Genomic DNA, 108,839 nt, shown 5'->3' with positions numbered 1-108,839 from the left:
GATCTCGGCGGTCAGGGCCGACCCCGCCCGCCCGGCAAAGAGCAGCGCCGTCAGCACCGGCCCCAGTTCGCGCAAGAGGGAGAGGGCCACCAGGGTGCCCAGGGCCGAGGTGGCGCCAAAGCGCACCAGGGCGTAATAGCCCTGGAAGCCCAGGACCATGCCGGTGAAAAAAGCGGCGACGATCATCAGGGCCAGGGACAGGACGCCGAGGCCGTAGACTTGGCGCAGCAACTGGCGGAAGCTGAAATGGCGGCTGAAGATGGCCGCCAGGCCCAGCACCAGAAAGCGGCTAGCCGTGCCCAGGCGGGGCACCATGGCGAGGATGCGATTCCCTAGATTGGGAATGAAATCAAAGACAGCCAAGGGGTCAGCGCTCCTCTCCGGCAACGGCATCCATTTCCAGGGCGCGATCATAAGCGCAGGGCGCGGGATAATGGAAGGGCACCGGTCCATCGGGGTTGCCGGAGAGGAATTGCCGGGCCAGTTCCGAAGGACTGTCGTGGAGGGCCTGGGGGGTGCCTTCGGCGATGATCCGGCCGCCCGCCAGGATATAGCCGTAGTCGGCAATGGAAAAGGTTTCGTGGACGTCGTGGCTGACGATGACCGAGGTGGCGCCGAGGGCGTCGTTGAGGCGCTTGATCAAGGTCGCAATGATGCCGATGCTGATGGGGTCGAGGCCCGTGAAGGGCTCGTCATAGAGGATCAGCATGGGGTCCATGATCACGGCGCGGGCCAGGGCCACCCGCCGCGCCATCCCCCCCGAGAGTTCCGCCGGCATGAGGCCCGCCGCACCGCGCAGGCCGACGGCCTCCAGCTTCATCAGGACCAGTTTGCGCAAGATGCTTTCCGGCAATGAAAAATGGCGGCGCAAGGGAAAGGCCACGTTCTCGAAGGTGGAGAGGTCGGTGAACAGGGCGCTATGCTGGAAGAGCATGCCCATGCGGCTGCGCAGTTGGTAGAGCGCGTTTTTGTTGAGCCGGGTGGGTTCCTGTCCGGCAACCAGGACCTTCCCTCGGCTGGGAGTCAGGCTGCCGGCAATGAGGTTGAGCAAGGTGGTCTTGCCGCCGCCGCTGGCGCCCATGACCGAAACGATGGCGCGCCGCGGAATGCGCAGATCCACCCCGGTCAGGACGGCGCGGCGACCGCGGGAGAAGTATAGGTCTTGCGTTTCGACAAGGGCCTCGGCGGCCATGGGGGCTCCAAGCTGGCAGACAGGGCGCCAGTATAAACCGATCGGTCGGTTGTGGGCCAGCCTTTGTCCCGGTCAGTGGCCTTTGCATGCCGGCTTGCAAAGGGGGGTGCGAATTCCTTTTTTTATCCGGGCATTCGGGGTTTCTGCCCCCATCCGGGAGCGTCTTTCCGGGAGGAAAAAGTGCTTGCATCCTGGACTTATGCGTGTATAGTGCGCTCTCTGTTTCCACGGCACCGATAGCAGATACAAGGGGGTAAGTCCTTAAACGACTCGGAACGTACGGCGTCGCCACGTTCCAGCAAGGTAGGGCATAAGAACCAAGTACTGTCTGGGGGTGCACGGGAGCTGCTTCTTAACCTTTTGGCTTGTTAGGGGGGGCACTCATGCGCTCATTGGGACATCAAATCGTCGCAGATTTTTATCACTGTGACTCCAGTACCTTGTCTGATGTGGATATTGTTACGGATGCCATGCTCGAGGCGGCTCGCCGCGCCGGGTGTACGATCGTGACGCAAACCTTTCACCATTTTTCCCCCTATGGGGTGAGTGGCGCCGTTATCGTCGCCGAATCGCATCTGGCTATTCACACCTGGCCGGAATACGGTTATGCCGCGGTGGATGTCTTCACCTGCGGGGACATCATCCAGCCCGAGGACGCCTTGAACTACCTCAAGGAAGCCTTTGGTGCCGGGCAGGTTTCCACCATGGAAATGAAGCGCGGTCAGGTGGAGATGATGGGTGTGCCGGCCCATGAGGTGCGTGTCAAGCCGGTGTCGATGTTAAGCGCCTGAGCTGCTTGCTCAGGCAGGAAGGCGGGCCGTTCCGGTCCGCCTTTTCTTTATTCATATTCTTCTGCACAATCCGCCAGGGAATCGAGATCGATGCCCATCCCGCCCTTTCCGTGAGAGAAGCCCATGAGCACTGAACTTTGGTACACCGAGCGCTATGAAGAGCATGGCGCAGCCCTCAGTCTGAAGATTCGCGAGGTGCTCCATCGCGAACAAAGCCCCTATCAGCGCATCGAGATCTTTGCCACGGAGAGCTTTGGCACCCTGATGACCCTGGATGGCCTGGTGATGGTCACGGATCGGGACAACTTTCTCTATCACGAGATGATGAGTCATCCGGCGCTCTTTACCCACCCTGCCCCGCGCCGGGTGTTGATCATTGGCGGTGGTGACTGCGGCACCTTGCGCGAGGTCCTGCGCCATCCCGAGGTGGAAGAGGCGGTGATGGTGGAGCTGGACGAGCGGGTGACCCGGGTGGCGGAGCGCTTTTTCCCGCTGCTCTGCGAAAAAAACCAGGACCGGCGCGCGCATTTCCACTTTACCGACGGCATTGCCTGGGCGCAGGAGGCGGAAGCCGCCCGTTATGATGTCATCATTGTGGATTCAACGGATCCGGTGGGACCGGCGGCGGGTCTGTTCTCCACGGAATTTTATCGGGCCTGTTACCGGGCGCTGGGGGAGAAAGGGGTGCTGGTGGGCCAGAGCGAGTCGCCGCTGCTCCATGCAGACCTCATTCGCCAGTGCCAGGCGCGCATGGCCGAAGCGGGCTTCGGGGCGGTGAACAGCGTTTACTTTCCGCAGTTCAGCTACCCGTCCGGCTGGTGGAGCGCCACCATCGGGCGCAAGGGGCTGGACCTCGCTGCCTTCCGGGAGGCCGATGCCCGGGCCTTTACGGGCAATCGCTATTATCACGCCGACCTGCACCGCGCCGCGCAGGTGGCACCGGCTTTCCTGCTGCCGGCCTGACCCCGGATTCGGCGCGGCAAAAAGGCGCCGCGGTCCCCGTATCCTATCGCAGGAGCGGCCCATGGCCGCCAGCCTTGGTAATCAGGCGCATTCCCTTGCAACGGGTTTGGGTCGCGGCCATGGGCCGCTCCTACGGTTTCTGCGCCTCGCCGGGAGGTGTTGCCCCCCAAAGATCCCCGACCTTATTCCTCGTCATCACCGCCGCCTTCCTTGAAGGCGGCGGGATCAAGATGGTAGCGGCGCAGCAGGCGGTAAAACTCGGTACGGTTGCGCTGCGCCAGTTGGGCGGCCTGACTCACGTTGCCGCGGGTCATGCGCATGATCTGAATGAGGTAGTTCATCTCGAAACGGCCCTTGGCGTCGGCCAGGGGCAGCACCTCGCCTTCCTTGTCGCGCAGGGCGTGGCGGATGAGGGGGGCGCCGATGCGGGGGGTGGTGGAGAGGACCACCGCCTGTTCGATGACGTTGGCCAGTTGCCGGACATTGCCCGGCCAGGGCGCGGCCACCAGAAGTTCCATGGCTTCGGGGGTGATGCCGTTGACTTCCTTCCGATTCTTGCTGGCGGTCTCGCGCAGGAAATGCTCCGCGAGCAAGGGGATGTCTTCGGGGCGTTCCGCCAGGGGCGGGAGTTCCAGGGTGACCACGCAGAGGCGGTAATAGAGATCATCGCGGAAGCGGCGGGCGGCCATCTCCTGCTCCAGATCCCGGTGGCTGGCGGAAATGATGCGCACGTCCACGGGAATGCTTTCCGTCGCTCCCACCGGCCGGACGCAATGCTCCTGCAGGGCGCGCAGGAGTTTGACCTGGAGCGGCAGGGGCATGTCGCCGATCTCGTCGAGAAAGAGGGTGCCGCCGTCGGCGGCCTGGAAGAGGCCCTGATGGCTGGTGGCGGCGCCGGTGAAGGCGCCTTTTTTGTGGCCGAAGAGTTCGGACTCCAGCAACTGCTCGGGAAAGGCGGCGCAGTTGACGGCGATGAAGGGCCGGTCGCGGCGCGGGCTGGCCTGATGCATGGCCTGGGCCAGGAGTTCCTTGCCGGTGCCGCTGGCGCCATGGATGAAGACGCTGGCCGACGAGGCAGCCACCAGTCGCGCCTGGTCCAGGACCGCCTGCATCTTGGGGCTGCGGGTAAGGATGCGTTCCCAGCCGGGCTGGTCAGCGCGCTTTTTGCCGTCGGGGGGCAGGGGGGCGGCCGTAAGGGAGAAGGCGCGCTCTACCTGGGCCATGAGGTCCTTGCCGTCGAAGGGCTTGGTGAGAAAGGCGAAGACGCCTTGATTGGCGGCCACCAGGGCGTCGGGGATGGAGCCGTGGGCGGTGAGGATGATGACCGGCAGGGTGGGATAATCGCGACGAATGGCCTCCAGCAGCGCCATTCCGTCCATCTGGTCCATGCGCAGGTCGGTGACGACCAGACGCGGATGTTCCATGGCCAGGACCGACAGGGCCTCGCTGCCATTGGCTGCGGTGCTCACCGTGTAGCCGGCGCTTTTCATGCGCAGGGAGAGGAGACGCAGCAGGTCTGCGTCGTCGTCCACCAGTAAGATTTTGCCTTTGTCCATGCTTTCCTTAACGTCTGGTGGGCAGGCCCGCGTTTTTCTCGATCTGTACCAGCTCGTTGAGTTTTTTGCGGAGATCCGACTCACGTTGCTGGGACTGGGCGAGGCGGTTTTGCAGGTCGTTGATATGGGCTTCCAGTTTTTGGTAGACCGGATCGCCGGCTCGCGCCTCGGCCAACTGCTGGGCGAGGCTGGCGGCCTCATCCTTGACCGAACGGCAACTGGCCGTTGCCGCCACCGGTTTCTCCAGGCTGGCGATCTGCGCCTTCATGGCCTCCAGGGTCGCGATCTTGATGATGGTTTCACCCGGCGCCAGGGTGATGGTCTTCGGCGCCAGCGTTTGTGGGGTGGTGGCGCAGCCGCCCAGCGCCATCAGCAGAATCAGGGGAATTGGGCTCCTCCGCCAGGGGTAGGACCACACGGAAACAGGCTCCTGCCGATTCTTTGACGAGCAATTCAAGACTTCCCCCATAACTGAGTACATATTCCTTGGCGATGGCCAGACCCAGACCGCTGCCTTCCACTTTTCCGGAGCTGGAGGCGCTGCCCTGATACATGATATCAAAAATTTTCTCGTGTTCGGTGATCGGTATGCCCGGACCTTCGTCCTCGACTTCGAGGATCCCGTTGCCACCCTCGGCAAAGAGGCGAAGGTGAATGGTACTCCCTGGCGGGGAGAACTTCACCGCATTGGACAAGAGATTGTCGCAAATCGTGCGGAGCCGGTCCCGGTGTCCCCACACGTTCACCGCGTCCATCCGCAGGTCGAGGCGCAGCGACTGGCTGCGCAGACTGGGCTTGTAGCTCTGCAGCAGTTCTGCGATGACGGCGGCCAGAGGGACGGCCTGGGCCATTCCCGCGCCTGCTTGGCCCTCGGCCAGGCTGAATTTGAGCAGGTCTTCGATGAGCCGTTGCAGGCGGAGGCTATTGTCGCGAACGATCTGCACAATCTCCTGCTGTTCTGCGGCGAGTTCATGGCCGAGGTCCTCCTGGAGCAATTCGGCACCTTCGCGGATGGCGGTGAGGGGCGTTTTGAGCTCATGGGAGAGTTGGCGGAGGAAATGGAGCTTGGCGGCCTCCAGGGCGTTGAGGCGGGTGCGCAGCCATTCCAGCCGTTCTCCCACGGTGGCGATATCCCGGGGACCGCTGACGGCGATGGGCGTCTCCAGATCACCGTCGCCGAGGCCGGAAACGGCCTGATCGAGGCGGCGGATGGGTCGGGTGATGAGGATGATGAAGAGGATGGCGACGGCGATGGACAGGGGCAGGACCAGGAGCACTTCCAGCAGGGTCATGCGCTTGATGGCGAGGGCGCGGGTGCCAAGTTTGCCCACTTCGATGCTGATGCCTTCGTTGACGGCGGTTTGCAGCCGCTGCGCTGCGGTACCGGCCCGGCTAAAATCACTTTCCAGGGCGCTGCGGTTGCCCTCCAGGGCGACGATGGGCAGGAGTTGGCGGGCACGCAGCAACTTGTCGTCGAGACTGTGAAGTTGCTGGCGCTCGCTCTGCGCGGGGGCGGCCGCCGTGAATTGCGCTGCGGCCTTTTTGTAATCGTCGTAACTTTGCTGGTAGAGGACCAGCAGCGCCTGATCCTGCAGGACCGTGTACTGCAGGCCATAGCGTTCCATGGAGCGTACCGCATTGGTCATGCGATTGGCGGCATTGCTCATGGCCACGGCGCGGAGGATGCTGGTTTGGCCTTGCTCGGCAAAATGGGCGATGGATATGGTGACGCTGACGATGACCAGGACCAGCGGCACGATGGCGAGGCCAAAGCCGAAGATCACCAGCTTGGAAATGGAGCTAGGACGCAGAGCCATGAAGGAAAAGGGGCGGGATTGGGCCCACCGGGTCCGCAGCAAAAGATGCCTTAGCCTAGAGAAAGCCAGATGGATCTGCAAGGGAGCCTCCGGAGCCGGATGTCGGGAAATGCAACCTGCCTGATCTGGCTTGACCGCGGTCCCGGCAAGAAAAAGGCCCGAAGCAGGTGCTTCGGGCCGCAGGCACTACACCGGCACCCGGCAGAGGGATGCTGGCGCAGGAAAGCCTTTATTTACTGTGCGGGGGTGGCAGCCTTGGGCTCGGCCTTCTTCTCCACGGCCTTGTGCTCGGGGGCCTTGTGCTCGACCTTTTTCTCCACGGCCTTGTGCTCGACCTTCTTCTTCTCCACGGTCTTGTGCTCGGGCGCCTTGTGCTCCATGGTCTTTACCGGGGCCTTTTCGGTGGTGGTGGCGGGGGCTTCGGCGAAGGCGGCAGTAGCGGTCAGGAAGGACAGGGCAGCGGTCAGGGCAACGATCTTCTTCATAAAATGACTCCTCAATTGAGTGGCTCGATATTCCGCTGTAGCGGAGCTGTGATTTCTCAGCGGCTATACCTTAGCATATCTTGTGCCACGTTTATAACATATTGATTATAAAGATATTTTTAGAATATGGGGCGTCTATTGCCGAAACGCTGGTCAGGAGCCGTCACTTGCCGACGACAAAAGTCATGCCGTGCTGATCAACGCTATGATCCGAAAGGAAAAACACCTGTCGTTCGGCAACGACGCGGGGACGGAGATGCCCCCGCTCCTGCCCGGGCTGGGGGCGGATCATTTCAGGGGGCGGGCGGGACGTACCCTTCCGGGGTCTGGGCGCCTTCTCCAAAAAAGTAGGATTCCATCTGTTTTTCGAGGAAGAGACGCGATTTCGGGTCGATGGGTGAGAGGCGATACTCATTGATGAGCATGGTCTGGTGCTTGAGCCAGCCTTGCCAGGCTTCCTTGGAAACCTGCTCATAGATGCGTTTGCCCAGGGGGCCGGGGTATGGGGGGATGGCCAAGCCTTCGGCCTCTCGATCCAGTTTTACACAATGTACCATGCGCGTCATGCCGTGATCCTCAGTGAAAACCGCCGCAGCGGGTAAAAAAACCGTTTTTAGTTTAACCGATTCTTTTGCTAGAGAATAATGCCAGCAGACGGCGGACCGGGGCGGGGAGTCCCCGCTCCGCGGCCTGGGCAGTGGTACACCATTGCTGTTCCCGGGCTGGCGCGCGCAGTTCGGCACCCTGCAGCACGGCCTCGATGCACTGGAAACGGAGGGTGAAGTGGGTGAAGGCATGGCGTTGCTCCGGCCCCGTTGCGCGGTGCCGGAGGGCTAGGCCCGAGGTCCGGGAGAATGCCTCGAGGGCCGCGGCGGCGCTCTCGTCACCCCGCGGCCACTGGGGGAGGGTCCACAGGCCGCCCCAGATCCCTTCCTGGGGCTGTTTCTCCAGCAGGATGCGCCCCGCGCCATCGTCGAGGAGGGCGAACCAGGCTTGTCGCTCCGGTTTCTGGGCCTTTTCCCGGCGCCGGGGGAGGGTGTCGCTGCATCCCTGGTGCCGGGCTTGGCAGGCGGTCTGGAGGGGACATTGGCCGCAGAGGGGCCGGCGCGGCGTGCAGCACAGGGCGCCCAGATCCTGGATGGCTTGGTTGTAATCGTGGGCGGCGGCGGGGGTGTGGCTTTCCGCCAGGGACCAGAGGGTTTGCAGGGTGCGTTGCTGCTGCGGGTCGGCGGCAATGGCGTGGTAGCGGATGAGGATGCGCCGGGCGTTGGCATCGAGGATGGCCTGCCTTTGGCCGTAGGCGCTGGCGAGAACGGCGGCGGCGGTACTGCGCCCGACCCCGGGCAGGGCGGTGGCGGCGGTCATGGTGTCGGGAAAGCGGCCCTGGTGCTGCTCCATGATGGTTCGGGCGGCGGCCTGGGCATTGCGGGCGCGGGCATAGTAGCCCAGGCCGCTCCACAGGGCCAGGACCTCGTCCTGCGGCGCGCTGGCGAGGGCCTGCCAGTTGGGGAAGCGGGCGAGAAAGCGGGCATAGTAGGGTTTGACGGTCTCGACCCGGGTTTGCTGAAGCATGATCTCGGCCAGCCACAGGGGATAGGGGTCGCGGGTCTGGCGCCAGGGCAGATCATGGCGGCCCTGGGCGGCATACCAGCGCAGGAGGGGGGCGGCGAGGGGCGGCGGCATGCTCATGGCTTGGCGCTGGGCGTGCTGCGGATCAGCAGGCCGGTGGCGCGGACCTGCCCCCAGCGCAAGCGGTCGACGCGGATCTGGCCGGTGATGGGCCATTGTTGCGGGAGGGGCGGCAGGGTCATGGCTTTGCCGGGAGTCGGCGGTGGCAAGTAGTGACCCAAATCGAGTTCATCGACGCGCAGATCGAGGTGGATTCGCCAGGGTTGCCATTGCCCGGCCATCTGTCCGGACCAGTGGCTCTGGTCCAGGATGCCGTCGACCATGCTGAGCGTGAAGTGACCGTCCCGTACCTGTCCATGGCCCTGAAAGGAGAGGGTTGTCATGGCGTTGGGGTCGCGCAGGGTGGGGAATTGGAAGCCCCAGGCATGGGCGAGTTGCGGCAGGTCGTGCAGATCGCCATGGAAAGCCATGCTGCCTTGCAGGGGATGTTGCCGGCTGTTTTCCAGTTGTCCCCCCATCTGTCCGTGATTGCCCAGGTCCATTTGCCAGCGGCCGATCCGCAGGGATCCGCTATGCAGATTGGCGGCAAGGGCGGCAACGTGGAATTGCGCCGTCTGCCCGCGCCAGTGCAAGGCGGCCGCCAGGTGGGGGAGATCCAGCCGCTCCCCGCCGAAATCCAATTGCGCAATGGCGATCCGGGCATGGGCCGTTGCTCCGGCCGTGCTGTCCACGCTGATGCGCAGGTCCCGCCAATGCAGGGTCGAGCCGAGAAAGGGGCCACCGTTGGCGCTCATTGCCACCAGCCCCATCCTTTTTTGCCATTGCCAGTGCCCTTGGATCATGGCCTGCCCCCTAGCCGGGATCCGCGCTTGCAACTGAGTGATGGTGACGGGGGATTGGCCTTTCCCTTGCCAGCGGATGGCGCCGTCGACAATGCTCGCGCTGGCAGGCCAGAGGAGGGTGCTGGAGGCGGGACTTCCTCCCGGGCTGGGCCAGGGCAGGCAGAGCTGCGGCCTGGTCAGGGACAAATGTTGGATCTGAACCCGGCCTGCCAGGAGGGGCCGTAGGGCCAGGGTCAGGGCGAGTCGGGATGCGGCAAAGGAGGGCCTCGCCGGAGGGCCGATGCGCAGTCCCGACAGGTTGATCTGCAGGGTCCGGGTGGTGGCGGAGAACTGCGGGTTATGGGCCAGATGGACCGGCTGGGCGAGGCGGCTGGAGAGGATGCTGGCGAGGAGATGGCGCGGGCCGCCCTGTTGCCACCAGATGCCTAGGGCGAGAAGACTGGCAAGGGTCACGGCGAGGGTGAAAAGGCCGAGGGACCGCCATCGCCAGGCAATAATTTTCATGGCAGGCCTTCAGCCGGCAGCCGGCCCGCTGGCGACCTCCGGGAACGGCGCAGGGCTGCCATGGAGTGCGGATGGATGGGCATCTCAGTCCTCCCGGCGCGCTTCCAGGGCTCTCCGATCACCCGCCAGCAGGGCCTGGGCCAGGTCTTCGGCATGGTCCAGGCGGGTGCGCCGGATGATCTCCTTGACCTCGGGTATGGCCCCCGGATACATGCTGAATTCGCGCAGACCGAGCCCCAGCAGGAGCTCCGTATAAGCGGGGTTGCCGGCCATTTCTCCGCACATGGCCACGGGGATGCCGGCGGCTTGGCCGGCGGCAATGGTGTTGCGGATCATGGCCAGGACCCCGGCATGGAGGGGGTCGAAGAGGTCGTTGACGTCGTCGTCGCCGCGATCCACCGCCAGGGCGTACTGGATGAGGTCGTTGGTGCCGATGGAGAAGAAATCGGCCTCCCGGGCGAAGTGCGCGGCGGCCATGGCGACGGCGGGGACTTCCACCATGATGCCCAGGGGCATCTGCGGATCGAAGGGCAGTCCTGCCGCGCGCAGTTCGTCCTGAAGGGCGCGCACCAGGGCCTTGGTCTGGCGGAGTTCGCCGATGCTGGTAAGCATGGGAAGCATGAGGCAAACCGGCCCCAGGGCGGAGGCGCGGAGGATGGCGCGCAGGTGCGGGCGAAACCATTCGGGACGGCGCAGGCAGAGGCGCAGACCGCGCAGGCCCAGGGCCGGGTTGACGGCGGTGCTTTCTTCCATGCCTTCGCTGCGCAGGCTCTTGTCGGCGCCGATGTCCAGGGAGCGGATGGTTACGGGTTCGCCGCGCATGGCGCTGACCACCTCGGCAAAGGCGATGAATTGCTCCTCCTCGTCGGGGGCCTCGGGACGGTTCATGAAGAGGAATTCGCTGCGATAGAGGCCCACCCCTTCGGCCTTGACCCGATGCACGAAATCGCGATCGTCGGGCAACTCGATGTTGGCGCGCAGGCGGATCCGCGTGCCGTCGACCGTGGTGGCGGGCAGATCGCGCAACTCTTCGAGGAGGCGGCGGCGGCGTTGCCGGCGCTTTTGCAGCGCCTGATATTCCCGCAGCATGGCCGCGTCGGGGTCAACCAGCAGGATACCCTGATCGCCATCCACAATGACCGTATCGCCACTCCGCAGCAGGCGGGTGCCCAGATGGGTGCCAACCACGGCGGGGAGGCCGAGGCTCCGGGCGATGATGGCCGTATGAGAGGTGGAGCCGCCAAAATCCGTGACGCAGGCGAGGACACGGTCGCGCTTCATGAGTACCGTGTCGGCGGGACTGAGGTCTTCGGCCACGATGATGTGCCCTTCACCGGTGTGGGCCAGGGGCGGTTTGCCGCCGAGGAGGTGGCGCAGGACCCGTCCGGTGACCTGGATGATGTCTTCGCGCTTGGCGCGCAGGTAGGCGTCTTCCATGCGGTCGAAGATGTCCAGGAGACGCTCCCGCTCGTGGTGGATGGCCCAGGCGGCATTGCGGCCCTCTTCGCGGATGGCGCGCAGGGGCCGCTCCCGCAAGGCCGGGTCGTCCAGCATGAGGAGATGGGCGTCAATGAAAAGGCGGGTTTCCTGGGGGGCGTCGCCGGGGATGGCATCACGCACCAATAGGAGTTCGTCACGGGCGGTGGCCAGGGCGGCCCGCAGTCGCGCACTTTCGGTTTCGACGGCTGCGGCTTCGATACGATATTCGGGAATATCCAGGGTGGCCGGTTCCAGGACCAGGGCGGGGCCGATGGCAATGCCCGGCGACGCGCCGATACCGGCCAGTTCGAAGCTCACGCTGCTTCTCCAAAGCGATTGACGGCCAGATCCTGCAGGGCCGCGGCGCATTCCGCTTCCTGGGGGCCGTCCGTTTCCAGGGTCAGGGTGCTGCCCTGGGCGGCGGCAAGGGTCATGACGCCCATGATGCTCTTGCCATTCACCCGTTGGCCGTTGCGTTCCAGCCAGACCGCGCAAGGAAAGCGCGAGGCCAGGCTGACGAATTTGGCCGAAGCCCGGGCATGCAGGCCAAGCTGGTTGATGATCTGTAATTCCACGCGCACGGTCACTGGGCTTGCCTCTTCGGTTTCAACCGGAATCCGGCAGTTGCTGGGGTGCTTCTGCCGTTTCCTGATGCAATGGGCTGCGGAAAGAGCATAGCGCGACTGCCGCGGATGGGCCACCGGCTGCTCCCCGGCTCAGCGCTGAGCGGCAAGGGTGGTGAGGTCCACGATCCCCCGATGCGCCCCGTCCAGGGCGCCTTCCCGGGCGGCAGTCAGGCCATCGGCGCGGCGGGACAGGGCGCGCAGCAGCATGGGGAGGTTGAGCCCGCTCACGGCCTCCACCCGACCGGGGCGCAGGACCGTCGCCAGGAGATTGCTCGGGGTGGCGCCGAAAAGATCGGTGAGGACCAGCACCCCGTCCCCGGCATCCAGACTCTCCAGGGCCTGACGGAGGCGCCGACGGCTCTCTTCCAGCCCTTGGTCGGGGCGGATTTCGAGAACCGCGAGGGCCGGTGGAGTATTGCCGAAGATGTGGGTTACGGCGGCCAGAAAGGCCTGGCCGATTTCGTCATGGGTGAGGAGCAGCAGGCCGATCATGGCCGCGCCTCGGTGATGCCCAACTCGCGATGCTGCACCAGCAGGCGGCGGCCTTCCTCCGCCAGATCCCGGCTCAAGGCCTCGACCATATACACGCTGCGGTGTTGGCCACCGGTGCAGCCCAGGGAGACGGTGACGTAGTTGCGATGTTCCTCGGCAAAGGGTGCCAGCCAGGATTGCAGGAAAAGGCGCAGGGAGTCGTGGGCCGCCCGTACGCCGGGGGCGCCGTCGAGAAAAGCGCGAACGGCGGCATCGCGGCCGGTGAGGGGGCGCAGGATGGGATCATAATGGGGATTGGGCAGGGCGCGCAGGTCGAAGACGAAGTCGGAATCCAGGGGAACGCCGTTTTTGAAGGCGAAGGACTGCAGGAGCAGGACCAGGCCGCCGTAATGGCGGGAGGCGAGGCTCCAGGCCTGGACGCGCAGGCGCAACTGGTGGGTGTTGATCTGCGAGGTGTCGAGGCGCTTGTCGGCGACGTTCAGGAGGGGCTGGACCATCTCCCGTTCCCGCCGGAGCACCGTCACCAGCGCCCCGGCGGGACTCAGCCCGCCGCCGCCCGCATCGGTGAGGGGATGGCGGCGGCGGGTTTCACTGTAGCGGCGAATCAGGGTGGCCTCGTCGGCCTCCAGGAAGAGGATGCGCGGGCGCAGGCCGTGGCGGCTGCGCAGGGTTGCGAGGGCGGCGGGCAGGGCGGCGAGGAATTCGCGATTGCGCACGTCGATGCTGACGGCGGCCAGCATCGGCTGTTCACCGCGCCTGGTCAACTCGCCGCCAAAGTCGGCGAGGAGGGTGGCGGGGAGGTTGTCCACGCAATAGTAGCCCTGGTCTTCCAGGGCCTGGAGGACGGTGGACTTGCCCGATCCCGAAAGTCCGCTGACAATGATGAAGTCCCGTGCTTCCATTCATTCCTCCGCGGCGGCGCGCCGTACCTGGGCATCAAAATCCGCCAGCATGTCGACCCCGGACTCCTTGAGATACTGACTGCGCGCCGCAGCCTCCACCAGCACCGCGAGATTGCGTGCCGGCGTCACGGGCAGCCGCAGCAGCGGCAGCAGGACGTCGAGGATGTCGAGGTGGCCGACGGCGCCTTGCAGGCGGTCCATGTCCGCCATTTCCGCATCATCCATGCGCTTGATCTCCACCACCAGGCGTACCCGTTTGGAACGGGCGATGGCCGCGGCGCCGAAGAGATCGCGGATATTGATGATTCCCAGGCCCCGCACTTCGAGGAAGTTGCGCAGGGGCGGGGGGCATTCGCCGCTGATCACATCGGGTGCGGTGCGAATGCAGAGCACGCTGTCGTCGGCAATGAGCCGATGGCCACGGCTCACCAGTTCCAGGGCCAGTTCGCTTTTGCCGATGCCGGCTTCCCCCTGCAGGAGGATGCCGAGGCCGAGGACATCCACCAGCACGCCATGGACCAGTTGCCGTGCCGCCAGGACGCGATAGAGGTAATGCTGCAGGCGCGAAAGCACGTGCCGGGCTCCCAGATGGGTAACGAAGAGGGCCACGTTCCTTTGCCGGAGCTGCTCCAGGAGAAGGGGCGGCACCGGCTGCCTTTCGCCGATGACCAGGGCCAGGAGCGCCGGCGGGAAAAAATGATCGCTCTCTTCGCCGCTTTGTTCCAGGTACGCCAGTTCGGTCCGGCCCAGCACCTGGATGGCGTGGGGACGGATGAAATTGAAGAAGCCGACCAGGGCGGCGCCGCCGGCGTCCTGGTCGGCCCAGGGATCGCCGCTGAGGAACCGCTCACCCAGCTCTTGGCCCTGCAGCCAGTGCCAGCGCAGATCCGAGCGCATGGCCTGATAGAGCGTGCGCAGCGTAATCTGACGCTCAAGGGGTTGCAGCGGCATAAAACTTCTCCCTCCCCGCCGGCGACGGGATGGCGCCCCCTTGGCTGGGCCATGCCGGGGACGACACGGGCATCACCCTGCCGGGGCTGCTGTTAGTTGCTGCTGAAAATCCGCGGCATCGCCGGTGCTGCGCAGCCTTTCCCGGAGGCCGGCATCGGCCAGGCGGGCGGCGAGGGCGGAAAGGGTTTCGAGATGGATGGTGGGCGCGCTTCTGGGGACGAGGACGGCGATGAACAATTGCACCTCCTCCCCATCGGGGGCGGCGAAGGGCAGGCCGCTGGCGCTGCGCAGGGCGGCTATGGCCACCTCCGTGAGGCCTTCCAGACGGGCATGGGGGAGGGCGACGCCGTGACCGATGCCCGTGGAACCCTGGCCTTCCCGCTCCTGCAGCGCCTGGGCTATCTGGGCCGCGGGCCGTCCCGCCGCGGGTGCCAGGAGCTCGGCCAGGGCGGCCAGCGCTTCGGCGCCGGTGCGCACTGGCGCATCGAGACGAATGGCCGCCACCGGGATCTCAAGGGCTGCCATGGCGGCGATCAGTCCGTTTCGGCGGCCGCCGCGAGCGGCACCTGATGACCGTTGCGCCGGTCCGTCAGCTTTTCCTTGTGGCTGCGCACCTGGGCTTCCAGCTTGTCGGCGAGCAGGTCGATGGCCGCATACATATCCTGGTCCCCGCTTTCGGCATGGAAGGTGTGACCCGGGGCATGCACCGTTACTTCCGCCGAATTGGGGAGTTTTTCGTGGGCCATGTACTTGAGCACGACGTGGCCGTCGGTGACATGATCGAAATAGTGATCGACACGCCCCAGCTTCTCGCTGACATAGCTTTTGAGGGCGTCGGTGAGGTCCAGGTGTTGGCCGGTGATGGTGAGTTGCATGGTTCCCTCCTCGCAATGGTGGTTGACGTGTTCGTCCCCGTTGCTGCCAGGGGCTGGAATGCTCAGTGTACCGCCTTCGCCCGTTTCATGCAGCCTTTCTCGCGCAAGGGCTTCACAGGCGCCGGCGCTGGCTGGCGGGAGGGAGATTTTCCCCTTCGCGATACTTGGCCACGGTGCGCCGGGCAATCTGCACGCCCTGATCGGCGAGGATTTTGGCGATCTCCGCATCACTCAGGGGGTGGCGCGGGTCTTCGGCCTGGATGAGCTTGATGATGAGGGCGCGGATGGCGGTGGCCGAGGCGGCACCGCCATTGTCGGTGCTGACGTGGCTGGAAAAGAAATACTTGAATTCGAAGAGTCCGCGGGGAGTGATCATGTATTTCTGGTTGGTGACCCGCGAGACCGTGGATTCGTGCATCTCCACCGCTTCGGCAATGTGGCGCAGGACCATGGGGCGCATGGATTCCGGGCCGTGCTCGAAGAAGTCCTTCTGCCGCTCGACAATGGCGCTGGCCACCTTGAGCACGGTTTCCTGGCGGCTTTGCAGGCTCTTGATGAACCAGCGTGCCTCGTTGAGGTGGTCCTGGATATATTTGTGGGTGGCGTCCTTGCCGCCGGCCATGTCGGCATAATGGCGGTTGATGCGCAAGCGCGGCATGGCCTCGGGATTGAGCTCGACGCGCAGCCGCGCCCCCACCCGGCGCACGATGACATCGGGGATGACGTACTCGGTGCTTTCACTGCCAATGTCCTCTCCCGGTTTGGGGTTGAGGGAGGCGATGAGGGCAAGGGCGGGGCGGAGGGCGGCCTCATCGACGCCGAGGACCTGGCAGAGCCGCGCATAGTCATGGCGGCCCAGGGTCTGAAGATGTTCCCGGACGATGCGCAGGGCGAGGGCGGCGCTGCCCTCGCTGTCGGCCAATGCCTGCAATTGCAGGGCCAGGCATTCGCCGAGGTCGCGCGCCCCCACCCCGGGGGGGTCGAATTGCTGGATCTGCTGCAGCACCGCGCGGACTTGTTCTTCACCGACATCGAGCAATGCCGCCATCTCCCCCAGATCGGTGCCGAGATAGCCCCGTTCATCAATGGAGTCGATGATGACTTCCGCAATATTGCGTTCGCTGCCGGTGAAATGGGTCATATTGGCCTGCCAGCGCAGGTAATCCTGGAGGCTTTGGGGGCTGCTGTTGCGGGATTCGAAATCGGGAAGATCTTCGTCGGGGGCGGCAGCCGTGGCCGGGAGGCCGAGGTCGAATACGTCGTCCCACTGGCTGTCGAGGGGCAGTTCTTCGGGGAGCTGGGTGTCGGCCGAGAGGTCGATCTGCCGGTCCTGATCCAGGGCGGTGCCCGGCTCCGGAGCACCCGTCCCTTCCTCGCCGACCCCGTCTCCGCTGGCCTCCTCGTCCAGCAGCGGGTTGCTCTCCAGCATGCTCTGGATTTCCTGTTGCAGATCCACCGTAGAAAGCTGCAGCAAGCGGATGGCCTGTTGCAGTTGGGGGGTCATGGCCAGATGTTGGCCGAGTTTGAGTTCTAGGCCTTGCTTCATGATCTCTTCAACTTAGATATGGAACTGATCTCCCAAATAGACTTTACGCACCATGGCGTCATTGACAATCTCCTGCGGGCTGCCGGCGGTGAGGACCATGCCATCATGGAGGATGTAGGCGCGTTCGCAGATCCCGAGCGTTTCGCGCACATTGTGATCGGTGATGAGGATGCCGATGCCGCGATCCCGCAAGTCCTGGATCAGCCGCTGGATCTCCAGGACCGAAATGGGATCGATGCCGGCGAAGGGTTCGTCCAGAAGCATGAAGCGGGGTTCGAGGGCCAAGGCCCGGGCAATCTCCACGCGCCGCCGCTCTCCACCCGAGAGGCTGTGCCCCTTGGTGTCGCGCAGGGCCTGCAGATGCAGTTCACTGAGGAGCCGTTCCAGATGCTCGGCCCGCTCCACGCTGTCGAGGGGGAGCGTTTCCAGGACCGCGAGGATGTTGTCGGCGGCGCTCATTTGCCGGAAAACCGACGGTTCCTGGGGCAGATAACCCAGCCCCATGCGCGCCCGCTGGTGCATGGGCAGGGTGGTGATGTCGCGGTCATGGAGAAGGATGTGGCCGCGATCCGGGCGCACCAGCCCCACGATCATGTAAAAGGTGGTGGTCTTGCCGGCGCCGTTGGGCCCGAGCAGGCCCACCACTTCTCCGGCCCCCACCTCCAGGGAGACGTCGCGCACGACGGTGCGGCGGCGATAGCCTTTTTCCAGTCCCTGGGCCACCAGCCGGTCGCTCATGGCTTCTGGCCGCTTGCGGAGCGATTGGCCGCCGCCGGATAGAACACGGACTGCACCCGCTGTCCGGGGGCGGCGGTCACCCGGGTTTGCTGATCCTGCAGGAAATAGACGATGCGCTCGCCGCTGACCTCGTTTTTCTCCTGCCAGAGATGGGCGTTGCCGGTGAGGATGATCTCGGCGCTGTCGGGCAGGTAGACGAGGGTGTTGCCGTAGCCGTGGCGCTGGGCGGCGGACATGGTGAAGGTGACGGGGCTGCCGATGGCCGTGGCCTTCTGGATCTTGCCCTGGGCGGCGTCAATGGTCAGGGTCTGGGCGTTGATGACCACGTCGCCCTGGGTCATGACCACCTTGCCGGTGTAGACGGCCTGCTGGCGCGGCTGGTTTTCGGCATGGAGGCTGTCGGCGCTGATATGGACGGGGCCTTTGCCCAGGCCGCCCTTCGGCGTTGCTGCCTGGGCTGCCCAGGCGCTGGCCGCGGCGCAGGTGATCAATAGGAAAAACAGTCCCTTATGGCGCATAGACGCCTCGTACATCATGGAGGATGTTCATTTGCTCCGCCTTCACCGAGGCCCACAGGCCCACTCCCGTTATCCAGTTGGCGCCGCGCTCCAGGCGCACCGCCTGCCGGGTAGTGATGATGCCCGTTCGCGGATCGTAATGCACCTTCTCCGTAAGGAGCCGGGTGTCCGGCGGCATGCTGGCGATGACGTGGCCCCAGAGGGTCAACAGCCGGCTGCGATCATCCATCCGGCCATGCTCGGCCTGCAGGTGCATGGTCCCGTTGGCACGAAAACGCTGCACCGTGATGCCGCGGAGCAGCGTTTCATGATTTTCCGGGTCATGCCAGGCCGTTTGTGCCGTGGCCAGGAGGTCCAGGGCGCCTGTTGCCGTGTATTGGCGCATGATCACGTCTTCGGCGGCCTGGTCGCCGCGGCGGATCTGGCCATGCCAGTCGATGCGGGGGAGCGGCAAGGGATGCTTGGGCCACGAGAACCAGACCGCGGCGGCCAGACCCAGGCTCAGGAGAAGCAGGCCCGGCGAGGGCAGGTGCAGGGGTCTCATCGCGGCCCGCGCTCCAGATAGCCCTGCAGGATGGTGGACCAGTGGCCCTGGGCCTGCAGCAGAAGATCGCAGAGTTCGCGCACGGCGCCCCTCCCACCGCCCAGGCGGCTGCGCCAGTGGACACGTTTCAGGACTTCGCCATGGGCGTCGGCGGGGGCGGCTGCCAGACCGACACGGATGAGGATGGGGAGGTCGAGCAGGTCGTCGCCCATGTAGGCGACCGCTTCATCCTCCAGCCCCAGGGCGATCTTGAGCTCGGTGTAGGCCAGGCACTTGTCCTGATAGCCCTGGTAGACGCGATGAATACCCAGTTCGTGGGCGCGGTGGGCCAGGGCCGGGGAGTGGCGGGCGGTGATGATGGCCACTTCCGTGCCCTGGGCATGGAGCAGCTTGATGCCATGTCCGTCGCGCACATGGAAGGTCTTGTTTTCATTGCCGTCGGCATCCAGGGTAAGGCGGCCGTCGGTGAGTACGCCGTCCACATCGAGGATCAGGAGGCGGATCCGGCGGGCTGCGGCGAGGACCTCCGGACTGGTTTCGGCCATGGGTTGCTCCTTCATACGATGCCTGCGCGCAGGAGATCGTGCATGTTCAATGCCCCCAGCAAACGGCCGTCGCTGTCCGCCACCAGCAATGCCCCGATGCGGTGTTTTTCCATGATGGCCAGGGCCTCCGCCGCCAGCGCCTCGGGGGCGATGGTCTGCGGATGCGGGTGGGCCAGCTCGGCCATGGGCTGATCCCAGAGATCATGTTCCCGGCTCAGGGCGCGGCGCAGATCCCCGTCGGTAAAGATGCCGAGGATGCGCTCCTGGTCATCGCATACGGCGGTCATCCCCAGCCCCTTGCCGCTGATTTCCAGTACCGCCTCGCGCAGGGGGGTGGCGGGCGCGACCCTGGGCAGGGCCGCGCCGCAGTGCATGAGATCCTGGACCCGCAGCAGCAGCCGCTTGCCCAGGCTGCCGCCGGGGTGGGAGAGGGCGAAGTCATCGGCGGAGAAGCCGCGGGCCTGCAGGAGCGCCATGGCCAGGGCGTCGCCCATGGCGAGGGTGGCGGTGGTGGAGGCGGTGGGGGCGAGGTTGAGGGGGCAGGCCTCGCGTTCCACGGCGCAGTCGAGGTGGCAATCGGCGACCCGCGCCAGGGTGGACTGGGCATTGCCGGTCATGGCCAGGAGGGGGACCCCCAGGCGTTTGACCACTGGCAGGATGGCCAGCAGTTCCGCGGTCTCCCCGGAATTGGACAGGGCCAGGAGGCAGTCCTGGCGGGTCAGCATGCCGAGATCGCCATGGCTGCCTTCGGCCGGATGGAGGAAGAGGGCGGGACTGCCGGTGCTGGCCAGGGTGGCGGCGATCTTTTTGCCGATGATGCCCGACTTGCCCATGCCGCTCACCACGATGCGTCCCGGGCAGGCGAGGAGGATTTCGCAGGCATGGGCAAATTGACCATCGATGCGGGCCTCCAGGGCGGCTACTGCGGCGGCTTCCAGGCGCAGCACCTCCCGCCCCAGCCGGCAGAGCGCTTCCGCGCTTGTGGAGGAATTGCGTGCGTCGCTGGGGAATGCGCTCATTGCCCTCCCTCCCGATCCTGCATCTCGATGGCCCGGTAGACGATCTTGCAATGAGGATGGGCGGCCATCACCTGGTCCACATCCGCAAAGGACGCTTCCCTGACCAGTTTCCAACATTTGAGATTCTCCGCCGCCAAGGCGTCGGGATGCGCCTGATACCAGCGCACGGACTGGTCGTTGGCGGCGGTCCCTTCTTCTTCCCTGCCCCACCAGGCCAGGGCGGCAATAACGGCGAGGGCGCCGATAACGACGAGCGCGTAAATGATTTTCATGATTTTTCCTATTCTTCCTCTTGATACTGAGCATCGAGCAGGCTGACCAGGCGCGCCTCCCGCGGAGCGATATCCGCCTCCAGGGTGCGGCGCAGGGCATCCCAGCCGGAGTGGAAGGCCGCACACTCGCTGCCGCCGTCCACCCCCGGCACCAGTTCCGTCACCTTGTCCAGGGCGTCCCGGGCCTGCAGGCTGCCGCTGAGGGCATTTTTGATCTGCTCGCGCGGGTGTGGGATCCAGCGCCGGTCGCCGGCATAGGAGCGCAATTTCTCGCCGAGGTCCAGGACCCGCTTGCGCAGCTTGGGGAGCAGGCCGATCTGGCTGCTCTTGATCTCGCCCCATACGGCCAGATCCATGAGGCTGCTCCACTGCGCCCGCAAGGCCTGCCGTGTGGCGGGATCAAGGGTGACGGCGCTGTGGACTGCTTCCGGATCAAAGGCCATGACGTTTATTTCTCCGTGTACCGGGCGCGCGCCGTCTGCAGGCGTTCCATCGTGCCCACGTCCAGCCACATCCCGCGATACAGGCTGCCGCTGACCTGCCCTGCCGCGATCCATTGGCGCAGCCAGGGGGCCAGCGGCGCGCGCAGCGCCGGGTAAGGGCGGAAGAGGTCCGTATGCAGGCGCGCGATACCTGCGTAAGTATGGCGGTGTTCCACATCTAAAGCCACTCGCCCGCCGCGGAGGGCAAAGTCGCCCTGCGGGTGCTGGGGTGGATTGGGCACGAGGATGAGATGGGCGGGACGATCATCCCTGTGCAGGAGGGTTGCCCGGGGGAAATCGGTGAAAATGTCGGCGTTGACCAGGAGGAAGGGCCCGTCACCGAGGAGGGGGAGGGCGTGGACGATGGCGCCGCCGGTTTCCAATATCCCGCCGCGTTCGTCACTGTACCGGATGCGGCAAGGGCCATGGCGCTCGCCCAGGGCGGCCATGATGGCGTCGCCGAGATAGCCGATATTGATGACGACCTCGCGGATGCCCGCCGCCGCCAGCGCCTCCAGGTGGTGAATGATCAGGGCCTTGCCGCCCACTTCCAGCAGCGGCTTGGGGGTGCAGTCCGTCAGCGGGCGCAGCCGTTCGCCGCGGCCTGCCGCGAGGATCATGGCACGCATGGCGTTGGCGCCCACGAGGAGAAGTCGGCCTGATAGGGATGAAGCTCCGGGTCTGCTCCCATGGCCTCCCAGACATAGGCCCAGAAGCGGGGCAGGAACTGGAGGTATTCCGCTTTGCCATCGCGGTAGGCGAGACGGCAGAAGATGCCAAGGATCTTGAGGTTGCGCTGCAGGGCCATGCGGCCCAGGTCGCGCAGAAAATCCGCGCGCTCCGGCAGAGCCAGGCCGCGCCGCCGCGCCGCCTGATGAAACTCGATGGCCCAATCCCGGCGTCGCTGCTCGCCCCAATCCCAGTAGCGATCCCAGAGCAGGGAGGCGAGATCGTAAGAGATGGGCCCCTGCGCGGCGTCCTGGAAATCGAGGATGCCCAAGCCGCCGCCCCTTAGACAGATAAGGTTGCGGGCGTGAAAATCGCGGTGGACCCAGACTTGCGGCTCCTGGAGGGCGTTGGCCGCAAGCCGCGCGAAGCATGCATGGAGGCGCGTTCGGGTTTCCGGCCCCAGGGTGAGACCCAGGTGGCGTGTCAGATACCAGTCGCGAAAGAGGGACAGTTCGGCGCCGATGCGGGTGGCATCGAAGGACGGCAGGGGCGGGCGCGGGTACTGCCGGCGGCTGCCGGCCTGCAGAGCAAGGATGATCGTCATGGCTTGGGCCATCCAGGTGTCGGGATCCTCGCCGGCATCCAGGGCGGCCTTGAGGTCGCGGCTGCCGAGATCCTCCAGGAGCAGGAAGCCCTGGCCCAGGTGCGCCCCATGCACCCGTGGTACGCGCAGTCCCAGGCGCAGGAAACGGCGCTGCACGCGCAAAAAAGGCAAGGGGTCTTCCGGCGGCGCCGCGTCCATGAGGATCAGCCCCTCCGCCCGCAGCCGCCAGTAGCGGCGGCCGCTGGCGTCGCCGGGGATGGCTTCGGCCCGGGCGGAATCAAGGCCCCGGGTGCGCAACCAGGCGTGCCGCTGGGCAGCGCGGCGTTCGCCGGGATGCGGCGGGGAAAAAAAAGATGCAGGATGCGATTGCGACATAAAAGCATTCTGTGCGATTTTAGGCCCCTATGAAAAGTCCTTTGGGAAGTCTGCAACGGGGCACCGCCCCCGCGGGCGCCACGGCCCGGCGCTTGGCGCGGCCGCGTCTGGCCATCCTGGCGGCCATTTGCTGGCCGCTCCTTGCCCATGGGGCGGCGGAGCAGGGGCCGGTCACGCTCTATGCCGATCAGGTCCAGGGCCTGGGTAGCGGTCATTGGACGGCCAGCGGCGATGTGGAGGTGCTCTATGGGGATCGCCGCGTTTATGCCGATACCGTGCATTATGATCAGGCCCGGGACGAGATCATTGCCCGAGGCCATGTGCGCATGGTCAGTCCAGGCCTGCTCACGGCGGCGCCGCAGGCCACCATCCATCTGCAGGCCAATCAGGGCATCGTGGTCCAGCCACGCTACCTGCTGCCGGCCCAGAACGGCCACGGCCACGCCGCCCGGGGGCGGGAGTTGGCCAAGGGGGTCTACCGCCTCAACGAGGCCTGTTACACCACCTGTGAAGGGGCAAGGCCGGCCTGGGAATTGTGGACCAGCCGCCTCGACCTCAACCAGAACAGCGGCGAGGTCACCACGTACAACACCCGCATCGATGCCTTGGGGATACCGGTGTTCTGGTTGCCGCGCTTCAGTTTTCCCCTGGAGCGGCATTCGGGCTTCCTGACGCCGAGTTTCGGCAATTCGACCATCAACGGATTCTCCCTGGGCGTCCCTTATTACTTCAATATCGCGCCCAATATGGACGATACCCTGACCGCCAGTTATTTCACCAAGCGCGGCGCCATGCTGCAAAACCAGTTTCGCTACCTGGAGCCCGACTATGGCGGCACCCTGCTTTTGGATGTTCTCCCCAACGATCAGCTCACCCGCAATACCCTCTGGGCGGTCTCCTGGCAGCACAACCAGAATCTCGGCCATGGCTTTAGCGCGGCGATCAATTACAACCGCGTCAGCTACGCCAATTTTCTCTCGGATTTCGGCGGCACTTCGGGTTTTGGCAGCAATTTTGCCGGAGGTATCGGCAATGCGCCGTACATCACCTCCATGGGCGGAGTGTATTATAATGGCGCGCATATCAACGCCGGCATCAGCCTGCAGAGCTATCAGGAGCTGGTGCCGAACAGTATCGCCCCCTATGCCGAGCTGCCCCATATTTTCGCCGACGGCTATTGGCGCTTGGGGAAAAACGGCTATTTCGACTGGCGGAGCAGTTTTGATTATTTCAATGCCGCGGCCGGGCCCATCGGCCAGCGCTTGGACCTTACCCCCACGCTGGGTTGGCGTTTCAGCAGCGGTTGGGGCTTCCTGGAGCCCCAGGCGCGGCTGTATTACAGCCGCTACCAGATCCAGCGCAACAACCCGTATCCGCGGGTGATCAACCGCACCCTGCCGGCCCTGAGCCTCAAGGGCGGGTTGAATTTCGTGCGTTACGGGGCGGATGGCAGCACCGCATTGCTCCAGCCCATGTTCAAGTACCTCTATATCCCCACCAAGGACCAGAGCAATATTCCCAACTTCGACGCCAGCCAGCCCTTCCAGAACTTCCCCATGATCTTCCAGGATAATTTCCTGTATACCGGCAATGACCGGATCAACGCGGCCAATCTGTTGGCGCTGGGGCTGACGGGCACCTGGCTGACCCCCGCCGGGCGTCAGCTCTGGCAGGGGTCCATCGGGCAGATCCGCTACTTCAACCGCAACCAGATCGACCTGGCCGGCAATGTGGTGCCCCAAACCCAGCAGTCCAGTTATTTCTTCGAAGGGGTCTTTGCGCCTTTGCGCGATCTCAATTTCCTTGCCAGCAGTCAGGTAGCCTCCCGCTGGCAGCGTTTCGAGCGTCTCAACTTGCGGGCCCAGTGGTTGCCGGGGCGCAACCGCGTGATCAACCTCGACTACCGCTACACCCAGAACTTTGTGGATCAGGCCGGCATCTCCGCCGCGTGGCCGGTGGCGCCCCATTGGCAGGCCCTGGCCAGTTACCAGTATGACGTCAAGGACAGAAAGCCTCTGGAGCAGTTGCTGGGGATCGGCTATGATGGTGGTTGTTGGGCCGCCCGTGTGGTGGTGTATCACCAGATACTCTTGGGCGGTCAGTCCAATAACGCCGTCTATTTTGAGATTTTGCTGCGCGGCCTTACGAGCCTCGGCAACGCCTCGCAAAGCCTGCTCGGCCAATACGTGCCGGGCGCCAGCATGGAGTTTTGATGCTTTTATCTCGCCGCCCAATCCTGGCTACCCTTAGCCTCGCGCTACTGACGGCCCCGAGCTTTTGCTGGGCCGAAGCCCCCTTCCTCAACCGCGACACCCTCATTGCCCCGGCGCCCCGGGTGGCGCAGCTCCAGGCGGAGCAGCGGACCTTTTCGGCGACTTCCAGCCAGACTCCCCAGGTCACTCCCCTCCCCAGCAACCTGGAAACCCTGGACAAGGTGGTGGCCGTGGTCAATGACGAGATCATCACCTCCACGCAGCTTGCACAGCGGGTGGAGGCCATTCGCGCCCGCCTGCAGAGCCAGGACGCCGGCCAAATGCCGCCCGAGGATGTCCTCCGCCGCCAGGTCCTGCAGCAGATGATCTTGCAGGATGTCGAACTGCAGATCGCCCATCGGGCCGGTATCCAGGTGGACAAGGCAACCTTGGATCAGGCCATTGCCAACCTCGCCAGGGCCAACAACCTTACCCCCGATCAATTGCGCCAGGCCCTCGTCAATCAGGGCCAATCCTGGGAGACCTTCACCACCGACCTGAAAAACCGCATTCTGGTGGATCGCCTCACCCAGCAGGAGGTGGAGAGCCGGGTGCATGTCAGTCCCGACGAGGTCAAGACCTTTGCCAGCCAGCTCAAGGAAATCGGGGGTCTGAGCTTCGATCTGCAGCAGATTTTCATTGCCCTCCCCGATAACCCCACGCCCGACGCCGTGAGCGCGGCGCGCCAGCAGGCCGAAAAGATCCGCGAGCAACTGGTGGCGGGGGCGAGCTTCACCCGCCTGGCCACGGCGGTCAGCAATGGCCGCGATGCCCTCCAAGGCGGGCGTCTGGGCTGGGTGAAGGCGGGCGAATTGCCGCCTTCCATTGCCCAGATCCTGTTGCAGTTGAAGGCGGGTGAAATCAGTCCCATCATCCCCGGTCCCACGGGCTTTCATATCTTCAAGGTCCTCGATATGAAGCACGCGGCGCCGACGGTGACGGAGGTGAAGGCGGCCGTGATCTTCCTGCGCGCCGGCAACGGCCTGCAATTGCAGGAGGCGGAGGCGCGCGCCCGGGACATCCAGCAGGCGCTGGAGGCGGGGACGCGCTTTAGCGAGTTGGCCCGCAGCTACAGCCAGGACCAGGCCACGGCGGCCAAGGGGGGAGAAGTGGGTTGGGTGGCGCCGGGCCAACTGCCCGATGTGCTGGAGCGCACCTTGCTTTCCCTCGCCCCGGACGCCGTCAGCGACCCCATCCGCACCGCCGATGGCATTTATCTCCTGCAATCGCAGGGGCAGCGCCAGGTGCCCGTGGGTGAACAGCAGGTCATGGCGGCGGCGCGCATGCAGCTTTACAATCGCATGGTGCGTGAGCGCATGGAAGAATGGCAGCGGCGCATCCGCGACGGCGCCTACGTGGAAATCCTCGACCCGAGTCTGCGCGCCGCCACCGCCTGATGCGCCTGGATCTCTTTCTCAAGATGTCGCGACTCATCAAGCGCCGGACGCTGGCCAAGGAAATCTGTGCCGCCGGCTGCGTGCAGATCAATGGGCATGTGGCCAAGGCGGGCAGCGTGGTGGCAGCGGATGATATCCTGGAGTTGGATATCCGGGATCGTTTCCTGCGCGTGCGCGTCCTGCAGATTCCCCAACGGGTGCAGGGGCCCGAGGGCGTCGTCGAAGTCCTGCCGGCACTACCAGGTTCGTCGTGAAATCGGTCCCGCGCATCGTGCTGACCATCGGCGAGCCCGCGGGCATCGGCCCGGAAATCGCCCTGCTGCTGGGTCAGCACCCGTTGCCGGCGCCGGTGCTCCTGGTGGGAGATTATCATTGCTTGCGCAGCCGCGCCGCCTTGCTCGGTCTCCCCGTGGGTCTGGAGCGCTGGTGGGAGGGCGACCCTTGGCCGTCCCCGCAAAAAGGGGCTCTTTACTGTCTGGACGTGCCCTTGACCCGACCTTGCCGGCCGGGGCATCTGGACCCTGCCAATGCGCCGGCGGTGTTGCAGACCCTGGACAGGGCCCTGCACCTGCTGCGCTCGGCCCAGGCCGACGCCATGGTCACGGCGCCCTTGCACAAGGGCATCATCAATGATGCCGGCATTCCCTTCACCGGCCATACCGAGTATCTCGCGGAGCGCTGCGGCGTTGCCCAGGTGGTCATGCTCCTGGCCGGCCGCGGCCTGCGCGTCGCCCTGGCGACCACCCATCTCCCCTTGTCTCGGGTGGCGGACGCCATTCGCCCCGATACCCTGGAGACGACCCTGCGAGTGCTGTACCGCTCGCTGCAGGAGGATTTTGCCATCGCCGCCCCGCGCATCCTGGTGGCGGGACTCAATCCCCATGCCGGGGAAGGCGGACATCTGGGCCACGAGGATGAGGAGATCATCGCGCCTGTCATCCGCAAGCTGCAGCAGGAGGGGCTGAGCATCAGCGGGCCATGGCCGGCGGACAGCATCTTTACGCCCCATCACCTGGAAGACGCAGATGCGGTGCTGGCCATGTATCACGACCAGGGTCTGCCGGTGCTCAAGTATCATGCCTTTGGCGAGGCCGTGAACATCACCCTCGGCTTGCCCGTGGTGCGCACCAGCGTCGATCACGGTACGGCCCTGGATATTGCCGGCAGCGGGCGCGCCGATCATGGCAGCCTGCTGCGCGCCGTGGACGTGGCGGCGGAGATCGTCCGGAATCGACGCGCCGCGGCCTGCGGCTAGGGCTCTGCCGGGGCGCGCGGTGGATCAGCCTCCAGTCCGACAGGCTGCTAGACCAGGCGGGAGCGCTCCGGTACCTGCGCCTGCAGGAAGTCCATCTGGTCGGCCAGGATGCGCCGGTTGCTGAGCAGCAGATATTCCGCCCAGGTGGGGGTGAAAGGGACGGCCAGCAGTGGCATCTTGGCCTCTTCGGGGGTGCGGTTGTCCTTGCGGCTATTGCACCACCGACAGGCGGTGACGACGTTGGTCCAGGTGTCCTTGCCCCGCCGGGACAGGGGCATGACATGGTCGCGGGTCAAATCGCGAACCGGGTAATGTTTGCCGCAGTAGAGGCACAGATGGTGGTCGCGGTGGAAGAGGGTGTGGTTGGACAAGGCGGGCGGACGAATCTTGCCCTGGTGACGACCACGCACGGCGATGAGGGGATGGATGTCGAGGAGGGACGGAATCCCGTTGCGCCGGGATATGCCTCCATGCGCGGTAAAGAAAGGATCCCCCAGGGTCCAGGCAACATTGCCACGGACATAGTGGGCGGCGGCTTCCTCCCAGGTTTCCCAGGCCATGGGTTGACCGCCGACGTCAAGACGCAGCACAAGGTGCATAGACTTTCCGTTGGTGGCGCCAAAAGGCGTTGATGGACTATATCATGAAGGACCGTTGACCATGCAAGAGGCGCACCTGCCCCGTGCCAAAAAGCGTTTTGGGCAGAATTTCCTGGTGCAACCCCAGGTGGTGCAGCGCATCATTAGCGCCATCGCCCCCCGGAGTGAAGACCGGATGGTGGAAATCGGGCCCGGCCCCGGGGCACTGACCCGGGGCCTGCTGCAATGCCTGTCCCGGCTGGATGTGGTGGAGCTGGATCGGGACATGCTGGCGGGGCTCCGCGCGCTGGAGGGGTCCGGCGCCCTGCGCGTCCACCATGCCGATGCCCTGAGCTTTGATTTCGCGGCGCTGGTCGGGGGACGGGAGCAATGCTTGCGGGTGGTGGGCAACCTGCCCTACAACATCGCCACGCCGCTGATTTTTCACCTGCTGGACCAGGCCGATGTCCTGCGCGACATGCACTTCATGCTGCAAAGGGAGGTGGCGGAGCGCATGGCGGCGGCTCCCGGGAGCAAGACCTATGGGCGTTTGTCGGTGATGATCCAGGCCAGTTGCGCCGTGGAATCGCTGTTTGCGGTGGCGCCGGGCAATTTCTTCCCGGCACCCAAGGTGGACTCGGCCTTCCTGCGCCTCATTCCGCACCGTCCGGCACGGGTGCCGGAGGCCCTGCGCCCGGCCTTTGCCCAGGTGGTGGCCAAGGCCTTTGCCCAGCGGCGCAAGACCATTGCCAACAACCTGCGCGGGGTCATTGCCGCTGATCGCCTGCCGGCATTGGGCATTGATCCCGGCTGCCGCGCCGAGACCCTGGACCAAGCCGCCTTTCTTCGCCTCGCTGAGGCATTTTCGCACCAAGGAAGCCTACCATGACGCACTTGACGGTTGCCCAGGATCTGTTCAACGAACTGGGCTGGGATGCTGCACAGTTGCCCGACGTGCCGGTGATCAGTTGTGCCCTGCGCCTGCCCAACGGGGTGGTGGATATTTTTTGCCATTACCACGCCGAGCGCGACCGCCTGCTTTTTTATGTCCGCCCGCAAAAGCTGGCCATGACTCCGGCGCAGCGGATGGCCGTGGCGGAATACATCACCCGCGCCAATTACGGCCTGCCCCTGGGGAATTTCGAGCTGGATCTGGAGGATGGGGAGCTCAATTTCAAGAACGCCGTGCAAGTGCCCGAGGGGGTGATCAGCACCGCCCTGCTGCGCCCCTATCTGCTCAATGCCGTGGAAACGGTGAATTATTATCTGCCCGGTCTGCAGCAGGTGCTGGCGGGCAACGCCACACCCGCTGCCGCCGTCACTGCCCTGGAGGGACCGGCCCAGGGCTGCTGACGGTCTGGCCGCTGGGGGACGAGGCGCTGGCGGTGGCCGCCGCGCCGATGAGGAGGGGGGCGATACCGAGGCTGCGGATCTTGGCGAGGGCGGGCTGGGCGTCGGCCAGGGAATCATAGGTGGCCGTGCGCAGCCGGAATACTTCCGTATGGGGCGGTAGCTGGGCGCTTTGCAGGCTGGTGAAGACGCCGAGGAGGGCGAGGCGGTCGCGCAGCACCACGGCCTCGGCGCGGTTGTGAAAGGACCCCACCTGAATGGTGACGGGCTGGTTGGCTGCGGCTGCCGTGCTGGTGGTCGCGCTGCCGGGGATGCCCGGTCCGCTGCCGAGGATGTCGGCCGGGATATCCACCTGCATTTTGGGCAGGATCTGATAAAAGGTGAACTCCGAGCTGCTGGTGGCGGCACTGACGGGGGATGCCGCCGCGCTGGTGGCCGTCTCCAAGGCTGCCGAGGCCGTTACCGCGCTCGGTGCGGATGCGCTGCGGGCTACCGTTGCCGGGATCATCGCGCTGCCGGGCGGGCCGTTGGTGATGGCGTTTTGCGCGGTCCGGACGCCCCGCCGCTGGTGGCTATGGATCATCCAGCCAAGGGCCGCGACCGCAATGATCACGCCCAGGAGGAGCCAGGGCCAGCGCCGGCCCCGTCCTGCGGGTTCGCTTTCGCTCTCCACCGCCGGTGCCGGACGTGGTGGAAGCGGATGTGGCGCTTCCGGCGGGGCAGGCCGGCTGGTGTGGCGTTTGTAGTCGCGCATGGGTCCTTACATCTGCTCCGGCGCCGATACCCCGAGGAGGCGCAGGCCATTGGCGATGGTGATGGCCACCGCCGCGCAGAGGGCGAGGCGGGCGTGGCGCAAGGGATCTTCCTCGACGAGGATGCGCGTGGCGTTGTAATAGGTATGGAAGGCCGCCGCCAGCTCCCGCAGGTAGAAGGCGATCTGGTGGGGCTCGCGGTCCCCCGCCGCCTGCATGACGCTTTCGGGAAAGCGCCAGAGGAGGTCGGCCAGGCCCAGTTCCCGTTCTTCCTGCAGGAGGCTGAGGTCCACTTCCGCCGGCGGCCGGCTCAAGCCGCGTTCATCGGCCTGGCGCAGCAGGGAGTAGACCCGGGCGTGGGCGTACTGGATGTAATAGACCGGGTTCTCCTCGGAATGGCGTTTGGCCAGTTCCAGATCGAAATCCAGGTGTTGGTCGGCACGGCGCAGGACGTAGAAAAAGCGCGCCGCGTCATTGCCCACTTCCTCGCGCAAGGCGCGCAGGGTGACGAACTCGCCGGCGCGGGTGGACATGGAGATCTTTTCCTGGCCCCGGTAGAGGATGGCGAACTGGACCAGGAGGACTTCCAGACGACCATCGTCCAGGCCCAGGGCGCGCAGGGCGGCCCGTACCCGGGTGATGTAGCCGTGGTGATCGGCGCCCCACATATCGATGACGCGGGTAAAGCCGCGGGCGAACTTCTCGGCGTGATAGGCCACATCGGAGGCGAAATAGGTATAGGCGCCGTTGTCGCGGAGCAGCACCCGATCCTTGTCGTCGCCAAAGGCGGTGGCGCGAAACCACAGGGCCCCGTCCTGGAGATAGCAATGGCCGTCGGCCTTCAGGCGCTCCACCGCGGCGGCCACGGCCCCTTTGTCCATGAGGCTGCGCTCGGAGTACCAGCGATCGTAGTGGACGCCGAAGGCGCTGAGGTCGTCGCGAATGTCGGCGAGGATCTCATCCAGGCCGGCACTGTGCAAAATGCCGTAATCCGGGCCCAGCGCGGTCTTGATGCGAACGATGAGGGCGTCCATGGCGGCTTCGGGGTCGGCCTCGCCCGCCGGTCCCGCAAGGGCGCCGGCGGGGCGCCGCAGGCGATCCCCCTCCCGACCGCGCAGGTGCGCGGCAATGGCGCGCACATAGTCACCGCGATAGGCGTTGTCCGGAAAGGCGCAGGGCAGGGCGACGCCCAGTTCTTCCAGATAACGCAGATAGACGCTGACGGCGAGGATGTCCATCTGGCGGCCGGCGTCGTTGACGTAATATTCGCACTGGACGTCGAAACCGGTAAAGCGCAGGAGATTGGCCAGGCTCGCCCCATAGGCGGCGCCGCGGCCGTGGCCGACGTGCAGGGGGCCGGTGGGATTGGCGGAGACGAATTCCAGTTGCACCTTTTCGCCGCCACCCATGCGCCCCGCACCGAACTGATCCCGGTGGTGGCGGGCATTGCGGATCGCAGCATGGAAAGCGGCGGGCTGGAGGAAGAAATTGATGAAACCCGGGCCGGCAATCTCGCAGCGCGCAATCCACTCCGACCCCGGCAGGGCGGCGACGATCTCCGCGGCCAGATCCCGCGGCTTGCGTCCTTCGGCCCTGGCCAGGAGCAAGGCCACATTGGAGGCCAGATGGCCATGCTCCGCCTGCTTGGGGCGGTCGAAGTCGAGGCGCTCGGGAAGGGCCTTGATCTTTCCGGCCTGGACGAGGCCGGTCAAGGCCATGCGGAGGGGTTTGGCGACGAATTCTTTCACGGCGACTCCTGCACTACGGGATTTTTGCCGCCATTGTACCTGAAGGACCGCGGTTACGGCAGAGGGGAAAAATATGAGCTATAAAGTATCATTATGGATTCAAGATTTTCTACGGAAAAGAAGATCCTTCTCGGCTTCGGCTTGGCTATTCTGGCGTTGCTCCTGGTAGGGATCCTGGCCTTCCGCGCGGCGGCGGGCTATGTGCGCGCCTCCCGTTGGGTGGAGCATACCCAGGCGGTGTTGCGCAATCTGGATCGTAGCTGGGCGCTGATCAATGAAGCGGAGACGGCGCAGCGCGGTTATCTCCTCACCGCCAATCCTTTCTATCTTCAGTAGCGCCAGGATGCCATCCGGCATTTACAGGCCGTCCTGGAGGCGTTGCCGGCGAAGGTGACGGACAATCCGCTGGAGGAGCGCCGGGCCGTGGAGTTGCAGCAGCAGGCACAAAGGCGCCTGCAAATCCTCGACAACGTTCTCGCCGCCTACGAGCAGCACGGACTTGCGGCGGCGCAGGCCCTGCTGCGGGCGGGAACCGGGGTCACCGAGATGGCGGCGGTGCATGACCTGGTGAGGGAGATGCATGGGACGGAAAGCGGTCTGCTCCAGGCGCGCACCGAGGCGGCCCAGAGGGACGGCGCGGCGGCCTTGTGGGTGATCGGGGCCACGGCCATCCTGCTGATCGCCTTGCTGGCCGGTTTCTTTTGGCGGATCCGGGAGGAGATGCGCGAGCGCCGCGAGGCGGAAAGCATCCTGGAAGAAGCCCTGCGCATCGAAAGCAGCCAGGGGCAGATCCTGGCCCTCTTCAGCGGCGCCGGCCTGGCGTTGGCGGAGATCCTGCAGCGGGTACTGGCCATTTTGGCGGAGAATCACCCCTTTCCGGTTTCCGCCTTTTATCGCTATGACGAGTGGCAGGGTCGCTTTCTCCTGGAGGCGCACCGGGGCACCGATGCCCAGTTGGCACCCGGCTTCCAGCGCGGGGAAGGCGTTCTGGGGGAAGCGGCCATGGGTGATCACCTGCAGCGCCTCCGGCAGCCCGGCAGCAGTCCGGGCTTTCTGGTGGAGGCCGGCGTGTGCCGTTTTCAGCCGGTGGAGATCGTGATGGTGCCCATCCGCTATCAGGAATACCGTTTCGGCGTGCTGGTGCTGGCCGCCATACGGACTCTGAGCGAAAGAAAGGCCTCTTTTCTGGAGAAGCTCTCCCTGGAACTGGGGGCCGCCCTCAACGATTTCGCCCAGAAGGAAAACCAGCGGATCATGGCCGCCGAACTGCGCGCCCGCAGCGAGGAGCTGCTGAAAAAAAACCAGCTATTGCGGATGGCGGATCAGGCTAAGTCCGATTTCCTGGCCAACATGTCCCATGAATTGCGGACGCCCCTCAATGCCATCATCGGTTTTTCGGAGCTGCTGAAGGACGGCGTCATGGGTGAGCTCCGTCCTGAACAGCAGGACGCTGCCAAGGATATCTTTGAGAGTGGTCAACACCTCCTCTCCCTCATCAACGATATACTGGACCTCTCCAAGGTGGAGGCGGGCATGATGAAGCTGGAGTTGGAGGCGACCGATCTCAGCGATCTGCTGCACAGCGCCCTGGGCATCGTGCGGGAAAAGGCCGCCGCCCATCAAATTCGTCTCAGCGTCGAGGTGGAGGCGGATTTGCCCTCCCTTTATGTGGATCCGCGCAAGACCAAGCAGATCCTCTACAACCTCCTGTCCAACGCCGTGAAGTTCACTCCCGGTGGCGGCCGGGTCATCCTGCGGGGGCAGCGGCACGGCGGACTCCCGGGGCCCGAGTATGCGGCCTTTCCCTTCTGGCTGGAAATCAGTGTGGCGGATACGGGCATCGGTATCGCCGGCGCGGACCTGGAGCGCCTTTTTCAGCCCTTCGTCCAGGCGGATAGTGGTCTGGACCGCCGCTATGAAGGCACCGGCCTGGGCCTTTCCCTGGTCAAACGCCTGGCGGAGCTCCACGGGGGTCGGGTGACGGTGGAAAGCACTCCCGGGGAGGGGTCCACCTTCCACGTCTGGCTGCCCTGGCGGGAGGAGGCCGCCCCTCTCCAGCCAGACCCGGCGGAGGCCGTCCCCGCAGCCGAAACGGATCGCTCCGCCTTGGTGGTGGAGAGCGATGATGCGGCGGCGACCCTCCTGGAGGGCTATTTGCGGGACGACGGATTTCGCGTGCGGCGTGCTCGCGAGGCCAAGGCCGGCCTGGACATGGCTCGGGAGGAACGCCCGGACCTCATCATCCTGGAGATGAACCTGCCGGGCATGGACGGCTGGGATTTTCTCGCGGCCCAGCGTCAGGAAGGGCGCTTGGCCGCCATCCCGGTGGTGATCACCAGCATCGACGCGCAGCAGGGATCCGGTTTTTCCCTCGGCAGCGTACAGATCCTGCAAAAGCCCGTGGACGCGGAACGTCTGGAGGAGGTCCTGCAAAAACTGGGCCTTGCCGTGACGAGGCAGCAGCGCCCCGTGGTGCTGGTGGTGGATGACGAGGCGCGGGCGGTGGACATCCTGCGTCGGCAACTGGGTAGTGGCGGTTACGAAGTGCTCAGTGCCTATGGGGGCCGGGATGCGGTGCTCATGGCCCAACATTTCCACCCCAATCTCATTCTTCTCGATTTGATGATGCCGGAGTTCAGCGGCTTTGATGTGGTGGAAGCCCTGCAGTCCCGCCCGGATACGGCTGCCATCCCGGTCCTGGTATTGACGGCCAAGGTGGTTACGCCCGAGGATCGCCGCCGCCTCAATGGGTACATCCTGCATATCATGGAAAAGGCCGGTTTTCAGCGCGATCGCTTCCTCGGCGAAGTGCGCCGGGCCCTGTCCAGGGCCGGTTCTGCCTAGGGAGGTTGGCCTTGCCAAAGCGCATCCTGATCGTCGAGGATAATGCTGTCAACCGCAAGTTGGTGGAGATCATCCTGAGCAAGGCGGGTTACGCGGTGTTGCCCGCCGCCGACGCGGAACAGGGGATCGCCCTGGCGCGCCGCGAGCATCCCGACCTCGTTCTCATGGATATCCATCTGCCCGGCATGGACGGCCTTGCCGCCACCCGTCTCCTCAGAGGAGATCCCGCGACGCGGGGGATCCCCATCATGGCGCTGACGGCACTGGCCATGAAAGGGGACGAAGAGCGCATCCTCGCCGCCGGTTGCGATGCCTATCTCAGCAAGCCCATCCGCCATGCAGCGCTGTTGGAAGCCGTGACCCGCCTTCTCCAAGACCGAGGAAAAGCCGATGCCTGAACGTCGCCCCGTGATCCTGGTGGTGGATGATGAAGGGAGCAGCCGCCGTCTCCTGGCCGCCCTGCTCCAGGCCGATGCCTATGAAGTGCTGGCGGCCGCCAGCGCCCGGGAGGCGCTGGAACGGCTGCAGGAGCAGCGGCCGGACCTGGTCCTGACCGACGGCATGATGCCGGGGATGAGCGGCTTCGAGTTGGCGGCCCGGCTCAAGGCGGATGCCCGTTACGCGACGCTCCCGGTCATCATCGTCACCGCCCTCGATGACCGCGAAACCCGTTTGCGTGCCCTGGAGGCCGGCGTGGACGACTTCCTCGGCAAGCCCATCGACCGGGCCGAACTGCGCGTGCGGGTACGCAATATCCTCCGGCTCAAGGAGTACAGCGATCGCATCCAGCGGAACAACGAGATTCTGGAGGAGACGGTCCGCCAGCGGACGGCCCAGTTGCACGACAGCTATCTGCAGACCATCCAGACCCTCATCCGCGCCGCCGAGAAAAAGGACGAAGAAACCGGCGCCCATGTCCAGCGCATCGCCTATTATTGCAAGGACCTGGCGCAGCGGCTGGGGATGGCGGCGGATTTTGCCGATCTCATTTTCGTGGCCAGCCCCATGCATGATGTGGGCAAGATCGGCATCCCCGACCGGGTCCTGCTCAAGCCCGGTCCCCTGGACGCCGTGGAATGGGCCATCATGCGCACGCATACCACCCTGGGCGCCAATATCATCGGCGAACGAAACGTTTCGCCGGAGTTGCAGATGGGCCGCGAAATCGCCCTGGGGCATCACGAACGCTGGGACGGGAGCGGCTATCCGCTGGGCCGCAAGGGCGAGGAGATCCCCTTGTGCGCGCGCATGATGGTCCTGGCCGACATCTACGACGCCCTGCGCAGCCGGCGCCCCTATAAAGAACCCTTCGATCATGAACGTTCCATGGAGATCATCCTCAAGGGCGACGGGCGGGTCAAGCCGGAACATTTCGATCCGGCGCTTTTGGCCGTCTTTCCCCGCGCCGCCCCAGCCTTCGCCGAGTTCTACGCCAGCCTGACCGATCCCGATGGCTAACGGCGGTTGGCGCAGGCGTTCCTTTAGCCTCGCGTTGGGTAGTGCTTCGGCCGCAGGCCGCGGCAAGGCGGTTCCTTGCACCAGAATCCGATGCGGATCAAAAGGACAAGGGATCGACGTCGATCTGCCAGCGCACCTGACGCGCCCCGGGGGATGCTTCCAGGGCTTGCAGCCAGGTGTTGAGGAGGCGCTGCAGGGCCGCGCGGGTGCCGGCCTGGGCCCAGAGTTCGGCGCGCTCAAAGCCGGCCCGGCGTTCCAGGAGGGAAGGCAGGGGGCCGCTGACTTCCAGCCCGGCGGGGGCGAGGGCGGCGGCCCCCTGCAAAAAGGCCTCCACGCGACTGCGCTGGTGGGCCTCGGCGCGGAGGACGGCCAGGGCGGTGGCGGGGGGCAGACCCGCAGCCACCCGTTCCGCCAGCAGGGCCGCCGCAGGGGCGCTGTAATCCCCTTGGAGCAGTGCCTGGAGAAGGGGATGCTCGGGGTGGTGGGTCTGGAGGAGGACGCGGCCGGGGCGGTCCGCCCTGCCCGCCCTGCCCGCCACCTGCAGGACCGTTTGCAGAAGGCGCTCCGGGGCGCGGAAATCGGCGCTGAACAGGCCCTGGTCGGTATTGACAATGCCCACCAGGGTTACCGCCGGAAAGTGATGGCCCTTGGCGAGGATCTGGGTGCCCACGAGGATGGCGGGCTCGTCACGGCGCACCTCGCGCACGACATTTTCCAGGGCATCCCGGCCGCGCAAGGCGTCGCGGTCCACGCGCCAGATGGGGATGTCGGGAAAGCGTTCGCGCAGGACGTCTTCCAGTTGCTCGGTGCCCTGACCGGCGCTGATGAGGGCGGCGCTGCCGCATTGCGGGCAGGTGGCGGGCAGCCGCTCTTCATGGCCGCAGTGATGGCAGCGCAGGCGGGCGTCGCGGCGGTGCCAGGTCAGCGCCGCGGCGCAGCGCGGACAATGGAAGACGTGGCCGCAGTCGTGGCACAGGAGGGCGGGGGCGTAGCCGCGGCGGTTGAGGAAGAGGAGCACCTGATTCCCGGCGGCGAGGGTGTCGGCGCAGGCCGCCAGCAAGGGTCCGGACAGGCCACCCTGCAAACCCTGGCGGCGCACGGGCAGGAGCACGATGGCCGGCGCCCGGGCGCCGCCGGCACGCTGGCGCAGGTGGAGGGTCCCATAGCGCCCCAGATCGACATTGTGCAGGCTTTCCAAGGAGGGTGTGGCGGACCCGAGGACGATGGGGCAGCCTTCCAGGCGCGCCCGCTGGATGGCCAGGTCCCGCGCCGAGTAATGCCAGCCCGTTTGCTGCTTGAAGGAGGGATCGTGCTCTTCATCGACCACGATCATGGCGAGCCTGGGCAGCGGCACGAAAACGGCGGAACGGGTACCGATGATGACCCGCAGCCGCCCTTCCCGAGCGGCCGCCCAGGTGCGCAGCCGCTCGCCGTCGCTTTGTCCGGAATGCAGGGCCGCCACCTGTTCCTCGCCAAAGCGTTGGGCAAAACGGCCCAGCAGTTGCGGTGTGAGACTGATCTCCGGCACCAGGACCAGGGCCTGTCCCCCCGCCTCCAGGCGGGGTCGCAGGGCCTCCAGATAGACCTCGGTCTTGCCGCTGCCCGTAACTCCCTGCAGGAGAATGGGGGAAAAGCCCTGGGCGGCACGGAGGACGGCCACTGCCGCCTGCTGCTCCTGGTGCAGGTGAAACGGGGAGTCGTTGCAGCGCAATGCCGGGATGGGGGCTGCAACGGCCTGCGCCCAGCCGCGCCGCACGGCTTCGCGCAGGGCTGAACGCAAGCCCGCGTCCAGGGTCGCAGGCGCTAGCATCCCGTCCGTCTGCAAGGACTCCAGGAGGGCGCGCTGGCGTTTGCCGCGCACCTGCTGGAGGGCCGCGCGCCCGGCCGCGCTGAGCTGATAGGAGGCGGCTATCTCCGGCAGGGGCTGGCCCTTGCGCAGGGCAGCGGGCAGGGCGGTTGCCCAGACATCGCCCATGGCATGCTGGTAATAGGCCGCGCCGAAGGCAATGAGGCGCTGCAAGGCGGGGTCAAGAATGGGGATGCTGTCCAATACCGCCTCGATTTCCTTGACCTCCACCCCGGGCGGGCAGGGACCCATGCCTAGAACCATGGCGATCCGGCTGCCGGAGGCAAAGGGTACCCGCACCCGGACGCCCGCGGGCAGAGGGCCCGCTGCGGGGCAGGCATAGGAAAAAATTCGCCGCAAGGGGGCAAAAACGGCCACTTGCAGGCAGGATGTTTCACACTTCATACAGTTGCCCACACGATCTGTGGATAACTCTGTGCATGGGTACCGAAGAACCCCCCAGAGGCCCCGTTCCATAAGGCTTTAGTTCCCATGCCTAAAAAAGTGGCAACACTATAAACACAATAAAAACAGTGAGATATAATTTTTTTGCTGGGCTTTGGCAAGGTCGTGCGAGGGAAAGGGGCATAGAAATAAACTGTGTATAAGTTTGTGGGCGAATACTGGAGGAAGGCATTCTTGAGTTGCGCGATCAATGGCCTAGGCCGCCCATGATGCCGCCGAAGATGACCATGCCCAGCCAGTTGTTGTGGAGAAAGGCGCGAAAGGCCTGATCGCGGTCACCACGCAACAAGGACTGCTCATAAGCGGCGAGCAGGGCGGCCAGCGACAGGCTGAGGAAATAGGGCCAATGGAGCTGCAGATCCAGGCCGATAAGGGCGAGAATGAGCAGCATCATTCCATGAAAACCGGCAATGGCCAGGCGGTCGTAGCGACCGAAGAGGATGGCGCTGGACTTGACCCCGATCTTGAGGTCATCGGGCCGATCGGCCATGGCATAAGCGGTGTCATAGGCCAGTACCCAGCAGACATTGGCGAGCATGAGCCACCAGGCCAGGGCCGGAACGTGGCCGGTCTGGGCGGCAAAGGCCATGGGGATACCGAAGGAAAAGGCCAGGCCAAGATAGGCCTGGGGCAAATGGGTGAAGCGTTTGCAGAGGGGATAGGTCACCGTCACCAGCACCGCGCCCCCGGCCAGCAGGATGGTCAGGCCGTTGAGGAAAGGCAGCAGGGCCGCCGCCCCGAGGCAGAGCAGGAGGAACAGGACCAGGGCCTCCCGCGGGGTGACCACGCCTGCGGCGAGGGGACGCTGGCAGGTGCGGGCGACATGGCGGTCGAAGTCCCGATCGAAATAATCATTGATGACGCAGCCGGCCGAGCGCATGAGGAAGGTGCCGGCGGTGAAGATCAAAAACACGCCCAGGGGCGGATTGCCTCCCGCAGCCAGCCACAGGGCCCAATAGGTGGGCCAGAGCAGCAGCAGGGTGCCGATGGGACGGTCGATCCGCATGAGGGCGGCATAAGCCCGCCATTTTTCCCGCGGGAAAGCGCGCCCCATCAGCGCCGCCCCCGGCCATGCCAAGCCGGCAGGTAATGGCTGAAGCGTTCCTCGATGAGGGCCTGGGATGGACCCCGCTGCAGGATGGAACGCCGCGCCCAGGACCATGCCCGTTGTCGACGGCGACGCTCGATGACGATGGCCGAACGGCGCAGCCGGCGGTGGCGGAAGAGCAGGTCGCCAATGGGCCGGGTACCCTGGCGGGTCAGTGGTAACAGTCCCTGGCGCAGGCCCCGGAGGGGAACCGTGGTGCGTGCCCAGAGGGCGGGCCTGCCGGCATCGCCGCCATGGAGCAGGACCTCACGCCAAAAAACCCGCTCGCCCCGGTGCAGGCGCAGGTGCCGGCGCTCCTCCGGCCGGGCCACGCCGCGACCGCTGCCCAGCAGCAGGACCTGCGGGGTATCGCTGCGGCCGTAGGCGCGGCGCAGGGCGGCGGTGAGGGAGGCGGGCAGCACCAGCCATGGCCACAAGGCCCGCGGCGCGTGGCGGCGCACCAGCATGACCGCGCCGCGCCCCTGCTTATTCACGCTGCAGCAACGCCATGATTGCGGCTGTCGCCTCCCGAGCTGCCCGATAACCCGCCGCCACCGCCGCCTCTCCCTTGTGGAATTCCAGGGTGAGGATGTTCCCCAGTTTCGGTTGCAAGGTCAAATCCGCCGGACTGGTCTGGAGCTGCATCTCGACGATGCGGCCCTGCATGATTTCCACCGCGCGCCGCATGGTCTGGACGAGATTGGGATAGGGCAGGTCAGCCACCCAGTCGTCGCCGCGGTTGAACAGGTTGATGCGGGGCAGCATGCCGTTGTCCCGCGGCGGCCAGGGTTCGTCATGTTGGGTGGCCACATGCACCAGCACCGCCAGTAGCGGTCCCGGAAAGAGCGCCCTGGCCACGACCACGGGAACCGGGTCCACCAGACCACCGTCGGCGAGTATGCGCCCTCCCAGCCGCTGCGGGCTAAGCACCACGGGCAGTGCGATGCTGGCGCGTACGGCGGCCAGCGCCGGGCCCTCGGTGAGGACCACCTCCCGGCCGGCCACGAGATCCGTGGCGACACAGGCGAAGGGAGTGGCAAAATCCTGGATGTCGCGATCCCCGAGGCGCTGGCGCAGGTAACCTTCGATGGCGCCACCGCTGCTCAGCCCCCCGCCACCGAAATCCGGAAAAAACAGGCGCAACGCCTCCCACCAGCGCATGCCCTGTGCTTCCATCTCCAGGTCCGCGACGGGGATGCCGGCGCAATAGAGGGCGCCGATCTGGGCGCCGATGGAACAGCCCACCACCGCGGCAATGGGAACCTGCATCTCCTCCAGCGCCCGGAGCACGCCCACATGGGCCAGGCCCCGGGCGCCGCCGGAGCCCAGGACCAAGGTGATGCCCTGTCGTTTGTGCTGGTGCATGGGGCTATTATGGCCCATGGCGGGGACGGTACAAGCCAGCCCCGCTGCCGGGTCTCTCCGGGTTCTTCCTGGTTCCGTCAGGTGCGGTTATGATGAGGAGCCCGATGTGGGCTATGGGTTGCCGAGTGCCATGAGCCATTCCCCGAGCAGTCACGATCATGCTGCGCATCATCACCATCCTGCGGCCCGGGGCACGGCCCTGTTGTGGAGTCTGGCCCTGGTCCTGGGTTACGCGGCGGTGGAGGCCGGGGCGGGGTGGATGGCGGGTTCCATGGCGCTGCTGGGGGATGCCGGTCACATGCTGACGGACGGTGCCGCCCTGGGTCTGGCGGCCCTGGTCGCCCGCCTGTCGCGCCGTCCGCCTTCCCTGCTGCACAGCTATGGACTGGCCCGCATGGAAGTGTTGGCGGCGGCCTTCAACACCCTGCTCATGCTGGGGGTGGTGGCGGCCATTGCCGTGGGCGCCGTGCTGCGGCTGCTCCATCCCGAGCCGGTGGATGGCCCGGTGGTCATTGCGGTGGCCGCCTTTGGCCTGCTGCTGAATCTCGTGGTGGCCTGGGTCCTTGCCCGTGATGCCCACTCCTTCAACCAGCGCGCGGCGCTGTTGCATGTCCTGGGCGATCTCCTGGGCTCCCTCGCTGCGGTCGTGGCCGGTGTCATTGTCACCTTTACGGGCTGGATGCCCATCGACCCCATCCTTTCCCTGTTCATCGGTGCCATCATCCTCTTCTCCAGCCTGCGCCTCTTGCGCGAGACGGTCCATGTGCTCATGGAGGGGACGCCGCTGAACCTGGACTTGCGCGAGATCGGCGAGGCGATGGCGGGGGTCGGGGGCGTCCTTTCGGTCCATGACCTGCATGTCTGGACCATCAGCTCCGAGTCCGTCGCCCTATCGGGGCACCTGCTGGTCCAGGACCTGCGCCAGTGGCCGCAGGTCCTGGCCGCCGAGCGAGCACTCCTGGATGGACGTTTTGGCATCCGGCATATCACCCTGCAGCCCGAGACGGATGTTCAACCCCTGCGCCGGTGGCCGCAAGCGCCCGCCGTACCCGGGGACGGCCACGGCACCGCTGCTTCGGCATAGCCTTTTATCCGGGGGCCGGCAGTCGCCGCGGGTGTTTTTCGCTGCGGCGGCCCGCGCCGGTTGTTCTCCGCTCCATCCCGCCGGGATCAGGACGGAGCGCGGAAGGTGAAGGCGTCCACCCGCGCCGGTGGCAGGTTGCGCCAGACCACGCTGGCGCGCCCGCGTTCGAATCCCGCCGGCAGTTCTCGGCAGGAACTGCGAAAATGGTAGGTAAACTGGATAAAGACGGTACCTGGTCGGCTGATGGCCGGCAGGCGTTGCAGGATCCGTTGCACCACCTCCCGGGGCATGCTGCGCAGGGGCAGGCTCGACACCACCGCGCGTACCGCTGCGCGGCCGGCCAACAGGGCCTGGAGATCGGCGGCATCCCCTTGCAGGACTTCTACGCCCGGAAAACGATGGCACAAATGCTGGGCGAGGCGCGGCGAGCGTTCCACCAGGATCAGTTCCGCCGGCTTTACGCCACTTTCCAGGAGCGCCGCAGTGACGGGCCCCATCCCCGGACCCAATTCCAAGACCGCCCCCGGACCGGGCGGCACCAGGCTCGCCATTCGCCGCGCCAGAAAGGGAGAACTGGGCACCACCGCGCCGATGGCTTGCGGATCTCTCAAAAACTCGCGGGTAAAATGCCAGGCGTTCGCTACCCGACCGTTTTTTTTCTGCATCAACCCCCCGTCAGCGGCTTCTTGCGGCTTGGAAAGGATTCTATGATGGGCCCAGATCGTACCGGCCTGCAAGCCACCCGCCCCTGCGTCCACCCCCTGCCGCCGAAGCAAAAACACCTCCGCCAGGTGCCGGATCCAGGATAATGATCCCTTCAGGTTCTGTTAAGGTACGCGGCGCAGGATGGCCTCATCCCGAATGAACGGGGTCTTTGCGACAAGAGGAAATCATCATGAAAAAGCCAATCTGGATATTCGCCATGTTTGCGGGCACCTTGGCCCTGGTCACGACCAGCGCCTGGGCCTTCACCGGCGAACAGTATGCCAAGGACGCCAAGGTTACCCTGCCCCAGGCACGGCAGGCCGCTACCAAGGTCTTCCCGGGCAAGATCGTCAAGGAAGAACTGGAAAAGGAAAAGGGCGGCAGCGGCCTGCGCTATTCCTTTGATATCCGCCAGGGTGCCGTGACCCACGAAGTGGGGATCGACGCCGTCAGCGGCCGGGTGCTGGAAAACTCCGTGGAAGGTCCCAACAGCGACTGATCCCAGCGGTCCGACAACTGCCGTTTTCAGGCGAACAGCGGTACCGGGGCAGGTCGGTCCAGCCGGGCCTGCCCATTTCCCTTCCCTGCCATCCCCATCATTGATCCGACCGATTACCTGCCACCCGCTGGGATGCGTTATACTGCTGCCCTTCGTTTGTTGGGGAAGTCCATGAAAAGTCTCGCTGCCGTTTTGCTTGCCGTTGTGATTTCGGTCACGCTCCCCCTCGCCGGATGTGCCGTGGTGGCGGGAGGCGTCGCCGGGGCGGGGGCCGCCGGCGTCTATGCCGGGCAGACCACCCAATATTATCCGAGCGCCTATGCGCCCACCTTGACTGCGGTGCAGACGGCCCTGGCGCGGATGCAATGCGTCGTCCTGAAAACGGATCGCGAAGGGGCGGATGCGACCGTCATTCACGCCCGCCAGGGCCACATGCTGGTGGATATCAGCGTGGCCCAAAAAGGCTTGCAGGTAACCGCCGTAACCAGCCGCTTCGGGATCCTGGGCAGCGAAAAGGATGACGTGATCTTCCATCGCTATGTGCAGGAGGCGCTGGGCCAGGGATGATCTCCTTTGTCCGGTGTGGCGAAAGACGGCAATGGACCCGCCGTTTTTCGCGCTGCCCTTGTCAAGGTGGGGGGGCGGCCCTATGATGACCAAAACGGTCGCGCGTGAGCCTCGCTTGCACACCCTGCATATCAAAACCTACGGTTGTCAGATGAACGAGTACGACTCCACCCGTATGGTGGAGTTGCTTTCGTCCAGCCATGGACTGCGGCTGGTGGACGACCCCGCCGCGGCCGATCTGCTCCTGCTCAACACCTGCTCCATCCGCGAAAAGGCCGAAGACAAGGTCTATACCCAGCTCGGATTCTGGCGGCCCCTCAAGGAGCGGAATCCCGACCTGATCATCGGCGTGGGCGGTTGCGTGGCCAGCCAGGAAGGGGCGCGCCTGCGCCGCCGGGCGCCCTTCGTGGACCTCGTTTTCGGTCCGCAAACCCTGCATCGCCTGCCGGACATGTTGGACGCCGCCCTGGCCAGCCGTCAGCCCCAGGTGGACGTGGACTTTCCCGTCCTGGAAAAATTCGACCGCCTGCCGGAGCGCCCCGGCCAGAACGGCCCCAGCGCCTTTGTGACCATCATGGAGGGCTGCGACAAGTTCTGCACCTTCTGCGTGGTTCCCCATACCCGTGGGCGCGAATACAGCCGGCCCATGCCCGACATCATCCGCGAGGTGCGCGGCCTGGTGGAGCAGGGAGTGCGGGAGATCACCCTGCTGGGACAGAACGTGAACGCCTATCGGGGGGCGACGGGGCTCATAGGCGAGGCCGGCCTGGCGGATCTCCTGGAGCGCCTCGCCCGCATCCCCGGCCTCCTGCGCCTGCGCTACACCACCTCCCATCCCAACGATCTGGACGACGCCCTCATCGCGGCCCATGGCAGCATCTCCGTCCTCGCCCCGCACCTGCATCTGCCGGTGCAGAGCGGTTCGGATCGCATCCTCAAACGCATGCATCGAAAGCATCAGGTCGCCAGTTATCTGGAAAAGATCGCCAAACTGCGCGCCGCCCGCCCGGATATCCGCTTCTCCTCGGACTTCATCGTCGGCTTTCCCGGCGAGACCGACGCCGACTTTGCCGCCACCATGGATCTCATCGCCGCCGTGCGCTTCGATCAGTCTTATTCTTTCAAGTATAGTCCGCGGCCGGGCACTCCGGCCCTCAAGCTCAAGGATGCGGTCCCCGAGTCGGTCAAGGATGAACGCCTGGCCATCCTTCAGGGGCGGATCAACGCCCTTGCCCAAGAATACGCCCAGGCCATGCTGGGGACGCGCCAGGAAGTCCTGGTGACGGGCCCCTCCCGGCGCGATGCCCGGGAGCTCACCGGCAAGACGGGTTGCAACCGTTCGGTGAATTTTGCCGGTCCTGCGGCCCTGGCCGGCCAGATGGTCACGGTGGAGATCACCGAGACCATGCCCAACAGCCTGCGTGCGCGCTGGTCCGGAGATCTGCTCCCGGCTGACGCCGTGGAGCCGCGGAGATCCTCCCATGCCCGAGCTTAACGTCCACGGCGAATTCGTCGCGGATGGCGCCAGCGCCAGCATGCTGGCCGAACTCTCCGGAGAACTGGACAGCCATATCAAACAGATCGAATCGCGCCTGGGCGTCGTGATCCTGCCGCGGGGCGGCCGCTTTCACATTACCGGCCCGGAACCGGCCGTGCAGGCTGCCGAAGGGGTGTTGGACGTGCTCTACGCGCAGATTCGCCAGGGGCGCCATATCAGCCCGCATTTCGTCCATCACAGCATCCAGGGAGTGCGGCTGGAAGCGGAGCCCGGCGCCGCGGAATCGGAGGTGGCGGGCATCCAGACCCTCAAGGGCCTGGTGGGTGGCCGTGGCTTGCGCCAGCGCCAGTATCTGCAGTCCATCCGCGGCAATGACCTGACCTTCGGCATTGGTCCGGCGGGGACCGGCAAGACCTACCTTGCCGTGGCCGCCGCCGTTGAGCAGATGGAGCAGAATCATATCCGCCGCCTGGTCCTGGTGCGGCCGGCGGTGGAGGCGGGGGAGCGTCTGGGCTTTTTGCCCGGTACCCTGAGCGAGAAGGTGGATCCCTATCTGCGCCCCCTCTATGACGCCCTTTATGAAATGCTGGGCTTTGAAAAGGTGGCCAAGCTCATCGAGCGCCAGGTCATCGAGGTGGCACCCCTGGCCTACATGCGCGGCCGTACCCTCAATGATGCCTTCATCATCCTCGACGAGGCGCAAAACACCACGCCGGAGCAGATGAAGATGTTCCTCACCCGCATCGGTTTTGGCGCCAAGGCCGTGGTCACCGGCGATGTGACCCAGGTGGACCTGCCCCGTGGCCAACTCTCAGGTCTGGTGCAGGCCATCGAGGTATTGCAGGGGGTGCAGGGGATCGACATGGTCTTTTTCCAGAGCGCCGATGTGGTGCGCCATCCCCTGGTGGCGCGCATCGTCGAGGCCTATGATCGCCTGGGGGAGAAACCGTGAGGGCGCGTCCGGCCTTGATCCTGCACATCGGCAGTGATGCCCTTGGGGAGGACGTGCCCCTGCCCTCCCGGACGCAGGCGCGGCGGGCCATCCTGGCGGCGTTGCAGGCCCCGTCCCCGCGGCTGGAGGCGGGCCGCTACGCGGAGATTTCCCTGCGTTTTGTGGACGATGCCGCAATGGCGGCCCTCAACGCCGCTTTTCGGGGCAAGGACGTCCCCACCAATTGCCTTTCCTTTCCGCAGCCGTCCCTGCCGGCGATCTTCCGCCGCGATCTCCTCGGTGATATGGCCATCGCACCCGCCGTAGTGGCGCGGGAGGCCGCCGAGCAGGGCAAAGGCCTGCTGGCCCATTACCGTCACCTGCTGATTCACAGCACGCTGCATCTCCTCGGTTATGATCACCAGAACGAGGCGGAAGCGGCGGAGATGGAAGCGCTGGAATGCCGTTTTCTGGCTGAAATGGGTGTGGCCGACCCTTACGTGCAATCCGCCGTCCATGAATGACGATCGAAGTGGTCCCGAACGCCCCCGCAGTTGGTGGGAGCGTTTTACGCAGTCCTTACGCGGCAACATTGAAGATCAGGAAGGGCTTCTGGAGCTCATCCGGGAGGCGGGCGAGCGGCAGATCATCGACGCCGAAGCCGCGCGCATGGTCGATGGCATTTTCCGCATGGCCGAGCTTACGGTACGCGATGCCATGATTCCCCGCGCACAAATGGAAGTCATCGAGATGGATGCGCCCCTGCCGGAGATCATCGCGCGGGTGGTGGAGGTGGGCCACTCCCGTTTTCCGCTGGTGGGCAACGACCGCGACGATGTTCGCGGCATCCTCCTCGCCAAGGACCTGCTGCGGGCCTGCCAGGGCGGGGCGGAGAGCCCCCCCCGCCTCACCGAGCTCCTGCGTCCGGCGACTTTCATTCCCGAAAGCAAGCACCTCAATCATCTCCTCTATGAATTCCGCACCGGTCGCCATCACATGGCCATCGTCGTCGACGAGTACGGCGGAGTGGCGGGGCTCATCACCATCGAGGATGTGCTGGAGATCATCGTCGGCGAGATCGAGGATGAATTCGATATTGATGAAGATGTGATGATCGTTCCTCGCGAGGATGGCGACTATCTGGTCAACGCCCTGATTCCGCTGGAAGAATTCAACCACAATTTCCATGTGCAACTGGCAGACGAGCACATCGATACCCTGGGCGGCTGGGTGACCAACCGCCTGGGGCACGTGCCTCGTCCCGGAGAGGTCCTGCAGGAAGGCACCCTGCGCCTGGAGGTCCTCCGCGCCGACCGCAAGCGGGTCCAGATCCTGCGGCTCTCCTGGGTCAAGGATCAGGATCAGCCGGTTTCTCCCACGTGAGGCTGGGCGGTCTGTCCGGGCAGGGCGGCGGATTGCTGTTGTCCCTCGTGCTGGGGGCGTGCTGGCCTCTGGCCTTTGCCCCCTTTGGCTGGTCCTACCTCGCCATCGCGCTCCTGGCGGCGCTATTTTTCCTGGTGCAGGACAGCAGTCCCCGGGTGGCGGCCCAGCGCGGCTATGTCTTCGGTTTTGCCGCCTTTGCCGCGGGTACCTACTGGATCGCCATCACCCTGCACCGGTTTGCCAACATGGACTGGTTTCTGGCCGGGGCATTGGTGGCCCTCCTCGCCGCCTATTGCGCCCTCTATCCGGCCCTGGCCCTCTGGCTCGCCGCCCGCTTTTTTCGTGGCGGAGCAGGGCTGCTGGCCCTGCCGGTGCTCTGGGTCCTGGGGGAATGGCTGCGGGCGCGCCTGCTCACGGGATTCCCCTGGCTGGCTACGGGCTATAGCCAGACCGGGGCGTTCCTCGGCGGCTTCGCCCCCTGGCTGGGCCAATACGGGGTAGGGCTGGCGACGGCGGTGGTGGCGGCCCTCCTGGCGGTCATGGCGCTGCGCCGCAGCCCCCTCGCCATGATCGCCGGCGGCGCTGCCCTGGCCACGATCTATGGAGCGGCCCTGGCGGCGGCAACGGTTTCCTTCACCCACCCCAGCGGGGCACCGCTCCAGGTGCGCCTCCTGCAAGGCAATGTTCCCATCAGCGAGAAGTGGGACGCCGGCAGGCTCGACGCCATCCTGATGCGCTATGCCACGCTCATCGCCGCCACGCCCCCGGGGACGCAGCTCGTCGTCTTGCCGGAGACGGCCTTTCCCGTCTTCCAGACGGAGATCCCGCAGCTCATCGACAACCTCCGCCGCTGGTCGGCCGTTCATCACGCCACCCTCATCATCGGCATGCCCGAGGTGGCGGGCCGGGATTATTACAACGCCGCCCTGGAGATTGACGGGCTGGCGCCCCTGCGCTGGTACCGCAAGCAGCACCTGGTGCCCTTCGGCGAGTACATCCCCCTGCCCTGGCTGCTGGCACCGCTGGTGCATGACTTCATGCCCGGGCTCGGCAGCTTCACGGCGGGGCGGGGGGCGTCGGTGCTGCCGGTGGGGGAGGAGCGGGCGGGGATGAGCATCTGCTATGAGGAATCCTTCTCCCGGGATGTGCGCAAGGGCGTGGTGCAGGGGGCCAATTTCCTGATCAATATCAGCGACTACGCCTGGTATGGCCACAGCATCGCCGCTGCCCAGAGCCTGCAGATGGCGGCCATGCAGGCGCGCGAGGAACAAAAGCCGGACGTCCGCGCCACCAACACCGGCATCACCGCCCTCATCACCCCTGGGGGGCGGGTGGCGGTGCAGTTGCCGCAGTTCGTAGAGGGTGCCCTGGACGGCAGGATCCAGCCCATGGCCGGGCGGACGCCCTTCGGGCGCTGGGGGGGCTGGCCCTTCCTGGCCCTGGCCCTGCTGCTCCTGGCGCTGGCCTACCTGCCGGCCATCAAGCGCCGGCGATGATCATTTCTTCCACCAGGATGGAGGGACAGCCGGTGTTGCCGTGGGTGAGAAGGTCGGAGCCTATGGCGGCAAAGCCGGCGAAGATCTCCTGCAAGCGGCCGGCAATGGTGATCTCTTCCACGGGAAACTGAAGCTCGCCGTTTTCCACCCAGAAGCCTGCTGCGCCCCGGGAGTAGTCCCCGGTGACCATATTGATGCCAAAGCCGATCAGTTCCGTGACCAGCAGGCCGGTGCCCATGCGCCGCAGGAGGGCGGGGAGGTCGTCCGCGCCGGGGGCCAGGGTCAGGTTGTGGGCGCCGCCGGCATTGCCGGTGCTCTGCATCCCCAGCTTCCGGGCACTGTAGCTGTCGAGAAGGTAGCCCTGCAGGACGCCGTCCTGGATGATGTCGCGGTCGTGGGTGGCGACCCCTTCGCCATCAAAGGCGGCGCTGCCGAGACCACGTCGGCGGTGCGGTTCTTCAAAGATCCGGATATGGGCCGGAAAGAGCGTCTTGCCCAGGCTATCCACCAGGAAGGAGGTCTTGCGGTAGAGACTGCCGCCGCTGATGGCATTGGCGAGGTGTCCCAGCAGGCTGGCGGCCACCTGATTTTCAAAGACCACGGGGGCCTTGCCCGTGGGAATCTTGCGTGCGCCGAGACGGCGCAGGGCGCGGCGGGCGGCTTCCCGGCCGATGGCCTCGGGGCTCTGCAGGGCCGTGGGTACGCGGGAGATGTCGTACCAGTAATCGCGTTGCATGCCCTGGGCGTCCGCCGCGATGACCGAGCAGGACAGGCTGTGTCGGGAAGAGCGCGACGTTCCCAGGAAACCCAGAGTGTTGCCATAAACGCCAAAGCCCTCGCCGCTGCTGACGCTCCCCCCTTCGGAGTTGCTGATGCGCGGATCCAGGCTGCGGGCGGCATCCTCGCAGCGCCGCGCCAGATCGGCGGCGCCGTCGGCATCGATGCTCCAGGGGTGATAGAGGTCCAGGTCGGGGATCTCGCGGGCGAAGAGTGCCGGGTCCGCCAGCCCCGCGCAGGGGTCGGCGGAGGTATGCCGGGCGATGGTCAAGGCGGCGGCCACGGTTTCGCGCAGGGCCCTGGCCGAGAAATCAGAGGTGGAGGCATGTCCCTTGGCCTGCCCCACATAGACCGTCACCCCCAGGCCCTTGTCCTGATGATACTCGATGGATTCCACCTCTCCGAGACGCACGGTCACCGCCAGGCCCTTGCCGGCACTGGCCGAGGCCTCCGCCGCCGTCGCCCCGCGGCGTTGCGCCTCCGCCAGCGCTTCGCTGACCAAGGCGCCGAGGGCCGATTCGTTCAGAGTGGAGGAAGGAGCTTGGGACATGACGAGGGATCCTGATTGAGCGGGTGTCCTTTTCTTATACCGCGGGCCTGGGCGCTGGGCAAGGGTGCGGACGAAGGCCGACGCCCTTGCAATGGACGCGAAAGCGACTATCTTACTAATTTTAGATCCGGCGGTTGGCGGCGGTTTCCGCCCGCCAATGGAGGAGCGCCCTCAGGCAACAGGCGCGAACCGCCGGACGAAAGCCGCCGCCAACCGCCGTTCTCAGGATCAACAGTACGGAAGAAAGGAGCATGGCCTTGCTCCCAGAACATGGGTAACGGTCCCGCATCTCCATTGCGTTTTCAGCCTTTGCGCAAGGGCTGTGGCCCTCGCTATGCCCAGGGACGGGGTCGGGATGGGCATAATTTGCTGTTGCGCACCCTTCTCGATGGCTATTCCCTATTTCTCGAAGATATCCAGGGCCCGGCCGGGCGGGTCTTCCAAGGCTTTGCCGATCTGCTGGTGGAGCGGCTGGGCCTCCCTCTGGTCATGGTTTCCACCTTGCTTCCCGAGGGCAAGGGACTCCAGATCGTGGCCCTCTCCGGCAGGGCCGCTGCCTATCTGCGCGGTTTTGACTCTGGCGATGAGCAGCAGCGGGACGGGGGGGTGCTTTACCCGGCCTGTACCGCCCTGCGCCAGGATGCGCCCCTTCGCTGGCAAATCGTGGCGACGACGGAAGCGCTTCCCTGGGTGGAGCGGGCGCGCCGTTTCCATCTCGGCGGTTGTCTGCAGATCCCCTTTCAGGGCGATGGCGGCGGGCGCTGGGTCCTGTCCCTGTACTGCCATGAGCATGGCCGCCTGCCGCATTTTTCCGCCAGCCTCACGGAGCAGTTGCGCAAGACTCTGTGCCAATTCCTGGAACGCCGCAGTGATGCCCGGGAGCTTTTGCGCCTGCGCCGCTATCAATCCGCCGCCTTGCGGGTGCAGCAGGAATTGCTCCGGGAAAAATCCTCCGAGAGTTCCTGGCAGCGGCTCGTGGAGATCCTGGTGAACGAAACGCCGGTCTCCAGCGCCTGGGTCGCCGCGCGCAAGAGCAATAGTTCCCTGCTCGCCATCCGCGCCCTGGCCTCCCGCGATGCGTCACACCTGCAGACCCTCCAGGGGCATGACCTCTCCCTGGACCCGTCCCGGTGGCCGCAAGGCCAGTCCCTCGTCGGGCAGGCGTGGCGCGAACGGCGGCCGCTGGGCCCGGCACCCCTTTTTTCGCCGGACGATACGCCCGTTGCGGCAGATCCCCGGCGTCATCCGCCGCCCTTGGGTTCGGCCATGGTCTGGCCCATTTCCCTCTCCGAAAACAGCGAGCCCCGGGCCGTCCTGGTGGTGGAGGCCAATCATTCCCAGTGGTTCAACGAGGCGCTGCGCAATCTCCTCGCCCAGATTTCCGAGAGCTTCAGCCTTTCCCTGGAACAACGGGAATATCAACGGCGCATCGAGAACCTGGCCTTGATGGATGCCCTCACCCGCCTGCCCAACCGCCGTTATCTGGAGCAATGGCTGGAGGAAAGCCTCGCCCGCAATCAGCACAATGCCCACAATTGCCTGGCCATCTGCATGCTGGATCTGGATGGCTTCAAGGCCGTCAATGACCAGTATGGCCATGCCGCCGGCGATCACCTCTTGCAGGAAATCGCCGCACGGGTACAACAATCCTTGCGTTTCAATGACTTGTTCTCCCGCTGGGGAGGCGACGAATTCGTGCTGGTCATGGAAGACATGCCCGATCGCCGCCATATCGAAGAAGCCCTGCACAAGATTCGCCTGCTCATCGAAGAACCCATCGCCTTGGACACGGCTACGGTCCGGGTCGGCACCAGCATGGGGGTGTGCGTCTGCGCCGGGGGGAGTCAGGAAAATGCCGCGGCGTTACTGCGCCAGGCGGATAGCGCCCTCTATGTCAGCAAGCGCCGCAAGGGTCGCCGGAGCAACGCGTGGACCTTCAGTGACGAGCTGGACGCTGCCGGAAAAGGCGATCCTGCCCCTTAGGATTGCGCTCCGCCGCCCTCGGTTGCGGAAGGGGCGACGGGTGGTCCTCCGGCCCGGCCGGGGAATTTTTCCGCCGGAGCAAATTGGGGTATAAAGGAGAAATCGCCGCAAGGAGATTGTACGTGTCTGGAAAAACCCTGTACGACAAACTGTGGGAGAGCCATGTCGTCCATACGGAGGCGGATGGCAGCACCCTGCTCTATATCGATCGGCAGTTGCTCCATGAGGTAACCAGCCCCCAGGCCTTTGCCGGGTTGCGGGCGGCGGGGCGCAAGCCGTGGCGGATCACCGCCAATATCGCCACCGCTGATCACAACGTGCCCACCCGGGACCGGGCGGCAGGGATCAGCGATCCCGTTGCGCGCCTGCAGGTGGAGACCCTGGACCGCAACTGCGCCGAATTCGGCATTGAAGAATTCGCCATGAACGACCGGCGCCAGGGGATCGTGCATGTCATGGCCCCGGAGCAGGGCCTCACCCTGCCGGGGATGACGGTGGTCTGCGGGGATTCCCACACGGCCACCCACGGCGCCCTGGGGACGCTGGCCTTCGGCATCGGCACCACCGAGGTGGAGCACGTCCTCGCCACCCAATGCCTCTGGGCGCGCAAGTCCCGTTCCATGCGCGTCTGGGTGGACGGGGTCCTGGCGCAGGGGGTCAGCGCCAAGGACCTGGTATTGGCCATCATCGGCCGGATCGGCACGGCGGGAGGCACGGGTTACGCCATCGAATTCGCCGGTCCGGCGGTACAGGCCCTGTCCCTGGAAGGACGCATGACCCTGTGCAATATGGCCATCGAGGCGGGGGCCCGTTCGGGGATGGTGGCGGTGGACGAGACCACCATCGACTATGTGCGCGGGCGGCCCTATGCGCCGGTCGGCGCGCTCTGGGATGCGGCGGTGGAGGCATGGCGGTGCCTGCATAGCGATGCCGATGCCGTTTTCGACGCCGAGGTTCGCATGGATGCCGGCGCCATCGCGCCGCAGGTAACCTGGGGGACGAGCCCGGAAATGGTGACGGACATCCGGGGGCGGGTGCCCGATCCGGCCCAGGCGGCGGACGCCACCCAGCGCAAAGGTTGGGAGGAGGCCCTGGCCTACATGGGTCTGCAGCCGGCAACGCCGATCCAGGAGATTCGCATCGACAAGGTCTTCATCGGCTCCTGTACCAATGCCCGCATCGAGGATCTCCGTGCGGCGGCGGTGGTGGTGCGCGGCCGGCACAAGGCCGCGAGCGTCCGGGAGGCGCTGGTGGTGCCGGGTTCCGGTCCGGTCAAGGCCCAGGCCGAGGCCGAGGGCCTGGACCGGATCTTCCTGGAGGCGGGCTTCGAGTGGCGGGACCCGGGCTGCTCCATGTGCCTAGCCATGAATGCCGATCGCCTGGAGCCCGGCGAGCGTTGCGCCGCCACCAGCAATCGCAACTTCGAGGGCCGCCAGGGAGCGGGGGGACGCACCCACCTGGTCAGCCCCGCCATGGCGGCGGCAGCGGCCATTGCCGGACATTTCGTCGATGTACGCCACTGGCCGGCGTCCTGAGCAGCGGCGCTATTGGCTGCGGCGTCTGGCCGTGGGTCTGTGCAGCCTGGGTCTGGTGGAAATAGGGATCTTCGCCGCCAGCCGCGGCCTGGGGGCGGAGTGGTCCGCCGCCCTTCATGTCGTGCAGCGGCGTCTGGAAAAGGAATAAGCAATGCAAACCTTTACTGTCGTGGAAGCCGTGGTGGCGCCCCTGGATCGTCCCAATGTGGATACCGACGCCATCATCCCCAAGCAGTTCCTCAAGACCGTGGATCGTCAGGGCTTGGGGGTGCATCTCTTCGCGGCCTGGCGTTACCTGGAGAAGGACGGGGTGCAGGTGCCCAACCCCGATTTTGTCCTCAACCAGCCCCCCTTCGCGGGGGCGCAGATCCTTCTCGCCCGCGAAAATTTCGGTTGCGGCTCCAGCCGCGAACATGCCCCCTGGGCTCTGGCCGATTATGGTTTTCGCGCCATCATTGCGCCGAGCTTTGCCGACATTTTTTATAACAACTGTCTGAAAAACGGCATCCTGCCCCTGCGCCTGGGCAGCGATGTGGTGGACCATCTTTTTCATGAGGTCCGGGCGGCCCCCGGCTATCGTTTGCGTATCGATCTGCCCGCCCAGGAAGTGCAGACCATGGGCGACAGCCGTTACCCCTTTGCCATCGAGGCCGGCCATAAACACAAACTGGTGCATGGTCTGGATGACATCCAGCTAACGCTCGCCCTGGGGGAGGCCATCGGGACCTACGAAGCCCGGCGCCGGCGGGAGGCCCCGTGGCTCTTCTCCACCCCTCCCGCGGGCGCGACGCGGGCATGATGGCGTATGGGTACACTCGGCAGAAGGAGAAGAAGACATGGGTATAGTGGATGCCGCCATTGCGGATGACGAAGGCTTGCCGCCGCTGCGGCCCGACGCGATCATCGTCGCCGGCGTCACGCGGCGCGGGAAGCCCTGTCGCTTGATCGACAACACCTGCAGTCAGCCAAGGGAGGCCCTGGAGGAACTCCTGAATGATTTGATCGCCCAGGACCATTTCGGTCCTGGTGGCTTTACCGCGGCGGGCGGCAATACCATCACCCTGGGTGCGCCCCAGTCGGCCCATGTGCAATTGGGTGAGGACATCTATCGTCTGATCGTTTTTGACTATGAGGCGCGCATCGAACCCTTTTGAACGGCTCCCTGGGCCGCCCTGCCTGTTTTCCGCTGAATGGAGGCGTCTCCGCTCTCACGGCATGAGGCGTTCGATCTTCCAGTTTTCCTGATCCTTGTCGTAGGTGAAACGATCATGGAGGCGGCTGGCCCGCCCCTGCCAGAATTCAAAGTGGTCCGGCAGGAGGCGATAGCCGCCCCAGGCGGGATTGCGCGGGACCTGGCCATCGGGGTATTGGGCGTGAAGGGCCGCCAGACGGGCTTCCAGATCGGCGCGCCTGGCGATGGGCCGGCTCTGGACCGAGGCCGCGGCGGCAAAGCGGCTGGCCGTGGGGCGTTGCTGGAAATAGGCCTCCGCCTCGTCTTCGCCGAGGGGCTCCACCAGGCCGCTGACCCGCACCTGGCGGTCATTTTCCGGCCAGTAGAAACAGAGGGCGGCCTGGGGGTTCTCCGCCAGTTCCCGGCCTTTCTGACTGCGGGTGTCGGTGTACCAGCAGAGCCCGCGCTGGTCGAAGTGCTTCAGGAGGACGATGCGGACGGAGGGGCGCCCCTGCGCATCGGCGGTGGCCAGGGACATGGCGGTAGGGTCGAAATTGCCCGTGGCCTCGGCCGCCTCCAGCCAGTGCGCCAACTGCAGGAAGGGATTCGCAGCGAGATCGGCACGGCTCAGGGTGCCGTGCAGGAAATCGCGGCGGGTACTGCGGTGATCAATTTCTCTCCCTTCCATCATCATCTCCTTTTTCATCTTTGCAATCCTCACCTTGGCGGAGGACCATGGCCCTGCGTCGCCGGCAGCACCCTAGGCGCGCCGTTCGACTACTCCTTGGGGAGTACCGAGGAGAAGGACATCGGCGCGGCGCTGGGCGAAGATGCCATTGTCGAGGACCCCGGGGATGAGGTTGATCCGGCTTTCCATGGTCACCGGGTCGGTGAGATCGAGGCCGGTGACATCCAGGATCACGTTGCCGTTGTCCGTCGTTACCCCGGCGCGCAGGCTCGGGTTGCCGCCCAGCTTGACCAGTTGGCGGGCCACAAAGCTGCGGGCGAAGGGGATGACCTCCACCGGCAACGGGAATTTGCCGAGCATGGGCTTGTCCTTGCTCCCATCGGCGATGCAGACGAAGAGCCGCGCCGCACTGGCGACGATCTTTTCGCGGGTCAGGGCGCCGCCGCCGCCCTTGATGAGGCGAAAGTGCGGGTCCACTTCGTCGGCGCCGTCCACATAGATGGGGATGTCGCCGGTGTCGTTGAGATTCAGCACCGGCAGGCCCAGGTCCTTGAGGCGCGTTTCGGTGGCCACGCTGGAGGCGACATAGCCGTCCACATGGATCTTGGCCTTGCCCAGGGCGTCGATGAAGAGATTGGTGGTGGAGCCGGTGCCGACGCCGACGATCATGCCGGGCTTGATGTAGGCCAGGGCGGCTTCGGCAGCAATCTGTTTGAGTGCGTTACTATCCATCGGTTTATCCTTATTGCGAAATGGCAGGGGAAGGAAGAGGAGCCAGGGCCGCCAGCAGGGCCTGCGCCAGGGGGGCGGCCGATGCCGGATTCTGGCCGGTGAGCAGGTCGCGATCGATCACCACCTGCGCCCCCCAGGCGGGACCAGGCTTCAGCTTCAGCCCTTGCGCGCCCAGGGCAGCGGCAAGGGTATGGGGGAGGCGCCCGGCGAGTTCCGTCTGCGCCTCTTCGGCATCGCTGAAACTGGTGGCGCGATAGCCCGCATAGAGATTGCGGCCCGACGCATCCCGGGCGGCCAGCAGGGCGGCGGGCCCGTGACAGAGGGCGGCGACGGGTTTGCCCCGGGCGTGGCAGTGGCGCAGCAGGCGGGCGACGTCGGGGTCCTGGCAGAGGTCCACCATGGGCCCGTGACCGCCGGGGAAGAAGAGGGCGGCAATGCCGTCCATGACCTGATCGTCCAGGGTGGCGAGGTCCTCGGGCGCCGTCAGCGCCGGAATCCGCGCCAGGGCATCCGCCAGTCGGGCCACTTTTTCGCCGTCGCCGCCATGTTCGCGGGGATCGAGGCTGAGGGGATCCACCACGGGAGCTGTCCCGCCGGGGGTAGCGATGCGCACCCGTAGCCCCTGCCCCGTAAGCATCGCATAGGGCACGACAACCTCCTCGGCCCAATAGCCCGTAGGGTGCATCGTTCCGTCCGTCAGTGGAATGGCGCTGGCGGCGCTGAGGATCATCAAGATGGATTGGGACATGGGCTGCATGTTTGGAGTGTAGCATGGCCGGCGCCCAAGAAAAGACCGGCCCAGGCAGGGGCATGACGATCCCCTGCGGGGCGTGCTTCCCTGCCGTCCCGGCCGATGGATCGGGGAACGGGGGTGCGGCCTTGCGCCAGGGATGTCGTACCGATCGTCAGACGCCCTCGCCCCGGCAGGCGCGATTTCTCCCCAAGGCCGATCCTGCGCTTTTTTCATCGATCCGCCATCCGGCAGTGGTTTTTGCCCCTTCCCAAGGCCATAAACATTAAAGCCGATAGTATTGTTAATGTTTAGGCCAGCGGACCAGCGGTTATTCGCTTATTTTTTATTCGCCGGAAAAAGCCGCCTGTTGCGTCAGTTCCGCCGCCCCCGCCGCCCTCGTCGCTGCGGCGGGGGCGGCGGACAGTTAAAGCACGTCTCTGCTTAATTCAGGCGCAACCAACTGATATGATTATATGGTTAATAAATTAATATAAGCTAATATTCCAATGTTACTAAAAGCTCCATATATAGAACTAATTCTGCATAAGGATGGCAAAAATTTTTTATTGCTCCCCGCTATTGCTTTGCGGATGGCTCTGCACTATTTTTATCAACGTCGAAAAGTTAAAAACTATAAACTTGTCTTATTATGCCGTTGGCAATTCCGCTAGACGCCGAAGAACAGGAGTGTTTAAAGATGAATACACAAGCCTCGGTACCCGTCGTCCATCAGCTTTCCCTGTTTTCGTGGCCGCTGCTCATGGTCCGTGGCATGGCCGCCCTGCTCTTTGTGCTGTCTGCCTTGCTGGCCTTTGACAAGACCATGACCCTGCTGGTCTGGTTCTTCGCGGTTTATGTGTTTTTCGACGGCGCCTACTCTTTCGTGGGATTGGTATCCGCCCAGGATGGCGGGGCGCTGCACCGCGTCCTCATCGGCTGCAAGAGCATTGTCGGCGTTGCCGCCGGGGTCGCGGTCATTCTTCTGGCGCAAAGGGGCCACACCCTGGTCCCCATGCTGTTCACCGTCTTCGCCTGGGTGGCCATCGTTGGCGTTCTCGAAGGCGTTTGGGTGATTCGCAGCGTAAGAAACAAGGAAATGGTGCTGATCATCGGCTCCAGTGCCTACCTGGCATTGGCGCTGGCCTTGCAGTTCATTTTCGCCTTGGCGCCCAATGCCGGCAGCGCAGTGTACAACTGGATCATCATCGGCTTTTCCGCCGCCTTTGCCGCCGCCATGTTCGGCATGAGTTGGAGCCTGCGGCTGCAGCAGCGTCGGCAGATGGACACGGTGAGTCATTCCGTATCCCATGCGCGGTCCTGAGGATGCCGGAAATCGCTGGCGGAGATCGCTGCCGGTCTCCGCAATGCCGCTGCCACGAATGACAAGTCCATCGCCTCGATTTTCCGGGGCGTGATGGTCTCTTTTTTATCGCGTTCAGGATAATAGTCTGCCCGCTCAGGGAGGGGTGTTTATATATGTGGATAGAGAAAATAGCCCATTGGGTCCGCTACTTGGCCTTGGCGCCGTTACTGCTGTTGAACGGCTGCTCGACCCAAGGATTTTGGCTGTTCGACCCCAAGGGCCCGATGGCCCATGCCGACTTGTACTACATGATCATCGACGTCGCGGTCATGTTGACTATCGTCGGGATCACCGCGCTGATGATCGTCTGGTTCATGTGGCGCTATCGCAAGTCCCATGGGAAAGGCAGGTATGACCCGAAATGGACCCATTCCAGCGCCATTGAAGTGGTTGTGTGGGGCATCCCCATCATCGCCGTAGGCTTTTTGTCCTATTACACCGTCCAGGGCACCTACGCCCTCAACCCCTACGATCCCACCGTGATCCAGGAGCATGCGGCGGCCGGGAGCGATCCTTTGGAGGTGGATGTCATTACCACCGACTGGCGCTGGCTGTTCGTCTATCCCAAATATCATATCGCCTCCGTGAATGAGCTGGTGGTGCCCGCGCATACTCCGGTGCACTTCCGCCTGACCTCCACCTCCGTGACCAACGATTTCTTCATTCCCCAGCTCGTGGGGATGATCGACGTGATGCCCGGCATGCGCACGAAGTCCGCGCTGTTGGCCAATCATGTGGGGGAATACCAGGGCTTCTCGGCGGACTACAGCGGCGCCGGGTTCTCCTGGATGCAGTTCCGCACGAAGGCGGTGACCGCCGCACAGTTCCAGCAGTGGACCCAGCGGATCCAGGCGTCCCCCCGGCATCTCAGCTATGCCGCCTTCGAGGAGTACGCCAAGCCGTACATCGACGTGTCCGGCAAGCCCGAATATTTTTCCGACGTGCAGGATGGGTTGTTCGATCACATTCTGGGAGAGGTCATGAATGGTAAGGTCTGGCCCATACCCATGGCCATGACGGAAAACATGGTGGACTACATGAAAGAGCAGAATGCTCGCACGGCCAATTGAGTCAAGGAGAATCCGATTATGTTGGTAGATCTACAAGGGCCATGGAGCCCTTTGCTCGGGCGCCTCGCTCTGTCGCAAATACCCTATGAGAACCCCATTCTCGCTCCCCTTTTCGTGGTGGTGGCCATCATGGGTGTCGCGATCATCGCCGCCCTCAGCTATTACGGCAAGTGGGGTTACCTGTGGCGGGAGTGGCTGACCACGGTGGACCACAAGAAGATCGGCATCATGTACATCATCATTGGCCTCGTCATGCTCTTTCGCGGCTTCATGGATGGCCTGATGATCCGGACCCAGCAGGCCATGGCGGTGGGGCCCGATGCGGCGGGATATATGGGCGCCCTGCATGGTTATCTCACGCCTTATCACTTTGGGCAGATCTATAGCGCCCATGGCGTGATCATGATCCTCCTGGCCGCCACTCCCTTGCTGGTGGGCATCATGAACATCATCGTGCCGATCCAGGTCGGGGCGCGGGACATGGCCTACCCCTATCTCAATGCCGTGGGTCTATGGATCACGGCCGCCGCCGCGGTTTTGGTCATGGCGTCTTTGTTCGTGGGAGATTTTTCCCACAACGGCTGGTTCGGCATCGCGCCCATTTTCGAGCTCCCCTATAGCCCCGGCGTGGGTGTCGATTACTGGATGTGGGTCATGCAGCTCGCGGCGCTGGGATCGACGCTGGGCAGTATCAACATCCTTGCGACCATCGTGAAGATGCGGGCACCCGGCATGACCTGGCTGCGCCTGCCCATTTTCACCTGGGCATCCCTGGCGACGAATATCATCGCCCTGACCTCCTTCCCGGCCCTGACCGTGGCCTTGGCCCTGATCGGCTTCGACCGCTATCTCGGCACCCATTTCTTCACGGCCGGTTTGGGCGGCAATCTCATGCTGTATACCGATCTCTTCTGGCTGTGGGGTCATCCGGAGGTGTACTTCGTGATCCTCCCGGCCTTCGGCATGCTGTCGGAGATCATCCCCACCTTTTCCGAAAAGCCCCTGTTCGGCTATGTCACCATGGTCCTGGCCACCTTCGGTATTGCCGGAGTGTCCTGGGCGGTATGGCTGCATCACTTCTTCACCATGGGCGCCGGACCGGCCGTCATCAGCTTCTTCAGCGTGGCGACCATGCTGGTGGGCATTCCCACCGGCGTGAAGGTGTTCAACTGGGCCTTTACCATGTACCGTGGGCGCCTCCGTTTCGAAACCCCCATGCTGTGGTCCATCGGTTCCCTGTTCCTGCTCCTGGTGGGCGGCCTCACCGGCATGATGCTGGCCTTTCCGGCCATCAACTACATGGTGCATAACAGCGTCTTCGTCATTGCCCATTTCCACTCCATGCTGTTGATGATCGTCTATGCCATTTTCGGCGCGGTCACTTACTGGTGGCCCAAGATCTTCGGCTTCAAGCTCAACGAGGCATGGGGCAAGGCGGTATTCTGGCTGTTCACGGCGGGTACCGTCGGGGTCTTTGTGCCCATGTACACATTGGGCTTCATGGGCATGACCCGGCGCTTGGATTATGTCTTCAACACCCAGTGGCAACCCCTCCTGGATGTCCAGATGCTGGGCATCGCCTTTTACAGCTTGTCGGTTCTTGCTTTCCTCGGCTTGCTCTATGTGAGTATCCGCGATCGCGCCAAGAGCTGGGTGAGCCACGATGCCTGGGGTACCACCCATAGCGTGGAATGGATGACGCCCTCGCCCGTCCCTTTCTACAACTTCGCCGTCGTTCCTCACATCAATGCCCGGGATGAGTGGTCCTGGCGCAAGGAGCATGGTTTCACCGACCTGCGTCCGGATCACTACGAGGACATCCACATGCCCAAGAACACGGGGATTCCCCTGATCCTCGGCACCCTGACCCTGCTGCTGGGCTTCGGCCTGACCTGGCGCATCTGGTGGTTGTGCGCCCTGAGTCTGGCGTTGATCATCGCTGTGGTCATCATCCGCTCCTTTGACACCGATACCGGCTACATCATCCCGGCGGGCGAGGTGGAGCGCATGGAGCGGGCGCATCACGAGCGGGCGCAGGCGGCGGTCGAACTCCCGGAAGCGGGGGTGCCCGGTGGCGTCACCGCCTACGGCCAAGACAAACCGGCAGCGAAGGGAGAGGGCGGGGCCCTGGGCAGCAGCGGCATAAGTTCCCCGGAAGGTTCCCGAGCCTGATCGCGGAGCGGGCCCGTCGCTGCTGACGGCCCCGCTCCCCTCATTATTTAGCAAGTGGAGTAATTCTATGAGTTCATCTACAAGCAAGGCCCTCGACCCCAGTTCGGTAGAGCTTTGGGATCATAGTCATCACCATCACGACGTCATCTCCACCAGAACCTTCGGTTTCTGGTTGTACATGCTCAGCGACGCCATGATCTTTGCGGTCTTGTTCGCTGCCTGGGAGGTGTTGAGCTATTCCCATAACTTCGCTGGTGGTCCGACTCCTGCGAATTTTGTCGAACCCGGCTATGTCTTCCTGCAAACCCTGGCCCTGTTCACCAGCGTGCTGGCCTACGGCTTTACCATGGTGGCCCTCAAGAACGGCAACAAGGCGGGAGTCATCTCGGGTCTGTGGGGCGCTCTCATCCTCGGCGGCGCCTTTCTGGCCCTGGATATCAACGATGTCGTCCATCTGGTCGGGATGGGGATCACCCCCGAGCGGAGCGGCGGCTTGTCGGCCTTTTTCATCCTGACCCAAACCCATGCGCTCCACATCCTCTTCGGCTTGCTATGGATGCTGGTGATGCTGGTGCAGGTCAGCCGGTTCGGATTTACCGCCGACGTCGTGGGGCGGTTATTGAGTCTGCGCCTCTTTTGGCATTTCCAGGCCGTGGTATGGGTCTTCGTTTTCGTCTTTGTTTATCTGCGGGGGATGTTGATATGAGTCATGACGATCCGTTGCAGCACCCCGAGGTGCAGGTGGCGAGCGGCCGGGGTTATTTGTTGACCTTTCTGATTTCCACCCTGCTGATGGGGGTGAGTTTGCTCCTCGTGGCGAATCATGCCATGCCTCCCTTCGGCCTGATGCTGGTCTTGTCCCTTTGCGCCGGACTGGCGGTCATCGTGCAGATCTATTTTCTGATGCACATGGACCTCTCGGAAACGCATATCTGGAACACCGTCGCCCTGGTGCTGACCATTCCGCTCTTCATCCTGGCCATCGGCCTGACGGCCTGGATGTTCAGCACCCTGTATGAACGCACCATGGTCATGCTGCCCACCATGCACGACATGGCCGGCATGGTGCACTGACGGGGGACAGGCCATGAAAAAGGCAATTCGCCGGCAGGCGGTGGAGGCGGGGGCGGGCGGCGGCATTGCCAATGCGGTGGATGGTGAAATGACCGCCGTCGTACGGGTGATCGGCTTGGCCATCGCCGGACTGGTGACAGCCGCCATCGCCGCCGGCATCTGGAAGGGGTTTAGCACCGTTTCCGTGGGTAGAGGGGCGCTGGTGGACGGCCTGATGCTGACCGAGGTCATTCTCGCCGGCGTCCTGATCCTCCTCGGCAGTATCGTGGAGGGCTTCGGCTATGGGCTCTCCTTGGGGACGCGCTGGCCTTATACCCGCAATATCGTTTGGCTGATGGTGCAAGGGGACCCCGAGGCGGCGCATCGGGTGGTGGCTACTCTGGTCGGCTTGGTGGCGCTCGCCCTGGTCGTTCTGGCGCCGGATTCCGCCACCATCAGCGGCCTCAGCCTGATCATCGTCACGGCCCTGTTCGGCATGGGGACCCTCTATGTGCTGGCCGGCAAGGCGCCGGCCCTGGTGCATGGCACCCACGGACTCCTGGCCTACACCGTATTCCTGATTTATCTGACGGGAGTGGCCTTTCCCGGGCTGGGCTTCTGGTCCTATCTCGCCGCGGCGGCGGCTTTGCATCCCTTGCTCCTGGCGGTGTTCCTGGGCGGCATGACCACGGGCCAGCGCGGTTTCGGCCAAGCCATCGGCGTCTTTGTCAAACCTCAGCGCCTCGCCCATTGGACCGTGGCCGCGCACGTAACGGCCGCTCTGCTGCTGGTAGCCACCTTGGGCTGGCTCATGCCGGCGTATCCGGTGGCCTTTTATCTGGCGGTCACCCAGGTTGCGGTGGGATTCCTGCTTTTCCACGCGGTGAATCTCAAGCCGAAAAACCCCGGGGTCATTGTGGCCTTCCACCAATGCATGGTGCTTCTCATCACCCTTGCCATTGTATTGCTGTGGCGTTGAAGGGGCCGGGAACGGCCACCGTCGGGGGGCTCCGCGCCGGGCATGGCAAACGGGCAATGTCCCGCCGGGGAGGTCCTTTGCCAAGGGGTGACAGGGCCGGTTCCCGATTCCTGGTGGCCCAGCGACGGTCTTTTCGCCAAGGCAATTCTCCACAATTCTCCGGTGCAATCCCCAAGAAGATGCCCGGAGCGGGTATTCCGACGAGGTTCTGATCATGTTCAAGATAGAAGTGCGCAGTAACGGTGAGGCAGCCCTGCAGGGTGGGAGAAGCGGCGCCGGTTTGCTCCGGGATTTATTCATTCTGGCCAAGGCCCGGGTGGTCTCCCTTCTGGTCTTTACGGCGGCGGTGGGGGAGATCCTGGCCCCGGGGGTTGCCCAGCACTGGCCTGCGGCGCTGGCCGGCTTGCTGGGCATCGCCCTGGCCGGAGGGGCGGGCGGCGTGCTCAACCAGATCGTGGAGCCGTCTTTGGATCAGCACATGCGGCGCACCCAGCGACGGCCCCTGGCGGAAGGACGGATCAGCCAGGGTGGCGCGATTTTCTATGCCGCGATCCTGATCCTGGCAGCCATCGGGGTGCTCTCCTGGGGTACCAATCCGCTCACCCTGGGGCTGACCTTGTTGGGGACGGTGGGCTACGGTGTGGTCTATACCCTCTATCTCAAGCCCAGCACGCCCTGGAATATCGTCTGGGGGGGCTTGGCGGGCGCCCTGCCTCCCCTCATCGGCTGGACGGCCGTAACCGGGACCCTGGCAGCCCTGCCGCTATTCCTGGTATTATTGATATTTGTGTGGACTCCAGCCCATTTTTGGCCCTTGGCTATTTGCTGTCGCGAGGACTATGCCCAGGCTTGTATCCCCATGCTGCCGGTCACTCATGGGGTGGATCGGACGCGCCGGGAGGTCTTGCGCTATGCCGTGGCGACCTGGGCGGTAAGTCTCGTACCCGCCTTCCTGGGCGGTGACTGGATTTATGGCGCGGTGGCGTGGCTGGCTGGGGCATGGTACGTGGGGATGGCCTTGCGTCTGCGGCGGATGCCCATCGGCAAGGAGATGGACCAGTATGCCCGCCGGGTATTTGCGGCGTCCATCAGCTATCTGTTTCTATTGTTTGCCGCGTTGGTGGCAGGGAGAGTATTGCTCAGTCATGGCTTCTAAAAGCAAGGGGCCGGTGATGACACCGGCGGAACGGCGCGCGGTGAGCGGCCTCAGCTTCATTTATGTGGCGCGGATGCTGGGCCTGTTCATGCTCATGCCGGTGCTGTCTTTGGATAGTGCCAGCCTGCGCGGCAGCACTCCCCTGCTTTTGGGTCTGGCCATCGGCATCTACGGCCTGGCGCAAGCCGTTCTGCAGTTTCCTTTCGGCGTCGCCTCGGATCGTTTCGGACGGAAGCCGGTCCTGGCCTTTGGTCTCCTCCTTTTCGTCCTCGGTTCGGTGATGGGGGCATTCACCCATTCCATGTGGGGGATCGTCATTGCCCGGCTGCTGCAGGGCGCCGGCGCCGTTTCTTCGGTGCTCCTGGCTACGGCGGGGGACCTCACCGGCGAAGCGCATCGCACCAAGGCCATGGCCGCCATCGGCGGAAGCATCGCGGTGGCCTATGTCCTGGGCATCGCCCTGGGGCCGGTGTTCTATGGCTTCAGCGGCCTGAAGGGGGTTTTTCTCGCGGCGGCGGCCCTGGGCGTCGTCGCCCTGCTGCCCCTGTGGCGGGTCATTCCGCCCATTCCCCAAAGCGGGCAGACCCGCATGGGCGGCTGGCGAGAGGCCCTGAAGATGTTTACCCATGTCCCGGTCATGACGGCCAGCATCGGCATCTTCATCCTGCAAATGGTCCTGGGTGCGAGTTTCGTGGTGCTGTCGCCGGAGTTGGTGCAGGCCATGCATATCACCGAAGGTCAGATCTGGATGGTTTATCTACCGGTGATGCTCTTGTCCGTGGCGGCCATGGTGTATCCGGTGCTGGTGGCGGAGCGTCACAAGCGGCACCGGGAGATGTTGGCCGCGAGCGGTCTCGCCATCGCCCTGGGGGCCTTGGTGATGGGCTTGGCCTCCGGCCACTTCTGGCCCGTCGCGGTGGCGGCGGTGATCTTTTTCACCGGTTATAACATCGCTTCGGCCATTCTTCCTTCCATGATGAGCCGGGCCACCCGCACGGAGCAGCGCGGCGCGGCCAGCGGCGTTTATTCGCTTTTGCAGTTTCTCGGCATCTTCGTGGGCGGTGTGGTGGGCGGCTGGGGTCTGGGCGTCTTCGGAGAAGACGGCGTTTTTTATATCCTGGCCGTGGTCGGTGCGCTGTTGACGCTACAGAGCTGGAACGGCAGGAGGCTGTCGAGGCTCTTTGCCGGCGAGGCCTGGGACTCCCGGGGCTAGGTTCCCGGCGGGGTCCGCAGCGTTGTTATCCCCCGGCCTCAGCCGCCAATCAGCAGGGCTAGGGCACCAAAGGCGATGCAGTAAATGCCGAAAGGCCGCAATGCCTTGATTTCCTGGGTGTGGAAATAGCGCATCAGGAACCAGACCGAGGCCCAGGCGCACAATCCGGAAAGAAAACCTGCCAGGATGATGGTGCTTAACAGCCCATCGGGTACCTGGGCGTGCAGTAGTTTAGGCACTTCGAGGAGCCCGGCGGCGGCGATGATGGGGGTGGCAAGGAGGAAGGAAAAGCGCGCCGAGTTTTCGTAATCCAGGCCGACGCCGATGCCCGCTACGAGGGTGGCGCCGGAGCGGGAGAAACCGGGAATCAGCGCCAGGGCCTGGGCAAAGCCGATACCCAGCGCCCGTCGCCAGGTGAGGGTGTTCAGGGAGTGGCTGGGGTCGCGGGCGCGCAGGCGGTCGCCGATGATGAGCAGGACGCCGTTGAGCATCAGGGCAACGGCGGCAAAGCTGAAACCGCCAAACAGGGCCTTGATCTTGTGGGCCAGGGCCAGACCCAGCAGTCCCGCCGGGATGGAGGCCAGAACCAGCAGCCAGAGGAGCCGGGATTCGGGATTGCTGGCGCGTCCGCGTGCCTCCCAGAAGCCGCCGATGAGCCGGGCCCAGTCGCGCCAGAAAAAAAGCAGCAGGGCCGCCGCGGTGCCCAGATGAAGGACGACGATGAAGGGCAAGAACCATGGGGCATCGCGGTTGATGGGCCAATGCAGCAGCGCCGGGACGAGGATGCTATGCCCCAGGCTGGAGATGGGGAAGAGTTCGGTAACGCCTTGCAGCATGGCAAGCCAGAGCAGATAGATATGATGGATCATCGGGGAACCTTGTCAGCCGGGAAGAGGTAGACGCTCCGCTCAGGAGGCCTTGCGCAGCGTGGGGGGAAGGAGGTCGGGAGAACCCGCGGAAAGCATCCGGTAATGGCTTTGCACCTTGCGGTAGCGATAAAGCCCATAAAAGAGGGCTGTTGGCGACAGGAGCAGAAAAATGATGCCAAGGCCAATGATGGCCGGATGGTGAAAGAAGCGCACCAGAACCAGGCCGGCAATGCCCAGGTCCAGGGTGGTGCGCAGGGAGGAGTAGAGGGTACGCTTGTTGGCCGCCGCCGTGCGGTCGTGGGCCAGCCAGTCGCGGATGATGTATTTGTTCCGGGGATAGCGATGAAAGCGCTGCCGATGGGCGTCGAGGTGCTTGAAGCGCGGCATGTGCATGGCAATACCCTCTCCTGGCTGGCGGTCTACTCGTAGCGGACCGCGAGGATGGTGTATTCGCGGATGCCGCCGGGTGCGCGCACCTCGACGGGATCACCCTCCATCTTGCCGATGAGCGCCCGGGCGATGGGGGAACTGATGGAGATCTTGTTTTCCTTGAGGTCGGCCTCGGCATCGCCCACGATCTGATAGGTGACTTCGTTGCCCCCGGCATCTTCCAGTTCCACCGTGGCGCCAAAGACGATCCTGCCGCCGGCGTTGAGGGTTTTGGGATCGATGACCTGGGCGCGGGCGATATTGTCCTCGATCTCGCGGATCCGCCCTTCGATGAAGGCCTGCTGTTCCTTGGCGGCGTCGTACTCCGCATTTTCCGAAAGATCGCCCTTGGCGCGGGCCTCGGCAATGGCTTCAATGACGGCGGGTCTTTCCACCGTCTTCAGGCGTTGCAGTTCCTCGCGCAGGCGCTGGGCGCCGATGACCGTCATGGGGATTTTCTGGCTCATAGATTCCTCTGTGCCGCTGAGCTGTGGACCAGGTCCTGCAAGCGGATCACGCTCCGTTCCTGGGTGAGTAGTTCTTGCAGGGCGGCAGCGCCGGCCGTAGCCCCTGCCAGGGTGGTGTAGTAGGTGATGCCCATTTGCAGGGCCGCGCGGCGGATGCTGAAGGAATCGCGCACCGATTGCTTCTCGTCCACCGTATTGATGATGAGCTGCACCTTGGCGTTCTTGATGGCATCGACAATATGCGGCCGCCCTTCGGTGACCTTGTTCACGGCCTCGACGCTCAGGCCCCGGGCCTGGAGAAAGGCCGCCGTGCCGCGCGTGGCGATGAGCCGGAAGCCCAGATCCGCCAAGCGCCGGGCCACCGCCGGCAGTCCGGCCTTGTCGGCATCGCGAACGCTGAGAAAGACGGTCCCGGTCGTGGGGAAACGTTCGCCGGCGCCCAACTGCGCCTTGAGGAAGGCCTCGCCGAAACTCGCGCCGATCCCCATCACTTCGCCGGTGGATTTCATTTCCGGGCCCAGCAGGACGTCCACGCCGGGGAATTTGATGAAGGGAAAGACGGCTTCCTTGACGCTGAAATGGGTTGGGTGGGTGTATTCCAGCACGCCCTGTTCGGCCAGGCTCCTGCCGACCATGCAGCGCGACGCGATCTTGGCCAGGGGGCGACCGGTGGCCTTGGAGACGAAGGGCACGGTGCGCGAGGCGCGCGGGTTCACCTCCAGCACATAGATCTTGCCGTCCTGCACCGCAAACTGGCAATTCATCAATCCCACCACCCCCAGGGCCTGGGCCAGGGCGCGACTTTGCCGGCGCAGTTCATCCTGGATCTCGCCGCTGAGGGAATAGGGCGGCAGGCAGCAGGCGGAATCGCCGCTATGCACACCCGCCTGCTCGATGTGTTCCATGATGCCACCCACGACCACCATCCGGCCATCGGCGACGGCGTCGACGTCCACTTCCATGGCATTGTTGAGGAAACGGTCGAGCAGAATGGGTTGTTCACTGGAGATGCGCACGGCCTCGTGCATATAGTGATCGAGGTCTTCCTCGCCATAGACGATGCGCATGGCACGGCCGCCGAGCACATAGGAGGGACGGACCACCAGGGGGTAGCCCAGTTCGCGGGCCTGGGTCTGGGCCTCGGCAACGCTGCGGGCGATGCGGTTTTCCGGCTGGCGCAGCCCGAGCCGCGCCAGCAACTGCTGGAAGCGTTCGCGGTCTTCGGCCAGGTCGATGGAGTCCGGGCTGGTGCCGATGATGGGTACGCCCGCTGCCTCCAGATCGTTGGCGAGCTTGAGGGGTGTCTGGCCGCCAAACTGGACGATGACGCCCTGGGGCTTTTCCACCGCCACGATCTCCAGCACGTCTTCCAGGGTCAGGGGCTCGAAATAGAGGCGGTCGGAGGTGTCGTAATCGGTGGAGACGGTTTCCGGATTACAGTTGACCATGATGGTCTCGTAACCGTCTTCGCGCAGGGCCATGGCGGCGTGGACACAGCAGTAGTCAAATTCGATGCCCTGGCCGATGCGGTTGGGCCCGCCGCCCAGGATCATGATCTTGGGCCGGTCACTGGGGGCCGCCTCGCATTCCTGCTCGTAGGTGGAGTAGAGGTAAGGGGTGGGCGAACTGAACTCGGCGGCGCAGGTGTCCACCCGTTTATAGACGGGGCGAATGCCGAGCTTTTGCCGGTGTTCACGGAGGAGCTGCTCGCGGCAGCCCAAGAGCCGCGCCAGACGGCGGTCGGCAAAGCCCATGCCTTTCAAGCGGCGCAGGCGCTCCCCATCGAGGCTGGTCAGCGGCAGGCCGCGCAGCCCATCCTCTGCGGCTACGATCTCGGCAATCTGCTCCAGAAACCAGGGGTCGATGTGGGTGGCGGCAAAGACCGCCTCCACGGTCCAGCCCTGGCGGAAGGCGTCGGCCAGATACCAGAGGCGGTCTGCGCCTGGGATGCGCAGTTCCTGCTCCAGGCGCTGGGCGGCATCGGGGCTGTCCGGGCGCAGTTTTTCATCGAAGCCGTCCACTCCCACCTCCAGGCCGCGCAGGGCCTTTTGCAGGGATTCCTGGAAGCTGCGGCCGATGGCCATGACCTCGCCCACGGATTTCATCTGGGTGGTCAGGCGGGCGTCGGCGTCGGGGAATTTTTCAAAGGTGAAGCGGGGGATCTTGGTGACCACATAATCGATGCTGGGCTCGAAACTCGCCGGTGTCGCCTGGGTGATGTCGTTGCGCAGTTCGTCCAGGGTATAGCCCACGGCGAGTTTGGCCGCCACCTTGGCAATGGGGAAACCGGTGGCCTTGGAGGCTAGCGCCGAGGAGCGCGACACCCGGGGATTCATCTCGATGACCAGCAGACGGCCGTTTTGGGGATTGACGGCGAACTGCACGTTGGAGCCGCCGGTATCCACGCCGATGCGGCGCAGTACGGCAATGGAGGCGTCGCGCATGGTCTGGTATTCGGGATCGGTGAGGGTCTGGGCCGGGGCGACGGTAATGGAGTCGCCGGTATGAATACCCATGGGATCCAGGTTTTCGATGGAACAGACGATGATGCAATTGTCCGCCCGATCGCGCACCACTTCCATTTCGAATTCTTTCCAGCCGATCACCGATTCTTCGATGAGGATCTCGTGGCTGGGGCTGGCTTCCAGCCCGCGCGCGGCGATCTCCTCGAACTCCTCGCGGTTGTAGGCGATGCCGCCCCCGGTGCCGCCCAAGGTGAAGGACGGCCGGATGATGACGGGGAAACCGATCTCCTCGGCGATGCGGCGCGCGCTGTCCATGTCGTGGGCGAAGGCCGAGCGCGCCACCTCCAGGCCGATTTCTTCCATGGCCTTTTTGAAGAGGCCGCGGTCTTCCGCCTCGCGGATGGCCGCCACCGAGGCGCCGATGAGTTCTACCCCGAACTGCGCCAGCACCCCTTCGCGATGCAGGTCCAGGGCGCAATTCAGCGCGGTCTGGCCGCCCATGGTGGGAAGGATGGCATCGGGACGCTCGCGCTCGATGATCTTGGCCACGGTGCGCCATTCCACCGGTTCGATGTAGGTGGCGTCGGCCGTTTCCGGATCGGTCATGATGGTGGCGGGGTTGGAGTTGACCAGGATGACCCGGTAACCCTCCTCCCGCAGGGCCTTGCAGGCCTGCACGCCGGAGTAGTCGAACTCGCAGGCCTGGCCGATGACGATGGGGCCGGCGCCGATGAGGAGGATGCTCTCGATGTCCTGGCGCTTAGGCATGGGCGCGGGCCTCCTGCTGGTCCATGAGGGTGATGAAGGCGTCGAAGATCACGCCGGCGTCATGGGGGCCGGGCCCGGCCTCGGGATGTCCCTGGAAGGAGAGGACGGGCAGGTCGCGGTGGGCCATCCCCTGCAGGCTGCCGTCGAAGAGGGAGAGGTGGGTGACCTCCAGGCAGTCGGGCAGGCTCCGGGCATCCACGGCAAAGCCGTGGTTCTGGCTGGTGATGAGGACCCGGCCGCTATGGAGGTTCTTGACGGGATGGTTGGCGCCATGGTGGCCGAATTTCATCTTGATCGTTTGCGCACCCAAGGCCAGACCCAGAAGCTGGTGGCCCAGGCAGAGACCGAAGGTGGGGATGCCGGCGGCGATCACCCCGCCCAGAGTCTCCTGGCCATAATCCACCGCCGCCGGGTCGCCGGGGCCATTGGAGAAGAGCACTCCCTGGGGCGCCATGGCGATGATCTCCGCCGCCGCCGTGCGGGGCGGCACCACGGTCACGCGGCAGCCGCGATCCACCAGCAGGCGCAGGATGTTGCGCTTGGTGCCGAAGTCAACCACCACCACATGCCGCGACAAATGCCCTGCTACCCGGGAGACATAGCCCTGCTCGGGGCGCACGCTCCCCTCTTGCCAGGCGTAGGCCTTTCGGCAGCCCGCTGCTTCGGCCAGGTCCATGCCCAGCAGGCCGGGAAAGGCGCGGGCCGCCGCCAGGGCGGTGGCGTCATCGACCCGATCCCCTACCAGGACCGCGGCATTCTGGGCACCCCCATCGCGCAACCGGCGGGTCAGCGCCCGCGTGTCGATATCCGCAATGCCGGGCACCTGATGACGGGCGAGGAAGGCGGGCAGCGCTTCCCGACTGCGCCAACTGCTCGGTGCGCGGGGCGGATTGCGCAGCACCAGGGCCGCGCAGTACACCCTTTCGCCCTCGGCATCTTCGGGGTTGATGCCGACATTGCCGATATGCGGGTAGGTAAGGGTCACGATCTGGCCCATATAAGACGGGTCCGTGAGGATCTCCTGATAACCGGTCATGGCGGTGTTGAAACAGATTTCGCCCACGGCAAGTCCTGCCGCGCCGAAGCCCGTTCCGCGAAAGATGCTACCGTCTGCTAATGCCAGAACCGCCTGCACGCCCTACCTCGCCGCCAAGTGGATGCAAAAAAGGGGAGGGGGTCCCCTCCCGCATGGATTCTTCTCATTGTAAGGAGGGGATAGACGGCGGTCAATGTCGCGTCTTGCCTGGGGCCGCCGGTGCCTGAAGACCTGCCTTCTGCCCCAGCCACGGGCATTGAGGATCAGCGCAGCAGCGCCGCCTGTCCGGGCCGGCAACGGGTCTCACTCGGGCGTGGGCCTTTGGCCGCCGCCCGCCGGACCAATTCGTCCTCGTCGGCGCAAAGGCGCGTCCGCTGCGCATCGCTAAGCAGTGGATTGCGGGCGATGGCGTAGCGCACATTGGGATCCGGATCGCCTGCGCAGCGGGCCACCTGCTCGGCCGTAAGGTCCGGCCGTTTGGCCAGGCAGAGGCGGATGACGTAGTCCTGGTCGGCGACCAGTTCGGCCACTTCATGGGGGCGCAGATCGGCGCGCCGTGCAAAATAGCAGCGGGTTTGCATCCATTGTTCGCGCAAGAGCAAGGGCCGCAAAACCTCGGGCAGGTCGGCGCTGAGCGCCCAGCGCATTTTTTCATCCAGAGAGAGGGTACGCCATTGTTGAGCGTCCATGTTTTTCCTTGAATAGGCTTGATCCGGAATAGATCTTGGGGAGAGGAATTTCTGCCGCAAGTATTGCATCGGAGTTTTTCACATCTTCCACTGGCCTTTCAATGCCATTTATTGCTTACGCCGACGGCAGGCGGCTGGTATTCTGATCGGCTTGTTTCCTTGCCTCCGCCCGGGGCAAGGGCAGCCCCAGGCCGGCCGTGGTACTTGCGGTTGCCCGGGTGCGGGTGTTAATTTTCCCCCTACTTGCTCATTAATAGGAATGAAAGTATATAGGAAAAAACTTATATATGCGGAGGGCGCCAGCATGGCAAGCCATCCATTTGCCGGAAAGAACCATGGATAACAATATCCACGGATGTTGAATGTCCGGTCCATTTTGTCTGCTCGATGCACTATTCCCCAAGGGCATCGCGAAACGGCTGCATTTTGCCCAATGCGCGTTCCCATCCATGCCCATGCTGCGCGAAGAAATGGGGCGGTATGCGCATCCCCCGCTGGAGCGAGGGATTTGCAGCCTTTCGCCCAGCCCCTCGCCGCTGAGGTCAATCATGATGAACATACGCATACTTCCCGATAGAGCGAAAGCCTTTGGCGCACTGCGCATCCTATTCGGCCTGATCTGGGTGCTGAATACCTTTTTGCAGGCCAACAGCGCTTATGTCGGTCAATTCCTCCACAGCTTCCATGCCGATTGGGTGGCGGGGCAGCCGGTCTGGCTGGCCTACTACGGCCACTGGATGGCAGCCCTGATCACCCGGATGGGCCCGGCGCCGGTGGCCTGGGCGAGCGTGGGCATGGATGGGCTGCTGGCTGCGGCCCTGCTCACCGGCGTCGGGCTGCCCTTCATGGCCTGGATTGGCGTGATCTACAACCTGTGGCTCTGGTCTACGGTAGGCGGGTTGGGCGGTCCCTATACGGCAGGGGCGACGGACCCCGGCACCGCCATCATTTATGCCTTGTGTTTCCTGCTGGTCATCTTCAGCCGTTCCTGGGAAGGACTGAGCCTGGTCCACGGCACGCGGCGGCCCGTTTCTCCCCGGGCCATGGCCTTTGGCCGGATCCTCTTCGGCCTGCTCTGGCTCTTTGACGCCTATTGGAAATGGCAGCCTTATTTCCTCACCCATTCCGTGACCTATCTGCAGCAGGCCCAGGCCGGCCAGCCGGCCTGGATCGCGGCCTATATCGGCTTTTTCATTGCGCTGATTCAGGCGACGGGGCCGATGCTTTTCGGCCTCTTTGCTGCGGTGGTGGAGAGCATCATTGGCTTGGCCCTGGTCTTCAATCGGGCCTTGCGCTGGATCATTCCCATCGGTGCCGCCTACAGCTTCGGCCTGTGGACAACGGCCGAGGGTTGGGGAGGACCCTTCGGTCCCGGCTATACGGGGAACAAGGGGGATGTGCTGGGCACCACGATCATCTACATGCTGGCCTTTTTCTTTCTCGCCGTTTGGGTGTTCCTGACGGACCATCCGGCCCCGCAGTCGGCGGCCAAGGGCGGTCCTCTCCGCCCCGCCTAACCGGGCGTTGGCGGCGCCATATCGAAGAGCGGGACTTCCGCGGCCAGCCCATGGCGCTGGCCGCAAGCGGGGGGCAGATCCCGGCGCGGTGGCAGCACCCATATCTGCAGCAGATGAACGGCTTCGCGGGCGGACGGGTTCCCTTCGCTGTGGCGCACGCCCGTACCCGCACACATCATCTGCACATCGCCGCCACCAATGATGCCGCCATTCCCCATGCTGTCCCGATGCTCCAGCCGGCCGCTCGGGACGTAAGGCAACTCCTCGGCCATTCATGTTCATTGCGACGCATGCCGGCTTTTCCGTCATGCCAAGGCATGATCCTCTCCATTCTGCCCATCCCCCGACGATTTCCACGCGATGTCATCCATGCGAGCCTTGTTGACAGAAACAAATTTTGAACTAAAATTAATCGATAATAAGTATAAATATGTTATTAATATTAGTATTTACTAAATTTCATCAAAGAGGAGGTCCACATGAACAAGTTCTTGTTCGGTACCGCCATCATGGCCATGACCATGGCATACGGGATTCCTGCGGCCGACGCATCATCGCCGCCTTTGGGGCTTCCTCCCGTACCCATCCCGGCGGACAATCCGCAAACACCGGCCAAGATCGCCCTGGGGGACAAGCTCTTCCATGACGCCCGCTTCAGTTCCACCGGCACAATCAGTTGCGCCAGTTGCCACGCCGACGCCAAGGCGTTCACCGATCACCTGCCTGTCGCCGAAGGCATTCACAAGCTCAAGGGGACGCGTAATACCCCCACCATCATCAACGCCGCCTATTTTCATTTGCTGTTTTGGGATGGCCGCGAGCCCAGCCTGGAAGCGCAAGCGAAGGATCCCATGGTGAATCCCGTGGAGATGGGGCTCAAGAACCACGAGCCGGTGCTGAAGATCGTGCGTACGGATCCGGCCTACCAGGCCATGTTCAAACAGGTCTTCGGGGTGACTGGAAATCAGGTCACCATGAAGCAGGTCCTCATGGCCATCGCCAGTTTCGAGCGGAACGTGGTTTCCGGAGACAGCCCCTTTGATCGTTACGTCTATGGCGGCGACAAAAAAGCCATGTCGCCGGCCGCCGTCGCAGGCATGTCCATTTTCCAGAACAAGGGCCGCTGCGTGGATTGCCACACCATGAACACCACTTATGCCACCTTTACGGACAACCGTTTCCATAATCTCGGCATCGGCTCCAACGAGCTGGGCACCAAGAAGATGCAGCAACTGGCCATGGCCTTTTTGGCGAGCAAGGCGCATCGGAAGGAGGTGGACACGACGGTGCTGACCAATAAGGACATGTCCGAGTTGGGCCGTTTCGCAGTGACCGGCCAGCTCAACGACCTCGGGGCGTTCAAGACGCCGATCCTGCGCAACGTGGCCGTGACCGGGCCCTACATGCACAACGGTAGCCTCAAGTCCCTCATGGACGTCGTGAATTTTTACAACAACGGCGGGGTGGTGAAGAAGGGGGAAAAAGCCACCGTGTTCCAGAGCGGCGGGATCCGTCCGCTGGGCCTGACGGAAAAGGAAAAGAAAGAATTGGTCGCGTTTCTGGAGGCCTTGACCAGTCCGCAATATGTAAACGATGGCCCCAAGAGCCACATTCGCAGCGCTGCCAGTCGTTGAGGAGAAGATCATGAAAGCAAGCATGGATCGACGCAGTTTTTTGAAGGGGGCCGGCACGCTCGCCCTCGGGGGCCTGATTCCGCTCAATTTGATCGAAGTGGCCTTCGGCAAGGATAACCCCCAGAACTTTACCTTTGGTTATATCTCCGACTCCCACCTCACCCACATCAAGGGTACCCAGTTTGTGCGCAACTGGGATCACGGGCTCCGCCGGGCGGTCGCCGAGCTCAACATGATGGACCCCAAGCCCGACTTCGTGGTCTACGGCGGCGATATCGCCCAACTGGGGAAAAAGGAAGAAATCGACCATGGCCTGGAAATGCTGTCGTCCATTCGCAATAAAATCCATTACGTGATGGGCGAGCACGACTACTATCTGGACCTGGGCAAATACTGGGAATCCCAGCTCGGCCCCCAGTGGTACGGCTTCGACCATAAGGGCGTGCATTTCGTCGTGCTGAACAGCATCCTCACCTATCCCGACTGGACCTACAAGCGCTGGCCCACTGCCCAGGAGCGCATGCACCAGATGGCGCGCCTGGACAACCCCCAGGGCTCGCCCTTCATGGTCGGGGAAGCGCAGCGGGCATGGATGCAGCAGGATCTAGCCAAGGTGAGCAAGGACACGCCCATCGTGGTCCTCTCCCACTCTCCCCTGTACAAGATCTACAAGGGCTGGAACTTCTGGACCGACGATGCCGAGCAGGTCCAGGCGCTGCTCCAGCCGTTCAAGAAGGTCACGGTCATCCATGGCCACGTGCATCAGGTCCTCTACAACCAGATCGGCAACATCAGTTTTTACGCCGTGATGTCCACCGCCTGGCCCTGGCCCTATGCCAACACCTACACCCAGGCCAAATCCCTGGTGCCCAAGCTCACCGTACCCATGAACCGGGCCGACCCTTTCCACGAGCGCGACGCCACCGGCTGGACATCTTTCGATCTGGCCAATGGCCACGTGGACACTCATTACCAGTTATGGAGCAATACCGACCGCACGGTAGCCTTCAATACGCGGGATGGGAAACCGGAGGATACGGTGTATCAGCCCGAAGACAAACGTATTCCCCCCCAAACCCAATACTAGGCCAAGGAGCGATGCCATGAACTACAAGCACACCCGTTTTTTCCTCTCCTTGACCCTGGGCCTCGGTTTGGGCCTGGCGGGAACCGCTAGCGCCCAGGCGGACGAGTTCACCAACGCCGACCTGGAACAATGGCAACAGGACTTTGCCTGGACGGTCAAGAAGGGCGACCGGCTCTTTCACAGCCCCCTGGGTAGCAACACGGTTTCCTGTGACCAGTGCCACCCCAACGCCGCCGATACCCACCCCGAAACCTACCCCAAGTTTCAAAAACAACTGGGGCGGGTGGCCACCCTTGGCGACATGATCAACTGGTGCATCCAGAATCCCGCCCAGGGCAAGCCCATGTCCCTGGACGACCCGCGCATGATCGCCCTGGAAGCCTACATCACCTACGAACGCCGGGGCGTTCCCCTGGCACCGGGCAAGCACTGAAACCCCGACGGGGACGGCTCATGGCCGGGCGGCATCCCCGTCCGGCTCGACTCAGGCAAAGAGCTTGCGGGTAATTTCGGCCACATGCCGGCCCTGGAAGCGGGCGATGCCGAGTTCGTTGGCGCTGGGCTGCCGTCGGCCTTGGCCAGCGTGCCGGCGCCTTCGGCCATGCTTTTGTGCTGTAATCAGAGAATCAGGATCTTGCTATCGGTTGACTCCTCTGTGCGTGTGGACGCTGCTTGTCCTAGTAGAGCGCACGCAGTATATTTTGTGAAGTAGGTACTGAAGAGTAACCAAGACGTGGCGCGACAGACCCGACAAGATACGACCTGCCCCATGGATGCCTTGCTCCGTTTGCTCATGGGGCCATGGACCACATACATCCTGTGGGTGCTGCGCCAACGGGGGCCGTTGCGCTTCGGGGCCCTGAAACGCGAGGTCGGCGGCATCTCGGCGCGGATGCTGACGGAGCGTCTGCGCATGCTGGAGGAGGCCCGGGTCATTTTCCGGGAGCACCACCCCAGTATTCCTCCCGAGGTCACCTATGGGCTCAATGCCCGCGGCCAGGAACTGGGTAGCGTGCTGGATGCCCTGGATAGCCTGGCCAGGCGCTGGGCCGACGAAGACGAGAGGACCCATTGATGCAGGACACGCTGGCGCAGGTCTGGGTCTGGTTGAACCGCCCGCTGCCCTTGCCCGGCAATCTCGCCGTGCATCCCTTGGGCATCGGCGAATTCCTGCTCATCCTCGTCTTCCTGTGGTGGGGGGCGGCCTGGCTGCGGCGTACCCTGCGGCGACTGCTGAGCCGGCGTCTGGATCATGCCACGGCCTATGCCATCTCCCGCGTCACCTATTATCTGTTCATTGCCCTGGGACTCCTGGTGGCGCTGCAGACCATCGGCGTCAATCTCAGCAGCCTGGCCATCTTCGGCGGCGTGGTGGGCGTGGGTCTGGGCTTCGGCCTGCAGAACATCTTCAGCAACTTCGCCTCGGGGCTGATCCTGCTTTTCGAGCGCAGCATCAAGGTGGGCGACTATGTTCAGCTCAAGGAAAACGGGATGCACGGCGAAGTGAAACAGCTCGGCGTGCGCTATACCCGGGTGATGACCAACGATCATGTGGACATCCTGGTGCCCAATTCCCAGTTCATCAACGGCGATGTGATCAACTGGAGCCTGGATGAGCCCCTCATGCGCCTGCATATCCCTTTTCGGGTGGCCTATGGCACCGACCGGGAGCGCTTGCGCGAGTTGGTGATCGCCACTGCCCGTTCCGTGGATACGACGGTGGCCGACGGCATCCACGAGCCCAACCTGTGGATCACGGCCTTTGCCGATGCGGGGTATGACTGCGAGATGATCGTCTGGGTAGGACGCGATGGCCTGACCCGCCCCGGCAATACCCGCGCCCAGTACAATTGGGCACTGGCCGAGACCTTGGAACGGGCCGGCATCGAAATCCCGCGCCCGCGCCAGGATGTAGTGCTGGCCCGGCATGGGCCGATGGCGGCCCATCAGGGCGAGGCCGCCTCTTCCTCCGCCTCTTCCACATAGCTGCGCGGACTGCCGGGAGTGGCTATGGCCCGGGGCGGGATGAGGAAGGCGTAGGCCGCCAGCGCCGCCAGCAGGCAGAGCCACATGGACAGGCGCAGCAGGTTGTCGATGCTCAGGGTGCTGGCCTGCACGGCCACGAGCCTGGCCAGGGTTTGGGGTGACATGACCGGCTGGCCGCCATAGGCGAGGAGCTGGTCATGGAAGGCGCTGGTGGCCAGGGCGCCGTCGCGGACCGCATATACGCTGATCAGGCTCACGCCGATGTTGGCGCTGAAGACCCGGATGAAATTGCTGGTGGTGGCGGCCTTGGGGATGTCTTCGGCGGGAATGCCGGAGAGGATGATCATGGTCAGGGGCACAAAGAGCATCCCCAACCCCAGCCCGAGCAGCAACATGGGCCAGAAGATCTCGGCCAGGCCGCTTTGGGGGCTGAAGTAGCTGCTGCCATAGGCGGCGGCAAAGAGCAAAAAGCACAGGGCCGCCAAGCGGCGCAGGCCGAAGAGCCCCTGCAGACGGTCCATGAGGGTGGAGACGGGCACCGCCGCCAAGCCGATGGGCAGCAACAAGACACCTCCCCAATAACCGTTGAAACCGAGACTTTCTTCGGCCCAGAGGGGCAGTTCCGTAGCCCAGCCCATGAACAGTGACCAGCCCAGGCAGAGCAGGAGGAGGCCGAGCCAATAATTGCGCCGCTGCAGGAAGTAAAACCGCAGCAACGGATGTTCCGCCCGGCTTTCCCGCCAGGCAAAGAGCAGCAAGAGGATCAGCGCCGCCAAGGCCATGTGCAGGATGAAGGGCGACTGCCACCAGCCGTACTGCTCCCCCTGATCCAGGGTCACCTGCAGGGCCATGAGGCCGGCGTAAAGGAGGCCAAAGCCGGGCAGGTCAAAGGCCGGCATGCCGCTCTGCTCCCCGCCCGCGGGAATGCCCATGCGCCCGAGGAACCAGGCCAATCCCCAGAGGGGCAGGGAGAGCCAGAAAATGAAGCGGAAATTGAGGCTGGTGGCCAGCCAGCCGCCAATGGCCGGCCCCACAAAAAAAGGCAGCAACATGGCATTGCTCCACAACATGGTGACCATGCCGTGGCGCGCCGGAGCGCTGTGGCGCAAAAAGAGGCTTTGGCTGAGGGGCACCAGGAGTCCCGCCCCGATCCCCTCCATGGCGCGCGAAAGCAGCATGATCCACAGGTTGGGGGTCAGGGCGCTGATGATGGTGCCCAGGGCGGCAAGGACTACGGCGCCTTGGAATACCCGGCGGGCGCCGAAACGTGCCGTGGTCCAGGGCATCAGGGTGATCCCCAGGGACCAGTGGACAATGAAGTAGGTGAGGGTCCATAGGGAGTGATCGCTGCTGGTGGCCAGTCCCCCGGCGATGTACGGGAGGATGCCCTGTACGGCGGAGCCTTCGAAGGAGCCCAGACCCAGTGCCAGGGCAACGCCGGTGAACAGGGCGGAGAGGGTGGTGCTACGGTTTTCCATGGGTTCCTGAGCGCTGCGCGAAGGGGTTTTCCGGCGGAAGGGCGCCATGAGCGTACCGTTATTCCGGCTGGCGCCCTTGTCGATACCCTAGGCTGGGGATTAATATCCGTCAAATAGATTGATTGGAGATTAATGATCGATATTTCCGATGCATTTTCATAGCGAAGATCTCCTGGCCTTCCTGGCCGTGGCGGAGGCGGGTGGCGTGGGTGCGGGGGCAGAGGTGCTGCGGCGTAGTCAGCCCGCCGTTTCCGAGCGCCTGCGGGCCTTGAACGAGGCCGTTGGCGAGCCCCTTTACCAGCGTGCCGGACGGGGCATCCGTCTCACGGCTGCAGGGGAGGCGCTCCTGCCCTATGCCCGGCGCCTACGCGATGTGTTGGGCGAAGTGCAGGGCTGGGCGGCGCGCCAGCATGCCTTGCAGGAAGGGAGCCTGCGCATTGCGGCCAGCAATACCGTGGCCAACTATTTCCTGTTGGAGCACCTGGCTACCTTCCGCAGCCGCTATCCCGGCATACAGGTGCAACTCAAGACCGGCCCCATGGACTGGGCGCTCTCCGCTTTGGGGGCCTGGGATCTGCTCTTCATGGAGGACGCCGTGGATGCGGCCGCCCTGCCGGGCCATTTCCTGCAACGGCCCTGGCGGCAGGACGAAATCGTAGCCATTCTTCCCCGGGACCATCCCTGGGTGCGGGAAGGGCGGTTGGCGGTGACCTGGCCGGAATTGCTGCAAGAGCCCATCGTCTGGCGGGAGCCCCTCTCGGGGGTGCGGCGCACCGTGGAAGCGGCCTTGGCCCGGGCGGGTTTGCGGGCCCGTTACAGCGTCGAGGTGACGGGTGTCGAGGCCCTGCGCGAGGCGGTGGCGGCGGGCCTGGGGATCGGTTTTGCCGCGGTGGAGGCCCTGGATCGAGTGCGCTGGCCCCTGGCCTCCTTGCGCCTCAATCCCCCGGGCGGCCTGATCTGGACCCTCTATCTGATCCTGCCGCAGGTCCATTTTCAGTCGCTGGCGGTAAGGGCCTTTTTGGAGCTCATCGGACAGGATCCGGATGCGGCAAAAACCCCCTGACGGGAGGGCGGTTCATCCCTCGTCCTCTGCCAGCATGAGGAAGGCCCCGGAGCCGCCCGCGGGATGTTCCAGCCAAATGAGGGGGAGGTCCGGGCGACGGCGAATGAGGGCCTCTTCGGCGTCGCCGGTTTCCACGACCAATACACCGTGGGGAGTGAGGTGGCGCGGGGCGGCGTCCAGCAGCGGCAGCAGGCAGGCGAGGCCATCCTCGCCAGCGGCCAGGGCCTGCCGGGGTTCATGGCGGTATTCGGGCGGCAGTTCCGCCATGGCTGCGGCATCCACATAAGGGGGATTGCTGAGGATCAGGTCATAACGCTCGCCGCCCAGGGCGCTGAAGAGGTCCGACTCCAGCAGGCGCACGCGTCCTTCCAGGCCGTGGGCGCGGACATTGGCCCGGGCGACGGCCAGGGCGTCGGCGGACAGATCCACGGCATCGACATGGGCCTCGGGAAAGCGCAAGGCCAGCGCAATGGCCATGCAGGCGGAGCCGGTGCCGATTTCCAGGATGCGCTGCACCCGATCCTCTTCCACCCAGGGGGAGAAGCCCTCCTCGATGAACGGTTCCAGGAGGCTGCGGGGGATCAATACCCGCTCGTCCACCCGAAAGCGCAAGCCGGCAAACCAGGCCTCGCCCGTGATATAGGCGGCCGGCCGGCGGAGCAACTCCCGTTGGTAGAAAAATTGCAGCACCCGCTCCCCTTCCGCGGGGAGCAGGCGCGCTGTCCATAGTCCGGACAGATCTTCCGGCTCCAGGTGCAGGGCACGGGCCAGGAGGTACTCGGCCTCGGCCCGCGGGTGCTGGCGGCCCTGGCTGCAGTCGATGCCGGCGGCGGCAAAGCGGCTCGCCCCCCAGCGCAGATAATCGGCCACGCTGCGCAGATGGGCGCGCGGGGCACGGGCGTAGGCGTCCATGTCCATCAGTTGATCTCCAGCCAGACCGGGCAGTGGTCCGCGCCCATGACCTCCGTGGCGATGCCGGCATCCCGCACGCGCCCCAGCAGGCTCCGATGCACCCAGAAATAATCCAGGCGCCAGCCGACGTTGCGCGCCCGGGCATTGGTGCGCTGGCTCCACCAGGAGTATTCCACGCGCTCGGGGTAGAGGTGACGAAAGCTATCCACCCAGCCCGCCGCCTCCCATTGGTCCAGCCAGGCGCGTTCCTCGGGCAGGAAACCGGAGATCCTGGCGTTCTCCTTGGGGCGGGCGAGATCGATGGGGTGATGGGCGGTATTGACATCGCCGCAGAATACGACCGGCCGTCCGGCGGCCACGCGGGCATTGATGTGATCCAAAAAGGCGGCGTAAAAATCCAGTTTGTAGGCCAGCCGCTCGGGGCTGGACTTGCCGTTGGGAAAGTAGACATTGTAAAGATCGAAATCACCGCAGTCGGTGATGACTACCCGGCCTTCGACATCGAAGCGGGGGATGCCCAAGCCGGCCTGCCGATGCCGACAGGGAGGGTGACAAAAGCTGGCCACTCCACTATAGCCGGAGCGTGCGGCTACGGCCCACAGCCCGTCGTAACCGGCCAGGCGGGCCTCATCCTCTGGCAACTGGGCGGGATCGGCCTTGCTTTCCTGTACGCAGAGGACATCCGGGCGGGCCCTTGCCACCCAGTCGGCAAGACCCTTCTTGCGCGCCGCTCGCCAGCCGTTGACGTTCCAGCTATAGAGCCGCATCAGCGCAGGACCCGTACCGCCAGAAAATCGCCCTGGACGATGACCTTTTCCAGGATTTTCCGGGCAGCATCGTCGGCGGGGCCTGCGGTGACCAGCAGGGCCAGGCCCTCCCGTGCCGCCGTTGGGCTGATGACGCCATAGCGCAAGGCGAGGTGATAGAGCACGGCTACGCCGCGTTCCTGTTCGGGGCGGTTTTCCAGCTCGCCGACCAACTGCGAGTGGGGACCACCATAGAAAAGGAGCTTGCGCACATGGGCGACGGGGGGGAGGGTGGTGACTGGGGTACTCATGGAAAGATCCTTGGAATGCCGGGGTTATTGTGCAGGAACGGGCGCCTTGGGCCAACCCTCGCAGCGCAGGGACCAGCGGCCGCCCATGGCCGGATCCGCCAGCGATGGACCGATTTCCGTGAGGGCGGCGGCCAGGTTGTCCACCACCCCCCACGGTGGGTTGACCATCAGCAGGCCGCTGCCGATGAGGCGCTCGCGGCCCTCTTCGGGACGCTGCAGGAGCTCCATGACCGTAGCCGGCAGCTTGCCGCGCAAGCCCTGCAGGAAGCGGGTAATGATGCCCCGGGTCTTGACGGGGTACCAGACGAGGTACGCGCCCTGGGGCCAGATCTGGTAAGCGCGCAGCAGGGTGTCGGTCAGGCGTTCCCATTCGTCGCGGGCCTCGAAGGGCGGGTCCAGCAGCACCAAGCCGCGCCGTTCCGCCGGCGGGATTTGCGCGAAGAGGGCGCGGTACCCGTTCTCCGCCAGAATGCTGGTATGCGCACGGCGGCCCATGGCGGTGCGCAGCGCCTGGGCCGGTTCTGCCTCCTGCTCGCAAAGGACCATCCGGTCCATAGGGCGCAGCAGGGCCGCGGCCACGGCCGGCGAGCCGGGATAATGGCGCAAGGCGCCATCGGCATTGGCCGCCGCTACGGTTTTCAACCAGGTTGCGGCATGCACGAGGCTGCGCCGGTCGCTCCACAGGCGACCGATCCCCTCCCGGTATTCCCCTTCCCGGGCCAGGGCGTAGCGCGCGGCGCCGGCGTGGGTGTCGATGTAGGCCAGGGGCGCGTCCTTGCGGGTCAGGGCCTGCAAGGACAGGGTCAGGGCCAGATGCTTGCAGCAGTCGGCGGCATTCCCGGCATGAAACTGATGGTCATAATTCATGAATTTTGGCTTGGCTTTGGTCGGGGCTTTCGCCATGATAACAGAATTCAACGTCGAACGGCGCACGCCGACAAGGGGGATTTATGCGACTCTTTGCGACCCAGACCAGCCCCTACGCCCGCAAGGTGCGTATGGTGCTCATGGAAAAAGGAATAGCTTGCGACGTGGAGTGGGTGGATCTGCGCGCCAGTGATCACCCCGCCCTGGCCCACAATCCCTTGGGCAAGGTCCCGGTATTGCTGCGCAATGACGGCGAGCCCATCTATGACTCGGCGGTCATTGTCCAGTTTCTGGAACAATTTCGTCCTGATCCGGCCATCATCCCCCACGATCCCGAGGGGCGCTTGCGCGCCCTGCGCAGCGAGGCCCTGGCCGGCGGCATCATGGATGCCACGGTGGCCTGGGTCCAGGAGCAACGCCGCTCCAAGGACTGCCAGGATCAGGCCTTGCTGCTCCGCTTGCGCGGCAAGGTGGTCGCCGGCCTCACCACCCTGCAGCGGGAAAGCGCCGCGTGGACTCATGGCCGCGATCTCCCGGTGCTGCCCCTCCAGCAGATAGCCGCCGTCGCTGCCACGGCCTATGTGGACCTGCGCGCGCCGGATTTCCTCGTCCAGTTTCCCGACCTGGTCGCCTGGCTTCACAGCCTCCATGACCGGCCCAGCGTCGCTCAGACCGAGCCGCAATGAGGGGGGAACGGACGCCCTATCCCGGGATTGGACGGGGCGCGCAGTGGCCATGAAAATTTCCGCTTGGAATGTGAATTCCCTCAAGGTGCGCCTGCCGCAGGTGCTGGACTGGCTCGCCGCGCAGCAGCCGGATGTGCTCTGTTTGCAGGAGACCAAGCTCACCGATGCCCAGTTTCCTGTCGAGGCCCTGCGGGCGCTTGGTTATCATGCGCTTTTCCATGGTCAGCCCAGCTACAACGGCGTCGCCATCCTCAGCCGGGCCACACCCGTAGATCCTCTATGCGGCTGGCCGGACGGGGATGACAGTCAGGCCCGTCTGTGCGCCGCGAGCGTCGGCCCCTTGCGGGTAGTGAATGTCTATGTGCCCAATGGACAGTCCGTGGCTAGCGACAAATATGCCTACAAGCTCGCTTGGCTGGCGCGGCTGCGGGCGTTTCTGGCCGACGAACTGCTTCGCCATCCTCGCCTGGCGCTTCTCGGCGACTTCAACATCGCGCCCACGGATATGGATGTCTACGATCCTGGGGCCTGGGGCGAGGAGGTTCTCTGCTCCCCCGCCGAGCGTGCGGCCCTGGCCGGCATCCATGAACTGGGTTTCCACGACAGCTTCCGCCATCTCTATCCCGAAGCCCGGGCCTGGAGCTGGTGGGATTATCGGGCCGCCATGTTCCGCCGCGATCTTGGCCTGCGTATCGACCTGATCCTGGTTTCATCCGCCCTCCTGCCGGTCCTGGGGGCCGCCGGCATCGACCGCGAGGCGCGTCGCGCGGAACGCCCTTCGGATCATGCGCCGATCTGGCTCGACCTGGGGGACCTCCCGTGATCGGTATCCTGCTCGTGAACCTGGGCACTCCCGACGCCCCCGAAACCGGCGCCGTGCGCCGCTACCTGCGCGAGTTCCTCAGCGATCCGCGGGTGGTGGAGATCCCCCGTCTGCTCTGGTGGCCCATCCTCAATGGCCCCATTCTCCTGACGCGCCCCGCCCGCTCGGCGCGGGCCTACGCCAGAGTGTGGATGCCCGAGGGATCCCCCCTCCTGGTCTACAGCCAGCGCCAGAGCGATGCTTTGGGCGCCCTGCTGCAGGCGCGCTTTCACGGTCAGGTGCGGGTGGAACTGGCCATGCGTTATGGCAACCCCGCCCTGGCCGCCGGGCTGGCCGCCCTGCGCCAGCAGGGTTGCACGCGGATTCTTCTGGTTCCCCTCTATCCCCAGTATGCCGCTGCCACCACCGCCTCCACCTTTGACGCGGTCGCGGCAATCCTGCGGGGACAGCGCGAGATTCCCGAGCTGCGCATGATCCGCGACTGGCACGATCACCCGGCCTATATTGCCGCCTTGGCGGGACGGGTGCGCAGCTATTGGCAGGCCCACGGCCAGCCCGATCGCCTGCTGATCTCCTTCCACGGCCTGCCCGAACGCTGCGTTGCCCTGGGCGACCCCTATCGCCGCCAGTGCGAGCGCAGCACGGAACTCCTCGTGGCGGAATTGGGCTTGCCGCCGGAGGCCTGGGTGCAGACCTTTCAGAGCCGCTTTGGTCCGGCCAAATGGCTGGGGCCCTATACCGGCCAGACCCTGCAGTCCCTGGCGAAGGCAGGGGTGGAACGGGTGGACTGCTTTTGCCCCGGCTTTGCCGCCGATTGCCTGGAGACCCTGGAAGAGATCGCCATGGAAGGCAAGGAAGGCTTTCTCCACGCCGGCGGCAAGGAAATGCATTATATCCCGGCCCTCAATGACGATCCGGCCTGGATCGAGGCCCTGGCGAGCATCCTCCTCCCCCACCTGGAGGGATGGGACGAGGCGCTGCAGACGGGAGAGCATGGGGCGGCAAAGGATTTTGCCGTTTCCGCCACGGCGGGATAAACTACCCCTACACCCCAGCAAAGGATGCGCACCATGATCGTCGCCAAGGACAAGGTTGTAACCATTGACTACACGCTCACCGATGAAGAAGGCGAGCTCATCGACAGCTCCGAGGGCGAAGAACCCCTCATCTATCTGCATGGTCACCACGGCATCATCCCCGGTCTGGAAAATGCCCTGGCCGGGCACCGCGCCGGCGACAAGGTACAGGTATCCATTCCCCCCGAAGCGGGCTATGGCGACTGGGAAGAGGACCTTGTCGAGGTGGTGGGCGTCGAGGACTTTGATGATCCGGAAGAGCTGGAAGTGGGCATGCAGTTCGAAACCATGACCGAAGAAGGCAGCAAGATGGCCACGGTGATCGATATCGAGGGCGATGATGTCACCGTCGATCTCAATCATCCCTTGGCGGGCATGACGCTGAACTTCGACGTGACGGTGCTGGGCGTGCGCGATGCCACGGCGGAAGAGCTGGCCCACGGGCATGTGCATGGGGCTGGCGAAGAGGGGCACTGAGCTCCTCTTTCCGGGTAGTCGGGACGGCGGCGCTTAGGGGCCTGGCGGATGAATGGCGCCGGGCCGAAAGGCGTCCTGCGCGGACTGGGTCTCATGTCCGGGACCAGCGCCGACGGCGTCGATGCCGCACGTCTGGAGCTGGGCGCCGATGGCCATTGCCGCTTCCGCGGCTGGGTCGATACGCCCTATCCCCCGGACCTGCGCGCTGCGGTGCTGGCCGCCAACGATGCCCTGACGGTGGAGGCCGCCGCGCGCCTGGACCGGCGCCTGGGGCAGTTCTACGGGGTCGTCGCGCGGGACGCCATGCACGGCCTCGGTCCCGTGGACTTTATCGCCATCCATGGTCAGACCATTCGCCATCAGCCTGCGGGTAGCGAGGGCTTCACGCTGCAGATCGGCTCCGCCGCCGATGCCGTGGCGGCGACGGGGCTGACGGTGGTGAATGATTTCCGCCGCGCCGATGTGGCGGCCGGAGGACAGGGAGCACCCCTGGTGCCGCCCTTTCACCAGCACATCTTTGCCGCCCCGGGGCCGCGCCTGATCCTCAATCTGGGCGGCATGGCCAATCTTACCTGGTTGCCGGGCAGCCATGATCCCCGTCCGATACTGGCCTTTGATACGGGGCCGGGGAATGTCCTCCTCGATGCCGTGGCGGATCTGCACAGCGGCGGCCGCCTCCACTGCGATCAGGGGGGGCGCATGGCCTTGGCGGGGGTGGCGAACCAAGCCCTTCTGGCCGAGTGGCTGGACTGGCCCTATTTTCTGTCGCCCCCGCCCAAAAGCACAGGACGGGAGGCCTTTGGCCTGCCGTTGGCGGCGAAGCTCCTGGGGGAATGGGAAGGGCGGGTGGAAGATCTCATGGCGACCTTGCTCGCCCTCACCGCCCAGTCCATTGCCCGGGCGGTACGGCGCTGGACACCGGAGAGCCCGGAGATGCTGGTTTTTGGCGGCGGGGCGGAGAACCCGGCCTTGCTCGCCGCCCTGCAAAGGGCGCTCCCCGCCATCCGCATCGTCCACGGTGCGCAGGCTACGGGCATCCCCAGCCAGGCCCTGGAGGCGCTGGCCTTTGCCTGGCTCGGCGCCCAATGCCTCCTGGGCCGTCCGGGCAACCTGCCGGCGGTAACCGGCGCCGCGCGGATGGTGGTGCTGGGCGGCATCCATCCCGGCGGCAACTGGCCTTTGTTGATGAAGAAGATGATTCGGTATAAGAATAAATGAATCATGGGTGGCCGCAACGGATGGGGAGCAGAGGGATGACCATAGCAGCACCCGGACAGCCGAGCGGCAGGACGGCCGTCTACGGCATCATCGGCGACCCGGTGGCGCATAGCCTATCGCCGTGGATGCATCGCCTCTTTGCCGAACAGCAGGGGGTGGACATGGTCTATGTCCCTTTCCCCGTGCAGGCCGCACACCTGGAGGCCGCCCTGCGCGGTCTGCCGGCCTTGGGGGTGCGCGGGGTCAATGTCACCGTACCCCACAAGGAGGCCGTGTTGCCCTTTCTGGACGCGCTGACGCCCGAGGCCAGGGCCATCGGCGCCGTCAACACGCTGGATTTTACCCAGCAGCGCATGCGTGGCCACAATACCGATGCCAGCGGCTTTGCGCGCGCCCTCAGCGCTGCCGCCGGAACGGACTGGCGGGGCGGAGCCGCTCTGGTCATCGGTGCCGGGGGCGCTGCCCGCGCCATCATTTACGCCCTGGGTGTTGCCGGCTGCGCGCCGATCTTCCTGGCCAATCGCCATCTCCCCCGCGCTGCGGCCCTGGCCCGGCAATTCCCCCAGTTCCCCGTGCAACCCCTGCCCCTGGAGGCCGCGGCCCTGGCCCAGCCCTTGGCCGCAGCGGCCCTGCTGGTCAATACCAGTTCCCGCGGCCTCCAGGGCGAGGACCATCCCGAGCTGGATCTGCAGCGGCTCCGCCCGGATGGCATTGTCTGCGATATCGTCTATAACCCCCTGGAAACGCCCTTGTTGCGGGCCGCCCGCCGGCTCGGCCGGCGCACCGTGGACGGTTTGGGCATGCTGGTCCAGCAAGGGGCGGAAAGTTTTCAGGGATGGACGGGCCTGGCTCCCCAGAGCAAGGCCATTCAGGACACATTGAGCGCATGGCTACAAACCCAGAAAGCACCGCGTTAACGCCTCTGCTGCGCGCCCTGGTGGCCAACGGCCTCGGGGAAGAGACTGTGCTGCGCAGCACGGCGGAAAAGGCAGCGCGAAGCAAAAAGCCGCTGATCTTCTCGCTGGTGGAACATGGCGCGGTCCAGCCCGCGGCCCTCATGGCCTATCTCTCCGAGCGCTACGGCGTGCCGATGCTGGACCTCAATGCCGTCGACCTGGACGAAACGATCATGGGGCTGCTGGATCGCGGCCTCATGGAGCGCTATCAGGTCCTGCCCCTGTCCCGCCATGAAAACGTCCTCTATCTGGCCATGGCCGACCCCACGGACTTCAAGGCGGTGGAGGATGTGAAGTTCAACACCGGCCTGCAGGTTACCCCCGTTCTCGTCGAGGCCGACAAGCTGGCGCGGGCCGTGGATGCCAGTGCCGGCAGTATGCGCGGGCGGCTGGCGGATCTTTTTGCCGAGCAGGCGGCGACCGCGGCGGAGGAGCAGGAAGAATTCGATCTGGCCAAGGTGGAGGAAGGTGTCGAGGATGCGCCGGTGGTGCGCTTCGCCCAGCAGCTCCTCCTGGACGCCATTCAACGCGGGGCTTCGGATATCCACATCGAGCCCTACGAAAAGGACGTGCGCGTCCGCTACCGGATGGACGGCGTCCTCCATGACGTCCTCCACCCGCCGGTCCAGTTGCGCGACGGGGTTACCTCGCGCCTCAAGATCCTCTGCCGTCTGGATATCTCCGAACGCCGCCTGCCCCAGGATGGGCGTCTGCGGGTGCGCATACCGCCGGATCGCGTGATCGATTTCCGCGTCTCCTTTCTGCCCACCACCAATGGCGAGACCATCGTCCTGCGTATTCTCGATCCCGCCAGCTCGCGGGTGGGCATCGATCAACTGGGTTTTCTTCCCGAGCAGCAAAAGGCCTTTGAAGACGCCATCCGCCGCCCCTACGGCATGATCCTGGTCACCGGCCCGACCGGCTCGGGCAAGACCACCACGCTGTATACGGCGCTGAACATCCTGAACACCGGCGATGTGAATATCAGCACCGCCGAAGACCCGGTGGAAATCACCGTCTACGGCATCAACCAGGTCAACGTCAACGAGCGCATCGGCCTGAGCTTTGCCGCAGCCCTGCGCTCTTTCCTGCGCCAGGACCCGGACATCATCATGGTGGGCGAGGTGCGCGACCTGGAAACCGCGGAAACGGCCATCAAGGCCGCCCAGACCGGACATCTGGTGCTGGCCACCCTGCATACCAATGATGCGCCCCAGAGCCTCACCCGCCTGGAGAACATGGGCATTCCCACCTACAACATCGCTGGCTCCGTGCATCTCGTCATGGCCCAGCGCCTCGCCCGCAAGCTCTGCGTCCATTGCAAAAAACCCGCCAAGATCCCGGATCCGGCCCTCCTGGAGGCCGGTTTCCAGGCCGAGGAACTGACCGGCTGGCGGCCCATGACGGCGACGGGCTGTGAAAAGTGCAATAATACCGGCTATAAAGGGCGCCTTGGGCTCTACCAGGTGATGCCGGTGAGCGATGCCATGCGTGAGATCATCATGCGCGGCGGCACCTCCATCGACCTGGCGCGCCAGGCCGCCCAGGAAGGTGTCATCACCATGCGCCAGTCGGGGCTGCGGCGGGTAAGGGAAGGGGCGACCAGCCTGGATGAAGTCTTGCGGGTCACCAATTTATAATCGATTGATTCAATTATTTTCCGGCGCGGCAGACGAGCCGGAGAGGGAGTGACCATGGCGCAAGCGATGCAGGACAGGGCGGGCGGCAAAAAGCTGCGCGAACCGAAACGGGACGTCTACAACTGGGAGGCCAAGGAGCCCAACGGCAACCTGCGCAAGGGCGAGATGGAAGCGGCCTCGCTGGCGGTGGTGCGCGCCACCTTGCGGCGCATGGGCCTCAACCCCACCACGGTGCGCAAGCAGGCGCAGCCCCTTTTTGGCGGCGGGCGGGTCAAGGAAAAGGACATCGTGGTCATGACCCGGCAGCTTGCCACCATGATCAACGCCGGCCTGCCCGTGGTGCAGGCCATCGACCTGCTGGGCAAGGGCACCGGCAAACGGGGCATGCGCAAGCTGATGATGGACGTGAAGCGCCATCTGGAGGAAGGCGAGCGGCTCTCCGAGGCCTTTGCCCATTTTCCCGCCTATTTCGATCGCCTCTATGTGGCTCTGGTGGCGGCGGGCGAGATGGGCGGTATTCTCGATACCATCCTGCTCAAGCTCGCCACCTACCGCGAAAAAAGCCTGGCCCTCAAGAGCAAGATCAAATCCGCCATGTTTTATCCCTCCGCCATTGTCACCGTGGCCTTCGGCGTGACGGCCATCCTCATGATCTTCGTGATTCCCCGTTTTGCGCAGTTATTCACCAGTTTTGGCGCCAACCTGCCGGTGCTCACCCAATTCGTGATCAATGTCTCCAACGAGTTCGTGCGTTACTGGTTCCTGGTCTTCGGGATTCCCATCGGCGGCGTGGCGGCCATGGTCTACGCCCATAAGCACTCGCGGCGCTTCCGGGAGATCTGGGATCGCCTGCTCCTGCGCATGCCGGTCATTGGCGATGTCATGCTCAAGGGCGCCATTGCCCGCTTTACCCGCACCTTCTCCACCATGCACGGCGCCGGCGTACCCATGACCGAGTCCCTGGAAACCATCGCCCGCAGTTCCGGCAATGTCGTCATCGAAAACGCCATCAGCAAGGCCCGCGATGCCGTGGCCTCGGGTACACGGCTTTCCGAGCCCCTGAAGGAAACGGGGCTCTTCCCGCCCATGGTCACGCAAATGATCGCCATCGGCGAAGAGTCGGGCGCCATGGAAGAGATGCTGGCCAAGGTGGCGGACTTCTATGAGGGCGAAGTGGACGAGGCCGTCAACCGGATGACCAGTCTCATGGAACCGGCCATCATGGTGGTCCTCGGCGTCATCATCGGCACCCTGGTCATTTCCATGTATCTGCCCATCTTCAAGCTGGGTGCCGTGGTGACCGGCGGCCATTGACGGTGGTGGTCCAGGCCGCAGGTGAGGGCGACTGGCAGCGGCTTTGGGGGATCTCTGCCTATCGGCTGCTGATCACGGCGGCTATCGCCCTCCTGGTGCAGTTGCCGGTGAGCGATACGGTCATCGATCTGGGCCGCAACGGCGCCCTGTTGCGCGCCTTGACCCTGGCGGCGGCAGCCGTCAGTCTTGCCTATCTGGCCGCCGTGATGCTGCGCTGGCCCCCCCAGGCGCGCCTGCACGCCTTTGTGCAGGTGGGAATCGATACCCTGCTGGTCCTGGCCTTGCTGCACTTCGGTGGGGGTTTGAACGGACCCTTCAGCATCTTGCCCTTCCTGCTCCTGGTCTCTACGGCCAGTCTCCTGCGCGGCCAGAGCGCCTTCGTTTTTGTGTGGGTCCTCTTGGTGCTCCTGCTCATGGAATCCCTGGCCGGCGGCATGGCCCTGGATCATCCCCCCCTTGGCCAGATCCTCATATATGTCCTCGCCCTCATTGCGGTGGCGGTACTGGCCGATAGCCTGGTGGCCAGCCTGGAGCGCAGTACCCGCCTGGCCAACCAGCGCGGCGCCGAGGTCCTCAACCTCAATGCCCTGAGCCGGGAGATCGTGCAGCACATGGATGTCGGGGTCATGGTGCTGGATCAGCAGAGCCGGGTCATCCTCAGCAATCCCATCGCCCGCCTGCTTTCGGGTTACCGGCACTGGATGGAGGCGCCCATTCCCCTGGATCTGGTGCATCCCCGTCTGGCGACGGCCGTGCGGCAGTCCGTGGGACCGGCGGACGAAGCCACCAGCGTCGATCTGGGGACGAGCGATCCGGCCCTGGAAGGGGTCAGCCGGACGCTGATCCTGCGCCAGTTTGCCTTGCCGGACAGCCCCTTCCGGCTGCTCCTCCTCCAGGATGCCTCACAGCTTCGCGCCCGCGAACGAGAGCTGCAACTGGCGGCCCTCGGGCGTTTGGCCGCCAATATTGCCCATGAGATCCGCAATCCCCTCAGCGCCATTCGCCACGCCGCCGGGCTTCTGGGCGAGCGCGTGCAGGAGCCCGCCGCCCTGCGCCTCTGTCACATCCTGGAGCGCGAGGCCCTGCGCATCAACGCCATTGTCGAGTCGGTGCTGGAAATGGCGCGGCCGGGGCCCGCCCACCCCGAGCCCCTTTCCTTGCGTCCGTACCTGTCCGCCATGATCGAACAGTTGCGGGAGGACCCGGTCCTCCGCCCTTTGCAGGTGGATTTGATCCTGCCGCAGGAGGATCTGGTGGCCCTCGCCGACCCCGCCCACCTCCGCCAGATCCTCTGGAATCTGCTGCACAATGCCGTGCGCCATGGCGTGGCTGGCGATGGCAGTGCGCGCCTGCAGATCTCCGTGGCGCCTTCGGGCAAAGGGGAAATCGCCGTGGAGTTGCGCGACTTTGGCCCTGGTATTGACGGCGCCCTGGGGGAACGGATTTTTGAGCCCTTCTTCACCACCGATTCGCGCGGCACCGGTCTGGGTCTGTCCATGGTACGCGAACTCCTGCGCCTCAACGGCGGGCGGATCGAGACCATGAACCACCCGGGCGGGGGGGCCGTGTTCCGCCTGATCCTTCCCCGGGACGCGGCAGCCGGCGGTAACGACGCATGAACCATGCTGCGAAAATGTTCGCCCTGATTGTGGACGACGAGCCGGCCATCCTCGAATTGCTGGCCATCACCCTGGAGGAAATGGACCTCGCCGTGGCGACGGCGGCTTCCTTGCGCGAGGCCCGCGCCGCCATTGCCCAGGCCGCACCGCTATTCTGCCTGACGGATCTGCGCCTGCCCGATGGCTCGGGGATGGAACTGGTGCGGCTGCTCCATGATCGCTATCCCCAATCTCCGGTAGCCGTCATCACCGCCTATTCCAGTGCCGAGGGCGCCGTCGAGGCCATGCAGGCGGGGGCCTTCGACTACATGGCCAAGCCCATCGATCTCGCCCGTCTGCGGCGCATGGCGGAACAGGCCGTCGCCTTGGCCGGCCTGGCCGTTACACCGGCCAGCGCGGCTACGCGCCTGGTGGGCAGTTCGCCCATCATGCAGCGCCTGCGCGAAAAGATCCTCCTGCTGGGACGCAGCAATGCGCCGGTACACATCGCCGGGGAATCGGGTACGGGCAAGGAACTGGTGGCGCGTGCGATCCATGAGGCGGGGCCGCGCAGCAACCAGCCCTTCATCGCCGTCAACTGCGGCGCCATTCCCGAAGGCCTGGTGGAGAGCGAATTCTTTGGTGCCGAAAAAGGGGCGTTTTCCGGGGCGGTGCAGCGGCGGGAAGGGCTCTTTGCCGCCGCCAATGGCGGTACGCTCTTTCTCGACGAGGTGGGAGAGTTGCCCATGTCCATGCAGGTCAAGCTGCTGCGGGCCATTCAGGAGCGGGCCATCCGGCCCCTGGGCGCAGCCCGGGAGCTGCCCCTGGATATCCGCCTGATCTCCGCCACTCATCGCGACATTGGCCAGATGGTGGCGGCAGGGCAATTTCGGGAAGACCTTTACTACCGCATCAATGTCGTGCCCCTGCAGATACCGCCCCTGCGCGAGCGGGTGGAAGACCTGCCGGAGTTGGGCACTGCCCTGCTGGCGCGCATGGCCAGGGCTCAGGGCCGCCCCGCCGTTACCCTCCGCCCGGATGCCCTGGCCTGGCTGCAGCGCCATCCCTTCCCCGGCAATGTGCGCGAACTGGAAAATCTCCTGGAGCGTGCCCTGGCCTTGCATGATGGGCCGAGTATCGGTGCTGCCGATTTGCAGCCCAGCGGAACGGCGAGCGCGCTTCCCGCCGGCGCTGAAGGGGAGGACGCCGCCATGGATCTCGATGCCGCCGAGGCGCGCCTGCTCCGGGAGACGCTGGAGCGGGTAGAGATGGATGCCGTCGCTGCGGCGCGCGTCCTGGGCATCAGTCTGCAGTCCCTGCATGCCCGTCTGCAGAAACTGCGCATGGAGGAGAGGCCGTGATGCCCGTTCCCGTTCCGCTGTTCCTGACCATGCTCGGCATTCTTGGTCTGCTGTTGGGCAGCTTCCTGAATGTGGTGGTGTATCGCCTGCCGCGGGGCGAGTCCATCGTCCATCCGCCTTCCCGCTGCCCGCAATGCGGCCATCGCCTGCGGCCCTGGGAGAACATTCCGGTCCTGAGCTGGCTGCTGCTGCGCGGGCGTTGCCATGCCTGCGGGGTACGCATCTCCTTCCGCTACCCGGCCCTCGAACTCTTGACGGCCGCCCTGACGGTGATGGTGGCTTGGGAACTGGGCTGGGAGTTGCGGCTCATTCCCGCCCTGCTCCTGACTTGGGCCCTCCTGGCCCTCACCGTCATTGATCTGGAAACGCAATTGCTGCCGGATCGCATCACCAAGCCCGGTATCTTGGCGGGCCTCTTGCTCAATGGGACGGCTTTGGTTCATCCCGGTCTTGCCCTGGTCAGCCCCCAGGAGGCCGTGGCGGGGGTGGTGTTGGGCTATGGCAGTCTGTGGCTGCTGGCGGCGGGTTATCATCGCTGGAGCGGGCGGCACGGCATGGGCGGCGGTGATCTCAAGCTGCTGGCCATGATTGGCGCCTGGCTCGGCTGGCAGGCGGTCTTCCTGACCCTCTTCATCGCCGCCCTCAGCGGCGGTGTGGTGGCCATGGCCTATGTGCTGGCGGGCAAGGGGCGCGACTATGCCATGCCCTTTGGTCCCTACCTCGCCTTGGGGGGCTGGCTGATGCTGCTCTGGCCGCAGCAGATCATCGCCGCCTATCTGCATTGGCTGGGGGCCGGCTAGATGGCCTGGCGCATTGGCCTCACGGGCGGATTGGCCTGCGGCAAGAGCACCATTGCGGCATGGCTGGCGGAAGCGGGTGCCCACATCATCGACGCCGACCTGCTCGCACGGGAAATCGTTGCTCCGGGCACCCCCGCCCTGGCCGCCATTGCGGCCCATTTTGGCCCGCAGATGCTGAATTCCCAGGGCATCCTGGAGCGGGCCGCCCTGCGCCAGCGCGTGTTTGCCGATGCCGAGGCCCGGGCCTGGCTGGAAGCCCTGCTCCATCCCCCCATCCGCGCCGCCATGATCGCCCGGAGCGCGCGCATTGCTGCCGCCCATCCCGACGCCCTCATCGTCTGGGTTGTGCCCCTGCTGCTGGAAGGGGGCTATGGGGCGCTGGTGGATCAGGTCGTGGTGGTGGACTGCCTGCCCGAGCAGCAGATGGCGCGGGTCAAGGCGCGCTCGGACTGGAGTGATGCGCAGATCCGCACCGTCCTTGCCGCCCAGTGCGATCGCGCCACCCGTCTCGCCGCGGCCGACGTCGTCATCGACAACAGCGGCTCGCCAGCCGCCGCGCGCCGCCAGTTGCGGGAGTTTCTCGCCACGCTCCACCCGGATTTCGGCCCGAATCCCTAAATTTGCGCCGCACCTTGCCTTATGGCACCCTAAAAAAATAACGAGGCTCTGCGCATGTCCCTTTACGAATATCCTCTCAATGAACGCACGCGACTTTTCCTGCGCTTGGAGGGGGTGTTTGCCCAGCTCCGCTCCCCACTCGGAAGCGATGCGCCCGCCAGTCTGCGCGCCGCCCTCCGGGCATGCAACGAAATCCTCGATTTTTGCAACCGTCCCGAACTGCGCCTCGATCTGATCCTGGAACTGGAGCGGCTCGCCCACACCTTCGCCCTTTGGGCGCAAAGCCCGGAGGTGGACGTCGACCAATTGCGCAGTTTGCAGTTTCGCGTTGACCAGCACTTGCAGGTCTTGCGCGAAAGACGCGGGCCTTTTGGCGAGGCCCTGCGCCGTCAGGAACTCATTCACCTGGCCCGGGGGCGGCTGGGTGTCCCGGGCGGCCTGGCGAACTGTGATCTGCCCATCCTCGCCTTCTGGTGCCAGCGGGCGCCCGCGGAGATCGCCGCGTTGCTGGCATCCTGGGTGGAGAGCCTGGAGAGTCTGGAAAAAGGCGTGAGCCTCGTGCTGGACCTGATCCGCGAGACCTGCGGCTGGTCCGTGGTGGAGGCTGCGGATGGACGTTACGGCGCTCCCCTCAATCCGCGCCAGCCCCCGGCCCTGGTCTGCATTCGCCTGCGTGACGGTCTTGGCTATTTCCCCAAATTCAGCGGCGGCGCCCATCGCTTCCATATCCACTTTTTGCAATGGTTGGACCAGGGAACGACGCGCTTGCTAGAATCCCCTGTGGAATTTCACCTGGGTCTGAGCGCGCTCTAGGGCGCCGCCCGGCATCATCATCAAAGGACCGTGTCATGCATATCGGAACCACCCTTAGCCAGTTCATCATCGAAGAAACGCGCCTCTACCCCGGCTCCACGGGGGACTTTGCCGGGTTGCTCAACGACCTCACCACCGCCTGCAAATTCATCGGCGCCCAGGTCTATCGCGGCGGTCTGGCGGGGGTGCTGGGCAGCGCGGGTACCGATAACGTGCAGGGCGAAACCCAGAAGAAGCTGGATCTCATCTCCAACGAAGCCATTCTCAAGTCCATGGACTGGACGGGGCACCTGGCGGGCATGGTCTCCGAAGAGATGGACAACCCCTATCCCATTCCCCACAGCGTCCCGCGGGGCAAGTATCTGCTGCTTTTCGATCCCCTCGACGGTTCCAGCAATATCGACGTGGGCATCAGCGTGGGGACCATCTTCAGCATCCTCAAGGCACCCATTGCGGGCCGGGATGCCGAGCCTGCGGATTTCCTTCAGCCGGGCGTGGAACAGGTCTGTGCCGGTTACGCCCTCTATGGCTCCTGCAACATGCTCATCTATAGCACCGGTTACGGCGTCAACGGCTTCACCCTGGAGCCTTCCATCGGGGAGTATATCCTTACCCATACCCAGATGCGCATCCCCGAGGATACCGGCGAGTATGCCATCAACATGAGCAATCAGCGGCACTGGCAGGAGCCGGTACAGCGTTATATCAACGAACTCAACGCGGGCAAGGACGGCCCGCGCCAGCGCGATTTCAACATGCGCTGGGTGGGCTCCATGGTGGCCGACGTGCATCGCATCCTCTGCCGCGGGGGTATCTTCCTCTACCCCTTCGATAATCGTGATCCGCAAAAGCCGGGCAAGCTGCGCCTGCTCTATGAGGCCAACCCCATGTCCTATCTCATCGAGCAGGCTGGCGGCGCCGCCAGCACCGGCACCCAGCGCATCCTCGACATCGAGCCCACCTCCCTGCACCAGCGCGTGCCGGTGATCCTGGGGGCACGGAACGAGGTGGAGCGGGTGGTGGCCTACCACCGGGACTAGATCGTTTTGCTCCGGCCTGTTCCCCTGGGCTGAAGGGACGAAAGAGGGCCGCTCGTGAGCGGCCTCATTGCTGATCCGTTTTCTTTGGAAGAAAGCCGGAATACGCAATCAATCCGGGGTCGGGGAAGGCATTTCATGATCGCTGGGAAGGCGGCGAGGGCGCCATTGCTTTTTGTCGCGATTCCGGCGACCTTGCCCTCATCCACCCTGGGCGCAGCGTGGGCACTGCCTTGAGCTTGGCTGAAAAGCGTCTATATACTGCCTTTGCCGGGAGATCCAAGCCCCGGTGAAGTCGATGGAGGAATCAGGATTGTTGCCGGAAAGTGCAAAGCCCTATTTGTTGAATGCCATTTATACCTGGTGTCTGGAACAGGGATATACGCCTTATGTCTTGGTGGTGGTGGATTATCCGGGGGTCGCGGTGCCGCCCGGTTATGACCGGGACGGACGGATGATCCTGGATATCTCGCCGCGGGCGAGCCATGGCCTGGTGATGGCCGATGGCTGGATTTCCTTCAGCGCCCGCTTTGGCGGCGTGGCCCGGCCGGTGGAGGTGCCCATGGGCGCGGTGGTGGCGATCTATGCGGCGGAAACCCAGGAAGGTATGGGCTTTGGCGAGCCGGTCCTGCCCTCCGAGCCGCCGCCACCCGCCACGCCGGGCCCATCCTCGACGGCCGATGGCGAAGCCCCCCGGGCCGCACGCCCGCAGTTGCGCGTGGTGAAATGAGGGCACTGGCCCTGGGCCTGATCCTGACGGCATTGGCGGCCCCTGCGGCGCGGGCCGACATTTATGCCTATACGGATAGCAACGGCGTGATCCACATGACGAACATGCCGCAGGGCAATCCCCAGTACCGGATGGTGATGCGCACTCCGCGGATGGCCGTGGCAGCAGCCCGGGCCAGCTTCAATCGCCAGGCGCGGGAGCGTTATCAACCCCTGATCGAGAAGGCGGCGGCGCGCTTTGGCGTGAGCCAGGCGCTGATCAACGCCGTCATCAGCGCCGAATCGGGTTACAACGCCGGCGCCGTCTCCCCCAAGGGCGCCATGGGCCTGATGCAGCTCATGCCGGGAACGGCGGATCGCTTCGGGGTGGGCAATGCCTTCAGCGCCCAGGAAAATATCGACGGTGGCACGGCCTATCTGGCGCACCTCCTGCGCACCTTCGGTGGGGATCTGCGGCTGGCCATCGCGGCTTACAATGCCGGCTCGCAGGCGGTGGTGCAGTCGGGCTACCACATCCCACCCTATGCGGAAACCCAGAACTATGTTCCCCGCGTCCTGGGATTTTACCAGCGCTATCTGGCTGAAGGGGAGGGCGCGGCCGGCCAAGGGCGGACCGGCCTGATTCAGGTCTCCAGCCCGTAGCTTTGCAGTTTCTTGCGCAGGGTGTTGCGATTGATGCCCAGCCATTGCGCCGCAACGCCCCGCTGTCCCGCGCAGCGCTGCAATACCGTGTCCAGGAGGGCGCGCTCCACGGCCTCCATCACCAGGCGGTGCATGTTGCTCGGGGTTTCTCCCTGGAGATCGCTGAGGTACTGCTGCACCACCAGTTCGACGCAATCGCTGAGGGGCATGGGTTCCGCATCCAATTTCGGGTCCATGGTCTTTAGCGCTGGCTGATGAGGGTGACCTGATACCCCGGCGCGGTGATGAGTTGGGGACTGCTCAGCACGAAAGGCACGGGGGTATGGGGTATGAAGCCGTCTGCGGCGCGGTAGGGTGGAGCGAGGTATTGCCGGGGCGTGAAACGCAGATGGGCGACGGGGGCGCCGTGGATGTTGTCGAGGGTCACGGCGATGACCGGATAGGCCTGCACGAAGTCGGCCGTATTGCGGATCGTGCCGGTGATCCGCGCCAGATTGCCGTTGCCGGGGATGACCTGGCTGTTGACGATGAGGATCTGCTTGTCGGGGCCGGGCCAGGGGATCTCCACGCCCAGGCGCTGGGCCGTGCCGAGCATGGCCCGCCGCAGATCGGCATTGCCGGCCAGATAGCTGTATGCCTGAGTCCACCAGACCGCTTGCCCGATGAGGGCCAGAATCAGCAGGAATATGATGAACAAGAGGAAGCGCTTGGCCCAGCGCCGCCCGGCGCCGGCCGGGCTTGGCGTTGCGCCACAGAGGGCGCCATCGACCGTAAATATCTGGTCACAAACACTGCACTGTGCCTGGCAGTCATGGGCGCGAAGTTCGGCGGCATCGACGCTAAAGGTGGAGTCGCAGCGTGGGCAGGTGATTTCCATGATCAAACTCCGGAGGTGCGGCGGCCGCTCAGGAGCGACCAGTCTTCTTCGCGCTGTGCTGGATCCAGCGCGAAATAGGGGGCGTAAGCGTGGCGGACGGCCGCCTCTTGATGATGGAGCAGGCCGGAGAGGGCGATGCGGCCATGGGGCCGGACCTGTTGGGCGAGGAGCGGCGCCAGGGAGATCAAGGGCTCGGCAAGGATATTGGCCACCAGGAGATCGGCCGGGGGGGTGGGTGCGGCATCGGGCAGGGTCAATTGCAGGCGTCCGGCGACGCCGTTGCGCTGGGCATTTTCCGCTGCCACGCGCAGGGCGACGGGATCCGTATCCACCCCGAGGGCCTGCCCGGCGCCCAGCAACAGGGCGGCAATGGCGAGGATGCCCGAGCCGCAGCCATAGTCGGTGAGCAGTTCGCCGCCATGGACATGGGCGTCGAGAAAGCGTAGGCACAGTGCCGTGGTGGGGTGGGCGCCGGTGCCGAAGGCCTGGCCGGGGTCGAGATGGAGGACGGCGGCGCCGGGGGGCGTGGCGGCCCAACCCGGCGCCACCCAAAGCCGGCCGAAGGCACGCGCCGGGAAGGCCGCCTGGGTGCTGGCCACCCAGTCCTGTTCCGCCACCGGCTGCACGCTGGGTTGGTAGGGCTGCCAGCCTTCGGTCTCGATCAGCGCATGGAGAGCGGCTTCCCTGCCGGGGGCCTGGGCAAAGAGGGCTTGGCAGCGGCTGCTCTCCCAGAGTTGGCCGGCGGTAAAAACGGGGTCGTCGCCCATTTCCAGAAAGCTCACGGATTCCGCCCCGGCGGCCTGCAGGCGCGCTTCCACCGTCTCCCCCATGGTGGCGGGTACGGTCATCTCGATCTGCCACCAGGCGGGATTCATGGTGCGAGCAGGGCCTCCAGATAGTGGATGTGTACGCCGCCGGCGGCAAACTGGGCCTCTTCGAGGATGCGCCGGTGCAGGGCGAGATTGGTCTGAATCCCTTCGATGCTGGTTTCGCGCAGGGCGCTGCGCAGACGGGCGATGGCCTCGTTGCGATCCGCCCCATAGGCAATGAGCTTGCCGATCATGGAGTCGTAATAGGGAGGCACGCGGTAGCCCGCATAGATGTGGCTGTCGACGCGAATGCCGGGGCCGCCCGGCGGGTGCCAGGTGGTGATCTGCCCGGGCGAGGGCACGAAGCGCTCGGGGTCCTCGGCGTTGATGCGGCATTCCATGGCGTGTCCGCGCAGGACGATGTCCTCCTGACGGTAGGCCAGGGGAAGGCCGGCGGCAATGCGGATCTGTTCCTTGACGATGTCCACGCCGGTGATGAGCTCGGTGACGGGATGCTCCACCTGGACGCGGGTGTTCATCTCGATGAAATAGAAGGTCCGGCTGTCGGGGTCGTAGAGGAACTCGATGGTGCCGGCGCCGCGGTAGCCCATGGCTGCGCAGGCCTTGACCACGACGGCCCCGATCTCGGCCCGCTGCGCGGCGCTGATGCCCGGTGCCGGGGCCTCCTCGATGACCTTCTGGTGGCGGCGTTGCACGGAGCAGTCGCGCTCGCCCAGGTGGATGCAGTGGCCGTGGGCGTCGCAAAGCACCTGGAACTCGATATGCCGCGGCGTTTCGAGGAATTTTTCCATGTACAGGGTGGGGTTGCCGAAGGCCTTGCCAGCCTCGGCACGGGTGAGGCTGGCGGCATTGATGAGGTGGGCTTCCGTATGCACCACGCGCATGCCGCGCCCGCCGCCGCCGCCGGAAGCCTTGAGGATGACCGGATAGCCGATCTCCCTGGCCAGGGCCTTCATGGCCTCCGGGTCGTCGGGCAAGGGGCCGTCGGAGCCCGGTACGCAGGGGACGCCCGCTTTTTTCATGGTGATCTTGGCGGCAATCTTGTCGCCCATGAGGCGAATGGTCTCGGGACGCGGGCCGATGAAGGCAAAGCCGCTTTTCTCCACCCGCTCGGCAAAATCGGCATTTTCCGAGAGGAAACCGTAGCCGGGGTGAATGGCCTGGGCGTCGGTGACCTCGGCGGCGGCGATGACGGCGGGGATGTTGAGATAGCTCTTGTCGCTCGGGGCCGGGCCGATGCAGACGGATTCGTCGGCGAGCTTGACGTGAATCAGGTCGCGGTCGGGTTCGGAGTGTACGGCGACGGTGCGAATGCCCAATTCCCGGCAGGCCCGCTGCACGCGCAGGGCGATTTCTCCGCGGTTGGCGATGAGGATCTTTTCAAACATCTCAGCGCTCGGGGGCGATGATGAACAGGGGTTCGCCATATTCGACGGGCTGACCATTGGCGGCGAGGATCTTGAGCACCTTGCCCCCCACATCGGCCTCGATTTCATTGAGCAGCTTCATGGCTTCGATGATGCACAGGGTCTGTCCGGCCTTGACGATGCTGCCTTCCTCCACGAAGGGGGCGGCATCGGGAGACGAGGCGCGGTAAAAGGTACCAACCATGGGCGATTTGATCATGTACCCTTCGGGGACTTCCGGAACGGACGCCAATACGGGAGTGCTGGGTGGAGTGGCCGCAGCGATGGCAGGCACTGCTGCCGCTGCCACGCTGACGGGGGGTTGGAATGACTGCGTCAGCGGTTGATGGCGGGTGATGCGGACCTTGCTCTCCCCTTCCACCACCTCGATTTCGTCGAGGTCGGTCTTTTGCAGCAGCTCGGCGAGACGGCGGATAAATTGAATGTCCATGCTTCTTCCTCTTCTTTTGGAATATTCAGGCGCTCTCAAGGCGTCGATGGATGGCCTGCAGGGCGAGGAGGTAGCCGTCGGCACCCAGGCCGGAAATCACCCCCATCGCCAGATCCGAAAAATAGGAGTGGTGGCGGAAGGGTTCGCGGGCGTGGATGTTGGACAGATGCACCTCGATGAATGGGATCTGGACGGCCGCCAGGGCATCGCGCAGGGCCACGCTGGTATGGGTGAAGGCCGCGGGATTGATGATGATGTACTTGCAACCGGTGCCGGGAGCGCGATGGATGGCGTCGATGAGGATGTGCTCGGCGTTGCTCTGCACGCTCTCCACCTGCCAGCCCCAGGCCGCGGCCTGGGCCTGCAGGCCGGCATCAATGGCGGCAAGGGTGTGCCGGCCATAGTGGCCAGGTTCGCGGGTGCCCAACAGGTTGAGGTTGGGTCCGTGGAGCACGAGGATGTGGGTTTCGCCTGACATAGATTCCGCTGAGGACCATGCAAGCCCTAAAGTCTGCCGCAAAAAAGCGGTAAAATCCAGATAATTGGGCCAGCGGGATGGGGATGGCCAGAACCGGCGCTTCTAGGGGGCGGCGCCGGGGAAGCCGAGCTGGCGCCACGCCTCGAAAAGGGCTATGGCGCAGGCGTTGGAAAGGTTGAGGCTGCGCTGGCCGGCTTGCATGGGTAGGCGCAGGATCTGTTCGGGCGGGAGGGAGGCGAGAACTTCGCCGGGCAGGCCGCGGGTCTCGGGGCCGAAGAGAAGGGCGTCCCCGGCCTGATATTGTACCTGATGGTAATGGCGCTGGCCTTTGGTGCTGAAGGCGAAGAGGCGGGCATCGCCAAGGGCGGCCTGGCAGGCCGGCCAGTGAGGGTGGCGCTGGACGCGGGCGAACTCGTGGTAATCGAGCCCCGCGCGCTTGAGGCGGCGATCATCCCAGGCGAAGCCCAAGGGCTCCACGAGGTGAAGGGTGGCGCCGGTGTTGGCGCAGAGACGAATGATGTTGCCGGTGTTGGGAGGGATCTCCGGCTCGTAAAGGATGATCTGCAGTGGGCGGGGTGCTTTCATCCTGTTGGATCCGGCAGTTGACAAGGGCGCTTTTTGCTCCGGCGGCCCTTGCCTGTTGTTCTACGGCTCATCCCGCTGGCAGGCGAAAACTCGCCCTGCGGGCTCAAACGGTTCACCTGCCGGGTGTGGGCTTTCGCCAGGAACAACGACGACGCGGGCCGAAGTCGCGGCAAAACACCCCTGCCAACTGCCTGTGGCACGCTCATAGGGCGCGGGCCAGGACCCAGACATCGACTTGCCGGCAGCCTGCCGCGCGTAAGGTCTCGGCAAGCACGCTGGCGGTGGTGCCGGTGGTAAAGACATCATCGACGATGGCCACATGCGCCGGCAGTGGGCCGTGGATGCGGAAGGCATCGCGAAGGTTCTGCCGTCGCTCTTCGGCCTTGAGACCCACCTGATGGGCCGTATCCCGTTGGCGGCGCGCGGCGAGGCGGACGGGGATGCCCCAGGCCCGTCCCCAGCGGCGTGCCAGGAGGGCGGCCTGGTTGAACCCCCGTTCGCGCAAGCGGTTGCGGTGCAGGGGGACGGGAATGAGGGCCTGGGGAAGGGCCGGGATCTGTTCCCAGGCATTCAGCCAGGCATCGGTCAAGGGCAGGGTCCAGTCGAGCCGGCCGCCAAACTTCCATGCCTGGATGGCGCCATCCAGGGGGGCGGCATAGGCAAAGGGGGTATGCACGGCGGCAAAATCGGGGACTTGTCGCTGGCAGGCGCCGCAGGGACTGGTGTCGGCCTGCGGGCGCGCGCAGATGGGGCAGCGGGTGGCGGCCAGACGCGGCAGTTCGGCGCAGCACTGGGCGCAGAGGGCGGCCCCGGGCGCGCCGCAGAGGCGGCAACCCTCGGGGAAGACCCAGTCGCGCAGGGCGGCAAGGTGGGTGCTCAGGAGGCGGGGGAGAGATTCCGGCATGGGCAGCGCTACTATCCGTGAGCGGGATCTTGATTGTCCTTGCCCTGCCCGCCGTTGACAAGCGCTCGCCCCATTCCTATAAGGGGGCATGAATTCTCCTCAGGAAGCACGCTGGAAAGAAGCCTTGGCTCCCTTGCGGGCGGCCGGGCTGTGGCGGGAGTTACAGCCATTGCAGCCCGAGGGGGACGGTGGCATCCGTTTGCGCGATGCCCAGGGCCACGCGCTCCTCTCCTTTGCCAGCAACGATTATCTTGGCCTTGCCGGGCACCCGGCGCTGCGCGTGGCGGCCGGGGCGGAAATGATGCTGAGCGGGGTGGGCGCGGGGGCGGCGCCGCTGCTGGGCGGAGAACGGCCCGTGCATGCGGCCCTGGCGGCGGCCCTGGCGCAGTGGCTGGGGGTGGAGGCGGTGCTGCTTTTCGGCAGCGGCTATCTGGCCAATCTGGGCATTTTTGCGGCGCTGGTGGGGCGCAGGGACGGGGTCTTTGCCGATCGTCTCAATCATGCCTCCCTGGTGGATGGCGCGCGTCTGGCGGGGGCGCGCCTGCAGCGCTATCGCCATGGGGATCTCAACCACTTGGAGACGCTCCTCCAGCGTCATGGCGGGGGGCGGCGCTGGATCGTCAGCGATGGGGTATTCAGCATGGATGGCGACATCGCCCCCCTGGCGGATCTCGTCCGCCTTGCCGAGCGCCATGACGCCACCATCATGCTGGATGAGGCCCATGCCTTTGGCGTCATCGGCGCGGGTGGACGGGGCAGCGCGGCGCACTGGCAACTGGACCCGGCACGGGTCGGTGTGCGCATGGGCACGCTGGGCAAGGCCTTTGGCGTCTATGGCGCCTTTGTGGCGGGTAGCCAGCCCCTCATCGACCTCTTGCGCCATCGCGCCCGCAGCTTTGTCTACCACACCGCCTTTCCGCCCATGCTGGCGGCGGCGGCCCTGGCGGCCCTGGGGCTGGTGCAGGGAGAGGAGTGGCGGCGTGAACGGTTGCGCTCCCATGTCGCGCGTTTGCGGGGGGCGGCTACGCCAGGGTCCTGGATAGCCAGCGACACGCCCATTCAGCCGCTCCTGGTGGGGGAGGCCGGGCACAGTCTGGCCCTGAGCCGGGCCTTGCGGGAACAGGGTCTGTATGTGCCCGCCGTGCGCCCACCGACGGTGCCCATGGGCGCGGCGCGGCTGCGCATCACCCTGAGCGCGGCCCATGGGCCGGAGGACGTGGACCGGCTGCGCCTGGCGCTGGAGCAATGCCGATGAACTGGGCCCGACAGGTGGCGGGGAAGGGGCGGACCCTGGTCCTGCTCCACGGCTGGGGCATGGAAGGGCGCGTCTTTGATTCGTGGCTGGACTATCTGACGCCGCACTTTCGCTGTGTCCGTTATGACCTGCCCGGCCATGGTGCCACCCCCTGCGCTGCCGGTCTTGGCTGGGAGGACAGCCTGACGTCCCTGGCGGCCATGCTGGGTGGGGAAGGCGAAGCCCCCCTGCTCCTGGGCTGGTCCCTGGGCGGCCTACTCGCCTTGGGGCTGGCGGCGCGGCGGCCGGACCTGCTCTCGGGCCTCATCCTGATGGCGGCCTCGCCGGCCTTTCGCCAGCGCCCCGATTGGGCCTGGGGGGTCGATGCCGCCACCTTGGCGGGCTTTGCCGATGCCTTGCGCGTGGACCCGGAGGGGACACGCCAGCGTTTTCTGGCCCTGCAGGTGATGAATGATCCCCAGGCGCGGCAGCAGCTCAACGCCATGCGCGGCTGGTCCTTGCCGGATCCGCGCTGCCTGGCCGATGGGCTGGTGCTCCTGCGCGACGAGGACCTGCGTCGGGAACTGCCGCCACCTAGCCTGCCGACCCTGATTCTGCACGGCGAACGGGATCGCATCGTGCCGGCGGCAGCGGCGCAATGGCTCCATGCAGCCCTGCCGGGCAGCCGCTATGCAAGCTTTGCGACCCTTGGCCATGCCCCCTTCCTTTCCGCCCCTGCCGAGTGTGCCAGGGTCTTGCTGGAATGGCTGGCGTGAGGACGGGCGCGGCGCCGCCCTTTGACAAGCGCGCCGTGCGCCGCGCCTTCAGCCGGGCCGCCGCTGGCTATGAGGCGGCGGCGGTGTTGCAGGATCGGGTGGGCGCGCAGCTCATCGAGCGCCTGGATCTGGTCAAGCTGGCGCCGCAATGGATCCTCGACGTCGGCAGCGGCACGGGTCTGGGCGCGCGCCGGCTCAATGCCCGCTATCCCCGCGCCCGGGTCTTGGCCATGGATCTGGCCGCCGGCATGTTGCGCGAGGCGCGGCGGCGCAAGCGTTGGCGGCAGCGTCAGCACTATTGCCAGGGAGATGCCGAAAGCCTGCCCTTGCAAAGCGGTTCCATGGACCTCATCTATGCCAACATGACGGTGCAGTGGTGCAACGATCTGGGTCAGGCCCTGCGCGAGTTCGCCCGCGTCCTGCGTCCCGGTGGCCTGCTCATGTTTTCCACCCTGGGGCCGGACACCCTGCGCGAATTGCGCCGCGCCTTTGCCGCGGTGGATCAAGGGGCCCATGTCAGCCCTTTTCTGGATATGCACGACATAGGGGATGCCCTGGTGCGCCAGGGTTTCGAGATGCCGGTCATGGACGTGGAACATTATCAGCTCACCTATCCCAGCCTGGAGGCCCTGCTCCGCGACCTGCGCGCGGTGGGGGCGACCAATGCCCTGCAGGCGCGCGCCCGCGGCCTGCTGACGCCGCGCCGTCTGGAATGTTTGCGTGCGGCCTACGCGGAGTTTCGGGTGGAGGAGCGGCTGCCGGCCACCTATGAAGTGGTTTACGGCCATGCCTGGGGTGCCGGGCCGCGCCAGGAACGCCTGGCCGACGGCGCGGTGGCGGTGCCCCTGGGGCGATTGGGGCGGCGATGAAGCGGATGGCGGCATGGACCAAAGGCCGCGGCACGACACGCTGCCAACGGCCATCGGCATGATCCTGGCGCCGGCCGTTGGCGGAGGGGTTTTTTGCTCCGGCGGTCCTTGCCTGTTGTTCTACGGCTCATCCCGCTGGCAGGCGAAAACTCGCCCTGCGGGCTCA

The 108,839-nt window shown here is 64.9% G+C and carries 116 protein-coding genes and 1 pseudogene (1 of these 117 running past the window's edge); 59 read left to right on the top strand and 58 right to left on the bottom strand.

Features of this window, described 5'->3' with window-relative positions; genetic code table 11:
• Positions 1-363: the 5' portion of a lipid asymmetry maintenance ABC transporter permease subunit MlaE gene (gene mlaE, locus ACP5MM_RS00585; RefSeq protein ID WP_427930543.1), read on the bottom strand. It extends 420 nt beyond the left edge of the window; 363 of the gene's 783 nt are visible here — the first part of the coding sequence; its start codon is at positions 361-363; its stop codon lies beyond the left edge, outside the window.
• 4 nt (positions 364-367) lie between these two features.
• On the bottom strand, positions 368-1,192 hold the full coding sequence (locus ACP5MM_RS00580; protein WP_427930542.1) for an ABC transporter ATP-binding protein: 825 nt from the start codon (positions 1,190-1,192) through the stop codon (positions 368-370).
• Positions 1,193-1,575: 383 nt separating this feature from the next.
• On the opposite strand from ACP5MM_RS00580, the gene speD reads away from it, so the two are divergent.
• Positions 1,576-1,983 carry an adenosylmethionine decarboxylase gene (speD, locus tag ACP5MM_RS00575; protein ID WP_123102784.1) on the top strand — a complete coding sequence of 136 codons (408 nt, stop codon included), beginning with the start codon at positions 1,576-1,578 and terminating at the stop codon, positions 1,981-1,983.
• Between the two features lie 123 nt (positions 1,984-2,106).
• Positions 2,107-2,946, top strand: coding sequence for a polyamine aminopropyltransferase (gene speE / locus ACP5MM_RS00570; protein WP_427930541.1), 840 nt, complete (start codon positions 2,107-2,109; stop codon positions 2,944-2,946).
• 182 nt (positions 2,947-3,128) lie between these two features.
• Here the strand turns inward: speE and ACP5MM_RS00565 are convergent, their stop codons facing one another.
• From ACP5MM_RS00565 to ACP5MM_RS00450, 24 genes are all read right to left on the bottom strand, one after another.
• A complete protein-coding gene (locus ACP5MM_RS00565) occupies positions 3,129-4,502 on the bottom strand; it encodes a sigma 54-interacting transcriptional regulator (RefSeq protein ID WP_427930540.1) in 1,374 nt (457 codons plus the stop codon).
• Between the two features lie 7 nt (positions 4,503-4,509).
• A complete protein-coding gene (locus ACP5MM_RS00560; protein WP_427930539.1) occupies positions 4,510-4,872 on the bottom strand; it encodes a hypothetical protein in 363 nt (120 codons plus the stop codon).
• Positions 4,802-6,361 (bottom strand): ATP-binding protein, encoded by a 1,560-nt coding sequence (locus tag ACP5MM_RS00555; RefSeq protein ID WP_427933944.1) that lies wholly within the window; start codon positions 6,359-6,361, stop codon positions 4,802-4,804. The genes ACP5MM_RS00560 and ACP5MM_RS00555 overlap by 71 nt, the downstream gene beginning before the upstream one ends.
• Positions 6,362-6,552: 191 nt before the next feature.
• Positions 6,553-6,804, bottom strand: a complete 252-nt coding sequence (locus ACP5MM_RS00550; RefSeq protein ID WP_427933943.1) for a hypothetical protein — start codon at positions 6,802-6,804, stop codon at positions 6,553-6,555.
• A gap of 293 nt (positions 6,805-7,097) precedes the next feature.
• The gene (locus ACP5MM_RS00545; RefSeq protein ID WP_427930536.1) at positions 7,098-7,370 is read right to left on the bottom strand and encodes an oxidative damage protection protein; all 273 of its coding nucleotides are present in this window, start codon (positions 7,368-7,370) and stop codon (positions 7,098-7,100) included.
• Positions 7,371-7,422: 52 nt separating this feature from the next.
• Complete coding sequence (gene mutY, locus ACP5MM_RS00540) at positions 7,423-8,493, bottom strand: A/G-specific adenine glycosylase (RefSeq protein ID WP_427930535.1); 1,071 nt, start codon at positions 8,491-8,493, stop codon at positions 7,423-7,425.
• Complete coding sequence (locus tag ACP5MM_RS00535; RefSeq protein ID WP_427930534.1) at positions 8,490-9,779, bottom strand: hypothetical protein; 1,290 nt, start codon at positions 9,777-9,779, stop codon at positions 8,490-8,492. Before ACP5MM_RS00535 ends, mutY begins: the two co-directional genes overlap by 4 nt.
• Positions 9,780-9,863: 84 nt before the next feature.
• Positions 9,864-11,576, bottom strand: a complete 1,713-nt coding sequence (gene ptsP / locus ACP5MM_RS00530; protein WP_427930533.1) for a phosphoenolpyruvate--protein phosphotransferase — start codon at positions 11,574-11,576, stop codon at positions 9,864-9,866.
• The gene (locus ACP5MM_RS00525) at positions 11,573-11,845 is read right to left on the bottom strand and encodes an HPr family phosphocarrier protein (RefSeq protein WP_427930532.1); all 273 of its coding nucleotides are present in this window, start codon (positions 11,843-11,845) and stop codon (positions 11,573-11,575) included. Before ACP5MM_RS00525 ends, ptsP begins: the two co-directional genes overlap by 4 nt.
• A 129-nt stretch (positions 11,846-11,974) precedes the next feature.
• Entirely contained in the window at positions 11,975-12,376 is a 402-nt protein-coding gene (locus ACP5MM_RS00520) for a PTS sugar transporter subunit IIA (protein WP_427930531.1), read from the bottom strand.
• The gene (gene rapZ / locus ACP5MM_RS00515; RefSeq protein WP_427930530.1) at positions 12,373-13,278 is read right to left on the bottom strand and encodes an RNase adapter RapZ; all 906 of its coding nucleotides are present in this window, start codon (positions 13,276-13,278) and stop codon (positions 12,373-12,375) included. Before rapZ ends, ACP5MM_RS00520 begins: the two co-directional genes overlap by 4 nt.
• The gene (gene hprK, locus ACP5MM_RS00510; protein WP_427933942.1) at positions 13,279-14,229 is read right to left on the bottom strand and encodes an HPr(Ser) kinase/phosphatase; all 951 of its coding nucleotides are present in this window, start codon (positions 14,227-14,229) and stop codon (positions 13,279-13,281) included.
• A gap of 72 nt (positions 14,230-14,301) precedes the next feature.
• Complete coding sequence (locus ACP5MM_RS00505; RefSeq protein ID WP_427930528.1) at positions 14,302-14,754, bottom strand: PTS sugar transporter subunit IIA; 453 nt, start codon at positions 14,752-14,754, stop codon at positions 14,302-14,304.
• 8 nt (positions 14,755-14,762) lie between these two features.
• Positions 14,763-15,104, bottom strand: coding sequence for a ribosome hibernation-promoting factor, HPF/YfiA family (gene hpf / locus ACP5MM_RS00500; RefSeq protein WP_427930527.1), 342 nt, complete (start codon positions 15,102-15,104; stop codon positions 14,763-14,765).
• Positions 15,105-15,216: 112 nt separating this feature from the next.
• Positions 15,217-16,650, bottom strand: coding sequence for an RNA polymerase factor sigma-54 (locus ACP5MM_RS00495; RefSeq protein WP_427930526.1), 1,434 nt, complete (start codon positions 16,648-16,650; stop codon positions 15,217-15,219).
• A gap of 12 nt (positions 16,651-16,662) precedes the next feature.
• Complete coding sequence (lptB, locus tag ACP5MM_RS00490; RefSeq protein ID WP_427930525.1) at positions 16,663-17,388, bottom strand: LPS export ABC transporter ATP-binding protein; 726 nt, start codon at positions 17,386-17,388, stop codon at positions 16,663-16,665.
• Positions 17,385-17,906, bottom strand: a complete 522-nt coding sequence (gene lptA, locus ACP5MM_RS00485) for a lipopolysaccharide transport periplasmic protein LptA (RefSeq protein WP_427933941.1) — start codon at positions 17,904-17,906, stop codon at positions 17,385-17,387. Before lptA ends, lptB begins: the two co-directional genes overlap by 4 nt.
• Positions 17,896-18,450, bottom strand: coding sequence for an LPS export ABC transporter periplasmic protein LptC (gene lptC, locus ACP5MM_RS00480; RefSeq protein ID WP_427930523.1), 555 nt, complete (start codon positions 18,448-18,450; stop codon positions 17,896-17,898). Before lptC ends, lptA begins: the two co-directional genes overlap by 11 nt.
• Positions 18,447-18,995, bottom strand: coding sequence for a KdsC family phosphatase (locus tag ACP5MM_RS00475; RefSeq protein ID WP_427930522.1), 549 nt, complete (start codon positions 18,993-18,995; stop codon positions 18,447-18,449). The genes lptC and ACP5MM_RS00475 overlap by 4 nt, the downstream gene beginning before the upstream one ends.
• An 11-nt stretch (positions 18,996-19,006) precedes the next feature.
• A complete protein-coding gene (locus ACP5MM_RS00470; protein WP_427930521.1) occupies positions 19,007-20,014 on the bottom strand; it encodes a KpsF/GutQ family sugar-phosphate isomerase in 1,008 nt (335 codons plus the stop codon).
• A complete protein-coding gene (locus ACP5MM_RS00465) occupies positions 20,011-20,286 on the bottom strand; it encodes a hypothetical protein (RefSeq protein WP_427930520.1) in 276 nt (91 codons plus the stop codon). The genes ACP5MM_RS00470 and ACP5MM_RS00465 overlap by 4 nt, the downstream gene beginning before the upstream one ends.
• A gap of 8 nt (positions 20,287-20,294) precedes the next feature.
• On the bottom strand, positions 20,295-20,729 hold the full coding sequence (locus tag ACP5MM_RS00460; protein WP_427930519.1) for a hypothetical protein: 435 nt from the start codon (positions 20,727-20,729) through the stop codon (positions 20,295-20,297).
• A 5-nt stretch (positions 20,730-20,734) separates the two neighbouring features.
• Positions 20,735-21,397, bottom strand: a complete 663-nt coding sequence (gene murU / locus ACP5MM_RS00455) for an N-acetylmuramate alpha-1-phosphate uridylyltransferase MurU (RefSeq protein ID WP_427930518.1) — start codon at positions 21,395-21,397, stop codon at positions 20,735-20,737.
• A complete protein-coding gene (locus tag ACP5MM_RS00450) occupies positions 21,385-22,416 on the bottom strand; it encodes an aminoglycoside phosphotransferase family protein (RefSeq protein ID WP_427930517.1) in 1,032 nt (343 codons plus the stop codon). The genes murU and ACP5MM_RS00450 overlap by 13 nt, the downstream gene beginning before the upstream one ends.
• A 29-nt stretch (positions 22,417-22,445) precedes the next feature.
• On the opposite strand from ACP5MM_RS00450, the gene ACP5MM_RS00445 reads away from it, so the two are divergent.
• Genes ACP5MM_RS00445 through pdxA form a run of 4 tightly spaced genes read left to right on the top strand, consistent with a single transcriptional unit; the run spans position 22,446 to position 27,320 of the window.
• Positions 22,446-24,629, top strand: coding sequence for an LPS-assembly protein LptD (locus tag ACP5MM_RS00445; RefSeq protein ID WP_427933940.1), 2,184 nt, complete (start codon positions 22,446-22,448; stop codon positions 24,627-24,629).
• Positions 24,629-26,065 (top strand): peptidylprolyl isomerase, encoded by a 1,437-nt coding sequence (locus ACP5MM_RS00440; protein WP_427933939.1) that lies wholly within the window; start codon positions 24,629-24,631, stop codon positions 26,063-26,065. The genes ACP5MM_RS00445 and ACP5MM_RS00440 overlap by 1 nt, the downstream gene beginning before the upstream one ends.
• Positions 26,065-26,319: a S4 domain-containing protein gene (locus tag ACP5MM_RS00435; protein ID WP_427930514.1), complete on the top strand. Its 255-nt coding sequence runs from the start codon at positions 26,065-26,067 to the stop codon at positions 26,317-26,319. Before ACP5MM_RS00440 ends, ACP5MM_RS00435 begins: the two co-directional genes overlap by 1 nt.
• Positions 26,316-27,320, top strand: a complete 1,005-nt coding sequence (pdxA, locus tag ACP5MM_RS00430) for a 4-hydroxythreonine-4-phosphate dehydrogenase PdxA (RefSeq protein ID WP_427933938.1) — start codon at positions 26,316-26,318, stop codon at positions 27,318-27,320. Before ACP5MM_RS00435 ends, pdxA begins: the two co-directional genes overlap by 4 nt.
• Positions 27,321-27,367: 47 nt before the next feature.
• Here pdxA and ACP5MM_RS00425 read toward each other — a convergent pair whose 3' ends face one another.
• On the bottom strand, positions 27,368-27,919 hold the full coding sequence (locus ACP5MM_RS00425) for an HNH endonuclease (RefSeq protein ID WP_427930512.1): 552 nt from the start codon (positions 27,917-27,919) through the stop codon (positions 27,368-27,370).
• A 61-nt stretch (positions 27,920-27,980) separates the two neighbouring features.
• On the opposite strand from ACP5MM_RS00425, the gene rsmA reads away from it, so the two are divergent.
• On the top strand, positions 27,981-28,787 hold the full coding sequence (gene rsmA, locus ACP5MM_RS00420; RefSeq protein ID WP_427930511.1) for a 16S rRNA (adenine(1518)-N(6)/adenine(1519)-N(6))-dimethyltransferase RsmA: 807 nt from the start codon (positions 27,981-27,983) through the stop codon (positions 28,785-28,787).
• Complete coding sequence (locus tag ACP5MM_RS00415) at positions 28,784-29,251, top strand: hypothetical protein (RefSeq protein WP_427930510.1); 468 nt, start codon at positions 28,784-28,786, stop codon at positions 29,249-29,251. Before rsmA ends, ACP5MM_RS00415 begins: the two co-directional genes overlap by 4 nt.
• Here ACP5MM_RS00415 and ACP5MM_RS00410 read toward each other — a convergent pair.
• Complete coding sequence (locus ACP5MM_RS00410; RefSeq protein WP_427930509.1) at positions 29,217-30,002, bottom strand: SPOR domain-containing protein; 786 nt, start codon at positions 30,000-30,002, stop codon at positions 29,217-29,219. The two genes, ACP5MM_RS00415 and ACP5MM_RS00410, sit on opposite strands and share 35 nt — an antisense overlap.
• Before the next feature lie 6 nt (positions 30,003-30,008).
• Positions 30,009-31,748, bottom strand: coding sequence for an arginine--tRNA ligase (argS, locus tag ACP5MM_RS00405; RefSeq protein ID WP_427930508.1), 1,740 nt, complete (start codon positions 31,746-31,748; stop codon positions 30,009-30,011).
• A 93-nt stretch (positions 31,749-31,841) separates the two neighbouring features.
• Here argS and ACP5MM_RS00400 point away from each other — a divergent pair.
• From ACP5MM_RS00400 to ACP5MM_RS00385, 4 genes and pseudogenes are all read left to right on the top strand, one after another.
• Positions 31,842-32,354, top strand: a pseudogene (locus tag ACP5MM_RS00400) (CHASE3 domain-containing protein); the annotation flags it as partial.
• Between the two features lie 114 nt (positions 32,355-32,468).
• Entirely contained in the window at positions 32,469-34,592 is a 2,124-nt protein-coding gene (locus tag ACP5MM_RS00395) for a response regulator (RefSeq protein ID WP_427933953.1), read from the top strand.
• Between the two features lie 11 nt (positions 34,593-34,603).
• A complete protein-coding gene (locus tag ACP5MM_RS00390; RefSeq protein WP_427930506.1) occupies positions 34,604-34,990 on the top strand; it encodes a response regulator in 387 nt (128 codons plus the stop codon).
• On the top strand, positions 34,983-36,050 hold the full coding sequence (locus ACP5MM_RS00385; RefSeq protein WP_427930505.1) for an HD-GYP domain-containing protein: 1,068 nt from the start codon (positions 34,983-34,985) through the stop codon (positions 36,048-36,050). Before ACP5MM_RS00390 ends, ACP5MM_RS00385 begins: the two co-directional genes overlap by 8 nt.
• A 97-nt stretch (positions 36,051-36,147) precedes the next feature.
• On the opposite strand, the gene ACP5MM_RS00380 is transcribed toward ACP5MM_RS00385, so the two are convergent.
• The 4 genes from ACP5MM_RS00380 to ACP5MM_RS00365 form a co-directional block, all read right to left on the bottom strand.
• Positions 36,148-38,301, bottom strand: a complete 2,154-nt coding sequence (locus tag ACP5MM_RS00380; protein WP_427933937.1) for a primosomal protein N' — start codon at positions 38,299-38,301, stop codon at positions 36,148-36,150.
• A gap of 247 nt (positions 38,302-38,548) precedes the next feature.
• Positions 38,549-39,415 (bottom strand): 4-hydroxybenzoate octaprenyltransferase, encoded by an 867-nt coding sequence (ubiA, locus tag ACP5MM_RS00375; RefSeq protein ID WP_427933936.1) that lies wholly within the window; start codon positions 39,413-39,415, stop codon positions 38,549-38,551.
• Entirely contained in the window at positions 39,415-39,942 is a 528-nt protein-coding gene (locus ACP5MM_RS00370) for a chorismate--pyruvate lyase family protein (RefSeq protein ID WP_427930502.1), read from the bottom strand. The genes ubiA and ACP5MM_RS00370 overlap by 1 nt, the downstream gene beginning before the upstream one ends.
• The gene (locus tag ACP5MM_RS00365) at positions 39,935-40,813 is read right to left on the bottom strand and encodes a patatin-like phospholipase family protein (protein ID WP_427930501.1); all 879 of its coding nucleotides are present in this window, start codon (positions 40,811-40,813) and stop codon (positions 39,935-39,937) included. The genes ACP5MM_RS00370 and ACP5MM_RS00365 overlap by 8 nt, the downstream gene beginning before the upstream one ends.
• 130 nt (positions 40,814-40,943) lie before the next feature.
• Here ACP5MM_RS00365 and ACP5MM_RS00360 point away from each other — a divergent pair, with 130 nt between their 5' ends.
• The gene (locus ACP5MM_RS00360; RefSeq protein WP_427933935.1) at positions 40,944-41,897 is read left to right on the top strand and encodes a cation diffusion facilitator family transporter; all 954 of its coding nucleotides are present in this window, start codon (positions 40,944-40,946) and stop codon (positions 41,895-41,897) included.
• A gap of 86 nt (positions 41,898-41,983) precedes the next feature.
• Here the strand turns inward: ACP5MM_RS00360 and ACP5MM_RS00355 are convergent, their stop codons facing one another.
• On the bottom strand, positions 41,984-42,562 hold the full coding sequence (locus tag ACP5MM_RS00355) for a class I SAM-dependent methyltransferase (protein WP_427930499.1): 579 nt from the start codon (positions 42,560-42,562) through the stop codon (positions 41,984-41,986).
• 230 nt (positions 42,563-42,792) lie between these two features.
• Between ACP5MM_RS00355 and ACP5MM_RS00350 the strand changes: the two genes are divergently transcribed.
• From ACP5MM_RS00350 to lnt, 7 genes are all read left to right on the top strand, one after another.
• A complete protein-coding gene (locus ACP5MM_RS00350) occupies positions 42,793-43,101 on the top strand; it encodes a PepSY domain-containing protein (protein WP_123104461.1) in 309 nt (102 codons plus the stop codon).
• A 171-nt stretch (positions 43,102-43,272) separates the two neighbouring features.
• Positions 43,273-43,668, top strand: a complete 396-nt coding sequence (locus ACP5MM_RS00345; RefSeq protein ID WP_427930498.1) for a DUF3568 family protein — start codon at positions 43,273-43,275, stop codon at positions 43,666-43,668.
• A gap of 115 nt (positions 43,669-43,783) precedes the next feature.
• The gene (gene miaB, locus ACP5MM_RS00340; protein WP_427930587.1) at positions 43,784-45,163 is read left to right on the top strand and encodes a tRNA (N6-isopentenyl adenosine(37)-C2)-methylthiotransferase MiaB; all 1,380 of its coding nucleotides are present in this window, start codon (positions 43,784-43,786) and stop codon (positions 45,161-45,163) included.
• Positions 45,150-46,118: a PhoH family protein gene (locus tag ACP5MM_RS00335; RefSeq protein WP_427930497.1), complete on the top strand. Its 969-nt coding sequence runs from the start codon at positions 45,150-45,152 to the stop codon at positions 46,116-46,118. Before miaB ends, ACP5MM_RS00335 begins: the two co-directional genes overlap by 14 nt.
• On the top strand, positions 46,115-46,621 hold the full coding sequence (gene ybeY, locus ACP5MM_RS00330) for an rRNA maturation RNase YbeY (RefSeq protein ID WP_427933934.1): 507 nt from the start codon (positions 46,115-46,117) through the stop codon (positions 46,619-46,621). Before ACP5MM_RS00335 ends, ybeY begins: the two co-directional genes overlap by 4 nt.
• Entirely contained in the window at positions 46,614-47,480 is an 867-nt protein-coding gene (locus ACP5MM_RS00325; RefSeq protein WP_427930495.1) for an HlyC/CorC family transporter, read from the top strand. Before ybeY ends, ACP5MM_RS00325 begins: the two co-directional genes overlap by 8 nt.
• Before the next feature lie 32 nt (positions 47,481-47,512).
• On the top strand, positions 47,513-48,976 hold the full coding sequence (gene lnt, locus ACP5MM_RS00320; protein WP_427933933.1) for an apolipoprotein N-acyltransferase: 1,464 nt from the start codon (positions 47,513-47,515) through the stop codon (positions 48,974-48,976).
• Here the strand turns inward: lnt and pmbA are convergent.
• Positions 48,960-50,303, bottom strand: coding sequence for a metalloprotease PmbA (gene pmbA, locus ACP5MM_RS00315; RefSeq protein ID WP_427930493.1), 1,344 nt, complete (start codon positions 50,301-50,303; stop codon positions 48,960-48,962). The two genes, lnt and pmbA, sit on opposite strands and share 17 nt — an antisense overlap.
• Before the next feature lie 366 nt (positions 50,304-50,669).
• Here pmbA and ACP5MM_RS00310 point away from each other — a divergent pair, with 366 nt between their 5' ends.
• The 5 genes from ACP5MM_RS00310 (at position 50,670) to ACP5MM_RS00290 (ending at position 54,975) form a co-directional block, all read left to right on the top strand.
• Positions 50,670-52,286: a diguanylate cyclase domain-containing protein gene (locus tag ACP5MM_RS00310; RefSeq protein WP_427933932.1), complete on the top strand. Its 1,617-nt coding sequence runs from the start codon at positions 50,670-50,672 to the stop codon at positions 52,284-52,286.
• 122 nt (positions 52,287-52,408) lie between these two features.
• Complete coding sequence (gene leuC, locus ACP5MM_RS00305; RefSeq protein ID WP_427930491.1) at positions 52,409-53,821, top strand: 3-isopropylmalate dehydratase large subunit; 1,413 nt, start codon at positions 52,409-52,411, stop codon at positions 53,819-53,821.
• Positions 53,796-53,969: a hypothetical protein gene (locus tag ACP5MM_RS00300; RefSeq protein WP_427930490.1), complete on the top strand. Its 174-nt coding sequence runs from the start codon at positions 53,796-53,798 to the stop codon at positions 53,967-53,969. The genes leuC and ACP5MM_RS00300 overlap by 26 nt, the downstream gene beginning before the upstream one ends.
• 3 nt (positions 53,970-53,972) lie before the next feature.
• Positions 53,973-54,620, top strand: coding sequence for a 3-isopropylmalate dehydratase small subunit (gene leuD / locus ACP5MM_RS00295; protein WP_427930489.1), 648 nt, complete (start codon positions 53,973-53,975; stop codon positions 54,618-54,620).
• Positions 54,621-54,657: 37 nt separating this feature from the next.
• Positions 54,658-54,975 carry a hypothetical protein gene (locus ACP5MM_RS00290; RefSeq protein WP_427930488.1) on the top strand — a complete coding sequence of 106 codons (318 nt, stop codon included), beginning with the start codon at positions 54,658-54,660 and terminating at the stop codon, positions 54,973-54,975.
• A gap of 54 nt (positions 54,976-55,029) precedes the next feature.
• Here the strand turns inward: ACP5MM_RS00290 and pdxH are convergent, their stop codons facing one another.
• From pdxH to ACP5MM_RS00275, 3 genes are read right to left on the bottom strand one after another with little or no spacing between them, the layout of a single operon-like run.
• Positions 55,030-55,698, bottom strand: a complete 669-nt coding sequence (gene pdxH / locus ACP5MM_RS00285) for a pyridoxamine 5'-phosphate oxidase (protein ID WP_427930487.1) — start codon at positions 55,696-55,698, stop codon at positions 55,030-55,032.
• Between the two features lie 54 nt (positions 55,699-55,752).
• Positions 55,753-56,412 (bottom strand): ribose-5-phosphate isomerase RpiA, encoded by a 660-nt coding sequence (gene rpiA / locus ACP5MM_RS00280; RefSeq protein ID WP_427930486.1) that lies wholly within the window; start codon positions 56,410-56,412, stop codon positions 55,753-55,755.
• Positions 56,413-56,422: 10 nt separating this feature from the next.
• A complete protein-coding gene (locus tag ACP5MM_RS00275) occupies positions 56,423-57,160 on the bottom strand; it encodes a type 1 glutamine amidotransferase domain-containing protein (RefSeq protein ID WP_427930485.1) in 738 nt (245 codons plus the stop codon).
• 682 nt (positions 57,161-57,842) lie between these two features.
• Between ACP5MM_RS00275 and ACP5MM_RS00270 the strand changes: the two genes are divergently transcribed.
• The 8 genes from ACP5MM_RS00270 (at position 57,843) to ACP5MM_RS00235 (ending at position 66,151) form a co-directional block, all read left to right on the top strand.
• Positions 57,843-58,466: a hypothetical protein gene (locus ACP5MM_RS00270; protein WP_427930484.1), complete on the top strand. Its 624-nt coding sequence runs from the start codon at positions 57,843-57,845 to the stop codon at positions 58,464-58,466.
• A 155-nt stretch (positions 58,467-58,621) separates the two neighbouring features.
• Positions 58,622-59,578 carry a COX aromatic rich motif-containing protein gene (locus tag ACP5MM_RS00265; RefSeq protein ID WP_427930483.1) on the top strand — a complete coding sequence of 319 codons (957 nt, stop codon included), beginning with the start codon at positions 58,622-58,624 and terminating at the stop codon, positions 59,576-59,578.
• An 18-nt stretch (positions 59,579-59,596) separates the two neighbouring features.
• Complete coding sequence (locus ACP5MM_RS00260) at positions 59,597-61,750, top strand: cbb3-type cytochrome c oxidase subunit I (RefSeq protein ID WP_427930482.1); 2,154 nt, start codon at positions 59,597-59,599, stop codon at positions 61,748-61,750.
• A gap of 67 nt (positions 61,751-61,817) precedes the next feature.
• Positions 61,818-62,456 (top strand): cytochrome c oxidase subunit 3, encoded by a 639-nt coding sequence (locus tag ACP5MM_RS00255; RefSeq protein WP_427930481.1) that lies wholly within the window; start codon positions 61,818-61,820, stop codon positions 62,454-62,456.
• Positions 62,453-62,824, top strand: a complete 372-nt coding sequence (locus ACP5MM_RS00250; protein WP_427930480.1) for a cytochrome o ubiquinol oxidase subunit IV — start codon at positions 62,453-62,455, stop codon at positions 62,822-62,824. The genes ACP5MM_RS00255 and ACP5MM_RS00250 overlap by 4 nt, the downstream gene beginning before the upstream one ends.
• A 13-nt stretch (positions 62,825-62,837) precedes the next feature.
• Positions 62,838-63,782: a cytochrome C oxidase assembly protein gene (locus ACP5MM_RS00245; protein ID WP_427930479.1), complete on the top strand. Its 945-nt coding sequence runs from the start codon at positions 62,838-62,840 to the stop codon at positions 63,780-63,782.
• Between the two features lie 214 nt (positions 63,783-63,996).
• On the top strand, positions 63,997-64,938 hold the full coding sequence (locus ACP5MM_RS00240; protein ID WP_427930478.1) for a heme o synthase: 942 nt from the start codon (positions 63,997-63,999) through the stop codon (positions 64,936-64,938).
• A 16-nt stretch (positions 64,939-64,954) separates the two neighbouring features.
• Positions 64,955-66,151 carry an MFS transporter gene (locus tag ACP5MM_RS00235; protein ID WP_427930586.1) on the top strand — a complete coding sequence of 399 codons (1,197 nt, stop codon included), beginning with the start codon at positions 64,955-64,957 and terminating at the stop codon, positions 66,149-66,151.
• Between the two features lie 38 nt (positions 66,152-66,189).
• Here ACP5MM_RS00235 and ACP5MM_RS00230 read toward each other — a convergent pair whose 3' ends face one another.
• The 6 genes from ACP5MM_RS00230 to ACP5MM_RS00205 all read right to left on the bottom strand — a co-directional run bounded on the left by ACP5MM_RS00230 (position 66,190) and on the right by ACP5MM_RS00205 (position 72,874).
• Positions 66,190-67,020, bottom strand: coding sequence for an undecaprenyl-diphosphate phosphatase (locus ACP5MM_RS00230; protein WP_427930477.1), 831 nt, complete (start codon positions 67,018-67,020; stop codon positions 66,190-66,192).
• A gap of 39 nt (positions 67,021-67,059) precedes the next feature.
• Positions 67,060-67,413, bottom strand: coding sequence for a DUF202 domain-containing protein (locus ACP5MM_RS00225; RefSeq protein WP_427930476.1), 354 nt, complete (start codon positions 67,411-67,413; stop codon positions 67,060-67,062).
• 26 nt (positions 67,414-67,439) lie between these two features.
• Complete coding sequence (gene greA, locus ACP5MM_RS00220; RefSeq protein WP_427930475.1) at positions 67,440-67,916, bottom strand: transcription elongation factor GreA; 477 nt, start codon at positions 67,914-67,916, stop codon at positions 67,440-67,442.
• Positions 67,913-71,149: a carbamoyl-phosphate synthase large subunit gene (gene carB / locus ACP5MM_RS00215; protein ID WP_427930474.1), complete on the bottom strand. Its 3,237-nt coding sequence runs from the start codon at positions 71,147-71,149 to the stop codon at positions 67,913-67,915. The genes greA and carB overlap by 4 nt, the downstream gene beginning before the upstream one ends.
• On the bottom strand, positions 71,142-72,284 hold the full coding sequence (carA, locus tag ACP5MM_RS00210) for a glutamine-hydrolyzing carbamoyl-phosphate synthase small subunit (protein ID WP_427930473.1): 1,143 nt from the start codon (positions 72,282-72,284) through the stop codon (positions 71,142-71,144). The genes carB and carA overlap by 8 nt, the downstream gene beginning before the upstream one ends.
• Before the next feature lie 164 nt (positions 72,285-72,448).
• Entirely contained in the window at positions 72,449-72,874 is a 426-nt protein-coding gene (locus ACP5MM_RS00205) for a hypothetical protein (protein WP_427930472.1), read from the bottom strand.
• 548 nt (positions 72,875-73,422) lie between these two features.
• Between ACP5MM_RS00205 and ACP5MM_RS00200 the strand changes: the two genes are divergently transcribed.
• Complete coding sequence (locus ACP5MM_RS00200) at positions 73,423-74,391, top strand: hypothetical protein (protein WP_427933931.1); 969 nt, start codon at positions 73,423-73,425, stop codon at positions 74,389-74,391.
• Here ACP5MM_RS00200 and ACP5MM_RS00195 read toward each other — a convergent pair.
• Positions 74,388-74,663: a pirin family protein gene (locus ACP5MM_RS00195; protein WP_427933930.1), complete on the bottom strand. Its 276-nt coding sequence runs from the start codon at positions 74,661-74,663 to the stop codon at positions 74,388-74,390. The genes ACP5MM_RS00200 and ACP5MM_RS00195 overlap by 4 nt on opposite strands.
• 207 nt (positions 74,664-74,870) lie before the next feature.
• Between ACP5MM_RS00195 and ACP5MM_RS00190 the strand changes: the two genes are divergently transcribed.
• The 5 genes from ACP5MM_RS00190 to ACP5MM_RS00170 all read left to right on the top strand — a co-directional run bounded on the left by ACP5MM_RS00190 (position 74,871) and on the right by ACP5MM_RS00170 (position 79,098).
• On the top strand, positions 74,871-76,025 hold the full coding sequence (locus tag ACP5MM_RS00190; protein WP_427930469.1) for a cytochrome-c peroxidase: 1,155 nt from the start codon (positions 74,871-74,873) through the stop codon (positions 76,023-76,025).
• Between the two features lie 10 nt (positions 76,026-76,035).
• Positions 76,036-77,112, top strand: a complete 1,077-nt coding sequence (locus ACP5MM_RS00185; RefSeq protein ID WP_427930468.1) for a metallophosphoesterase family protein — start codon at positions 76,036-76,038, stop codon at positions 77,110-77,112.
• A 16-nt stretch (positions 77,113-77,128) separates the two neighbouring features.
• Complete coding sequence (locus ACP5MM_RS00180) at positions 77,129-77,545, top strand: hypothetical protein (protein ID WP_427930467.1); 417 nt, start codon at positions 77,129-77,131, stop codon at positions 77,543-77,545.
• A gap of 300 nt (positions 77,546-77,845) precedes the next feature.
• Positions 77,846-78,187 carry a winged helix-turn-helix transcriptional regulator gene (locus ACP5MM_RS00175; RefSeq protein ID WP_427930466.1) on the top strand — a complete coding sequence of 114 codons (342 nt, stop codon included), beginning with the start codon at positions 77,846-77,848 and terminating at the stop codon, positions 78,185-78,187.
• Complete coding sequence (locus ACP5MM_RS00170) at positions 78,187-79,098, top strand: mechanosensitive ion channel family protein (RefSeq protein WP_427930465.1); 912 nt, start codon at positions 78,187-78,189, stop codon at positions 79,096-79,098. Before ACP5MM_RS00175 ends, ACP5MM_RS00170 begins: the two co-directional genes overlap by 1 nt.
• On the opposite strand, the gene ACP5MM_RS00165 is transcribed toward ACP5MM_RS00170, so the two are convergent.
• Positions 79,059-80,576, bottom strand: a complete 1,518-nt coding sequence (locus ACP5MM_RS00165; RefSeq protein ID WP_427930464.1) for an MFS transporter — start codon at positions 80,574-80,576, stop codon at positions 79,059-79,061. The genes ACP5MM_RS00170 and ACP5MM_RS00165 overlap by 40 nt on opposite strands.
• 148 nt (positions 80,577-80,724) lie before the next feature.
• Here ACP5MM_RS00165 and ACP5MM_RS00160 point away from each other — a divergent pair, with 148 nt between their 5' ends.
• Positions 80,725-81,639 (top strand): LysR substrate-binding domain-containing protein, encoded by a 915-nt coding sequence (locus tag ACP5MM_RS00160; RefSeq protein WP_427930463.1) that lies wholly within the window; start codon positions 80,725-80,727, stop codon positions 81,637-81,639.
• A 12-nt stretch (positions 81,640-81,651) separates the two neighbouring features.
• On the opposite strand, the gene prmB is transcribed toward ACP5MM_RS00160, so the two are convergent.
• From prmB to ACP5MM_RS00140, 4 genes are read right to left on the bottom strand one after another with little or no spacing between them, the layout of a single operon-like run.
• Positions 81,652-82,557: a 50S ribosomal protein L3 N(5)-glutamine methyltransferase gene (prmB, locus tag ACP5MM_RS00155; protein ID WP_427930462.1), complete on the bottom strand. Its 906-nt coding sequence runs from the start codon at positions 82,555-82,557 to the stop codon at positions 81,652-81,654.
• Positions 82,557-83,318, bottom strand: coding sequence for an exodeoxyribonuclease III (locus ACP5MM_RS00150; RefSeq protein WP_427930461.1), 762 nt, complete (start codon positions 83,316-83,318; stop codon positions 82,557-82,559). The genes prmB and ACP5MM_RS00150 overlap by 1 nt, the downstream gene beginning before the upstream one ends.
• A complete protein-coding gene (locus ACP5MM_RS00145) occupies positions 83,318-83,608 on the bottom strand; it encodes a DUF2322 family protein (protein ID WP_427930460.1) in 291 nt (96 codons plus the stop codon). The genes ACP5MM_RS00150 and ACP5MM_RS00145 overlap by 1 nt, the downstream gene beginning before the upstream one ends.
• Before the next feature lie 24 nt (positions 83,609-83,632).
• Entirely contained in the window at positions 83,633-84,475 is an 843-nt protein-coding gene (locus ACP5MM_RS00140) for a 23S rRNA (adenine(2030)-N(6))-methyltransferase RlmJ (RefSeq protein ID WP_427930459.1), read from the bottom strand.
• A gap of 83 nt (positions 84,476-84,558) precedes the next feature.
• Between ACP5MM_RS00140 and ACP5MM_RS00135 the strand changes: the two genes are divergently transcribed.
• The 16 genes from ACP5MM_RS00135 (at position 84,559) to ACP5MM_RS00060 (ending at position 100,263) form a co-directional block, all read left to right on the top strand.
• A complete protein-coding gene (locus ACP5MM_RS00135; protein ID WP_427930458.1) occupies positions 84,559-85,161 on the top strand; it encodes a glutathione S-transferase N-terminal domain-containing protein in 603 nt (200 codons plus the stop codon).
• A 49-nt stretch (positions 85,162-85,210) separates the two neighbouring features.
• The gene (gene xth, locus ACP5MM_RS00130; protein ID WP_427930457.1) at positions 85,211-85,984 is read left to right on the top strand and encodes an exodeoxyribonuclease III; all 774 of its coding nucleotides are present in this window, start codon (positions 85,211-85,213) and stop codon (positions 85,982-85,984) included.
• Complete coding sequence (gene hemH / locus ACP5MM_RS00125; RefSeq protein ID WP_427930456.1) at positions 85,981-87,021, top strand: ferrochelatase; 1,041 nt, start codon at positions 85,981-85,983, stop codon at positions 87,019-87,021. The genes xth and hemH overlap by 4 nt, the downstream gene beginning before the upstream one ends.
• Positions 87,022-87,054: 33 nt before the next feature.
• Positions 87,055-87,537 carry an FKBP-type peptidyl-prolyl cis-trans isomerase gene (locus ACP5MM_RS00120; RefSeq protein ID WP_427930455.1) on the top strand — a complete coding sequence of 161 codons (483 nt, stop codon included), beginning with the start codon at positions 87,055-87,057 and terminating at the stop codon, positions 87,535-87,537.
• A 48-nt stretch (positions 87,538-87,585) separates the two neighbouring features.
• On the top strand, positions 87,586-88,755 hold the full coding sequence (locus tag ACP5MM_RS00115; RefSeq protein WP_427930454.1) for an anhydro-N-acetylmuramic acid kinase: 1,170 nt from the start codon (positions 87,586-87,588) through the stop codon (positions 88,753-88,755).
• A gap of 35 nt (positions 88,756-88,790) precedes the next feature.
• On the top strand, positions 88,791-89,672 hold the full coding sequence (locus ACP5MM_RS00110; RefSeq protein WP_427930453.1) for a shikimate dehydrogenase: 882 nt from the start codon (positions 88,791-88,793) through the stop codon (positions 89,670-89,672).
• The gene (gene pilB, locus ACP5MM_RS00105; protein WP_427930452.1) at positions 89,642-91,351 is read left to right on the top strand and encodes a type IV-A pilus assembly ATPase PilB; all 1,710 of its coding nucleotides are present in this window, start codon (positions 89,642-89,644) and stop codon (positions 91,349-91,351) included. The genes ACP5MM_RS00110 and pilB overlap by 31 nt, the downstream gene beginning before the upstream one ends.
• Positions 91,352-91,405: 54 nt before the next feature.
• A complete protein-coding gene (locus tag ACP5MM_RS00100; protein WP_427930451.1) occupies positions 91,406-92,665 on the top strand; it encodes a type II secretion system F family protein in 1,260 nt (419 codons plus the stop codon).
• Positions 92,666-92,667: 2 nt separating this feature from the next.
• Positions 92,668-94,284: a sensor histidine kinase gene (locus tag ACP5MM_RS00095; RefSeq protein WP_427930585.1), complete on the top strand. Its 1,617-nt coding sequence runs from the start codon at positions 92,668-92,670 to the stop codon at positions 94,282-94,284.
• A 14-nt stretch (positions 94,285-94,298) separates the two neighbouring features.
• Positions 94,299-95,624, top strand: coding sequence for a sigma-54-dependent transcriptional regulator (locus tag ACP5MM_RS00090; RefSeq protein WP_427933929.1), 1,326 nt, complete (start codon positions 94,299-94,301; stop codon positions 95,622-95,624).
• Positions 95,624-96,424: a prepilin peptidase gene (locus tag ACP5MM_RS00085; RefSeq protein WP_427930449.1), complete on the top strand. Its 801-nt coding sequence runs from the start codon at positions 95,624-95,626 to the stop codon at positions 96,422-96,424. The genes ACP5MM_RS00090 and ACP5MM_RS00085 overlap by 1 nt, the downstream gene beginning before the upstream one ends.
• On the top strand, positions 96,425-97,042 hold the full coding sequence (gene coaE / locus ACP5MM_RS00080) for a dephospho-CoA kinase (RefSeq protein WP_427933928.1): 618 nt from the start codon (positions 96,425-96,427) through the stop codon (positions 97,040-97,042). It begins immediately after the preceding gene.
• Positions 97,043-97,096: 54 nt separating this feature from the next.
• Positions 97,097-97,855 (top strand): cell division protein ZapD, encoded by a 759-nt coding sequence (locus tag ACP5MM_RS00075; RefSeq protein WP_427930447.1) that lies wholly within the window; start codon positions 97,097-97,099, stop codon positions 97,853-97,855.
• 35 nt (positions 97,856-97,890) lie between these two features.
• Complete coding sequence (locus ACP5MM_RS00070) at positions 97,891-98,895, top strand: class 1 fructose-bisphosphatase (RefSeq protein WP_427930446.1); 1,005 nt, start codon at positions 97,891-97,893, stop codon at positions 98,893-98,895.
• Between the two features lie 313 nt (positions 98,896-99,208).
• On the top strand, positions 99,209-99,622 hold the full coding sequence (locus ACP5MM_RS00065; RefSeq protein ID WP_427930445.1) for a ClpXP protease specificity-enhancing factor: 414 nt from the start codon (positions 99,209-99,211) through the stop codon (positions 99,620-99,622).
• On the top strand, positions 99,619-100,263 hold the full coding sequence (locus ACP5MM_RS00060) for a lytic transglycosylase domain-containing protein (protein ID WP_427930444.1): 645 nt from the start codon (positions 99,619-99,621) through the stop codon (positions 100,261-100,263). The genes ACP5MM_RS00065 and ACP5MM_RS00060 overlap by 4 nt, the downstream gene beginning before the upstream one ends.
• Here ACP5MM_RS00060 and ACP5MM_RS00055 read toward each other — a convergent pair.
• The 8 genes from ACP5MM_RS00055 to ACP5MM_RS00020 all read right to left on the bottom strand — a co-directional run bounded on the left by ACP5MM_RS00055 (position 100,245) and on the right by ACP5MM_RS00020 (position 105,794).
• Positions 100,245-100,487 carry a helix-turn-helix domain-containing protein gene (locus ACP5MM_RS00055; RefSeq protein ID WP_427930443.1) on the bottom strand — a complete coding sequence of 81 codons (243 nt, stop codon included), beginning with the start codon at positions 100,485-100,487 and terminating at the stop codon, positions 100,245-100,247. The genes ACP5MM_RS00060 and ACP5MM_RS00055 overlap by 19 nt on opposite strands.
• A gap of 17 nt (positions 100,488-100,504) precedes the next feature.
• On the bottom strand, positions 100,505-101,140 hold the full coding sequence (locus ACP5MM_RS00050; RefSeq protein WP_427930442.1) for a zinc-ribbon and DUF3426 domain-containing protein: 636 nt from the start codon (positions 101,138-101,140) through the stop codon (positions 100,505-100,507).
• A 2-nt stretch (positions 101,141-101,142) separates the two neighbouring features.
• Positions 101,143-102,015 (bottom strand): 50S ribosomal protein L11 methyltransferase, encoded by an 873-nt coding sequence (gene prmA, locus ACP5MM_RS00045; protein ID WP_427930441.1) that lies wholly within the window; start codon positions 102,013-102,015, stop codon positions 101,143-101,145.
• Complete coding sequence (gene accC / locus ACP5MM_RS00040) at positions 102,012-103,358, bottom strand: acetyl-CoA carboxylase biotin carboxylase subunit (protein WP_427930440.1); 1,347 nt, start codon at positions 103,356-103,358, stop codon at positions 102,012-102,014. The genes prmA and accC overlap by 4 nt, the downstream gene beginning before the upstream one ends.
• 1 nt (position 103,359) lies before the next feature.
• Positions 103,360-103,827 (bottom strand): acetyl-CoA carboxylase biotin carboxyl carrier protein, encoded by a 468-nt coding sequence (accB, locus tag ACP5MM_RS00035; RefSeq protein WP_427930439.1) that lies wholly within the window; start codon positions 103,825-103,827, stop codon positions 103,360-103,362.
• Positions 103,828-103,852: 25 nt separating this feature from the next.
• Entirely contained in the window at positions 103,853-104,305 is a 453-nt protein-coding gene (gene aroQ, locus ACP5MM_RS00030; RefSeq protein ID WP_427933927.1) for a type II 3-dehydroquinate dehydratase, read from the bottom strand.
• A gap of 102 nt (positions 104,306-104,407) precedes the next feature.
• Positions 104,408-104,890, bottom strand: coding sequence for a tRNA (uridine(34)/cytosine(34)/5-carboxymethylaminomethyluridine(34)-2'-O)-methyltransferase TrmL (gene trmL / locus ACP5MM_RS00025; RefSeq protein WP_427930437.1), 483 nt, complete (start codon positions 104,888-104,890; stop codon positions 104,408-104,410).
• A gap of 202 nt (positions 104,891-105,092) precedes the next feature.
• Positions 105,093-105,794 carry a ComF family protein gene (locus ACP5MM_RS00020; RefSeq protein ID WP_427930436.1) on the bottom strand — a complete coding sequence of 234 codons (702 nt, stop codon included), beginning with the start codon at positions 105,792-105,794 and terminating at the stop codon, positions 105,093-105,095.
• An 88-nt stretch (positions 105,795-105,882) separates the two neighbouring features.
• Between ACP5MM_RS00020 and bioF the strand changes: the two genes are divergently transcribed.
• From bioF to bioC, 3 genes are read left to right on the top strand one after another with little or no spacing between them, the layout of a single operon-like run.
• A complete protein-coding gene (gene bioF, locus ACP5MM_RS00015) occupies positions 105,883-107,049 on the top strand; it encodes an 8-amino-7-oxononanoate synthase (RefSeq protein ID WP_427930435.1) in 1,167 nt (388 codons plus the stop codon).
• Positions 107,046-107,804 carry an alpha/beta fold hydrolase gene (locus tag ACP5MM_RS00010; RefSeq protein ID WP_427930434.1) on the top strand — a complete coding sequence of 253 codons (759 nt, stop codon included), beginning with the start codon at positions 107,046-107,048 and terminating at the stop codon, positions 107,802-107,804. The genes bioF and ACP5MM_RS00010 overlap by 4 nt, the downstream gene beginning before the upstream one ends.
• Positions 107,801-108,673 (top strand): malonyl-ACP O-methyltransferase BioC, encoded by an 873-nt coding sequence (bioC, locus tag ACP5MM_RS00005; protein WP_427930433.1) that lies wholly within the window; start codon positions 107,801-107,803, stop codon positions 108,671-108,673. Before ACP5MM_RS00010 ends, bioC begins: the two co-directional genes overlap by 4 nt.
• The last annotated feature ends 166 nt before the right edge of the window (positions 108,674-108,839 follow it).

The organism is Acidithiobacillus sp., from assembly GCF_049965315.1.
Lineage (GTDB): Bacteria > Pseudomonadota > Gammaproteobacteria > Acidithiobacillales > Acidithiobacillaceae > Acidithiobacillus_B.
Note: the sequence above shows the minus strand (reverse complement) of the source record. Positions and strands in the feature narration are given on the sequence as shown.

What these genes read in the sequence shown, in the direction of transcription:
- ACP5MM_RS00580 (WP_427930542.1), bottom strand. Translation starts at nt 1,192, where the DNA reads ATGGCCGCCGAGGCCCTTGTCGAAACGCAAGACCTATACTTCTCCCGC.
- speD (WP_123102784.1), top strand. Translation starts at nt 1,576, where the DNA reads ATGCGCTCATTGGGACATCAAATCGTCGCAGATTTTTATCACTGTGAC.
- speE (WP_427930541.1), top strand. Translation starts at nt 2,107, where the DNA reads ATGAGCACTGAACTTTGGTACACCGAGCGCTATGAAGAGCATGGCGCA.
- ACP5MM_RS00565 (WP_427930540.1), bottom strand. Translation starts at nt 4,502, where the DNA reads ATGGACAAAGGCAAAATCTTACTGGTGGACGACGACGCAGACCTGCTG.
- ACP5MM_RS00560 (WP_427930539.1), bottom strand. Translation starts at nt 4,872, where the DNA reads ATGGCGCTGGGCGGCTGCGCCACCACCCCACAAACGCTGGCGCCGAAG.
- ACP5MM_RS00550 (WP_427933943.1), bottom strand. Translation starts at nt 6,804, where the DNA reads ATGAAGAAGATCGTTGCCCTGACCGCTGCCCTGTCCTTCCTGACCGCT.
- ACP5MM_RS00545 (WP_427930536.1), bottom strand. Translation starts at nt 7,370, where the DNA reads ATGACGCGCATGGTACATTGTGTAAAACTGGATCGAGAGGCCGAAGGC.
- mutY (WP_427930535.1), bottom strand. Translation starts at nt 8,493, where the DNA reads ATGAGCATGCCGCCGCCCCTCGCCGCCCCCCTCCTGCGCTGGTATGCC.
- ACP5MM_RS00535 (WP_427930534.1), bottom strand. Translation starts at nt 9,779, where the DNA reads ATGAAAATTATTGCCTGGCGATGGCGGTCCCTCGGCCTTTTCACCCTC.
- ACP5MM_RS00520 (WP_427930531.1), bottom strand. Translation starts at nt 12,376, where the DNA reads ATGATCGGCCTGCTGCTCCTCACCCATGACGAAATCGGCCAGGCCTTT.
- rapZ (WP_427930530.1), bottom strand. Translation starts at nt 13,278, where the DNA reads ATGGAAGCACGGGACTTCATCATTGTCAGCGGACTTTCGGGATCGGGC.
- hprK (WP_427933942.1), bottom strand. Translation starts at nt 14,229, where the DNA reads ATGCCGCTGCAACCCCTTGAGCGTCAGATTACGCTGCGCACGCTCTAT.
- ACP5MM_RS00505 (WP_427930528.1), bottom strand. Translation starts at nt 14,754, where the DNA reads ATGGCAGCCCTTGAGATCCCGGTGGCGGCCATTCGTCTCGATGCGCCA.
- hpf (WP_427930527.1), bottom strand. Translation starts at nt 15,104, where the DNA reads ATGCAACTCACCATCACCGGCCAACACCTGGACCTCACCGACGCCCTC.
- ACP5MM_RS00495 (WP_427930526.1), bottom strand. Translation starts at nt 16,650, where the DNA reads ATGAAGCAAGGCCTAGAACTCAAACTCGGCCAACATCTGGCCATGACC.
- lptB (WP_427930525.1), bottom strand. Translation starts at nt 17,388, where the DNA reads ATGAGCGACCGGCTGGTGGCCCAGGGACTGGAAAAAGGCTATCGCCGC.
- lptA (WP_427933941.1), bottom strand. Translation starts at nt 17,906, where the DNA reads ATGCGCCATAAGGGACTGTTTTTCCTATTGATCACCTGCGCCGCGGCC.
- lptC (WP_427930523.1), bottom strand. Translation starts at nt 18,450, where the DNA reads ATGAGACCCCTGCACCTGCCCTCGCCGGGCCTGCTTCTCCTGAGCCTG.
- ACP5MM_RS00475 (WP_427930522.1), bottom strand. Translation starts at nt 18,995, where the DNA reads ATGGCCGAAACCAGTCCGGAGGTCCTCGCCGCAGCCCGCCGGATCCGC.
- ACP5MM_RS00470 (WP_427930521.1), bottom strand. Translation starts at nt 20,014, where the DNA reads ATGAGCGCATTCCCCAGCGACGCACGCAATTCCTCCACAAGCGCGGAA.
- ACP5MM_RS00465 (WP_427930520.1), bottom strand. Translation starts at nt 20,286, where the DNA reads ATGAAAATCATTTACGCGCTCGTCGTTATCGGCGCCCTCGCCGTTATT.
- ACP5MM_RS00460 (WP_427930519.1), bottom strand. Translation starts at nt 20,729, where the DNA reads ATGGCCTTTGATCCGGAAGCAGTCCACAGCGCCGTCACCCTTGATCCC.
- murU (WP_427930518.1), bottom strand. Translation starts at nt 21,397, where the DNA reads ATGCGTGCCATGATCCTCGCGGCAGGCCGCGGCGAACGGCTGCGCCCG.
- ACP5MM_RS00450 (WP_427930517.1), bottom strand. Translation starts at nt 22,416, where the DNA reads ATGTCGCAATCGCATCCTGCATCTTTTTTTTCCCCGCCGCATCCCGGC.
- ACP5MM_RS00445 (WP_427933940.1), top strand. Translation starts at nt 22,446, where the DNA reads ATGAAAAGTCCTTTGGGAAGTCTGCAACGGGGCACCGCCCCCGCGGGC.
- ACP5MM_RS00440 (WP_427933939.1), top strand. Translation starts at nt 24,629, where the DNA reads ATGCTTTTATCTCGCCGCCCAATCCTGGCTACCCTTAGCCTCGCGCTA.
- ACP5MM_RS00435 (WP_427930514.1), top strand. Translation starts at nt 26,065, where the DNA reads ATGCGCCTGGATCTCTTTCTCAAGATGTCGCGACTCATCAAGCGCCGG.
- ACP5MM_RS00425 (WP_427930512.1), bottom strand. Translation starts at nt 27,919, where the DNA reads ATGCACCTTGTGCTGCGTCTTGACGTCGGCGGTCAACCCATGGCCTGG.
- rsmA (WP_427930511.1), top strand. Translation starts at nt 27,981, where the DNA reads ATGCAAGAGGCGCACCTGCCCCGTGCCAAAAAGCGTTTTGGGCAGAAT.
- ACP5MM_RS00415 (WP_427930510.1), top strand. Translation starts at nt 28,784, where the DNA reads ATGACGCACTTGACGGTTGCCCAGGATCTGTTCAACGAACTGGGCTGG.
- ACP5MM_RS00410 (WP_427930509.1), bottom strand. Translation starts at nt 30,002, where the DNA reads ATGCGCGACTACAAACGCCACACCAGCCGGCCTGCCCCGCCGGAAGCG.
- ACP5MM_RS00395 (WP_427933953.1), top strand. Translation starts at nt 32,469, where the DNA reads ATGCGCGAGCGCCGCGAGGCGGAAAGCATCCTGGAAGAAGCCCTGCGC.
- ACP5MM_RS00385 (WP_427930505.1), top strand. Translation starts at nt 34,983, where the DNA reads ATGCCTGAACGTCGCCCCGTGATCCTGGTGGTGGATGATGAAGGGAGC.
- ACP5MM_RS00380 (WP_427933937.1), bottom strand. Translation starts at nt 38,301, where the DNA reads ATGAAGTGTGAAACATCCTGCCTGCAAGTGGCCGTTTTTGCCCCCTTG.
- ubiA (WP_427933936.1), bottom strand. Translation starts at nt 39,415, where the DNA reads ATGGGGCGCGCTTTCCCGCGGGAAAAATGGCGGGCTTATGCCGCCCTC.
- ACP5MM_RS00365 (WP_427930501.1), bottom strand. Translation starts at nt 40,813, where the DNA reads ATGCACCAGCACAAACGACAGGGCATCACCTTGGTCCTGGGCTCCGGC.
- ACP5MM_RS00360 (WP_427933935.1), top strand. Translation starts at nt 40,944, where the DNA reads ATGAGCCATTCCCCGAGCAGTCACGATCATGCTGCGCATCATCACCAT.
- ACP5MM_RS00355 (WP_427930499.1), bottom strand. Translation starts at nt 42,562, where the DNA reads ATGCAGAAAAAAAACGGTCGGGTAGCGAACGCCTGGCATTTTACCCGC.
- ACP5MM_RS00350 (WP_123104461.1), top strand. Translation starts at nt 42,793, where the DNA reads ATGAAAAAGCCAATCTGGATATTCGCCATGTTTGCGGGCACCTTGGCC.
- ACP5MM_RS00345 (WP_427930498.1), top strand. Translation starts at nt 43,273, where the DNA reads ATGAAAAGTCTCGCTGCCGTTTTGCTTGCCGTTGTGATTTCGGTCACG.
- ACP5MM_RS00335 (WP_427930497.1), top strand. Translation starts at nt 45,150, where the DNA reads ATGCCCGAGCTTAACGTCCACGGCGAATTCGTCGCGGATGGCGCCAGC.
- ACP5MM_RS00325 (WP_427930495.1), top strand. Translation starts at nt 46,614, where the DNA reads ATGAATGACGATCGAAGTGGTCCCGAACGCCCCCGCAGTTGGTGGGAG.
- pmbA (WP_427930493.1), bottom strand. Translation starts at nt 50,303, where the DNA reads ATGTCCCAAGCTCCTTCCTCCACTCTGAACGAATCGGCCCTCGGCGCC.
- ACP5MM_RS00300 (WP_427930490.1), top strand. Translation starts at nt 53,796, where the DNA reads ATGTACGCCACTGGCCGGCGTCCTGAGCAGCGGCGCTATTGGCTGCGG.
- leuD (WP_427930489.1), top strand. Translation starts at nt 53,973, where the DNA reads ATGCAAACCTTTACTGTCGTGGAAGCCGTGGTGGCGCCCCTGGATCGT.
- ACP5MM_RS00290 (WP_427930488.1), top strand. Translation starts at nt 54,658, where the DNA reads ATGGGTATAGTGGATGCCGCCATTGCGGATGACGAAGGCTTGCCGCCG.
- pdxH (WP_427930487.1), bottom strand. Translation starts at nt 55,698, where the DNA reads ATGAAAAAGGAGATGATGATGGAAGGGAGAGAAATTGATCACCGCAGT.
- rpiA (WP_427930486.1), bottom strand. Translation starts at nt 56,412, where the DNA reads ATGGATAGTAACGCACTCAAACAGATTGCTGCCGAAGCCGCCCTGGCC.
- ACP5MM_RS00275 (WP_427930485.1), bottom strand. Translation starts at nt 57,160, where the DNA reads ATGTCCCAATCCATCTTGATGATCCTCAGCGCCGCCAGCGCCATTCCA.
- ACP5MM_RS00270 (WP_427930484.1), top strand. Translation starts at nt 57,843, where the DNA reads ATGAATACACAAGCCTCGGTACCCGTCGTCCATCAGCTTTCCCTGTTT.
- ACP5MM_RS00265 (WP_427930483.1), top strand. Translation starts at nt 58,622, where the DNA reads ATGTGGATAGAGAAAATAGCCCATTGGGTCCGCTACTTGGCCTTGGCG.
- ACP5MM_RS00260 (WP_427930482.1), top strand. Translation starts at nt 59,597, where the DNA reads ATGTTGGTAGATCTACAAGGGCCATGGAGCCCTTTGCTCGGGCGCCTC.
- ACP5MM_RS00255 (WP_427930481.1), top strand. Translation starts at nt 61,818, where the DNA reads ATGAGTTCATCTACAAGCAAGGCCCTCGACCCCAGTTCGGTAGAGCTT.
- ACP5MM_RS00250 (WP_427930480.1), top strand. Translation starts at nt 62,453, where the DNA reads ATGAGTCATGACGATCCGTTGCAGCACCCCGAGGTGCAGGTGGCGAGC.
- ACP5MM_RS00245 (WP_427930479.1), top strand. Translation starts at nt 62,838, where the DNA reads ATGAAAAAGGCAATTCGCCGGCAGGCGGTGGAGGCGGGGGCGGGCGGC.
- ACP5MM_RS00240 (WP_427930478.1), top strand. Translation starts at nt 63,997, where the DNA reads ATGTTCAAGATAGAAGTGCGCAGTAACGGTGAGGCAGCCCTGCAGGGT.
- ACP5MM_RS00235 (WP_427930586.1), top strand. Translation starts at nt 64,955, where the DNA reads ATGACACCGGCGGAACGGCGCGCGGTGAGCGGCCTCAGCTTCATTTAT.
- ACP5MM_RS00230 (WP_427930477.1), bottom strand. Translation starts at nt 67,020, where the DNA reads ATGATCCATCATATCTATCTGCTCTGGCTTGCCATGCTGCAAGGCGTT.
- ACP5MM_RS00225 (WP_427930476.1), bottom strand. Translation starts at nt 67,413, where the DNA reads ATGCACATGCCGCGCTTCAAGCACCTCGACGCCCATCGGCAGCGCTTT.
- greA (WP_427930475.1), bottom strand. Translation starts at nt 67,916, where the DNA reads ATGAGCCAGAAAATCCCCATGACGGTCATCGGCGCCCAGCGCCTGCGC.
- carB (WP_427930474.1), bottom strand. Translation starts at nt 71,149, where the DNA reads ATGCCTAAGCGCCAGGACATCGAGAGCATCCTCCTCATCGGCGCCGGC.
- ACP5MM_RS00205 (WP_427930472.1), bottom strand. Translation starts at nt 72,874, where the DNA reads ATGGACGCTCAACAATGGCGTACCCTCTCTCTGGATGAAAAAATGCGC.
- ACP5MM_RS00200 (WP_427933931.1), top strand. Translation starts at nt 73,423, where the DNA reads ATGATGAACATACGCATACTTCCCGATAGAGCGAAAGCCTTTGGCGCA.
- ACP5MM_RS00195 (WP_427933930.1), bottom strand. Translation starts at nt 74,663, where the DNA reads ATGGCCGAGGAGTTGCCTTACGTCCCGAGCGGCCGGCTGGAGCATCGG.
- ACP5MM_RS00190 (WP_427930469.1), top strand. Translation starts at nt 74,871, where the DNA reads ATGAACAAGTTCTTGTTCGGTACCGCCATCATGGCCATGACCATGGCA.
- ACP5MM_RS00185 (WP_427930468.1), top strand. Translation starts at nt 76,036, where the DNA reads ATGAAAGCAAGCATGGATCGACGCAGTTTTTTGAAGGGGGCCGGCACG.
- ACP5MM_RS00180 (WP_427930467.1), top strand. Translation starts at nt 77,129, where the DNA reads ATGAACTACAAGCACACCCGTTTTTTCCTCTCCTTGACCCTGGGCCTC.
- ACP5MM_RS00170 (WP_427930465.1), top strand. Translation starts at nt 78,187, where the DNA reads ATGCAGGACACGCTGGCGCAGGTCTGGGTCTGGTTGAACCGCCCGCTG.
- ACP5MM_RS00165 (WP_427930464.1), bottom strand. Translation starts at nt 80,576, where the DNA reads ATGGAAAACCGTAGCACCACCCTCTCCGCCCTGTTCACCGGCGTTGCC.
- ACP5MM_RS00160 (WP_427930463.1), top strand. Translation starts at nt 80,725, where the DNA reads ATGCATTTTCATAGCGAAGATCTCCTGGCCTTCCTGGCCGTGGCGGAG.
- prmB (WP_427930462.1), bottom strand. Translation starts at nt 82,557, where the DNA reads ATGGACATGGACGCCTACGCCCGTGCCCCGCGCGCCCATCTGCGCAGC.
- ACP5MM_RS00150 (WP_427930461.1), bottom strand. Translation starts at nt 83,318, where the DNA reads ATGCGGCTCTATAGCTGGAACGTCAACGGCTGGCGAGCGGCGCGCAAG.
- ACP5MM_RS00145 (WP_427930460.1), bottom strand. Translation starts at nt 83,608, where the DNA reads ATGAGTACCCCAGTCACCACCCTCCCCCCCGTCGCCCATGTGCGCAAG.
- ACP5MM_RS00140 (WP_427930459.1), bottom strand. Translation starts at nt 84,475, where the DNA reads ATGAATTATGACCATCAGTTTCATGCCGGGAATGCCGCCGACTGCTGC.
- ACP5MM_RS00135 (WP_427930458.1), top strand. Translation starts at nt 84,559, where the DNA reads ATGCGACTCTTTGCGACCCAGACCAGCCCCTACGCCCGCAAGGTGCGT.
- xth (WP_427930457.1), top strand. Translation starts at nt 85,211, where the DNA reads ATGAAAATTTCCGCTTGGAATGTGAATTCCCTCAAGGTGCGCCTGCCG.
- ACP5MM_RS00120 (WP_427930455.1), top strand. Translation starts at nt 87,055, where the DNA reads ATGATCGTCGCCAAGGACAAGGTTGTAACCATTGACTACACGCTCACC.
- ACP5MM_RS00115 (WP_427930454.1), top strand. Translation starts at nt 87,586, where the DNA reads ATGAATGGCGCCGGGCCGAAAGGCGTCCTGCGCGGACTGGGTCTCATG.
- ACP5MM_RS00110 (WP_427930453.1), top strand. Translation starts at nt 88,791, where the DNA reads ATGACCATAGCAGCACCCGGACAGCCGAGCGGCAGGACGGCCGTCTAC.
- pilB (WP_427930452.1), top strand. Translation starts at nt 89,642, where the DNA reads ATGGCTACAAACCCAGAAAGCACCGCGTTAACGCCTCTGCTGCGCGCC.
- ACP5MM_RS00100 (WP_427930451.1), top strand. Translation starts at nt 91,406, where the DNA reads ATGGCGCAAGCGATGCAGGACAGGGCGGGCGGCAAAAAGCTGCGCGAA.
- ACP5MM_RS00090 (WP_427933929.1), top strand. Translation starts at nt 94,299, where the DNA reads ATGTTCGCCCTGATTGTGGACGACGAGCCGGCCATCCTCGAATTGCTG.
- ACP5MM_RS00085 (WP_427930449.1), top strand. Translation starts at nt 95,624, where the DNA reads ATGCCCGTTCCCGTTCCGCTGTTCCTGACCATGCTCGGCATTCTTGGT.
- coaE (WP_427933928.1), top strand. Translation starts at nt 96,425, where the DNA reads ATGGCCTGGCGCATTGGCCTCACGGGCGGATTGGCCTGCGGCAAGAGC.
- ACP5MM_RS00075 (WP_427930447.1), top strand. Translation starts at nt 97,097, where the DNA reads ATGTCCCTTTACGAATATCCTCTCAATGAACGCACGCGACTTTTCCTG.
- ACP5MM_RS00070 (WP_427930446.1), top strand. Translation starts at nt 97,891, where the DNA reads ATGCATATCGGAACCACCCTTAGCCAGTTCATCATCGAAGAAACGCGC.
- ACP5MM_RS00060 (WP_427930444.1), top strand. Translation starts at nt 99,619, where the DNA reads ATGAGGGCACTGGCCCTGGGCCTGATCCTGACGGCATTGGCGGCCCCT.
- ACP5MM_RS00050 (WP_427930442.1), bottom strand. Translation starts at nt 101,140, where the DNA reads ATGGAAATCACCTGCCCACGCTGCGACTCCACCTTTAGCGTCGATGCC.
- prmA (WP_427930441.1), bottom strand. Translation starts at nt 102,015, where the DNA reads ATGAATCCCGCCTGGTGGCAGATCGAGATGACCGTACCCGCCACCATG.
- accC (WP_427930440.1), bottom strand. Translation starts at nt 103,358, where the DNA reads ATGTTTGAAAAGATCCTCATCGCCAACCGCGGAGAAATCGCCCTGCGC.
- accB (WP_427930439.1), bottom strand. Translation starts at nt 103,827, where the DNA reads ATGGACATTCAATTTATCCGCCGTCTCGCCGAGCTGCTGCAAAAGACC.
- aroQ (WP_427933927.1), bottom strand. Translation starts at nt 104,305, where the DNA reads ATGTCAGGCGAAACCCACATCCTCGTGCTCCACGGACCCAACCTCAAC.
- trmL (WP_427930437.1), bottom strand. Translation starts at nt 104,890, where the DNA reads ATGAAAGCACCCCGCCCACTGCAGATCATCCTTTACGAGCCGGAGATC.
- ACP5MM_RS00020 (WP_427930436.1), bottom strand. Translation starts at nt 105,794, where the DNA reads ATGCCGGAATCTCTCCCCCGCCTCCTGAGCACCCACCTTGCCGCCCTG.
- bioF (WP_427930435.1), top strand. Translation starts at nt 105,883, where the DNA reads ATGAATTCTCCTCAGGAAGCACGCTGGAAAGAAGCCTTGGCTCCCTTG.
- ACP5MM_RS00010 (WP_427930434.1), top strand. Translation starts at nt 107,046, where the DNA reads ATGAACTGGGCCCGACAGGTGGCGGGGAAGGGGCGGACCCTGGTCCTG.